The organism is Reyranella sp., from assembly GCF_044224635.1.
Classification (GTDB): Bacteria; Pseudomonadota; Alphaproteobacteria; order Reyranellales; family Reyranellaceae; genus Reyranella.
The window spans coordinates 1-85,264 of record NZ_JBGAKA010000034.1 but is presented as its reverse complement, the minus strand read 5'-3'; the positions used below and the strand labels follow the sequence as shown (position 1 = coordinate 85,264).

General features: G+C 66.2%; 84 protein-coding genes, 2 tRNA genes, 1 pseudogene and 1 riboswitch. Of the genes and pseudogenes, 38 read left to right on the top strand and 49 right to left on the bottom strand.

The window, feature by feature from the left end:
• From ACILR9_RS25655 to metC, 4 genes and pseudogenes are all read left to right on the top strand, one after another.
• Positions 1 to 471, top strand: a pseudogene (locus tag ACILR9_RS25655) (alanyl-tRNA editing protein); the annotation flags it as partial.
• Positions 472 to 661: 190 nt separating this feature from the next.
• A complete protein-coding gene (gene sseA / locus ACILR9_RS25650; RefSeq protein WP_395712812.1) occupies positions 662 to 1,519 on the top strand; it encodes a 3-mercaptopyruvate sulfurtransferase in 858 nt (285 codons plus the stop codon).
• Positions 1,503 to 2,087 (top strand): GNAT family N-acetyltransferase, encoded by a 585-nt coding sequence (locus ACILR9_RS25645; protein ID WP_395712811.1) that lies wholly within the window; start codon positions 1,503 to 1,505, stop codon positions 2,085 to 2,087. Before sseA ends, ACILR9_RS25645 begins: the two co-directional genes overlap by 17 nt.
• A gap of 21 nt (positions 2,088 to 2,108) precedes the next feature.
• Positions 2,109 to 3,302: a cystathionine beta-lyase gene (gene metC, locus ACILR9_RS25640; RefSeq protein ID WP_395712810.1), complete on the top strand. Its 1,194-nt coding sequence runs from the start codon at positions 2,109 to 2,111 to the stop codon at positions 3,300 to 3,302.
• 246 nt (positions 3,303 to 3,548) lie between these two features.
• Here metC and ACILR9_RS25635 read toward each other — a convergent pair whose 3' ends face one another.
• Both ACILR9_RS25635 and ACILR9_RS25630 read right to left on the bottom strand, forming a co-directional pair.
• Positions 3,549 to 3,890: a DUF952 domain-containing protein gene (locus tag ACILR9_RS25635; RefSeq protein ID WP_395712809.1), complete on the bottom strand. Its 342-nt coding sequence runs from the start codon at positions 3,888 to 3,890 to the stop codon at positions 3,549 to 3,551.
• Between the two features lie 29 nt (positions 3,891 to 3,919).
• Complete coding sequence (locus ACILR9_RS25630; RefSeq protein WP_395712808.1) at positions 3,920 to 4,402, bottom strand: Fur family transcriptional regulator; 483 nt, start codon at positions 4,400 to 4,402, stop codon at positions 3,920 to 3,922.
• A gap of 66 nt (positions 4,403 to 4,468) precedes the next feature.
• On the opposite strand from ACILR9_RS25630, the gene hisI reads away from it, so the two are divergent.
• Genes hisI through ACILR9_RS25615 form a run of 3 tightly spaced genes read left to right on the top strand, consistent with a single transcriptional unit; the run spans position 4,469 to position 6,585 of the window.
• On the top strand, positions 4,469 to 4,900 hold the full coding sequence (hisI, locus tag ACILR9_RS25625; RefSeq protein ID WP_395712807.1) for a phosphoribosyl-AMP cyclohydrolase: 432 nt from the start codon (positions 4,469 to 4,471) through the stop codon (positions 4,898 to 4,900).
• Positions 4,897 to 5,391: a hypothetical protein gene (locus tag ACILR9_RS25620; RefSeq protein WP_395712806.1), complete on the top strand. Its 495-nt coding sequence runs from the start codon at positions 4,897 to 4,899 to the stop codon at positions 5,389 to 5,391. Before hisI ends, ACILR9_RS25620 begins: the two co-directional genes overlap by 4 nt.
• A gap of 15 nt (positions 5,392 to 5,406) precedes the next feature.
• Positions 5,407 to 6,585: an MFS transporter gene (locus ACILR9_RS25615; RefSeq protein WP_395712805.1), complete on the top strand. Its 1,179-nt coding sequence runs from the start codon at positions 5,407 to 5,409 to the stop codon at positions 6,583 to 6,585.
• A gap of 144 nt (positions 6,586 to 6,729) precedes the next feature.
• On the opposite strand, the gene ACILR9_RS25610 is transcribed toward ACILR9_RS25615, so the two are convergent.
• From ACILR9_RS25610 to ACILR9_RS25595, 4 genes are all read right to left on the bottom strand, one after another.
• Positions 6,730 to 8,259 (bottom strand): M81 family metallopeptidase, encoded by a 1,530-nt coding sequence (locus ACILR9_RS25610; protein ID WP_395712804.1) that lies wholly within the window; start codon positions 8,257 to 8,259, stop codon positions 6,730 to 6,732.
• A gap of 186 nt (positions 8,260 to 8,445) precedes the next feature.
• Positions 8,446 to 9,333, bottom strand: a complete 888-nt coding sequence (locus ACILR9_RS25605; RefSeq protein WP_395712803.1) for an NAD(P)-dependent oxidoreductase — start codon at positions 9,331 to 9,333, stop codon at positions 8,446 to 8,448.
• 18 nt (positions 9,334 to 9,351) lie between these two features.
• Positions 9,352 to 9,681 (bottom strand): DHCW motif cupin fold protein, encoded by a 330-nt coding sequence (locus ACILR9_RS25600; RefSeq protein ID WP_395712802.1) that lies wholly within the window; start codon positions 9,679 to 9,681, stop codon positions 9,352 to 9,354.
• Positions 9,682 to 9,905: 224 nt separating this feature from the next.
• Positions 9,906 to 10,526: an HAD-IA family hydrolase gene (locus tag ACILR9_RS25595; protein ID WP_395712801.1), complete on the bottom strand. Its 621-nt coding sequence runs from the start codon at positions 10,524 to 10,526 to the stop codon at positions 9,906 to 9,908.
• A 44-nt stretch (positions 10,527 to 10,570) separates the two neighbouring features.
• Between ACILR9_RS25595 and ACILR9_RS25590 the strand changes: the two genes are divergently transcribed.
• Positions 10,571 to 11,125, top strand: a complete 555-nt coding sequence (locus ACILR9_RS25590) for a GNAT family N-acetyltransferase (protein ID WP_395712800.1) — start codon at positions 10,571 to 10,573, stop codon at positions 11,123 to 11,125.
• Here ACILR9_RS25590 and ACILR9_RS25585 read toward each other — a convergent pair.
• Positions 11,122 to 11,742 (bottom strand): TetR/AcrR family transcriptional regulator, encoded by a 621-nt coding sequence (locus ACILR9_RS25585; protein ID WP_395712799.1) that lies wholly within the window; start codon positions 11,740 to 11,742, stop codon positions 11,122 to 11,124. The genes ACILR9_RS25590 and ACILR9_RS25585 overlap by 4 nt on opposite strands.
• A 261-nt stretch (positions 11,743 to 12,003) precedes the next feature.
• Between ACILR9_RS25585 and ACILR9_RS25580 the strand changes: the two genes are divergently transcribed.
• On the top strand, positions 12,004 to 12,162 hold the full coding sequence (locus ACILR9_RS25580; RefSeq protein ID WP_395712798.1) for a hypothetical protein: 159 nt from the start codon (positions 12,004 to 12,006) through the stop codon (positions 12,160 to 12,162).
• 1 nt (position 12,163) lies between these two features.
• On the opposite strand, the gene ACILR9_RS25575 is transcribed toward ACILR9_RS25580, so the two are convergent.
• From ACILR9_RS25575 to ACILR9_RS25540, 8 genes are all read right to left on the bottom strand, one after another.
• The gene (locus tag ACILR9_RS25575) at positions 12,164 to 14,236 is read right to left on the bottom strand and encodes a prolyl oligopeptidase family protein (protein ID WP_395712797.1); all 2,073 of its coding nucleotides are present in this window, start codon (positions 14,234 to 14,236) and stop codon (positions 12,164 to 12,166) included.
• Between the two features lie 204 nt (positions 14,237 to 14,440).
• Positions 14,441 to 14,857: an ExbD/TolR family protein gene (locus ACILR9_RS25570; protein ID WP_395712796.1), complete on the bottom strand. Its 417-nt coding sequence runs from the start codon at positions 14,855 to 14,857 to the stop codon at positions 14,441 to 14,443.
• A 13-nt stretch (positions 14,858 to 14,870) separates the two neighbouring features.
• Entirely contained in the window at positions 14,871 to 15,611 is a 741-nt protein-coding gene (locus tag ACILR9_RS25565) for a MotA/TolQ/ExbB proton channel family protein (RefSeq protein ID WP_395712795.1), read from the bottom strand.
• Positions 15,612 to 15,622: 11 nt separating this feature from the next.
• Positions 15,623 to 16,375 (bottom strand): energy transducer TonB, encoded by a 753-nt coding sequence (locus ACILR9_RS25560; protein WP_395712794.1) that lies wholly within the window; start codon positions 16,373 to 16,375, stop codon positions 15,623 to 15,625.
• 64 nt (positions 16,376 to 16,439) lie between these two features.
• Positions 16,440 to 17,120, bottom strand: a complete 681-nt coding sequence (locus tag ACILR9_RS25555; RefSeq protein ID WP_395712793.1) for a PepSY-associated TM helix domain-containing protein — start codon at positions 17,118 to 17,120, stop codon at positions 16,440 to 16,442.
• The gene (locus tag ACILR9_RS25550; protein ID WP_395712792.1) at positions 17,117 to 17,800 is read right to left on the bottom strand and encodes a Fe2+-dependent dioxygenase; all 684 of its coding nucleotides are present in this window, start codon (positions 17,798 to 17,800) and stop codon (positions 17,117 to 17,119) included. The genes ACILR9_RS25555 and ACILR9_RS25550 overlap by 4 nt, the downstream gene beginning before the upstream one ends.
• A 16-nt stretch (positions 17,801 to 17,816) precedes the next feature.
• The gene (locus ACILR9_RS25545; RefSeq protein WP_395712791.1) at positions 17,817 to 20,108 is read right to left on the bottom strand and encodes a TonB-dependent receptor; all 2,292 of its coding nucleotides are present in this window, start codon (positions 20,106 to 20,108) and stop codon (positions 17,817 to 17,819) included.
• A gap of 468 nt (positions 20,109 to 20,576) precedes the next feature.
• Positions 20,577 to 20,653: transfer RNA gene (locus tag ACILR9_RS25540), tRNA-Arg, on the bottom strand.
• Between the two features lie 373 nt (positions 20,654 to 21,026).
• Here ACILR9_RS25540 and ACILR9_RS25535 point away from each other — a divergent pair.
• Positions 21,027 to 21,245 carry a hypothetical protein gene (locus ACILR9_RS25535; protein WP_395712790.1) on the top strand — a complete coding sequence of 73 codons (219 nt, stop codon included), beginning with the start codon at positions 21,027 to 21,029 and terminating at the stop codon, positions 21,243 to 21,245.
• A 94-nt stretch (positions 21,246 to 21,339) separates the two neighbouring features.
• Here the strand turns inward: ACILR9_RS25535 and ACILR9_RS25530 are convergent, their stop codons facing one another.
• Both ACILR9_RS25530 and ACILR9_RS25525 read right to left on the bottom strand, forming a co-directional pair.
• Positions 21,340 to 21,642 (bottom strand): ETC complex I subunit, encoded by a 303-nt coding sequence (locus ACILR9_RS25530; protein WP_395712789.1) that lies wholly within the window; start codon positions 21,640 to 21,642, stop codon positions 21,340 to 21,342.
• 28 nt (positions 21,643 to 21,670) lie between these two features.
• Positions 21,671 to 21,747: transfer RNA gene (locus ACILR9_RS25525), tRNA-Pro, on the bottom strand.
• A gap of 80 nt (positions 21,748 to 21,827) precedes the next feature.
• Between ACILR9_RS25525 and ACILR9_RS25520 the strand changes: the two genes are divergently transcribed.
• On the top strand, positions 21,828 to 22,235 hold the full coding sequence (locus ACILR9_RS25520; RefSeq protein WP_395712788.1) for a DUF2237 family protein: 408 nt from the start codon (positions 21,828 to 21,830) through the stop codon (positions 22,233 to 22,235).
• A gap of 188 nt (positions 22,236 to 22,423) precedes the next feature.
• Here ACILR9_RS25520 and ACILR9_RS25515 read toward each other — a convergent pair whose 3' ends face one another.
• Positions 22,424 to 22,912: a DUF192 domain-containing protein gene (locus ACILR9_RS25515; RefSeq protein ID WP_395712787.1), complete on the bottom strand. Its 489-nt coding sequence runs from the start codon at positions 22,910 to 22,912 to the stop codon at positions 22,424 to 22,426.
• Between the two features lie 99 nt (positions 22,913 to 23,011).
• Positions 23,012 to 23,117: riboswitch (TPP riboswitch) on the top strand.
• Here ACILR9_RS25515 and ACILR9_RS25510 point away from each other — a divergent pair.
• The 3 genes from ACILR9_RS25510 to ACILR9_RS25500 all read left to right on the top strand — a co-directional run bounded on the left by ACILR9_RS25510 (position 23,103) and on the right by ACILR9_RS25500 (position 25,503).
• A complete protein-coding gene (locus tag ACILR9_RS25510; RefSeq protein ID WP_395712786.1) occupies positions 23,103 to 23,825 on the top strand; it encodes an ABC transporter ATP-binding protein in 723 nt (240 codons plus the stop codon). Its footprint overlaps the riboswitch before it by 15 nt.
• Complete coding sequence (locus ACILR9_RS25505; protein WP_395712785.1) at positions 23,822 to 24,550, top strand: ABC transporter permease; 729 nt, start codon at positions 23,822 to 23,824, stop codon at positions 24,548 to 24,550. The genes ACILR9_RS25510 and ACILR9_RS25505 overlap by 4 nt, the downstream gene beginning before the upstream one ends.
• Before the next feature lie 11 nt (positions 24,551 to 24,561).
• The gene (locus ACILR9_RS25500) at positions 24,562 to 25,503 is read left to right on the top strand and encodes an ABC transporter substrate-binding protein (RefSeq protein WP_395712784.1); all 942 of its coding nucleotides are present in this window, start codon (positions 24,562 to 24,564) and stop codon (positions 25,501 to 25,503) included.
• A gap of 10 nt (positions 25,504 to 25,513) precedes the next feature.
• On the opposite strand, the gene ACILR9_RS25495 is transcribed toward ACILR9_RS25500, so the two are convergent.
• Positions 25,514 to 26,032: a cold-shock protein gene (locus ACILR9_RS25495; RefSeq protein ID WP_395712783.1), complete on the bottom strand. Its 519-nt coding sequence runs from the start codon at positions 26,030 to 26,032 to the stop codon at positions 25,514 to 25,516.
• A gap of 127 nt (positions 26,033 to 26,159) precedes the next feature.
• On the opposite strand from ACILR9_RS25495, the gene ACILR9_RS25490 reads away from it, so the two are divergent.
• Positions 26,160 to 27,038 carry an SDR family oxidoreductase gene (locus ACILR9_RS25490; RefSeq protein WP_395712782.1) on the top strand — a complete coding sequence of 293 codons (879 nt, stop codon included), beginning with the start codon at positions 26,160 to 26,162 and terminating at the stop codon, positions 27,036 to 27,038.
• Between the two features lie 162 nt (positions 27,039 to 27,200).
• On the opposite strand, the gene ACILR9_RS25485 is transcribed toward ACILR9_RS25490, so the two are convergent.
• A complete protein-coding gene (locus ACILR9_RS25485; RefSeq protein WP_395712781.1) occupies positions 27,201 to 28,319 on the bottom strand; it encodes an aromatic ring-hydroxylating dioxygenase subunit alpha in 1,119 nt (372 codons plus the stop codon).
• 114 nt (positions 28,320 to 28,433) lie between these two features.
• Here ACILR9_RS25485 and ACILR9_RS25480 point away from each other — a divergent pair, with 114 nt between their 5' ends.
• The gene (locus ACILR9_RS25480; protein WP_395712780.1) at positions 28,434 to 28,598 is read left to right on the top strand and encodes a hypothetical protein; all 165 of its coding nucleotides are present in this window, start codon (positions 28,434 to 28,436) and stop codon (positions 28,596 to 28,598) included.
• 181 nt (positions 28,599 to 28,779) lie between these two features.
• Positions 28,780 to 29,421, top strand: a complete 642-nt coding sequence (locus tag ACILR9_RS25475) for a protease complex subunit PrcB family protein (RefSeq protein ID WP_395712779.1) — start codon at positions 28,780 to 28,782, stop codon at positions 29,419 to 29,421.
• A gap of 116 nt (positions 29,422 to 29,537) precedes the next feature.
• Here the strand turns inward: ACILR9_RS25475 and ACILR9_RS25470 are convergent, their stop codons facing one another.
• Positions 29,538 to 31,352, bottom strand: a complete 1,815-nt coding sequence (locus ACILR9_RS25470; protein WP_395712778.1) for an IlvD/Edd family dehydratase — start codon at positions 31,350 to 31,352, stop codon at positions 29,538 to 29,540.
• A gap of 134 nt (positions 31,353 to 31,486) precedes the next feature.
• On the opposite strand from ACILR9_RS25470, the gene ACILR9_RS25465 reads away from it, so the two are divergent.
• Positions 31,487 to 32,377 carry a sugar kinase gene (locus ACILR9_RS25465; protein ID WP_395712777.1) on the top strand — a complete coding sequence of 297 codons (891 nt, stop codon included), beginning with the start codon at positions 31,487 to 31,489 and terminating at the stop codon, positions 32,375 to 32,377.
• On the opposite strand, the gene ACILR9_RS25460 is transcribed toward ACILR9_RS25465, so the two are convergent.
• From ACILR9_RS25460 to ACILR9_RS25405, 12 genes are all read right to left on the bottom strand, one after another.
• Positions 32,331 to 33,326, bottom strand: coding sequence for a sterol desaturase family protein (locus ACILR9_RS25460; RefSeq protein ID WP_395712776.1), 996 nt, complete (start codon positions 33,324 to 33,326; stop codon positions 32,331 to 32,333). The two genes, ACILR9_RS25465 and ACILR9_RS25460, sit on opposite strands and share 47 nt — an antisense overlap.
• A 9-nt stretch (positions 33,327 to 33,335) precedes the next feature.
• Complete coding sequence (locus ACILR9_RS25455; protein WP_395712775.1) at positions 33,336 to 34,334, bottom strand: YncE family protein; 999 nt, start codon at positions 34,332 to 34,334, stop codon at positions 33,336 to 33,338.
• A 350-nt stretch (positions 34,335 to 34,684) separates the two neighbouring features.
• Positions 34,685 to 35,425 carry an SDR family oxidoreductase gene (locus tag ACILR9_RS25450; protein ID WP_395712814.1) on the bottom strand — a complete coding sequence of 247 codons (741 nt, stop codon included), beginning with the start codon at positions 35,423 to 35,425 and terminating at the stop codon, positions 34,685 to 34,687.
• 315 nt (positions 35,426 to 35,740) lie between these two features.
• Positions 35,741 to 36,748 (bottom strand): TAXI family TRAP transporter solute-binding subunit, encoded by a 1,008-nt coding sequence (locus ACILR9_RS25445; RefSeq protein ID WP_395712774.1) that lies wholly within the window; start codon positions 36,746 to 36,748, stop codon positions 35,741 to 35,743.
• Positions 36,749 to 36,822: 74 nt separating this feature from the next.
• Positions 36,823 to 37,569, bottom strand: a complete 747-nt coding sequence (locus ACILR9_RS25440; RefSeq protein ID WP_395712773.1) for an SIR2 family NAD-dependent protein deacylase — start codon at positions 37,567 to 37,569, stop codon at positions 36,823 to 36,825.
• An 18-nt stretch (positions 37,570 to 37,587) separates the two neighbouring features.
• Positions 37,588 to 38,649 carry a hypothetical protein gene (locus tag ACILR9_RS25435; RefSeq protein WP_395712772.1) on the bottom strand — a complete coding sequence of 354 codons (1,062 nt, stop codon included), beginning with the start codon at positions 38,647 to 38,649 and terminating at the stop codon, positions 37,588 to 37,590.
• A 104-nt stretch (positions 38,650 to 38,753) separates the two neighbouring features.
• Positions 38,754 to 39,545: an ABC transporter ATP-binding protein gene (locus tag ACILR9_RS25430; protein WP_395712771.1), complete on the bottom strand. Its 792-nt coding sequence runs from the start codon at positions 39,543 to 39,545 to the stop codon at positions 38,754 to 38,756.
• A gap of 100 nt (positions 39,546 to 39,645) precedes the next feature.
• Positions 39,646 to 40,896 (bottom strand): ABC transporter substrate-binding protein, encoded by a 1,251-nt coding sequence (locus ACILR9_RS25425; protein WP_395712770.1) that lies wholly within the window; start codon positions 40,894 to 40,896, stop codon positions 39,646 to 39,648.
• A gap of 32 nt (positions 40,897 to 40,928) precedes the next feature.
• A complete protein-coding gene (locus tag ACILR9_RS25420; protein WP_395712769.1) occupies positions 40,929 to 41,996 on the bottom strand; it encodes a branched-chain amino acid ABC transporter permease in 1,068 nt (355 codons plus the stop codon).
• 3 nt (positions 41,997 to 41,999) lie between these two features.
• Positions 42,000 to 42,893 carry a branched-chain amino acid ABC transporter permease gene (locus ACILR9_RS25415; protein WP_395712768.1) on the bottom strand — a complete coding sequence of 298 codons (894 nt, stop codon included), beginning with the start codon at positions 42,891 to 42,893 and terminating at the stop codon, positions 42,000 to 42,002.
• A 63-nt stretch (positions 42,894 to 42,956) separates the two neighbouring features.
• On the bottom strand, positions 42,957 to 44,897 hold the full coding sequence (locus ACILR9_RS25410) for an AMP-binding protein (protein WP_395712767.1): 1,941 nt from the start codon (positions 44,895 to 44,897) through the stop codon (positions 42,957 to 42,959).
• Positions 44,894 to 45,715: an ABC transporter ATP-binding protein gene (locus ACILR9_RS25405; protein ID WP_395712766.1), complete on the bottom strand. Its 822-nt coding sequence runs from the start codon at positions 45,713 to 45,715 to the stop codon at positions 44,894 to 44,896. The genes ACILR9_RS25410 and ACILR9_RS25405 overlap by 4 nt, the downstream gene beginning before the upstream one ends.
• Before the next feature lie 116 nt (positions 45,716 to 45,831).
• Here ACILR9_RS25405 and ACILR9_RS25400 point away from each other — a divergent pair, with 116 nt between their 5' ends.
• Positions 45,832 to 46,692, top strand: coding sequence for a polysaccharide deacetylase (locus ACILR9_RS25400; protein ID WP_395712765.1), 861 nt, complete (start codon positions 45,832 to 45,834; stop codon positions 46,690 to 46,692).
• 424 nt (positions 46,693 to 47,116) lie between these two features.
• Positions 47,117 to 48,925 carry a metallophosphoesterase family protein gene (locus tag ACILR9_RS25395; protein WP_395712764.1) on the top strand — a complete coding sequence of 603 codons (1,809 nt, stop codon included), beginning with the start codon at positions 47,117 to 47,119 and terminating at the stop codon, positions 48,923 to 48,925.
• Here the strand turns inward: ACILR9_RS25395 and ACILR9_RS25390 are convergent.
• The 9 genes from ACILR9_RS25390 to ACILR9_RS25350 all read right to left on the bottom strand — a co-directional run bounded on the left by ACILR9_RS25390 (position 48,909) and on the right by ACILR9_RS25350 (position 59,170).
• Complete coding sequence (locus ACILR9_RS25390) at positions 48,909 to 49,355, bottom strand: AI-2E family transporter (RefSeq protein ID WP_395712763.1); 447 nt, start codon at positions 49,353 to 49,355, stop codon at positions 48,909 to 48,911. The two genes, ACILR9_RS25395 and ACILR9_RS25390, sit on opposite strands and share 17 nt — an antisense overlap.
• 468 nt (positions 49,356 to 49,823) lie before the next feature.
• Positions 49,824 to 50,570 carry a Bax inhibitor-1/YccA family protein gene (locus ACILR9_RS25385; RefSeq protein ID WP_395712762.1) on the bottom strand — a complete coding sequence of 249 codons (747 nt, stop codon included), beginning with the start codon at positions 50,568 to 50,570 and terminating at the stop codon, positions 49,824 to 49,826.
• Between the two features lie 404 nt (positions 50,571 to 50,974).
• Positions 50,975 to 51,769: a hypothetical protein gene (locus tag ACILR9_RS25380; RefSeq protein ID WP_395712761.1), complete on the bottom strand. Its 795-nt coding sequence runs from the start codon at positions 51,767 to 51,769 to the stop codon at positions 50,975 to 50,977.
• A complete protein-coding gene (locus ACILR9_RS25375; protein ID WP_395712760.1) occupies positions 51,766 to 52,647 on the bottom strand; it encodes a phytanoyl-CoA dioxygenase family protein in 882 nt (293 codons plus the stop codon). Before ACILR9_RS25375 ends, ACILR9_RS25380 begins: the two co-directional genes overlap by 4 nt.
• A 165-nt stretch (positions 52,648 to 52,812) precedes the next feature.
• Positions 52,813 to 53,607, bottom strand: coding sequence for an enoyl-CoA hydratase (locus ACILR9_RS25370; RefSeq protein ID WP_395712759.1), 795 nt, complete (start codon positions 53,605 to 53,607; stop codon positions 52,813 to 52,815).
• A 157-nt stretch (positions 53,608 to 53,764) separates the two neighbouring features.
• Complete coding sequence (locus ACILR9_RS25365) at positions 53,765 to 54,943, bottom strand: CaiB/BaiF CoA transferase family protein (protein ID WP_395712758.1); 1,179 nt, start codon at positions 54,941 to 54,943, stop codon at positions 53,765 to 53,767.
• A gap of 281 nt (positions 54,944 to 55,224) precedes the next feature.
• The gene (locus tag ACILR9_RS25360) at positions 55,225 to 56,286 is read right to left on the bottom strand and encodes an ABC transporter ATP-binding protein (protein ID WP_395712757.1); all 1,062 of its coding nucleotides are present in this window, start codon (positions 56,284 to 56,286) and stop codon (positions 55,225 to 55,227) included.
• Entirely contained in the window at positions 56,283 to 58,007 is a 1,725-nt protein-coding gene (locus tag ACILR9_RS25355; RefSeq protein ID WP_395712756.1) for an ABC transporter permease, read from the bottom strand. The genes ACILR9_RS25360 and ACILR9_RS25355 overlap by 4 nt, the downstream gene beginning before the upstream one ends.
• Positions 58,008 to 58,153: 146 nt before the next feature.
• Positions 58,154 to 59,170, bottom strand: coding sequence for an ABC transporter substrate-binding protein (locus tag ACILR9_RS25350; RefSeq protein WP_395712755.1), 1,017 nt, complete (start codon positions 59,168 to 59,170; stop codon positions 58,154 to 58,156).
• A 94-nt stretch (positions 59,171 to 59,264) separates the two neighbouring features.
• Here ACILR9_RS25350 and ACILR9_RS25345 point away from each other — a divergent pair, with 94 nt between their 5' ends.
• From ACILR9_RS25345 to ACILR9_RS25310, 8 genes are all read left to right on the top strand, one after another.
• Positions 59,265 to 59,885, top strand: coding sequence for a class I SAM-dependent methyltransferase (locus ACILR9_RS25345; RefSeq protein ID WP_395712754.1), 621 nt, complete (start codon positions 59,265 to 59,267; stop codon positions 59,883 to 59,885).
• Positions 59,886 to 59,955: 70 nt separating this feature from the next.
• The gene (locus tag ACILR9_RS25340; protein WP_395712753.1) at positions 59,956 to 61,305 is read left to right on the top strand and encodes an MmgE/PrpD family protein; all 1,350 of its coding nucleotides are present in this window, start codon (positions 59,956 to 59,958) and stop codon (positions 61,303 to 61,305) included.
• A 152-nt stretch (positions 61,306 to 61,457) separates the two neighbouring features.
• On the top strand, positions 61,458 to 61,943 hold the full coding sequence (locus ACILR9_RS25335; RefSeq protein ID WP_395712752.1) for a MaoC family dehydratase: 486 nt from the start codon (positions 61,458 to 61,460) through the stop codon (positions 61,941 to 61,943).
• 1 nt (position 61,944) lies between these two features.
• A complete protein-coding gene (locus tag ACILR9_RS25330; protein ID WP_395712751.1) occupies positions 61,945 to 63,105 on the top strand; it encodes an acyl-CoA dehydrogenase family protein in 1,161 nt (386 codons plus the stop codon).
• Positions 63,105 to 63,584 (top strand): MaoC family dehydratase, encoded by a 480-nt coding sequence (locus tag ACILR9_RS25325; RefSeq protein ID WP_395712750.1) that lies wholly within the window; start codon positions 63,105 to 63,107, stop codon positions 63,582 to 63,584. The genes ACILR9_RS25330 and ACILR9_RS25325 overlap by 1 nt, the downstream gene beginning before the upstream one ends.
• Positions 63,585 to 63,780: 196 nt before the next feature.
• Positions 63,781 to 65,001 carry a CaiB/BaiF CoA transferase family protein gene (locus ACILR9_RS25320; RefSeq protein ID WP_395712749.1) on the top strand — a complete coding sequence of 407 codons (1,221 nt, stop codon included), beginning with the start codon at positions 63,781 to 63,783 and terminating at the stop codon, positions 64,999 to 65,001.
• Between the two features lie 12 nt (positions 65,002 to 65,013).
• Positions 65,014 to 65,928 (top strand): HpcH/HpaI aldolase/citrate lyase family protein, encoded by a 915-nt coding sequence (locus tag ACILR9_RS25315; protein ID WP_395712748.1) that lies wholly within the window; start codon positions 65,014 to 65,016, stop codon positions 65,926 to 65,928.
• Between the two features lie 149 nt (positions 65,929 to 66,077).
• Complete coding sequence (locus ACILR9_RS25310) at positions 66,078 to 67,259, top strand: MFS transporter (RefSeq protein ID WP_395712747.1); 1,182 nt, start codon at positions 66,078 to 66,080, stop codon at positions 67,257 to 67,259.
• A gap of 106 nt (positions 67,260 to 67,365) precedes the next feature.
• Here the strand turns inward: ACILR9_RS25310 and ACILR9_RS25305 are convergent, their stop codons facing one another.
• Entirely contained in the window at positions 67,366 to 68,322 is a 957-nt protein-coding gene (locus ACILR9_RS25305) for a Bug family tripartite tricarboxylate transporter substrate binding protein (protein ID WP_395712746.1), read from the bottom strand.
• 244 nt (positions 68,323 to 68,566) lie between these two features.
• Here ACILR9_RS25305 and ACILR9_RS25300 point away from each other — a divergent pair, with 244 nt between their 5' ends.
• From ACILR9_RS25300 to ACILR9_RS25285, 4 genes are all read left to right on the top strand, one after another.
• Positions 68,567 to 70,150, top strand: a complete 1,584-nt coding sequence (locus ACILR9_RS25300) for an ABC transporter substrate-binding protein (RefSeq protein ID WP_395712745.1) — start codon at positions 68,567 to 68,569, stop codon at positions 70,148 to 70,150.
• A 12-nt stretch (positions 70,151 to 70,162) separates the two neighbouring features.
• Positions 70,163 to 70,837, top strand: a complete 675-nt coding sequence (locus tag ACILR9_RS25295; RefSeq protein WP_395712744.1) for a glutathione S-transferase family protein — start codon at positions 70,163 to 70,165, stop codon at positions 70,835 to 70,837.
• Positions 70,838 to 70,850: 13 nt separating this feature from the next.
• Positions 70,851 to 71,357, top strand: coding sequence for a VOC family protein (locus ACILR9_RS25290; protein WP_395712743.1), 507 nt, complete (start codon positions 70,851 to 70,853; stop codon positions 71,355 to 71,357).
• A gap of 209 nt (positions 71,358 to 71,566) precedes the next feature.
• Complete coding sequence (locus ACILR9_RS25285; RefSeq protein ID WP_395712742.1) at positions 71,567 to 72,667, top strand: hypothetical protein; 1,101 nt, start codon at positions 71,567 to 71,569, stop codon at positions 72,665 to 72,667.
• A gap of 142 nt (positions 72,668 to 72,809) precedes the next feature.
• Here the strand turns inward: ACILR9_RS25285 and ACILR9_RS25280 are convergent, their stop codons facing one another.
• Entirely contained in the window at positions 72,810 to 73,550 is a 741-nt protein-coding gene (locus ACILR9_RS25280) for a dienelactone hydrolase family protein (protein WP_395712741.1), read from the bottom strand.
• An 86-nt stretch (positions 73,551 to 73,636) separates the two neighbouring features.
• Between ACILR9_RS25280 and ACILR9_RS25275 the strand changes: the two genes are divergently transcribed.
• Entirely contained in the window at positions 73,637 to 74,857 is a 1,221-nt protein-coding gene (locus ACILR9_RS25275) for an ABC transporter substrate-binding protein (protein ID WP_395712740.1), read from the top strand.
• Positions 74,858 to 74,909: 52 nt separating this feature from the next.
• Positions 74,910 to 75,962, top strand: a complete 1,053-nt coding sequence (locus tag ACILR9_RS25270) for a WD40/YVTN/BNR-like repeat-containing protein (RefSeq protein WP_395712739.1) — start codon at positions 74,910 to 74,912, stop codon at positions 75,960 to 75,962.
• A gap of 96 nt (positions 75,963 to 76,058) precedes the next feature.
• On the opposite strand, the gene ACILR9_RS25265 is transcribed toward ACILR9_RS25270, so the two are convergent.
• Positions 76,059 to 77,753, bottom strand: a complete 1,695-nt coding sequence (locus tag ACILR9_RS25265; RefSeq protein WP_395712738.1) for a dihydroxyacetone kinase family protein — start codon at positions 77,751 to 77,753, stop codon at positions 76,059 to 76,061.
• Between the two features lie 230 nt (positions 77,754 to 77,983).
• Here ACILR9_RS25265 and ACILR9_RS25260 point away from each other — a divergent pair, with 230 nt between their 5' ends.
• On the top strand, positions 77,984 to 78,985 hold the full coding sequence (locus tag ACILR9_RS25260; RefSeq protein ID WP_395712737.1) for an SGNH/GDSL hydrolase family protein: 1,002 nt from the start codon (positions 77,984 to 77,986) through the stop codon (positions 78,983 to 78,985).
• Positions 78,986 to 79,081: 96 nt separating this feature from the next.
• On the top strand, positions 79,082 to 80,512 hold the full coding sequence (locus ACILR9_RS25255; protein ID WP_395712736.1) for a hypothetical protein: 1,431 nt from the start codon (positions 79,082 to 79,084) through the stop codon (positions 80,510 to 80,512).
• Positions 80,513 to 80,591: 79 nt separating this feature from the next.
• Here the strand turns inward: ACILR9_RS25255 and ACILR9_RS25250 are convergent, their stop codons facing one another.
• Positions 80,592 to 81,674 (bottom strand): HlyD family secretion protein, encoded by a 1,083-nt coding sequence (locus tag ACILR9_RS25250; protein WP_395712735.1) that lies wholly within the window; start codon positions 81,672 to 81,674, stop codon positions 80,592 to 80,594.
• Positions 81,671 to 82,135, bottom strand: a complete 465-nt coding sequence (locus ACILR9_RS25245; protein WP_395712734.1) for a MarR family winged helix-turn-helix transcriptional regulator — start codon at positions 82,133 to 82,135, stop codon at positions 81,671 to 81,673. The genes ACILR9_RS25250 and ACILR9_RS25245 overlap by 4 nt, the downstream gene beginning before the upstream one ends.
• 28 nt (positions 82,136 to 82,163) lie before the next feature.
• Here ACILR9_RS25245 and ACILR9_RS25240 point away from each other — a divergent pair, with 28 nt between their 5' ends.
• On the top strand, positions 82,164 to 83,705 hold the full coding sequence (locus ACILR9_RS25240) for a DHA2 family efflux MFS transporter permease subunit (protein WP_395712733.1): 1,542 nt from the start codon (positions 82,164 to 82,166) through the stop codon (positions 83,703 to 83,705).
• A gap of 94 nt (positions 83,706 to 83,799) precedes the next feature.
• Here ACILR9_RS25240 and ACILR9_RS25235 read toward each other — a convergent pair whose 3' ends face one another.
• Both ACILR9_RS25235 and ACILR9_RS25230 read right to left on the bottom strand, forming a co-directional pair.
• Complete coding sequence (locus ACILR9_RS25235; protein WP_395712732.1) at positions 83,800 to 84,144, bottom strand: hypothetical protein; 345 nt, start codon at positions 84,142 to 84,144, stop codon at positions 83,800 to 83,802.
• Between the two features lie 107 nt (positions 84,145 to 84,251).
• Entirely contained in the window at positions 84,252 to 84,440 is a 189-nt protein-coding gene (locus tag ACILR9_RS25230) for a hypothetical protein (RefSeq protein ID WP_395712731.1), read from the bottom strand.
• 268 nt (positions 84,441 to 84,708) lie between these two features.
• Here ACILR9_RS25230 and ACILR9_RS25225 point away from each other — a divergent pair.
• The coding region (locus tag ACILR9_RS25225; protein ID WP_395712730.1) for an SDR family NAD(P)-dependent oxidoreductase at positions 84,709 to 85,264 on the top strand (556 nt) is incomplete at its 3' end.

Sequence of the window (85,264 nt, the reverse complement as noted above, 5' to 3'; positions counted from 1 at the left end):
CGCCCGGCTGTCGGCGCCAAGGTCCATGCCGTGCTCGATTGGGAGCGGCGGATGCGCCACATGCGCATGCACACCGCGCTGCACGTCATGTCGGCGGTGATACGCGGCAACGTCACCGGCGGCCAGGTTGGCGCCGACAAGAGCCGCCTCGACTTCAATCTCGAGGGCGAGGTGCCGGCCAAGGAGTGGGTCACCGCGGAGGTCAACAGGCTGATTGCGCTCGACCGGCCGGTCACGCCGCAATGGATCACCGACGAGGAGCTCAACGCGCGCCCCGAGCTGGTGAAGACCATGAGCGTGCGCCCGCCGATGGGTGCCGGCCGCGTGCGCCTGCTCGCGATAGAGGGAATCGACCTGCAAGCCTGCGGCGGCACACACGTGGCGCACACCGGCGAGATCGGCCCCATCGAGTGCGTCAAGATCGAGAACAAGGGCAAGATGAACCGCCGCTTCATCATCGCCCTCACGTGACCCCTCCGTCATCCGCTCTTCAAATTTCCTCTCCAGCTTCGCTGGGGAGGTGTCGCGTCATACGCGACGGAGGGGTCATGAGCCTCAGTCGCGTTGCTCATGACCCCTCCGTCGGCGATTACGCCGACACCTCCCCACGCTGCGCGCAGGGAGGAGAATGATCGCCATGAAGCTCTGAGGAAAACCCGACATGGATTACGCAAGGCCCGACGCTCTCGTCAGCACATCCTGGCTCGCCAGCCGGCTCGATGCGCCCGACGTTCGGGTGGTCGACGGTTCGTTCTACCTGCCGGCACAGAAGCGCAATCCCAGGCAGGAGTACGTCAATCAGCACATTCCCGGCGCCGTCTTCTTCGACATCGACGAGATCGCCGACACGTCGAGCCCGCTGCCGCACATGCTGCCGTCGCCAGAGAAATTCTCGGCACGCGTCCGCAAGCTCGGCCTCGGCGACGGCAGCAAGATCGTGGTCTACGACACCACGCCGATGCTGGGCGCCACCCGCGTGTGGTGGATGTTCCGCGCCATGGGCCACAAGGACGTCTCGGTGCTCGACGGCGGCCTGACCAAGTGGATGGCCGAAGGCCATCCCGTCACCGACGATCCGACGCCGCCGCGTGATCGGCATTTCACCGCGCGCCTCGACAACACGCTGGTGCGCTCGCTCGACGACGTGCGCGGCCTGATCGACAGCCGACGCGAGCAGATCGTCGATGCGCGCGCCGCCAACCGCTTTCGCGGCGAGGTGCCCGAGCCGCGGCCGGGCCTGCGCTCCGGCCACATGCCGGGCGCGTTCAACCTGCCCTACAACGACCTGATCGACCCGGCGAGCGGCACCATGCTGGCTGCCGACAAGCTCGCCGCGCGCATCGCCGCCTCGGGCATCGACCCGGCGAAGAAGGTCACGGCGAGCTGCGGTTCGGGCGTCAGCGCCTGTGTCGTCGCGCTGGCGCTGTACCTCACCGGTGCGCCGGAGGCGGCGATCTATGACGGTTCGTGGACGGAATGGGGCGGCCACGCCGATACGCCAATTGTCACCGGACCCTGAGCTCTTCCGCCACCAGCCGCCGCCGCGCGCCGACGGCTGGTTGCCGGTCACCATCACGCATCTCGAGATCGAGCCCGCGGCCTGGACGCGCCGCGGCAGGCCACCCGGGCTCGCGATCCGGATCGAGCATGTCGGCGCGCCGACGGTCGCGGCCTATCGCGAGCTCTACGACAGGGTCGGCCGGCCGTGGCTGTGGTACGAGCGGCGGCTGTGGACCGACGCGGCGTTGCAGGGGCTGCTGGATCGGCCCGACCATGAGCTGCACGTGGCGCATGACGGATCTGCGCTCGTCGGCTTCTTCGAGCTCGCCGGCGACGAGATCGCCTTCTTCGGCCTGACCCTGGACTACATCGGCCGGGGCATCGGGCCCTGGCTGCTCGACCGCGCCATCGAGCGGGCTTTTGCATGCGGCGCGACGCAGGTCCGCCTCAACACCAACACGGTGGACCATCCCCGCGCATTGGACACCTATCGCAAGGCGGGCTTCCGTTCCACCGGCAGCGAGCGCGTCGAATTGCGCGATCCGCGCGTGATGTGGCCGGACGTCTACCGCTGGCCGCCGGTCTGAGCGCCGTGCCATAGTGGATTTATGACTTCCAAGAAGACCTACACCCGCGCCGACACCGTCCTTGCTGTCGCAGGCCGCGATCCCGCCAACAATTTCGGCATCGTCAACCCGCCCGTCTATCACGCCTCGACGATCCTCTCGCCGACCATGGAGAAGTTCGAGAACCGCGTGCCCTTCGAGGGTTTCGGCTATGGCCGCAACGGTACACCGACCCAGAAGGCGCTGGAGGATGCGGTTGCCGCGATCGAGGGCGCGCACCGTTCGATCGCCGTGCAGTCGGGTCTCGGCGCCGTGACCGGCGCCATCGTCGGCTTCCTCAAGGCCGGCGACCACATGCTGCTCACCGACAATGCCTACGGGCCGGCGCGCCGCTTCTCCAACACCACGCTCAAGAATTTCGGCGTCGACACGACCTTCTTCGATCCAATGATCGGCGCCGGCATCGAGCGCCTGATCCGCCCCAACACCAAGGTGGTCTATCTCGAGGCGCCGGGCTCGCAGACCTTCGAGGTGCAGGATGTCGACGCGATTGCGGCCGTCGCCAAGAAGCACGGCGCTGCGGTGCTGATCGACAACACCTGGGCGACGCCGCTCTACTTCAAGCCGTTCGACCACGGCTGCGATCTGTCGATCCACGCCGGCACCAAGTACATCGTCGGCCATTCCGACGCGATGATGGGCATCATCTCGTGCGCCACACGCCAGATGTTCGAGATCGCCAAGACGGCCTGTCAGAATTTCGGCTTCCACGCCGCACCGGACGATTGCTACCTGGCGCTGCGCGGCTTGCGCACCATGAGCGTGCGGCTGCGCCATCACGAGAAGAGCGGCATCGACATTGCCCATTGGCTGAAGGCGCGGCCCGAGGTCGACAAGGTGCTGCACCCCGCCCTGCCCGACTGCCCGGGCCACGACAACTGGAAGCGCATGTTCAAGGGCTCGTCGGGCCTGTTCTCCTTCACCCTGCGCGACGGCTACAGCCGCAACGCGCTGGCGGCGATGCTCGACGGCATGGACATCTTCGGCATGGGCGCGAGCTGGGGCGGCTACGAAAGCCTCATGATCCCCGCCCATCCCGACAATTACCGCAGCGCCGTGCCGTGGCCCAAGGACAAGCACCTGCTGCGTGTCCATATCGGACTCGAGGACGTCGAAGACCTGAAGACCGACCTCGCCGAAGGCTTCGACCGGCTGAACCGCGCGCACAACGCGTAACGAAGGTCACTCTTCTCATTCCCCTCCCCAGCTTCGCTGGGGAGTCCCTCCTAGTGCCTCCCTAGCGAAGCTGGGGAGGTGTCGCGTCATACGCGACGGAGGGGTCAAGGGCCATGAGTCAATGGATCGCGAAACCATTACTCATGGCTCATGACCCCTCCGTCCGCGAAGACGCGGACACCTCCCCAGCTTCGCTAGGGAGGCATCCTGAGAACCTCCCCGACTTCGTTGGGGAGGAACATGATCTCACTCCACATCCACCGGAAAGACGTGATCGCCATCTGCCCCGCGAGGCAGCGGCCGCACTGACAGCACCGCTGCCATCGGCAGCGCTCCGTAGAGATGCGGAAACAGGTCGCCGTCCCGCGACGGTTCGTACTTCAGCGCGTCGCCGAGCTTTGCCGTATCGACCGCCACGAGGACGAGGCCGTCCTGCCCCTTGAAATACAGTTGGGCCGTTCGTCTGGCCTGCTGCCCCGTGGAGAGATGGATGAAGCCGTCCTTCAGGTCTATTCCGGCGCCGGTAAAAACACCGTCGTCTTCTGCCGCTTTCCACAGATCGGCGGCAATGATCTTGTAGACTGACATCCTGAGGAGTCGGCGCTGGATGACGCCGGCTATGACTTGCGGCAACCGGCGCAGGTGCCGGTGACTTCCAGGGTCATGTCGCGAGCGGCAAAGCCGCGTCGGCTGGCGCTGGCGATGATCGTTTCGGCGAGGCCGTTGCCGTGCAACTCCTCGGCATCGCCGCATTCGCCGCAGATCAGGAAGAAGCCGCGATGCGCCTCGCCGGGATGGCTGCAGCCGATGAACGCGTTCATGCGTTCGATACGGTGGATCAGCCCGTGCTCGATCAGGAAATCGAGCGCCCGGTAGACGGTCGGCGGCGCCGAGCCCAGATCCTCGTCGTGCAGCTGGTTGAGGAGCGCATAGGCGCCGACCGGCTTGTGGCCCGACCACACCAGCTCGAGCACGCGCCGGCGCAGCGGCGTGAAGCGCAGGTTCCTGTCGGCGCACAGCTTCTCGGCTGCGGCGAGGGCATCCTCGATGCAATGGTCGTGATCGTGCGTGCGCTCGGCGCCCTTGGCCGTCTTCTTCACAGGCTTTCCGATTTGCCAAGCAGTATCGTGCCGACTATACGCCCCGTTCCCCAGCAAGGCCAAGCCATGCCCATTGCCGCCGCCGCCCGCTCATCCACAGCGCCCTCATCCACCGCGATCGACACCTTCCTGGCAGCCGTCAAGTTCGATGCCCAGGGGCTGGTGCCTGCGATCGCCCAGCAGCACGATTCAGGCGAAGTGCTGATGATGGCGTGGATGGATCGCGCCGCCGTGGTCGAGACACTCAGCACGGGACGGGTCTGCTATTGGTCGCGCTCGCGCAAGGCAGCCTGGCGCAAGGGCGACACCTCGGGTCACATCCAGACCCTGATCGACCTGCGCGTCGACTGCGACGGCGACACGCTGCTGGCGCTCGTCGACCAGAAAGGCGTCGCCTGCCACACCGGCCGCCACAACTGCTTCTTCCGGGCCTTGCGCGACGAGGTGCTCGAGGAAATTGCACCTGTCGTGATCGACATGGCGGAGGCCAGGGCTTGAGCGCATTCGTGTCGTCGCGGCGTACCCTCCTCTCGGCCGCTGCGATCCTGGCCGTTCCCCTCGCCACCGGCGCCTGCTCGGGTGACCTGTTCGGCCGGCAGCCGCGTCACACCCTGCCACCGCGCGGTGACCGGCTGGTCCGTTGGATCCAGGTCGATGGCAAGGACAACATGATGGCGCCCGAGGCGCTGGCCTTCATGGGCATCACCAACGAGGGTCGCGACATCCCGGTGCGCCAGCTCGCCGAGGACGGCAGCGACGGCCGCTACGTCGTCAGCCTGATCAACATCCGCAAGATCCACGAGTTCGTCTTCCATCGCCGCCAGCGCGACGTGCTGATCCTGCACCAGAGCGATACGAAGTTCGCGCGGCTTGCGAGCGTGCGCTATCCGCGCAACGGCAAGCCCACGCCGATCACCGACACCGCCTTCGCCGAAAGCGACTTCCAGCAACAGATTGGATTTTGGTTCAGCCGCATGCCGGGGCGGTAGTATTGTGACAGGGAGATGACAGTCAGCGTCTCCCCTGCCTGCTCGCCGCGGCGAACGCTCACCGTGTGCGGCGGCGCGCACGCCCTGCACGACGGTTTCACCGATCTTCTGAACGTCCTGTATCCGCTGCTGCAGGCACAGTTCGGCCTGAGCTACGCCGCCATCGGCGCGCTGAAGACGGTCTATTCGGGCGCCATGGCGAGCGGCCAGATCCCGTCCGGCCTGCTGGCGGTGCGGCTGGGCCCGGTGCGCGTGCTCGCCGCCGGGACGGCGCTGATCGCGGTCGGTTATGGCCTGGCGGGTCTTAGCGGCTCGCTCTATGGCGTGATTGCGGGCCTGCTGCTGGCGGGGTTGGGTGGCAGCACCCAGCATCCGATCGGCTCCAGCCTCGTTTCCGCCGCCTACGCTGGCCTGCGCTCGCGCACCGCGCTCGGCACATACAATTTCACCGGCGATGTCGGCAAGGTGCTGCTGCCGGCGCTGTTCGCCGTCGTCGCGGCGGCGCTGGGCTGGCAGCAGGCCCTGATCATCGTCGGCGCGCTGGCCGTGCTGGGAGCGGGCATCATCATGGGCTCGCTGCGGCCGATCCCCCTGCACGACAAGGCGGGCGAGACGAAGTCGAAGGCGATGGCGGGCCAGGACCGGCCATGGGCCTACTGGCTGCTGTTCAGCATCCACATCGCCGACGATCTGGTGCGTACCGGGTTCATGATCTTCCTGCCCTTCCTGCTGCGCGACAAAGGCGCCGACCTGCCGACGATCGGCCTCGGCCTGTCGCTGCTGTTCGCCGGCGGCGCGGCCGGCAAGCTGGTAATGGGCTGGGTCGGCGATCGACTCGGCGTCGTGACCTCGGTCATCCTGACCGAAGTTGCAACCACGGTGCTCATCCTGACGCTGCTGCCGATGTCGCTGTCAGGAGCGCTGGTCCTGCTGCCGGCCGTCGGCCTGATGCTGAACGGCACCTCTTCCGTGCTCTACGGCACGATTCCCGAGTTTGTCAGCCCCGAACGGCGGACCCACGCCTTCGCGATCTTCTACACCGGCGGCTCGGTGGCCGGCGCCACCGGCCCGCTGCTTTCTGGCCTCCTTGGCGATGCCGTCGGCCTGCCGATCGCGCTCGCCTCCGTGGCCTGCATCGCGCTCACCACGGTGCCAATGGTGTGGGCCTTGAGGCCGGCGTTCCGGGACGGATGATCATGCCCCTCCCCAAGCGAAGCTTGGGGAGGTGTCGCGGTAATCCGCGACGGAGGGGTCATGAGCAGCAGGACTGGGGCCTATGACCCCTCCGTCGCCGTAAGACGGCGACACACCTCCCCAGCGAAGCTGGAGAGGAGATGATTACGCCGCCCCGTTCCAAACCGGTCCCATCGGGCGCAGCCTGACGCCCTTGCGCAGGTGCTTGTAGGGCATGTCGACCGGATCGGTCATGTGCGCGCCGGGCGACTGCACCACGAGGATCGTCTCGGCGATCGGCTGGAAGTCGGCGCGGAAATGGACCGTCGATTTCAAGCCGAGGATCGGCACGTTGGACGGCTCGACGCCGACATGGCGGAACATCTCCTGGTCGGCGGCCTGGATGCGCTTGGAGGCGAGCACGGCCGAGACGCCGCTCGCCTCGTCGGTGACCAGGGCCATCGGGCCGATCTGGAAGCGGGCACCGCCGTAGAATGGTCCGGTGCCGGTGAACTTGCCGTCGCCGATCTTGACGACGCGCCAGTCGGCCTCGACCGGCTTCTCGCCGGCGTAGCCCACCACGGCGCCGACGCCGCGGCGCATGATGTTGCCCTCGCCAGTCGCCACGGCCTCGTGCGCCGCGCCCTCGTCGACGATCATGCCGATGACGGCGCCCTTGGCCTTGTTGCGCATCAGCGCCGCCAGCAGGCCCACCGTGTCGGAGGTGCCGCCGGCGCCCGGGTTGTCCTGCACATCGGCGAGGACGATCGGCTTCTTTGCCTTTCGTGAAAGCTCGATGGCGCGCAGCGCCGCGGCGTCGGGGTCGAGCAGCTCGCCGGCAAAGGCCTTCTCCTGAGCCTGCACGGTCTGGGCGAGCTTGTCGGCGGCTGCCTCGACCGCCTCCTTGTCGTGGCCGTAGACGACCAGCGCCGGACCGCACTGGGCGATGTCGGCCGGCGGAAATCCCGGCGTGTGGGTGACACTGACGATGCCCTGGTTGTGGCTCTTCTCGCCGGCCTCGAGCTCGCCGACCAGATCGAAGATGCTCTTGGCCGGCTCGATGAAGGTGCATTGCCAGACCAGCGGGATCAGGAAATCGAGCTGACGATAGGCGCGATAGACCGGACGTTTCTCCGCCAGCAGGCGATCGAGCAGCTCGACCGCGCGCTTGCCGGTCGCTGCCATGTCGACGTGCGGATACGTTCGGTAGCCGACCAGCGCGGTCGCAAGCTTCGCCATCTCCGGGGTGAGGTTGGCATGATAGTCGAGGCTCGCCACGATCGGCAGCGCGTCGCCCACGACCCCGCGCACACGGCGCAGCAGCTCGCCTTCGCCGTCCTCGGTGGTCTCCGCCACCATGGCGCCGTGCAGGTCGAGATAGACCGCGTCGAACGGCCCGAGCTTCTTCAGGTCCTCATCGAACAGTGCCCACATCCGCTCATAGGCGTCGGCCGTCACGTAGGAGGCCGGCGCCGCGGCGGCCCAGGCGAGCGGCACGATCTCGTGGCCGAGCTCGGCCAACCGCTTCACCGCGCCGGCGATCGGGATGTTGAAGCCTTCGACCGCCGGGATCATCTCCGGGCCGCGCAGCAGCGGCGGCCAGGCGTCGGCGCGCACGAATTCCTCCCACGTCGCCTGCTGCGGCGCGAAGGTGTTGGTCTCGTGCTGGAATCCCCCCACGGCAATGCGCGCCATCGATCGACCTCTCTATGCCTGTGATCTCATAATCATGGTCTTCCGGACCATGAGCGCTCTCGAATCAGCTGATCCGCAATCGATGTCATCCCGAGCGCAGCGAAAGCCTGAGCCCCAGCAAGGTCCTCGCTGCGCTCGGATCGTCAGGATATCGTCACAACTGGAGCACTTGTTCGTGGCAGCCCCTTACCCCTTGCTCGTGCCATCCTCGATGGCGCGCAGCAGGACCGGCCAGTATTCCTTGTCGTGGCCGAGCTCGACGGCGCGCTCCATCAGCTCGCGCGCGACGTCGGCGCCGAGCGCCGGAACGCCCTGCTCCTCGGCCATCTGGATGGCGTAGGACAGATCCTTCAGCGCGTACTCGGTCGAGAAGGCACGCTCCGGAAACACGCCCGGCAGCATTGCCTTCATGCCGTGATTGCGCAGCGCAAAGGAATCGGCCGACCCCTTGGTCAAGGTCTCGAACAGGACCTTGCCGTCGACGCCATGGGCGCGCGCGATCGACAGCGCCTCGGCAAGCGCCACGCCGGTCTGGAACAGGATCATGTTGTTCAGGATCTTGACCGCCTGGCCGCTGCCGGCCTCGCCGCAATAGGTCACCTCGCTCGCCATGTGGCGGAGCAGCGGCTCGATGCGCTCGAAGCACGCCGGCGTGCTGCCGACCATGATCGACAGCGTGCCGTCGATCGCGGCCTGACGCGTGCGCGCGACGGGCGCGTCGGCGAAGGCACTCGCCTTGCCTTCGAACTCGGCATAGAGGCGGCGCGCCAGGCTGACCGGCGCGGTGCTGAGGTCGATCACGGTCCAGCCGAGCTTCGCCTTGCTGACCAGCCCGCCCTCGCCCAGACAGACTTCCTCGACCTGCTTGCCGCCGGGCAGCGACAGCATGATGATCCGGCAGCTCTCGGCGATCTCGTCGATCGAGGCGGCCTTCACGCCGTCGGCGGCAAGCCGCTTCAGGGGCGCGTCGTCACGGTCGGCCGCCAGCACTTCCAGGCCGCTCTTGCGCGCGAGGTTGCGGCACATCGGCTCGCCCATGGTGCCGACGCCGATGAATCCAATCCTGTCTGCCATGTCATCTCACGCAAAAAGTCAGTCCACAATGAAGAGTTTGGCGCCGCCTTCGGTGCGCGATCGATGGGCCAGGGCGCCGTCGGCGACCTGGTAGCTCTGGCCGGGTTTCAGGACGACGGTGCGGCCGTCGGCCAGCTCGGTGTGCAGCTCGCCTTCCAGCACCAGCAGCACGTGGCCCTTCTGGCACCAATGGTCGGCGAGATAGCCCGGCGTGTACTCGACCATGCGCACGCGGATATTGTTGAAATTCCGGGTGCGCCAGAACGCTTTACCGGTCTCGCCGGGATGCTCCGTGCGTTCCACGTCGCTCCAGTCGGTCGTGCCGAACGGTATGTCGAACATCAGCATGGAGCGGCTTTTAGCATAGTTTGTACGGAATGAGGCGTCTCTCATCCTCCTCCCCAGCCTTGCTGGGGAGGTGTCCGCGTCCAAGGCTTTTGGCCGCTCTGCGGCCAAAAGCCGATGCGGACGGAGGGGTCATGAGCAGAGGGACTGGGGCTTCTGACCCCTCCGTCGCGTATGACGCGACACCTCCCCAGCGAAGCTGGGGAGGAGAATGAAGGAGGACGTCGCTAGCCCCATCTCTCCAGCGCCTGCGCCAGGCTCTCGGGGCCGCGATAGAGCATCGCCCGCCAACCGGCCATCCGTGCGCCATCGACGTTGGCCGCAGAATCGTCGACGAACAGGATCGACTGCGCCACCGTGATGCCCATGCGCGCCTGCGCATTGGTGAAGAACACCCGCTCGGGCTTGCACACGCCGAGCGACGCCGAATAGATGACGTCGTCGAAGTGCCCATCGAGCCCGGCGTGCTCCTTGAGCCAGGCGATCCGGTGGTGCTCCTGGTTGGTGCCGGCGAAGCAGTGGCCGCCAGTGCGCCGGCGCCAGGCGTCGGCCTGGTCGAGCACGGCACGATCCAGCACTGCGTCCTTGGCGAACCAGTAGCCGACGAACTCCTCCAGGCGCCCGGCGAGGCCGCGCGGCTCGAAATAGGCATGCAGCGCAACGTAAAGATCGAGCCGGCCGCGCAACACCTCCATGAACTCGGGTGTCCTGAAGAAATCGCGCTCGATCTCTTCATAGTCGAGGCCGAGGTCGGCCTTCAGCGTCGCATACCAGGGCGCAGCCGAGCCGGGATGCGCGATCGACACGACACCGTCCAGATCAAGAACGAGCACGGGGCTGGAAGTCATGACTCGCCATGCTATAGCAGCCGCCCGCCCGAGGGGACTGTCTCTTGCATCTGGTCGTACCAGCCCTGCCCTATCTCGACAGCTATGCCGACGCACTGCGGCGCGGCTGGTCGCCTGACAATGTCAGGACCGAGGAGGCACCGCGCGAGGAGCTGGCCGCAATCGACGACGATGCCGCGGCCTTCATCGCCTCGCTCGACGATCCTGAGGCCAAGGGCGCGCCGATCACCTTGCCCCATGGCACCACGGTGCCGCGCCTGCCGGGCTACCGGCGGTGGATGTGGGACGGCGAATTCTGCGGCTCGATCAACTTTCGCTGGCAACCCGGCACGGCGGCGCTTCCGGCCCACTGCCTCGGCCATATCGGCTACGCCGTCGTGCCGTGGAAGCGTGAACGAGGATACGCCAGCCGGGCGCTGGCGATGCTACTGCCCGAGGCCCGCCGCGAGGGGCTGCCTTATGTCGAGCTGACGGCAGATCTCGACAATCTGCCGTCGCAGAAGGTCATCACCAACAATGGCGGCGCCCTGGTGAAGCGCTTCCGCAAGGAGCCGGCATACGGCGACGCCGAAGCGTTGCTTTTCCGGATTGCGCTTTAGCCGCCGCCGGCGCGGACCACCGTTTCGACCATCGCAGACAGAACGGCGAGACCGCGGGCCTTCAGCGCCCGCGGCGAGTCCTTGTCGCCGATCTGGCCTTCCAGGACCAGGGTGATGAAGCCGTGCACCGACGCCCAGGCGAAGTCGACCATGCGCTCCTTCACCTCGGCCGGTGCATCGGGGATGACGGCCTCGATCGCCTCGCGATGAAGCGCGTGGACGGTCTTGGCTGCGGCCGCCAGCGCCGGCGTCTCGAACTGCTCGGCGTCGAGACTGAACATGAGCTGGAACAGCACCGAGTTGGCCGCGGCGAACGCCATGTAGCCCACGCCCTGGCCGACCAGCCGGCCGGCCGGCGTGCCGTGGGAACGGCGGGCCTCGGCCGTCATGGCCATGGCCAGTTCGTGGTAGCCGCGGGCGGCGATCTCCGCCATCAGCGCGTCGATCGAGGCGAAATGATGCGCCGGTGCTGCGTGCGACACCGACGCCCGGCGCGCGCATTCACGCAGGGTGAAACCGCGCAAGCCCCTTTCTTCCATCAACTTGCGACCGGCCACGATCAGCGCTTCGCGCAGTTCACCGTGGTGATAAGGCTTCTCCGCCTTTGCTTTCGCCATCGGCCATCCCGACCATGCGGTCGTGCCGCTGTCAAGATTTCGGACTCCTTCGCCAACAGCTAAATAGACGCAGACAAGATTTCGCGCCCGGAAGCCTCGCAAATGCCGGCTGACGCCCGCCGCCGCCTGTGTCTTTAGTCGGCGGTCCCAAGAGTGTTCGGAGGACGCCGTCATGATGTTCGAGAGCTGGCTTGCCGTCACCGCTGCGTCGGCAGTGTTGCTGATCATCCCGGGGCCGACCGTGTTACTGGTTTCCTGGCCATGGCCTTCGCCAATGCCTTCGGTTACACGGTGATCGCCTCGCGCGCACGTGGCTTCGCCTCCAACCCGCGCGCGATCAGCGTGGTCAACAAAGTGGGCGGCGGCCTGCTGATCGGCGCCGGCGCCGCCACGGTCACCCTGGCCGGCGCGCGGAACTGAGTTAGATCCAACCGATCTTCTCTCGGAGAAACGTGTAGCCCAGTGCACTGAAGGCAGCGCGTTCCCTGTTGTCCTTGCCGTAGCCGTGACCACCCGCCTCCGGCTCGTAAAAATAGACCTGCTCGTAGCCCATCGCCTCCAGCTTGGCCGCCATCTTGCGGGCGTGCCCCGGATGGACGCGATCGTCGCGCCGCGTGGTGGCGATCAGGATCGGTGGATAGGCTTGGCTTGGCACGGCCTGGTGATATGCCGAGTAGGCCCTGATCCACGCCCACGCCTCTGGCTTGTCGGGATCGCCGTACTCGGCGACCCAGCTCGCACCGGCGAGCAGCTTTGCATAGCGCCGCATGTCGATCAGCGGGATGGTGCAGAACAGGCCCCCGAAGCGCTCGGGGAAGCGCGTCAGCATGTTGGCGATCAGCAGGCCGCCGTTGGAGCCGCCTTCGGCGGCGATGCGGTCCGGTCGGGTCACGCCGCGGCGCACCAGATCGGCAGCGACTGCGGCGAAATCGTCGTGCGACAGGCGCTTGCCGGCGAAGCGGCCGGCATCGTGCCACGCTGTGCCGAACTCGCCGCCGCCGCGGATGTTGGCGACCACGCTGGTGCCGCCGCGCTCGAGCCAGATCTTGCCGATCATCGGGTTGTAGGCCGGCAGATTCGAGACCGCGAAGCCGCCATAGGCCGTGAGGTGAACCGGCGCATCGTCGGTCGCGCCCACCGGGCCCGTCTGCCAGTACGGAATCCGCTCGCCGTCGCTCGATACGGCTTCGTGACGCGTCACGACGAGGCCACCCGTAGAGAAGGCCAGCGGCGAACGCTTCAGCACCGTGGGCGCGCCGCCCGCCGGCAGCAGCAGCAAGGACGGGGACGTCAACGGCCCCTGCACTGTCGCCAGCATGTCGCCGTTGCTTTCCGACCGCTCGACATCGAGCGACCCGAGGCTGACCAGGCCGATGTCGGGGAGACCGCCGATCGGTGCCCGCGTCCAATCCTGGTCGGATGGCGTCAGGCACTCGAACACCGGCTGCAGGTTGTCGAGGATCGACAGGACAAGCCGGCCGGCGATCCAGTGGAAGCCCTGCAACGAGCGCCGCGACTCGGGCCGGAACAGGACGGCGAAGTCGCGACGGCCCTGCAGGAAGGCCGAGAGCCGCGTGCCCAGCAAGGTGTCGCCCGGTTGCAGGGCACCACCGACGCTCCATGCAGTGCGTCGCTTGACGGCGATCCAATCGTGCTCGAAATCGACCTCGACATCGGTCGGCAGGTCGAGTTGCACCGGTCCCTCGCCGTTGCCGTCGGCCCGCCACAGGCGGACATCGAAGAAGCCCACCGAGTCGTAGAACCACACCGTGCGGCCGGCTCCCATGGCGCTCGCTGAGCGTTCGACCGATCCACTGGCCGCCATGCTTTGCGGCGAGACCTCGAACAGAACGGACGCTTGCGCCGGGTCGACACCGCGTCGCCAGCGGCGGATTGTGCGTGCATAGCCGGATGCCGTGACGTTACCGCCCCAGGCGCTGCTGAGCAGCAGCGAGTCGGGATCGAGCCAGCTCGCCCCGCCCTTGGCCTCCGGCAGCTCGAAGCCGCCGGCGACGAAATCCCTGGTCCCGGTATCGAATTCGCGCAGCACGACGGCGTCGCTGCCGCCGCGCGCCAGGCGCAGGATGGCGCGATCGTGCGCGCCGGGCCGAGTCGTGGCGCCCGACCAGGTCCAGTCCTCGCCTTCACGCGTCGCCAGGGCGTCGACGTCGAGCACCACCTCCCACTGCGGCTGCTCGAGGCGATAGCTGTCGAGCGACGTGCGCCGCCACAGGCCACGCGGATGCTCGGCATCGGTCCAGAAATTGTAGAGGTGCGCTCCGCGCCGCGCGATCAGCGGCAGCTTGTCGGGCCGATCGAGGATCGCGGCGATGGCGTCGCGATCGGCGGCGAAACGATCGCCGCCGAAGCGGTCGAGCGTGCGGCGGTTCTGCCGCTCGACCCAGGCGAGCGCCGCCTGCCCGTTTATGTCCTCTAGCCAGAGGTACGGATCGTCATCCGGCGCCGACGCCGTCGGCCGCGCATCGAGTGCCACGGGTGCCCCTGCTAAAGCGAAACAATATAAGCTTGAAGTGCTACCCCTTAGGGCGGCGTCCAAATCTTTGTCGTCCTGAGCGCAGCGAAGGACCTCATCGCCGCCTGCACGGGAGAACTTTGAGACTCCTGGCGATGAGATCCTTCGCTACGTTCAGGATGACGGAATGGATACCGAGTTGGTTTCACGTGAACCAATCATGCCCTAGCGCTTGGGCTCGCTGACGAACGCCACCTTGCTCAGCCCCGCCTTGGAAGCATCGGCCAGCATCTCGGCGACGTGGCGATAGGGCACGTTCTGGTCGGCGCGCAGGTAGACTTCAGGCTGCGGCCGCTTGGCGCCGGCCTCGGTGAAGCGCTTGATCGCCTCCTCGCGCTCGATGCGCTCGCCGTTCCAGAACAGCGAGCCGGTCGGATCGATGGCGAACTCGATCTTGTCCGGCTTCTGCAGGTCGGCGCTCGAGGTCGCCTTCGGCAGGTCGAGCTTGACGGCGTTGGTGAGCAGCGGCGCCGTCACGATGAAGATGACCAGCAGCACCAGCACGACGTCGATCAACGGCACCATGTTGATCTCGGCCATCGGCTGAGACGAGGTCTTGCGATCGAAGCTTCCGAAAGCCATGGTCCTCTCCGGCTCAGTAGTTGACGGCGGCGAGCGGCACCGCCGGGCGACCACCGCGTCCGGTGACCTGCAGGGCGCGTCCCGTCGAAAGGAAGGTCAGGAGCTCGAAGGCGAAAGCATCCAGCTTCGCGGTCAGCACCCGATTGGACCGTGTCAGCCAATTATAGCCCATGACCGCCGGCAGGGCGACGGCAAGGCCGATGCCGGTCATGATCAGCGCCTCGCCGACTGGGCCCGCCACCTTGTCAAGCATGCCCGAGCCGCTCATGCCAATTGCGACAAGCGCGTGATAGACGCCCCACACCGTGCCGAACAGACCGACGAAGGGCGCGGTGGCGCCAATCGTCGCCAGCATGGTGAGGCCGTTCTCGAGCGACGTCATCTCCTCGTCGAGCACCTTCTTGATGGTGCGCGTCAGGAATTCCTGCTCGCTGCCCGCCTCCTCGAGCTTGGCCGCGCCGAACTTGGCGTGATGAGCCTGGGCATGCAGCGAATGGGCGGTGAGATGGCCGAACGGCTCAAGCACGCCGTGCACGCTGAGATCATTCTGGACCTCCTCGAGCGACGTCGCGGCCCAGAAGAAGGCGAGGAACTTCTGGCTGCGCTTCTGGCGCACGATCTGGCTGATGCCCTTGGACACGATCAGGTACCACGAGATCGCCGACATGGCGGCCAGCACGACCAGCAGCACCTTGGCAACGATGTCGGATTGCGCGATGAAATGGTCGAAGCCCAGGGACGATGCGTCTCCCATGACGTACTCTCCTACCGCAAAACAAAATCGATCGGAACGACGACCCAGACCGCCTGCGCCACGCCGCCCTCGCTGTAGGGGCGAAACAGCGCGCCGCGCACCGCGTTGACGGCGGCCTCGTCGAGCGCGGGGAAACCGGACGAGGCCTGCAGGTTGACCTGAGCCGGCCGGCCAGCAATGTCGACCAGCACCAGCAACCGCACGCGCCCCTGCTCGCCGGCCCGCCGCGAGCGGGCCGGATATTCAGTGGACGGTGCCTTGATGTAGGCAACTTGCGAGGCCGACACGGTCTTTGGCGCCGCTGACGGCGCCGGCCGCGCGGCCGTCTCTGCCGGGACGGCATTCGGCTGCGCCTGGGCCGGCCTGGTGGGCGCCGGCACCTTGGGCCGTTCCGGCGGCCGCGGTGGCGGCTTTGGCGTCACCTCCTTCTTTTCCTCCGGCGGCTGCGGCGGTGGCGCCTCGATTGGAAACTCCGGCGGTGGCAGATCGGGCGGCGGCGGCTCGACCACGGTTGCGAGCTCGGGCGGCGGCGGGAACACTGGCAGCTCCGGCTCCTTGGGCACCTCCAGCTCGGGTGGCCTGGGGAATTCCGGCGGCGGCGGCTCGGCCGCCGATTCGATGACCGGATCGGCCTGCGGCGAAGGATCCGCCTGTACCATGCGGACTTCCATCGCGGCCACGTCCCCCACGATCAGCTTGTACGGGCTGATCGCGACCAGCGCCCAGCCCACCCCGACATGGAACAGGATGACGAGCAGCGCCAACGCCCGCTTCGCGGTCGGCGTGAGGGGCTCCCGGTATGAAGGGAACACGTTCATGATGCTCGCTTTAGGACTGTAACGGCACCAATGCCAGTGCGGCGACGGTGACCACCGACACGCCGAATATGGCCAAACCGAGTCGGCGGCGCCGATTGGTTTCCCACCACAGGATGGCGCCGCTGATCGACAGGAAGATCAGGCTACCCGCCATCGTGTCGATCAGCAGGATCCACGGCACCGGCATTGTGGTGCCCTTGTGCAGGTTGGTCAGGGTCGCCACGAAGCCATTCTCGGTCGTGCGCACCGAGGCGGCGCGATTGCCCACCCAGTACTCGACCTGAATCACCTTGTTGGGCCCGCCGAAATTCAGCGTCCACCGCTCCGGCTGCATCGGCGGTCGACCCTCCCCGCCCCGCTCGGCCCATGCCACGGGGCGCGAGCGTTCGACGCGCATGTTGTTGGCTGGGCGGTCCGCCTTCAAGGCGCCCTGCAGCCACGCCGCCATGGCATCGATCGTCGCGGGACGCGGCTCCGGCAAGGCGAGTTGCGCGGTGCGCTGCTGCTGGTCGGGCAGCTCGAGCTTCAGGGTGGCGCGGTGATTGAGCCACACGCCGCTGAACCCCATCATCAGACCGAGCACCGCACCCCACAGGCCGAACCAGCCATGCGTCTTGCGGACCCAGCGCACGAAGGTGAGACGTCGATTGATGGCCGGCTGGCGGAAGGCTGCGGCCTCGCTTGTCGTCACGTATCGCTCCACTGCCGAACGAGGTTGTGGTAGCAGCCGATCAGTTGCCGCCGCGCGACCTCGTCGGCATTGGTCTGATTGAGTCGCTGGATGGCGCTGTCCATGTCGTACAGGATCAGCCGCTGCGAATCGTCGCGGATCAGGCTCTGCGCCCAGAAGAAGCACGCGGTCCTGACGCCGCGCGTGATCGGCATCACCTGGTGCAGGCTGGTCGCCGGATAGACGACCATGCTGCCGGCCGGCAGCTTGATCGTGTGCTCGCCGTAGCTGTCCTCGATGACCAGCTCGCCTCCGTCATACTCGTCGGGGTTGGTCAGGAACAGCGTGGCTGATACGTCGGTCCTGAGCTTGCGCCCGTCGCGCGGGCTGATGCGCACGCTGCCGTCGACATGCGGGCCGAACTTCATGCCCTCGCCGTAGCGGTTGAACATCGGCGGATAGAGAGCGTTCGGCAGCACGGCGCTGATGAACATCGGATTGGTTTCGAGCGCCGAAACGACGATGTGCTGGCAGGCGCGCGCCACGTCCGACTGCTCGTCGATCTGCTGGTTGAACTTCAGCGGCGCGCCCTGGTAGCCCGCGGTAACCCGGCCATCGACCCACGAATTGGCGCGATCCAGCCGCTCGCGCACGCTCACGAGCTGCGCCGGATCGAGCACGTTGGGAATGCAGACCAGCATTGTCCCGACACCAACCTCACATGCGGTAGGTCAGGGTGAGAATGCCGGTCGTGCCGTTGCCGGGAACGGCGCGGCCGCCGTCCGACGCCATCAGCGAATCGTAGTACATCGTGTTGAAGATGTTCTGCACGTTGAGCCGGATCTCGTAGTTCGGCTGCTTCCAGGCGGCCGTCGCGTCGAAGCGCGTGTAGGCCGGCACCTGCACCGTGTTCTGGTTGTTGGCGTAGCGCGCGCCGACATAGAACACGCCGCCGCCGATCTCCCAGGTGTCGTTCCAGGTGTAGGTGGTCCACAGGTTGGCCGAATCCTTGGGCACGTTCAGCGGGATGTTGCCTGTCGTGTTGCCGACGCCGTTGATGTTGGTGATGCCCTGGATGATGCGGGCGTTCAGGTAGGTATAGCCGCCGAACACCTGCCAGCCCGGCAGGATCTGTCCGGCGACGCCGACACGCGCCCCCTGCACCCGCACATTGCCGGTCGGCGTGAAGGTGCCGTCGGCGTTCTGCGTGCGAGCGTTGAACTTGTTGATCTGGAACAGGGCGCCGTTCAGCAGCAGGTTGCCGTTGAACATCTCGTACTTGGCGCCGAGCTCCATGCCCTCGTTCGATTCCGGCGGCAGTTGCTGCGCCCCGGTCGTCAGGGTGAGCTGCTCGAGCGACGGATTGAACGACGTGCTGTAGGCAAAATAGTACGACTGGTGCCGGTCCGGCTCGATGATCGGGCCGGCGCGCACGCTCGTGAAATAGTCGGTCTGCGTGTAGTACGGCACCGCCGTGTTGCCCGGCGTGTTGACCGAGTTGATCGAGTTGCCGACCTGGGCGCTGTAGACATCCCAGCGCAGGCCGCCGACCAGCTTGAGCCATGGCGTCGCCTGCATCGTGTCGTTGAAGTAGAAGCCCGCGCCCCAGGCCTGCGACGAGGCGTAGTTGCCCGGCACCTGCGCCACGTTGCCCGGGGTTCCGCCGCCGATCGTATAGGTGGCGGGAACGCAGCCGACCGAGCCGGCGACCATCGGAATGTTGTTGCACGATCCGCTGCGGGTGAAGACCTTGTTGGTGAAGGCCTCGTAGACGATATCGGCGCCCATCAGCAGCGTGTGCCCGACCGGACCGGTGTCGAACTTGGCCGTCAGCTCGGACTGGTTCTCGAGCGTGTAGTCGTTGATGTTGCGATCGCGACTGATCTGGCGGATGTAGAGGTTGCTGGTCGGCGCGGCGGTGGCGGGCGAGCCGGTCGGACCGTTGGTTGCCTGCACGAAGCCGAAATTGGGTCCGAGCGTGCCGACGAAGCCGCCCGACGTCTGCTGCACGTCGGTGTTCACCCAGATGAACGCGGTCTGGTTACGCAGCCTCAGGTTCGGCGCGAAGGTGTGCTCGATCGTGCCGTTGAGCTGGATGACGTCCTGCTCGGTGTAATCGGTGCTGAGTCCGTAGTTGACGTTGCGCGGCACGTTCACCGGATAGCCGTTGATCGGCGGCACGCCATAAGGGACCTGGTCCTTGCGGTGCTGCAGGACGGCCGACAGCGTGACCTCGGTCGGCTTGCCCATGCCGAACTTGACGGTCGGCGCCAGGCCGAAATCCAGCACGTTGGTGTTGTCGATCGTGAATGCTTTGCCGTACTGGAACATGGCGCTGACGCGCGCCGCATTGGTCTCCTGGAACGGCACGTTGACGTCGGCAGTGGTGCGCACGAGGCCGTTGGTCGTGACCTGGGCCTGCAACTCGGTCGCCTGCTTGCCAATCGGCTTCTTCAGCACCTGGTTGATCACGCCGCCGGTCGAGCCGCGACCGAACAGCATCGACGACGGTCCCATCAGCACCTCGATCTGCTCGAGGGCGAAGACGTCGCGATAGTACTGGCCGCGATCGCGCATGCCGTCGAGGTAGATGTCGGTGCGTGCCGAGAAGCCGTTGAGGTTGATGTTGGTGCCGATCGTGCCGCCTTCGGCCGAGCCGACGGTGACGCCCGGCACGTTGCGCAGCGCATCGGTCAACGTGGTCGCGCTCTGCGACTGCATCAGGGCGCGGTTGATGATCACCACGGTCTGCGGGATGTCCATCACGTTGTCGGCGCCGAGCCGGTTGATCGAGGTCCGCGTATTCAGGAAGTCCTCGCTCGGGCGGGTGCCCGTCACGGTGACGGGCTGCATGGTCGCCGGCGCCCCACTCGGATCGGCCGGGTTCGCAGGGGGCGTCGGAGTTGGATCGAGCGGCGGCGCGTTCTGGACCGGCGGCTGCTGCGCCATGGCCGACGGTGCGACGAGAAAGCCTATCAAAGCAGTCGTGACTGGCAGACGACTCGACATTTTCACTCTCCAACGCGGTTCGCTGACAGCGATTCTCATCAGCGAATGCGAGTGATTATCATGTCTTGTCCGGAAGTGCGACTGATTTGCAGCTGAATTTGAACACAATACTGCAATGCAGAATCACCTCAGCCTCCCCAGCAAGGCTGGGGAGGTGTCGCTTGACAACCAGTTTGCATTCAGCTGATCCATTCACCCTCGATCTCCGCAAGCACGAGAACATCGGAGCTCACTATCGCGTCACGGGCGCGCTCCACTTCGAGCCCTGACTCGAGCTGCGCGATCAGGCAGGAAGTTGTCGACCTGGTCACGATCCTCGCCGATCGAATCGTTGGCCACACCGTGGTGTCGGCGACCGGCGTTGGAGCCGAAAGGCCCCGCCGACTGATCCACGGCGCCGCGACCGTCGACCACACCAGTAAACTCGGCCGGGCCGGCTGCGGAAATCCACGCAGCAACTGAGTTGATTGGCGCGCCCGGTTGGATTCGAACCAACGACCTACCGCTTAGAAGGCGGTTGCTCTGATCCCCTGAGCTACGGGCGCATCCTCCTTATCCTACCACGTCATTGTGACGATCGGAGCGTGCGAATCGCAGCACTCGGCAACAGCTGGCGCTCGGCCACCCATCAAAGCCCGAAGTGCCAGACGATGCTTTGCGCGGTGTGCTCGGCCTCTGCCTGGCCGCGTCCGGGGCGGGACAATCGGGGCGCGGCACAGCGCTGATGCCAAGCTCAGCGAGGAAGACGTCGAACGCGGCCGGCGTCGCGAGCTTGCCCCGTTCGATGCAGTCGGCTTGCCAAGGCGGCGCAGGATCTCCTCGCGCCGGCAAGACAGGAAGACGGGCATCACCCGGCCACCACCTTCCTCGACGCAGGTCTCGAAGTCGCGGAACGCCGGGCCGTCATCGGGAATGGGCATGGCAGCAGGTCATGATCAGAAGCCACACGCGGTGCTGCACGGTGGCGCGCAAGGCCTGCTGCCGGGCTGTGTGCACCAGCTCCCGAAACTCGGGCGCACCGAAATCGAAGATCGTCCTCGCGCGGTCGATCGCAACGTGATTGTCGTCACTCGCGCCGGGACGAGGCGGCTCAAGGCACGGGCAACCGTCAGCTCGCCGACGCCCGGTGCGCCATGAAGGAAAAGAAGCTGCATTCCGTTTGCCTGATGCCTCCCAACTGCCAGGGCGGCAGCGGCACCCGGCGGCTAGGCCCTGCTTCGCCAGCGTACCCTCAGTGGGTCCAGCGACCGATCCGGTTGTAGGCGAAATTATCGGCGTACGCCTTGGGCCTGACGTGGCGCGCGTGCGGCAACTCGACGGCATAGGTCCAGCCGTTCTTGTCGGCGTACGCCGTGGCTTCCTCCAGGGTGGCGAAGCGCAGCCTGACCTGCTGCATGGTGTCCCGTGAGCTGGTCCAGCCCATCAGCGGGTCGACTTCCTTGGGTTTCGGCTCGCTCTCGAGCAGCCACTCCTTGGTGTTGCCCTGGCCGGATTGCATCGCCGTCTTGGCTGGCTTGTAGATACGAACCTGCATCAGCTTCCACACTCCGCGGGCGAGGTCCTGGTCGGGGCGGCCGGATTTGAACCGACGACCTTCTGCGCCCAAGGCAGACGCGCTACCAGACTGCGCTACGCCCCGCCGCAAGACTTTTGAGCGCAGGACTTCTACCAGCGACCCGGCCACCTCGAAAGGGCAATTTGCCGGTGCTAGAGTGGCGTATGTTCGATCAAACGCCCGACCAGGGCCGCCCCGGACGCGCGCCTTCGATCAACGTGCTGGGCGGGCCCTTGCAACCTTGCTCGCATGAGCCCATGACCGGCTTCTACCGCGACGGTTGCTGCAACACCGGCCGCGAGGATGTCGGCCTCCACACGGTCTGCGTCGTGATGACGGCCGAGTTCCTCGCCTTCTCGAAGGCCGCCGGCAACGATCTCAGTACGCCAATGCCGCAATATGGCTTCGCCGGCCTGAAGCCGGGCGACCGCTGGTGCCTGTGCGCCAGCCGCTGGAAGGAGGCGCTCGACGCCGGCGCCCCACCGCAGGTCGTGCTCGAGGCCACGCATGCGGTGACGCTGCATATCGTGCCGCTGGAGGAGCTGAAGAAGTACGCCGTCAGGCTTCAATGAGTCAGACTAAGGAGTGGCCGACGATCGACGGGCCCTCGCCGCTCGGAAACCTAACTTATCCACAGGAACCTTCTGGGCGGACGGTGCGTTCTTTTCGAGACTTCGCCTCCACCCCGCAGCATTCTCCCGGCGGAGTCTATCCAAGCCCAGGCCCGTGGTCCCCCAACCACGGGCCATTTTGGTGGGCGCTAGGCGTTGCTGAAGATCGGGTGCTTGACCTTGTCGCCGGGCTTGATACCGAGCAGGCGGGCGCTGCCCCCGTTGATCTCGAGCACGCCCCGCACGGGGAACTCACTCGGGATGGTGTCGGTCGACAGCGGTACGGCGTTGGCGTGCACATGGCGGATCGTACCGTCGGCGCCGATGAACACCATGTCGAGCGGGATCAAGGTGTTCTTCATCCAGAAGCTCACCGGCGCTTCCTGATGGAAGTCGAACAGCATGCCATCGTAGGGGCCGAGCTTCTCGCGGAACATCAGGCCGCGCGCCCGCTCCGTCTCGGTGAGCGCCAGCTCGACGTCGAACTTGATCTCGCGGCCGGCGGTGACGATGACCAGGGAGGATTTCTGGAACCTGATGTCGCCCTGGGCACGCGCGGTCCCGGCGGCGGCGACCAGGAGCGGCACGGCGAGAACGAGACGGCGTCTGAGCCGCGGGCTGGTACGAACGAATGCCATGGCCATTCCGTAAAGCGTGGCGGGCGAATTCGTCAATCTCAAGACACCTGCGCGCCCTCAATGCGCTTGCGTGAGGGGCAATCCCTTTTCATAGTGCCAGCAATCATCGGGGGGAGCCGTTTCCGACGGCTGAGAGGTCCATGAGGACGACCCCGGCAACCTGATCCGGCTAGTACCGGCGTAGGGACTGGTGAGCTTGGACACGGCTGCTCTTCCCCTTCTGGTCCGCGGTGCGCGCATCGCCTTCGGCGAACGCGTCGTCGCCAACGATCTGACGCTCGACTTTGCCGCCGCCCGGACCACCTGCCTGCTGGGCCGCAGCGGCGTCGGCAAGACCTCCGTGCTGCGCTGGCTCGCCGGGCTTCTGCCGGGGACGCAGCCGTCGCGCGACATCGCCTACATGGCTCAGACCGACCTGCTGCTGCCATGGCTTTCGGTCATCGACAATGTCCTGCTGGGCTATCGCCTGCGCGGTGATGCGGCGGCGCTGCGGGCCGCCCGCCCACGGGCGCTCGACTTGCTTGAGCAGGTCGGGTTGGGTGCCCGGCTGGCCGATCTGCCGCAGACCCTGTCCGGCGGCATGCGCCAGCGCGCCGCCCTCGCCCGCACACTGTGCGAGGACCGGGCGATCGTGCTGATGGACGAGCCGTTCGCCCATCTCGACGCAGTGACCCGGCTCGAGCTGCAGGATCTTGCCGCGCGCCTGCTTGCCGGCCGGACCGTCGTGCTGGTCACCCACGATCCCCTCGAGGCGCTGCGCCTTGGCCACCAGGTGCGGGTGCTGTCCGGGCAGCCGATGAGCGCGGGCCCGCCGGTCGAGCCGGTCGGCCAGGTTCCGCGCGATCCGGCCGCACCCGACCTGCTCGCGCTCCAGGCCGATCTCCTGGCCAAGCTGCGCGAGCACGCCCGATGAGACCGCTGATCACGACGGCGGGCCTGCTGCTCGGCTGGGAGCTGCTCGTCCGGCTGACTGGCCTTCCCGTCTACATCCTGCCGCCGCCGTCGAGCGTTGCCGTCGTCATGGCCGATCGATTCGAGCTGCTGCTGGGCGAGGCCGCCTGGACGGCAGCGGAGATGGTGCTGGGTCTCCTGCTCGGCCTGCTGCTGGGCGGGTCGCTCGCCATCGCTCTGGCCGCGTCGACTGCTTGGCGACGCTGGGCCCTGCCGGTGGTGATCGTCTCGCAAGCCATCCCGGTGATCGCCATCGCGCCGTTGCTGGTCGTCTGGCTGGGCTACGGCATGGCCTCCAAGGTGGCGATGGCGGCCCTCGTGATCTTCTTCCCCGTTGCCAGCGCGCTCTACGACGGGCTGCGCCGCACCGATCCGGGCTGGGTCGATCTCGCCCGCACCATGGAGGCGAACCAGCGTGCTATCCTGCTGCAGATCCGCCTGCCCGCGGCCCTGCCCGCCTTCGCCTCCGGCGCGCGCATCGCCGCCGCTGTGGCGCCGATCGGCGCGGTGATCGGGGAATGGGTCGGCGCCAGTGCCGGCCTCGGCTTCCTGATGACCCAATCGCTGGCGCGCGGCCAGACGCCGCTCGCCTTCGCCGCCCTCGTGCTGCTCTGCCTGCTCGGCCTCGCCCTGTACTACGCGACCGACTGGGTGGGCCGCCGCCTCGTGCCCTGGCAACCGTCCTGAGGAGACTGACGATGAAGACTTTGATCCGGCTGGTCGCCGCACTCGTGCTGGCGACCATCGCCGTGCCTGCGGCGGCCCAGGAGAAGGTGCGGCTGCTGCTCGACTGGTTCGTCAATCCCGACCACGCCGCCCTGGTGATCGCCAAGCAGCGCGGGCTATTCACCAAGCACGGGCTCGACGTCGAGCTGATCGCACCGGCCGATCCCAACGCGCCGCCCAAGCTCGTCGCCGCCGGCCAAGCCGAGTACGCCGTGTCGTACCAGCCGACCTTGCAGATGCTGGTCGACGAAGGCTTGCCGCTGGTGCGCGTCGGCGTGCTGGTCGCCCAGCCGCTCAATTCGCTGGTGGCGCTCGAGGACGGACCGGTGAAGACCATCGCCGACTTCAAGGGCCGCAAGATCGGCTACTCGATCTCGGGCTTCGAGGAGGCCTTGCTGGGCGCGATCCTGGAGAAGGCCGGCCTGGCCTTGAAGGACGTGACGCTCGTCAACGTCAACTTCGCGCTGACCACGGCGCTGATGAGCAAGCAGGTCGACGGCGTGATCGGCGCGTTCCGCAATTTCGAGCTGAACGACCTCGAGCTGCACAAGGCCAAGGGCCGGCTGTGGCCGGTCGAGACGAGCGGCGTGCCGACCTACGACGAGCTCATCCTGGTTGCCAAGCGCGAGACGCTAGATGCGGCGCGCACCGCCAAGCTGCTCGCCGCCATTGCCGAGGCAACGACCTGGCTGCGCGCCAATCCGGCCGAGGCATGGGAAATCTTCGCGAAGTCGGGCAAGGATCTCGACAATGCCCTCAACAAGCTCGCCTGGAAGGATACGCTGCCGCTGCTCGCCGGCGACCCGACCGCACTCGATCGCGCGCGCTACCAGACGTTCGCGGACTTCCTGGTGAAGCGCGGCCTCATCAAGCAGGCGCCACCAATCGACAGCTACCTGCGCGACATCAAGTGAGCCGGCAGCCTCACACCGGACGAATCTCGACGACCTGGAGGCCTTTCTGGCCTTCGGCGATGCGAATCATTACCTTCTGGCCTGGTGCCAGCGATTCCATGCCATGACGACGCAGCACCGCGGCGTGGACAAAGATGTCACCCTCGACCGCCTCGCGCGTAACGAAGCCGTAGCCGCGTTCGTTATTGTACCACTTCACCATCCCTGCAACGTGCTCGCCGACCGCGACGCCTTCGGGCACGGGCGGTGGCCGTGGTGCCATGACGATCGCCGTCGAAGAATCGACCTCGAGCACCTTCATCACCTGCCAGCCTTTGGGGCCGCGCACGCCCGAACACACCACCGTCGCGCCGGGCTTGAGATCCTCATGCCCGGATTGGCGCAGTGTCGTTACATGCAGGAATGCGTCGCTGTTGTCGCTCTCGAGGGCCAGGAAACCGTAACCCTTGACAGCATTGAACCACTTGACCTTACCACGCAGCTCAATCGTACCGACGTCCCCGCTTGGCTCTCCCTGTAGGGTCGTCATTTCAACGATCCCGTGTTGTTATGTCGAAATCCTAGCACCCCGGCGAAGCTATGCAACACCTTGTGACGAGGAATGCGATAACGTCAGGCGACATAGGCAATGCAATTAGAATTAGAGGATCGACTCGATGTTCCGCAACGACCTGTTCAAGGGGAAGCGCTTTCTGGTTACGGGCGGGGGCACCGGTCTCGGCCGCATCATGGTCGAGAAGTTCGTCGAGCTGGGCGCCGACTGCGTGATCTGCGGCCGCCGCGGCGGCGTGCTCGAGGAGACCGCGCGGCAGATCATGGCAAGGCATCCTGAGCGTCGGGTCGACACCCACACCGTGGATATCCGGGTCGCCACGGCGGTCGAGGAGATGATCGAGCGCATCTGGGCTGCAGGGCCCCTGGACGGGCTGGTGAACAATGCCGCAGGCAACTTCATTTCCCAAACCAAGGATCTCAGCGCACGCGCCTTCGACGCGATTGCCAACATCGTGCTGCACGGCACGTTCTATACGACCAACGCCTGCGGCAAGCGCTGGATCGCCGACAAGCGCAAGGCGAGCGTGCTCAGCATCCTGACGACCTGGGTATGGACCGGCAGCCCGTTCGTCGTACCGTCGGCGATGTCCAAGGCGGGCGTCGCCGTCATGACCCAGAGCCTCGCCGTCGAATGGGCTCGCCACGGCATCCGCCTCAATGCCATCGCGCCCGGCCCCTTTCCGACCGAAGGCGCATGGGCGCGCCTCAACCCGATGCAGGAAGGCGACGACAATCGCTACAACACGCGCAACCCGATGGGCCGCGTCGGCCGGCCGAGCGAGCTCGCCAACATGGCAGCCTTCCTGATGAGTGATGAGGTCGAGTACATCAACGGCGAGGTGATCGCCATCGACGGTGCGATGGGCATCATGGGCAACGGCACGTTCTCCAACATGATGGCCTACACCGAAGACGACTGGCGCCGCATCCGCGAGCAGATCCAGACGACGAATGCCGCCGACCGGGCGAAGCGGGGCTGATCTCCTATCGATTGGAGTGCGTCATTCGCTAGGGGCGCGACGCGCCAACCACCTCATCCTGAGACGCGCCCTTCGGGCGCTTCTCTGGATGAGGTGGTTGGTGTTGCGCTCAGTTCGGGATGAGGTCGTTGCTCCGCTTGGCGCGCTCCCAGCGAAGAGGCTCTAAGCAAGCGCCCCCGTAAGCGTGCGGTGGAAGTGGACGATTGCGCTTTCGAACTTGCCGAAGGTGAAGACCTCGTTGGCGCCGCTGCCGAGGCCATGCTGGATGGCCTGGACCACGGCGCGATCCTCGGCGGCACCGGTGTTGCCGACGAACTCGGCGTCACGCCTGGCTTCGGCGAGCGCTGCCGGATCGTCACCGCCGCCGTTGGTCAGCGTGTAGGTGCTCTGACGCGTGCGATCGACCGCGAGCGGCTCCAGGATCACCACGTTGGTGTGACGCGACAGCACCGTGATCAGGACGTTGGGGAACAGGTGATAGACGTAGGTCAGTAGCCCGTCGACGCGACGTTCTGCCGGCAGCACCTTGGCCAGATTCCTGATCCGCTGGAAAGGATAGGTCACGCGGCTGTTTCGGCCGAACAGATCGATGACATTCAAATTGTCGAAGCCGTACGGCAGGAAGCTTTCAGGGTGAGTCGACTTGATGTGATAGCCCTCGATGAAGCTTTCGAGCAGGATCTTCCAGTTGACCTCGAACTCGCGCTCAGCCGAGGCGAACAGGCGCTGGTCTGGCGAGATCAGCCTGGCGAGGCCGCCCAGCGAATCGTCATCCAGCGTCGGCTCGTCCTGGGTGACGAACACCAGGCCGAACCGTTCGCTCGCGGTCACCGGCACCAGTGGATGAGCCTCCTTGTCGAAGCCGGGAAATCCGTCCTCGTGGGGGATATGCCGCAGGCGGCCTTCCAGATTGTAGGTCCAGCCGTGATAGCGGCAGACAAAGGCGCGGGTGCAGCCGCTGCCCGCCGCGACCTGCATGCCGCGATGACGGCAGGCATTGCGGAATGCGCGCACCATGCCGTCGACGCCGCGCACCGCGACGATCGGCGTGCCGGCAGCATCGCGGGCGACGTACGAGCCAATCTCCGGCAATGCCGCCGATGGGCAGAACGGCGTCGGCGAGCGGCGCAGCACGCTCTCGATCTCTGCGGCCAGGCGCTGCGGCGAGCGATAATTGGCGACCGGCTCACGCCACACCTCGTCGCCAAGATCGGTGGTGCCGTTGGCAATGTGGTCGAGCACGCGCTGCGCGACCGACTGGTCATCCATGGCAGGCTTCATGTCCGTCGTGTCCTCTTGGCCTGGCCAACGATACGCCAAGCCCTGCCGGCGACAAATGAAAGCAGGTGATGCTCGAATGAACGCCGTTCACGTCTTGCGGCGGCCGGCGCTCGAATGAGCGCCGTTCATGTCCCGCCACCGGCCTCGCCCGGCAGCCAGCGGCTGAACACGCGCCGGGCGGGATTGCCGGCGCTCCTGGAAGCGATGGACCGGCCAGTACCCACCCGGCGCGCAGCGCATTGCGGGGCCGGCCAGGCAGGGCACGGCAAGGGGGTCTGATCGTCCTTTGTGTTGCACGGATGCAACATGAAGGGATGATTGATGCCGGGGCCACACCTGCCGTACCTGTCCCGGCCTCAATTGAGCCAAAGTGTGATGGTCACTTCAGGGCCACAACATTTTGAGTCCAGGTTCCAGAGAAAAGGTCGTGTGGTCAGGCACTGAGGCAGTATCCCGGACAATGCGGAACTTGCCGCGGCGGCACTTCCTGTCGCTTTGCCTGATCGCGCCAAGTGCCCTGGCGGGCACCGTAGACGACGCCGTCGCGCAGACCGTCGAATCGCGCCACTGGCAGGGTGCCACGGCAGCGACGCGCCAGCCGGAGCAAGTCGTTGCGGGCACCTTGTCGGAATGGCGCAGCCTGTGGAATCGCGTCGGTATCACGCCACCCGAAAAATTCGAGCCGGGTCGCCAGAACGCCGTCGGCATCTTTCTCGGCCGCCGCGCAAGCGAGGGCTACTCGATCAACATCATCTCGGCGAGCCGCCGGCGTGATCGCATCGTCGTCGTGTTCGAGGAGCGCATGCCGGCCGACATCATGACGGCTCAGCGCACCAATCCGACGACGCGTCCGGCCTCCAACGTGCCCGGTCTTTCCGGCCCCGGCTTCGGCGGACCAAGCCCAGGCTTCGGCGCACCGAGCCCGGGCTTCGGCGGCGGTCCCGCCGCGGGCTTCGCTGCTCCAGGCGGCGCCGCCACCGCGCCGGCGCCACCTCCAGGCTCCAGCGTCCGTCCACCCACCCAGCCGACATCGCCGTGGGCGATCGTGCTGATCAACCGCGTCGATCTGCCGGTCTCCGTCGAGCAGCGGCTGTTTCGTTAAGTGTACGCTGGGGGTGCGCCAGTCCAGTGGCGCGTCGTGGGGTCCTTGCCATCGAGGAGGATCGCGCCACTGGAGTGGCGCGCCTCCGGCGAATGATCGCTGTCTCTTCATTCGCCTCAATGCGAATGCCGCGGTACCCCCTTGGTCTGGACGATGCGCTGGTAGTTCACCGCGAAGTCGAGGCAGGCGCCGCTGGCGAGTTGGCCGACGAACTTGCGCTGCAGCTCCTGCCACGGCGTCTGGCTCTCCTTGATGTGCGGCTTCCACGCCACCTTGCGGCGCGCCAGCTCGTCGTCGCCGATGAGGATGTCGGCGCGGCGCTTGCCGATATCCACCCTGACCTTGTCGCCGGTCTGAAGCAGCGCCAGGCCGCCGCCGACGGCCGCTTCCGGTGAGGCGTTGAGGATCGACGGGCTGGCCGAGGTGCCGCTCTGCCGGCCGTCGCCGACACACGGCAGCAGCAGCACGCCGCCCTTCACCAGGCGATCGGGCGGCAGCATGTTCACTACTTCGGCAGCGCCGGGATAGCCGACCGGCCCGACATTGCGGATGAACAGGATGCTGTTCTCGTCGATCGGCAGGCTCGGGTCGTTGATGCGATGGTGATAGTCCTCGGGCCCTTCGAACACGATGGCCGTGCCTTCGAAGGCGTCCTCATCGCCCGCCCGCTCGAGGTACTTCTTGCGGAACTCCTCGGAGATCACCGAGGTCTTCATGATCGCCGATTCGAACAGGTTGCCCGACAGCACCGCGAAGCCGGCCTGGCCAAGCATCGGCTTGTCGTAAGGCTTGATCACGTCGCCGTCGACCGGCTTTGCCGTGGCGAGATTCTCTGCCATGGTCTTGCCGGTGACGGTGAGCGCATCGCCGTGGATCTTTTTCTTGGCGAGCAGCTCGCGCATCACGGTCGGCACGCCGCCGGCGCGATGGAACGCCTCGCCGAGATACTTGCCTGCCGGCATGCAGTTCACCAGCAGCGGGATGTCGTATCCGATCTTGTCCCAGTCGGCGTTGTGCAGGTCGACGCCGATATGCCTCGCGATCGCGTTCACGTGCGGCGGACAGTTGGTCGAGGCGCCGAGCGCGCTCGCCGCCACGATGGCATTCTCGAACGCCTCGCGCGTCAGGATGTCGGACGGCTTCAGGTCTTCCCACACCATGTCGACGATGCGCTTGCCGGTCTCGTAGGCGATCTGGCCGCGTTCGCGGTACGGGCCGGGAATGGCGGCACAACCGGTCAGCGATAGGCCAAGCGCCTCGGCCATGCTGTTCATCGACAGCGCTGTGCCCATGGTGTTGCAGTGGCCGACGCTCGGTGCGCTCGACGCCACCATCTCGAGGAACTGCTTGAGGTCGATGCGACCGGCCGCCAATTCCTGGCGCGCATACCACACGACGGTGCCGGACCCGGCCAAGCCGCCGGCATAGTGACCGTCGAGCATCGGACCACCGGACAGCACGATCGCCGGGATGTTCACCGTGGCCGCACCCATGATCATGGCCGGCGTGGTCTTGTCGCAACCCGTCGTCAGCACGACGCCGTCGAAGAAGTAGCCGTACAGGCTCTCGACCAGGCTGAGATAGGCGAGGTTGCGATCGAGCGCCGCGGTCGGGCGCTTGCCGGTCTCCTGGATGGGATGGACGGGAAACTCGATCGGAATGCCGCCGGCGTCGCGGATGCCGTCGCGCACGCGCTTGGCCAGGTCGAGATGATGGCGGTTGCACGGCGACAGATCGCTGCCGGTCTGGGCGATGCCGATGATCGGCCGATTGCTATGCAGCTCGGCCAGGGTCAGCCCGAAGTTCATGTAGCGCTCGAGATAGAGCGCCGCCATCGTCGGATCGCCGGGTGCGTCGAACCAATCGCGGCTGCGCAGCCGGCGCTTGCCATCATCTTTGCCGCTGGCGCCCTTCTTGGTGGCCATCGTCATCCCTCCTCGCTTGTTGGGGGCACCGTGGGAGAAGGCGTTCCGGAAGTCCAGCGCCGAGCTTGAGCAGCCGCGTGCGCCGTGGGAAACCGCCCGTCATGACCTCCTCTCCTGCTCTCGTAAGCCTCGGCGAACCGATGATCGAGTTCAATCGTCCGCGCAGCGGCGACGGACGGACCTGGCTGCAAGGCTTCGGCGGCGACACGTCCAATGCAGCGATCGCGGCGGCGCGCCAGGGTGCATCGGTCGGCTACCTCACCAGCCTCGGCGAGGACTGGATGGGCGAGGCCTTCCTGGCGCTGTGGCGGGCCGAAAGCGTCGACGCCACGTGCGTGTGCCGTCATCCCACGGCGCCGACCGGCGTCTACTTCGTCACCCATGGCGAGAGCGGTCATCGCTTCGACTTCCTGCGCAAGGGATCGGCTGCCTCGCTGCTCGACCGCCGCGACCTTGCCGTGGACTACATCGCCGGCGCGCGCATCCTGCATCTTTCGGCGATCAGCCAGGCAATCAGCCCTCTGGCTCTGCAAACCTGCGAAGCCGCCATCGACGCAGCGCGCCGGGCCGGCGTTCGCGTGTCGTACGATACCAACCTGCGCCTGCGTCTGTGGGACCTCGACGAGGCGCAACGAACCATCGACGCCACGGCGGGGCGCTGCGACATCCTGCTGCCGAGCCTCGACGAGTCCCGCCAGCTCACGCGGCTGGAACAGCCCGACGCCATCGTCGATCATTATCTAGGCCGCGGGCCGTCGCTGGTTGCCTTGAAGATGGGCGGCGACGGCGCATTGATTGCGACGCGCGACCGGCGCATGAAGATTGCGCCTCATCGCGTCGAGGCGGTCGATGCGACCGGCGCCGGCGACGCCTTCGACGGCGCTTTCCTGGCCCGCCTCCTGGCCGGGGACGATCCATTCGTCGCCGGTCGCTATGCCAATGTGACTGCCGCGTTGAAGACCCGCGACTACGGCGCCGTGGCACCTATTCCGCGGGCGGCCGAAGTCTTGGCTGAATTGGCGCGCGCATAGGACTCGGCAAGAGCGCCCGCAGGAAGCGGCCGAACACCGTGACCTGCTGGGCGATCCAGCCGCGCCCGTTGTCGGCGTCGATCACAGGATCATCGACGCCGGTGGGCCGGCGCTTGCCGTCGTAGATCGCCGTGCCGAACAGGATGTCCCAGATCGGAAAGACCGGGGCAAAATTGTGATCGTGAATGTGACGTTCAGCCGGGTTCGCCAGTGCATGATGCAGCCGGTGGAAACGCGGTCCGACGAGCAACTTCTCCCCGATGCGCCCGAAGCTTACGTCGATATTGGCGTGCGACCAGCTTTCGACCAGGCGGCCGACCATCAGGATCAGGATGTAGTCGTCCGGCTGGACGCCGACCAGCTGGGCAAACACGGCCAGCGCCAACGTCATCAGCAGGTCATCGACGATGTGATTGCGATCGTCGGACCACACCGTCATCTGGCGCTGACTGTGGTGCAGGCTGTGCAGTGCCCACCACCAGGAAAACCGGTGCTGGGCGCGGTGCAGCCAGTAGGCGACGAAGTCATAGAGCACGAAGTACACGAGGAACGAGGCGAGAGCGTAGTCGTGCAGCCACGGCAGTGCCTGCTCGACCCGGAACGGCGCAAAGCCCAAGCTGCGCGAGAGGTACTCGATCTGATTGGTGATCGGGTAGCTAACCGAGAACACGGCCAGGGGAACAATGCCGAGCTTGTTGAGCACGGTGTAAACGCGGTCGACTCCGACAAGGGTGTCGTCGGCGGTCCGCTCGAGCGGCCAGCGTTTCTCGAAGAAGCGCATGGCTAGCGCAATAACCAGGATCTGGACGACGCCCAGCATGAAGAACTCGACGGCGTTGAAGGCCGGCTCGTACCATTGCATCAGCTCGAGCCGGAACAGGACGGGCGAGACCACGGTCTCGAAGATCCAGGTCTGGCAGCCCACCCAAAGGTCGATGAGGTCGCGCATCGCGCGCGCCTACTTCTTCTTGGGCGCTGCCGAAACGGTGCGAACCGGCGTGCCGCTGGGGGGAGCCACGGCATCGAGCATCACCAGGCCGTGGGGCGACTTGCCGACCGGGATCGATGCGACGACCTTCATTTGCTCAAGGTCGACGACGGCGATGCGCCGCAGGAAGCGCTGCGTCACCCAGAGTTCCTTGCCGTCGGGCGTGATATCCATGCAGTCGGGACCGCCCGGCACCTTGATGGTGCCGACAACCCTCATCTCCTGCGTGTCGATCAGCGACACCGTATTCTCGACCCGGTTGCTCAGGAACCAGTGGCGACCATCGCCCTTGGGCCAGAAGTTATGCGCCGCCCGCCCGGTCTTCAGGCCGCCGGTAATGGTGCCGTCCTTCGGATTGACGACCACGAGCCCGTCCTGTCCGGTAAGGGCCACGAGCACCCGATTGTTGTCGGGCAGCACGAGGACGCCGGCGGGCGCCGTGCCGACCTTCACGTTCCACTTGATCGTCTGCGTCTCGAGATCGAACGCCGCCAGCCGTCCGCTCTCCTGCAAAGTGACGAACACCGTCTTGGACTCGGCGTCGAACGCAAGATGGCTCGGCATGCTGTCGATGAAAATGCGGTTGGCGAGCTTGAACCCGTCGGCGTGATAGAAATCGACATGGTCGAGACGAAGGGCGACGGTGACGAACCACTTGCCGTCGGGGCTGAAGCCCAACTGGTAGGGATCGACGATATCGCGCACGAGCCCCTTCTTCTCGCCGGTCTTGTTATCGAGCACCAGCAGCTCGTTGGTCACCGTGGAGCCGATCAGCACGTCCTTGCCGTCGGGGCTGCGGAACAGATGATGGGGCTCGCGACCGACCGGCAGCCGAACGAGCTCGGTGCGCGAGCTGCGGCTGATGATGCTGTAGGAGGCTTCTTCCGAATTCAGCACCAGGACCGTATCGGCCCGGGCGCCGGCGGCAGCCAGCACGAACAGCGACGCGACAATTGCCAGTCTATTCATCGTGGCTTCTCATTCTCTTACGCCATCATCTTGAAGCATCTTCTAGATCAAGACCAGAACCGTTTGACGTGAGATGCCTGCGGCCGCGAGCCGCTGCACCTCGTCCCCACGCGCGGCCCGCGGCGACGTTCCCGGCGCCACCCGCGAGCCGCCGACGCAGGCGACATTGGGCAGGGCAAGGGACGCCGGCGCGCTGTCGGCATCGATGCCACCGCTTGGACAAAGCGCATGTCGGCCAGCAGCGCAGCAACCGCCTTGAGCCAGATCAAGCCGCCCGCGCTGTGTTCGGCGAAGGCCATCGCCTTGCGACACAACGATCTGCATGGCAGGCAAGAATGGCAATCGTAAGGTCACACGCTCCACCCACCGTCGATCACATTCACCGTGCCGGTCGTGAACGCCGATTCGTCACTCGCCAGGTAGACGGCCAAGGCGGCGATCTCGTCAGCCGAGCCGAAGCGGCCGGTCGGCTGGCGCTGCAGGAAGAACTGGCGGGCGTCCGAGCCGCCTCCCAGGGCCGAAATGCGGTCGTCGAGCGACGGAGTTTGAACAGTGCCGGGGCAGATGGCGTTGCACCGCACGCCCTTGCTCACGTAATCGACGGCAATCGACTTGGTGAGGCCGATCACGGCGGCCTTGGTGGTACCGTAGATGCAGCGCAGCGCCGCGCCCTTCACCGAGGAGGCCGCCGACGACATGTTGACGATCGAGCCGCCGTCCTTGGCCAGCATGCCGGGCAGGAACGCCTGGGCCGTCCAGAACATGCTGCGCACGTTGAGATCGAAGGCGAGCTGCCACTCATCGTCGGTGGCATCGAGCACGCTGCCATGATGGACGAAGCCGGCGCAGTTGAACAGAACGTCGATCGCGCCGATCTGCTCCGCCAGCACCCTGATCGCCACCTTGTCGAGGACGTCGAGGCGATACGGGCGCACGCCCTTCGTTTCGGCAAGACCCTCGAGCTTGCCGGCATCGACGTCGGTCGCCCACACGGTGGCGCCCTCGCGGGCAAAGGCACGGGCCGTTGCCTGCCCGATCCCCTGCCCCGCCGCCGTCACGACGCACAGCTTGCCTTCAAGTCTCATGAGAATACCTCCGATAGTGGATGAGCTGACGGCCCAGGACGGGCAGGCTGATCAGCACGCTGGCGATCAGCGCCGTTGCGCCCGGCGCCATCGCCGGTAGGCGGCGACGCTGAGCCAGATCCTCTCCCGGAGCGACAGCCGCACCAGAAGGAAGGCCGACAGCGCCGCCCCCAAGAAGGTGATGCTGACGATGCGGCCAGCAAACGTCAGCGCGAAATCGTGCCAGGTGATTCATCATCGGGATGGTGAGCTACTGCTCCCGGGCCCTGGCTCCTCCCGAGCTTCGCTGTCAGCCCAGCCGGGGAGGAGAATGACGCGGGCCTACTTTAGCAGCCCCTTCTCCTGATAGAACTTTTCCGCGCCGGGATGCAGTGGAATGCCAAGGCCCTGGACGGCCGTCTCGAAGCGGATGGCGCGGCCCTTGGCATGGCCCGAATCGAGCAGCTTGCGGGTGTTCGGGTTCCACAGAGCGGCGGTGACGTTGTAGATCAGCTGGTCCGGCTGCTTGCTCGAGGTGGCCCAGATGGCGTTGACGCTGACTGTCTTCACGCCCGGCACGTTCTTGTAGGCGCCGTCGGGAATCTCGTCGAGCGCGAAGAAGCTGTACTGCTTCACCAGGGCTTCGGCCTCCGGGCCATCGATCGGCACCAGCTCGATGCCGGTGGTCGCGGCGAGCTCGGCAATGGCGCCTTGTGGCCAGCCGGCGACGCTGAAGAAGGCGTCGAGCGCGCCGTCCTTGAGCTTGTCCGCCGCCTGCTGCGGCTTGAGATACTCCGCCTTGATCTCCTTCTCGGTGAGGCCGTAAGCTGCGAGAATCAGCCGCGCGTCGACCAGCGTTCCCGAGCCCGGCTCGTCCAGCGACATGCGCTTGCCCTTGAGATCCTTGATCGACTTGATACCGGCTCCCTTGCGTGCCACCAGGTGGAAGCTCTCGGGATAGAGGTTGGCGATGGCGCGCAGCACCTCGACCTTGGGCCGCCCTTCGTAAATGCCGTTGCCGTTGAAGGCCCAGTAGGCGACGTCGGACTGCGTGAAGCCCGACTGCATGCTGCCGCTCGAGATGGCATTGACGTTGGCGACCGAGCCGTTCGAGGCCACCGCCGTCGCGACCAGACCAGGCACGCCGCACGAGCCACCATCGGCGCACGACCGCGAGCCCGGCGGGTTCGAAATCGCGTTGGCGATCAGGCCGCCGATCGGGAAGTAGGTGCCCGCCGTTCCACCGGTGCCGATGCGGAAGAACGTGATGTCCTGGGCCGCTGCCGGCAGTCCGGCCACGGCCGCCGCTCCCAATCCGCCCAGCAGGGTGCTTCTTCGCCTTATCCTCACTAGCGCCTCCCTGACCGGTATCGATTTAACCGTGTCCGGTCGGCAGCCGCAACGATGGCCATCAATGATGGCATTCAATTGACGCCGATGGCACGGCTCATGGTCGACCCGATCTCGGCATGGATCACCATGTCGGCATCGTCGTCCTGATCGGTCGCCTCACGGTTGACGATCACCAGCCTGGCGCCGCGGCGCTTGGCGATGCGCGGGAAGCTCGCCGCCGGGTAGACCACCAGCGAGCTGCCCAGCACGATGAAGAGGTCGCACGCCATGGTCTCGTCCTGGGCGCGCGCCATCTGGATCTCCGGCATCGCCTGGCCGAACGAGATGGTGGCGGTCTTCACGATGCCGTCGCACTTGACGCACAGCGGCAGCTTGCCCGATCCGAGAAATGCCTTCCGGATCGGATCGAGCTCATGGCGGTGGCCGCAATCGAGGCAGCTCGCGTAGGTCGAGTTGCCGTGCAGCTCGACGATCTTCGACTCGGGCACGCCCGAGCGCTGGTGCAGGCCGTCGACATTCTGCGTGATGATGGCGCTCATGCGGCCCCGCTCGACCAGCCTGGCCAGCGCGCGATGGCCGGCATTGGGCTCCGCCGTCAGCATGGTCTCGTCGGTCGCGAACTTGCGGCGCCATGATTCGCGGCGCATCTCGTCCGACGACATGAAGTCGTCGAAGTAGATCGGCTTGTAGCGCGTCCAGATGCCGCCGGGAGAGCGGAAGTCGGGAATGCCCGACTCTGTGGAGATGCCGGCGCCGGTGAAGGCGACGATGCGCTTGGCCGATCCGATCATCTCGCGCAGCTGCTCGACCTGGTCCATCGCTCCTCCTCCCCTGTCCTACGGTGCCGGCATCGCCGGATTATGCGCCGCGCAGCCCGGGTATGTCCTGCCTTCGCTTCGAACCTCGACGACGTAGGCGAACAACGAGCCCGACTGGTTATCGATGCAGCGCCGCTCGTCGATCGTCACCAGCAGGTCGGTGCCGTCGCTGCTCGCGTACTCAAGGCCGTTCCCCGACTTCTGCGGGCCGCCATGCGGCACGCGCTGCGTCGACAGGCCGCCCAGCACGCTCATCACCATGTCGCGCGAGGTCACCTCGAGGCGCCACGACGGCTCGTTGCCGGTCGCGATCCATTCCCGCTGGTCGAAGCGCTCGCGGCATCCCGCCGTCTCCACCGCCGCGCGGCGCAGGTCGACGACTCCGATGCCGGCATTGGTGCCGGTCTCGCGCACGCCGTAGATCTCGACGAACATCGGGCGGCCCTCCTGGGCGGCCGTCAGCTCGCGCAGCGACTTCAGCAGCTCCTGACCCTGGGTGCGATCCTCCAGCGCGAGCGGTGCACCGTCGCAGGGCGTGAAGAGCAGTCGCCCGCCCACATCGCGCACCAGTCCGCGCAGCCGGGTGGCGTTGGCCGGGCGCGCCGGTGCATCGGCGCGGGGCGTCGCCTGCGGGGTGAGCGCCATGGTGAGCTGCGAGGGTTGCTGCGTCGTCGGATGCTGGAGCTGCGGCACCGGCGCACCGCGCCCGACCGGGGGCGTCGGCGCCGCGCGCGTCACCAGCGCCGGCAGGGCATAGAAGAACAAGGGGCGCTCGCTGCGATCGAGCAGGCAGACGAACTGGGTCTCGAGCGGCGACCGGTTGCGATAGGTCAGCCGGCCGCGCAGGGTCAGCGCGGCGGCAACCGGCTGCGATCCAGCCTGACCGTTGAAGCGCTCCAATGCCGGCGGCGGAAAGTCCATCGCCGTGACGCGGTCGACCGATGGATCGAGCTGGCGGTACTGGCCCTGCCCGAAGGCGGCGCATTGCTGCGCGAGGTCGCTCTGAGCGAGCGCCGACATGGCGAGAGAGCACAGGAGCGCGAGGATGGACGGCGGAACGATCGGCGAGACGCAACGCATGACGCCCCCAGGATAGCAGGGCATTCGAGTATGGGCGCCCTCTCCTTCTCATCCCCAGCTTCGCTGAGGGAGGAGAAGGAAATGTGCGCCAATATGCGGACGCCCTAGGATAGCCAGCGCTTGCGCCTCTTGTAATGCTTGGTGTCGCGATAGGATTTGCGCGCCCCGCCTTCGTTCAGGCCGAGGTAGAATTCCTTGATGTCGGAATTGTCGCGCAGTTTGCCGGCCGGCCCCTCGAGCACGATGCGGCCGTTCTCCATGACATACCCGTGATCGGCGACGCCGAGCGCCATGGTGGCGTTCTGCTCGACCAGCAGGACCGACAGCTTCTCCTGCCTCACCAGCCGGTCGACGATGCCGAAGATCTCCTCGACCAGCATCGGCGCCAGGCCGAGCGACGGCTCGTCGAGCAGCACCACCTTGGGCTGGCTCATCAGCGCCCGCCCTATCGCCAGCATCTGCTGCTCGCCGCCTGACAGGTAGCCCGAGACCTGGGTCCGCCGCTCGCGCAGGCGCGGGAAGTAGGAATAGACGAGGTCGATCCCCTGCTTCACCGCATGATTGTTCTGGACGTGGCCGCCGGCGACCAGGTTCTCCTCGGTGGTCAGATTCTCGAACACGCGCCGGCCTTCGAACACCTGGACCAAGCCGAGCCGGGTGACGTCGTGGGCGCGCATGCCGTCAATCCGGCGATCTCCCAGCTGCACGGCGCCCTTGGTGACCTCGCCGCGCTCGCTGCGCAGCACGCCGGAGATCGCCTTGAGCGTCGTCGTCTTGCCGGCGCCGTTGGCGCCCAGCAGGGTCGTGATCGCACCCTCGCCGACCGTGATCGACACGCCCTTGAGGACAAGGATGACCCGGTCGTAGACGACCTCGATGTTGTTGATCGACAGCATCAGACCTCGGTGTGCTGGGGGCGCGCCGTTCCCGTGGCGCGATCTTTGCCGGTCGCGCTGAAGACGCGCCACGGAAGTGGCGCGCCCCCAGCGATGAGCATCACGACTTCGAGGCCTCCGCCGCGAGGTGCTTCAGGATCAGCGGCCGGTAGCCCTGGAACCATTCCTTGGTCTTGACGAGCTTGCCGCCCTTGACCGTCCAGATCTCGACCCAGCCGCCACCTTCGTGGTCGGCCGGCGTGAGCTCCATCGGGGGAACCAGGCCGCCCAGGGTGAACCCCTTGATCGACTCCATGCCCTTCTTGACCTCTTCCGAGGTCGGCGTCGCACCGCCCTTGGCCTTGATGGCGTTGCGCAGGGCCTCGACATGCAGCGCCGCGGTCAGCACGCCGCGATTGTAGAGCACCGTCGAGTCCATCTCCTTGGGCGGCTGCTTGCCCTGGGCCTTGTACATCGCCTCGATGTCCTTGATCACCGGGAAATCCTTGCCGACGCCGGCGAACTGGATGGTGTTGTAGCCTTCGGCCACGCCCATGCCGCCGGCGGCGATGATGTCGGCCTCGGAGCTGGCCCACACCAGGCCGACCACCTTGCTGAGTGGATAGCCTTTGCCCTTCAGATCCTTGATCAGGACCGACGGCGCGCGCCCGAACAGGTGGGCAATGACGAAGTCCGGCTTGAAACGGCCGGTGATGTCGAGAACCTGGGCGCCCATCTCGAGACCGGGCGCCGGCACGGCGAAGGTACGCATCTCGAAGCCTTCGTCCTTGGCGAGATCCTCGAGCACGGCCAGCGGCTCCTTGCCCGCCGGGTTGTCGTAGAAGACATAGGCGATCTTCTTGCCTTTGAGGCTGCCGCCCAGCCGCTCCTTGGCGAAGGCCACCGCGGCGGCCGCCTGCGACCAGTAGCTGGCCGCGATCGGGAAGGTGTAGGGATAGCGCTTGCCGTCGGCCGCGGCGGCGGTGCCGAAGCCGGGCGACGTGCCGAGGATCTTGTCCTCCTCGAGCTTCTTGTTGAGCGCTGCCGTCTGCGGCGTGCCGTAGATGCCTTCGAGAACCGCGCCTTCCTTCTTGAAGCGCTCGTGCGCCTCGATGGCCGGCGGCACCTTGTACTCGTTGTCGATCTCGAGGACCTTGATCTTGTGGCCCTCGACACCGCCCTTGCTGTTGATCAGGGCGATGTAGTCCTGGTAGCCGGGGCATAGTACCGTGCCCACGTTCGCCGTCGGCCCGGTGCGATCGCATTGCAGGCCGAAGATGACTTCCTTCTGGGCGAAGGCTTGGCCCGTGCCCAGCGCCAGGGTGGCGGTCGTTGCCGCCAAGCCCAGCCAACTCCTAACGAACCTCGTCATGGGTTCCTCCCTTTCTGTAGCAACGCCCCGCCCTAGTACGAGAAGGGCCAGACCCGGAAGTAGCTCCGGATATTCCTCCATAGCCGATTGAGCCCTTCGGGCTCGACGATCAGAAAGAAGATGATCAACGCGCCGAACACCCCCAGACGCAGGCCCGAGATGACGTTGGCCATCTCGGCCGCGGTGAAGAACAGCGATCCGACGTTTTCCATGAGAATGCGGATCACGATGGGCAGCAGTGTGACGAAAACCGCCCCGAGGATCGAGCCCAGGACCGAGCCCAGCCCGCCGATGATGATCATGGCGAGATAGTCGATCGACACGATGAGCTGGAACTGCTCGTAGTTGGCGATGCCGAAATAGTAGGTGTAGAGCACGCCGCAGACGCCGGCGTAGAACGACGAGATGGCGAAGGCCAGCAGCTTGTAGCGGTAGATGTTGATGCCGATGATCTCGGCCGCGATGTCCTGGTCGCGCACCGCCACGAAAGCCCGCCCGATGCGGCTGCGCACCAGGTTCAGCGTCGCCACGATGGCGATCACGGCGAAGAACAGCAGGAAGAAATAGAGCGTGCCCTGGGTGTTGAAGGCGAAGCCGAAGAGGGTCGGCCGGCCGACCTCGATCGAGGCTTGCGCGCCGCCCGAGATCGCCGGCACACGGTTGATGGTCCATTCTATGATCAGCTGGCCGGCCAGCGTGGCGATCGCGAGATACAGCCCCTTGATGCGCAGGCTCGGCATGCCGACCACGACGCCGATCAGCGCCGCCATCAGCCCGCCGGCCGGCAGGGTCAGCCAGAACGGCAGGTCGAGCTTCACCGCGAGATTGGCCGCCGTGTAGGCGCCGACCGACATGAAGGCGCCGTGGCCGATCGAGATCTGGCCGGTGTAGCCGACGAGGATGTTGAGCCCGAGCGCGCCCACGATGGCGATGAAGATCAGGTTCAGGATCGACAAATAGTATTCATGGACGAGCAGCGGAACGATCAGCACGAAGATTCCCGCGAGCGCGATCATCGTCCACTTGGCGATCGGCAACGGATACAGCGCCATGTCGGCGCTGTAGGTCGTCTTGAAGACTCCGGACTCGCGATGGAACATGGATTACACGCGCTCGATCTGGCGCCGACCGAAGATGCCGTACGGCCTGACCATGAGAACCAGGATCATCAGGACATAGGGCGCGAAATCCTTGGTGCCGCCGCCGACGAACGGGTCTAGGTAGCCCGCCGCCAGGCTCTCGACGATGCCGATGATCAGCCCGCCGATCAGCGCGCCGCCGATCGAGTCGAGGCCGCCCAGGATCACCACGGGAAAGACCTTCAGCCCGACCAGCGCCAGCTGCACGTCGACGCCCAGCATGCTGCCCCACACGATGCCGCCCAGCGCCGAGACGATGCCGGCCATTGCCCAGGCCAGCGCGAAGTAGCGCTCGACATTGATGCCCATCGCCTGGGCGACCTGCTGATTGTCGGCGACCGCGCGCATGGCCACGCCCATGCGGCTCTTCTTGAAGAACCAGTTGAAGGCGAGGAAGAAGAGCACCGCCACCACGGCACCCAGCACCTGGATCGGCGGCAGCGTCGCCGGTCCGATCGAGATGGGGTCGTCGCCGATCGGCAGTGGCAAGGCGCGGGTCTCGATGCCGAGCACCAGCGGGCCCCAGCCGCGCAACACGGCGGCGACCCCGATGGTCGCCATGATGACGGCCACTACCGGCCGGCCGAGCAGCGGCCTCAGCACGACCCGCTCCAGGCCGAAGCCGAAGCCGATCATGACCAGCAGGACCGCGACGATCGCCGCGATCAGTGGCGCCTCGGCGCCGAGCACGACCACCACGACCATGCCGGCCAGCATGACGAACTCACCCTGGGCGAAGTTGATGGCGTCGGTCGCCTTGTAGACCAGCACGAATCCCAAGGCGATCAGGGAGTACATCAATCCGATAGACGCCCCGCTCAGCAGGAGGGCAAAGGCAAACTCGAGCTCGTCAGACATTGGCCCTCCAGATCTTTCCCTCCTCCCCAGCTCCGCTGGGGAGGAGAAGCTGCATGGCGCCCCTCACGCCGCCCTCCGGGCCGGCTCGGCCTTGTCTTCGCCGTGGATGGCGATGGTCGAGTTCAGGGTCGACTTGCGGCCGTCCTCGAAGGTGATCTCCATGGTGACGTCGACCGACGAGGCGCCGCCGTAGAACGCCTCGATCACGTTGGCGTACTTCTCGGCGACGAAGCGGCGGCGAACCTTGCGGGTGCGCGTCATCTCGGCGTCGTCGGCATCGAGCTCCTTGTTGAGCAGCAGGTAGCGCCGCACCTGCTGCACATCAGGCAGGGTGGCGTTCGCCTTGGCGATCTCCTGGCCGATCATCGTCGCGACCTCAGGCTTGCGGCTGAGGTCCATGAAGCTCGTGTAGGTGAGCCCCTGCTTCTCGGCCCACGTGCCCACGGTCTGCATGTCGATGGCAATCATGGTGACGACGAACGGCCTCTGGTCGCCGAACGCCACCGCCTCGCGGATGAACGGGCTGAACTTCAGCTTGTTCTCGATGAATTGCGGCGCGAAGGCCGAGCCGTCGGCGAGCTTCCCGACATCCTTGGCACGGTCGATGATCACCAGGTGGCCCTGCTTGTCGAAGAAGCCGGCATCGCCGGTCTTGAGCCAACCCTCGCCCGTCAGCGTGTCGCGCGTCACGTCATCCTGCTTGAAATAGCCCCTAAAGACGTTGGGCCCCTTCAGCAGGACCTCGCCGCGGTCGTCGATCTTGATGTCGACCTTGGGGATCGGCCGGCCCACGGTGTTGGGATTGGCCTCGGCATCGGCCTGGCAGGCGATCAGCGCCGAGGCCTCGGTGGCGCCATAGACCTGCTTGAGGTTGATGCCGAACGAGCGGAAGAAGCGATAGGTGTCGGGCCCCAGCGGCGCGCCGCCGGTGTAGCACCAGCGCGCCCTCCCCAGCCCGAGCTGGTCGCGCACCGGGCCGTAGACCAGGACCTCGCCGAGGGCGAGACCGAGCCGCTCGCCGAGCGACAGGCTCTTGCCGTCGGCCTGCTTCAGCTCGCAGCGCTCGGCAAGGCTGCGGAAGTGCGCGTAGATGCGGCGCTTGGCCGGCGAGGCGTCGTTGCCCTTGATCTGCATCAGCGTCAGCATGTTCTCCCAGATGCGGGGGGGCGCCAGCATGGCGTCGGGTCCGAGCTCGCGCAGGTCGCGCTGCACCGTCTCGGGACTCTCCGGGCAATTGGCCGTCAGGCGCGCCACCAGCGCCATGCCGAGCGAGAAAGCGGCGTCGCCGACCCAGGCCATCGGCAGGTAGGACAGCCAGTTGTCGCCCGCCTTCACGTCGTTCACCTGGAGGAACGCCTCGGAGGTGGCGATCAGGTTGCGATGGCTGAGCATCGCGCCTTTCGGGTTGCCGGTGGTGCCCGACGTGTAGGCGATCATCGCGATGTCGTCCGGCCCGCCCTTGGCCACCTCGGCGTCGTAGAAGCCGGGATTGGCTTGGCCGAACTTGCGCCCCTCCTCGAGCACGCTCGTAAAGGAGCGCAGTATCGGATCGTCGTAGAATGACAGGCCGCGCGGGTCGTCGTAGATGATCCAGCGCAGGCACAGCAGCCGCTCCTTGAGCGACAACGCCTTGTCGACCTGCTCCTGGTCCTCGGCGACGATGATCGAGGTCTCGGCATGATTGAGGACGTAGACCAGCTCCGAGGCGATCGAGTCCTGGTAGACCGGCACCGAGATGCCGCCCAGCGCCTGGGCCGAGAGCTGGGCGAAATAGAGCTGGGGACGGTTGTCGCCGACGACGGAAAGCTTGTCGCCGCGTTGGAAGCCGAGCGACGCCAGCCCCAGTGCGAAGTCGCGCACGTTGTCGCGGTATGCTTGCCAGCTGTAGGTCTGCCACACGCCGCGCGTCTTCTCGCGAATGCCGGCGCCAGCGGGGTCCTGCTCGGCGTTGCGCTGTAGGAGCTTGGGGAGCGTCGATGTCGCTGTGTCGTCGACCAGGCTCATGCGCGGCCTCCTCCCTTGCTGGTGCCGAGATAGGCCTGGATGACCGCCGGGTCGCGCTGCACCTCTTCGGGCGTGCCGGCGGCGATGCGCCGACCGCGGTCGAGCACGACCACCCGGTCAGAGATGTCCATGACCACGCCCATGTCGTGCTCGATCAGCACGACCGTGACGCCGCGCTCCTGGTTCACGTCGAGGATGTAGCGCGCCATGTCCTCTTTCTCGTCCTGGTTCATGCCGCCCATCGGCTCGTCAAGCAGCAGCACCTTGGGCTCCAGCGCAAGCGCGCGGCCAAGCTCGACGCGCTTGCGCAGACCATAGGCGAGCGCCGCGGTCTGCTGCTTGCGCAGATCCTGCAACTTCAGGAAGTCGATGATCTCCTCGACCGCCTCGCGATGGGCGATGTCCTCTTTCTGGGCCATGCCCCAATAGATCACGCTCGCCAGGACTCCGGACTTCATGCGCACGTGGCGGCCGAGCATGAGATTGTCGAGCACCGTGAGCCCGCTGAACAGCGCGATGTTCTGGAACGTCCGGGCGATGCCGAGGGCGGCGATGTCGCTCGGCTTCTTCTGGGTGATGTCGAGGCCTTCCAGGACGACGCGGCCGGTGTCGGGCTTGTAGAAGCCCGAGATCATGTTCAGGAGGGAGGTCTTGCCGGCGCCATTCGGGCCAATGATGGAAACGATGCCGCCCTTGGGCACTTCGAGGGCGACATCCTGCACGGCCACGACGCCACCGAAACGCTTGGATACGCCTTCCACCACGAGCTGATTGTCGCCTCTTTGCGCAGGCGCGCGCTGGGCGGACGACCCCACCATGAACCCTCCCTGAAACAGCCCTGCTTTTCTTTTGCTTGCGAACATCATGCAGGCTCCGGTGGGCGAACGCAACAAATCTGGCCTACACTCGGGCTGCCGTCGCCGGGAGCTTTCACATGCCACGTCATATCGTTTGCCTGACTTTCGACCACGATCATCTGTCCGGCCTGATTGCACGCGGACTGACGACGCCGACCGCCATATCGCGTGGCGAATACGACGTCGTGGTCATCCCGCGGCTGATGGCGCTGCTCGAGCGCTACCGCATCAAGGCCACTTTCTTCACGCCCGGTCATACGATCGACAGCACGCCCGAGGCGGTGATGCCCTACGTCGAGGGCGGCCACGAGCTCGCCCACCATGGCTGGACCCACCGGCTGCCGGTGACCATGTCGCGCGAGGAGGAGGAAGAGGAGATCGTGCGCGGCAACGAGTCGATCAAACGCATCAGCGGGCGGACCGCGCGCGGCTACCGCTCGCCGGCCTGGGACCTGTCGCCCAACTCGATCGAGCTCCTGCTGAAGCACGGCATCCAGTACGACAGCTCGATGATGGGCCACGACTACGATTGCTACTTCGCCCGCCAGGGCGACGTGGCCGAGCTGATGAAGCCTTTCGTGCGCGGCCGCGAGACACGCCTGGTCGAGATGCCGATCAGCTGGTCGCTCGACGACTACCCGCACTTCGAGTACATGCGCAACCCGAACGGCTCGATCCAGGCCGGGCTGATGAACGCCACCAACGTGCTCGAGAACTTCGTCGACGATTTCATTTACATGACCCGGGTGGCGCCCGACTTCGGCATCCTCACCTACACCTTCCATCCCCACGTGGTCGGCCGCGGCCATCGCATGATGATGCTCGAGCGCCTGATCCAGAAGCTGATGGAAGGTGGCGCCGTCTTCATGCCGATGGAAGACGCCCTGCACGAGTGGCTGACCCGCCGCGAGGCCGGACACAAGCGCGCCGCCGAGTAGCGGCGTTCGGCGGTCGGGCATCCCGACGGACGGCGAGACTCGACGCACCAAAAAGAATGAGGCCGCATTCTTGCGTCCGGTGCGTTCGGCGTGATCGTAAATTGCAAAAGATCATTATGATTCAATGGGTTAAACCCCGAACGCAAAATGATCCTCTTGCGGTCCGACCGACCGGTTTTGCGGTCGGTTGGCGAGGTTGCGGTCGGGACTGGCTCGGCATCATCCCCGGGACAGGTGCGGAACATCGCCATGACGGACGCGGTTGGTGAAGCCGAACTGCTCGTAGGCAAACACACCTGGAACCGGGACGACGATCGGAGTCATGGGGAAACCTTGCCTTGCGCCGCACCCTTTGGGTGGGACAAGAAGCGTTGACCTGGCTGCGCATGCCAGCCTCCAAGGCCATTCAACCGCGGTGCCATAGATGATGGTCGGACCAGAATTCGATCGAGCGCCTGCGCGCAAGGCGTCTGCCGGTGCGGCGCCTCTCGTCGATCCGCGCGACGGGGATGTCGAGGATGACAGCTCGGCCACCCTTCAGCGGTCGCTGCTGTCGATCGCCGGAAGCCTGATCGCCGAGATCAGCCTGCCCAAGCTCGTGGTCGCGTGGACGTTGCTGATCCTGCTGCCGGCCATCCTGCTCGGAGCGGCCCCTCTCCTGGCGACGGCGTGGTTCAAGAAGGCTTCCGGAAGCCTCGTCGAGCTGTCTGCCCCTGGTGCGCTGATCATCCTGCTGGCTGGCGTCGTGATCGCCTGGGCCGGCTGGCGCCCTCTCCTGCGGATCGTCGAGGAAAGCTTCTGGTCGCTCAACGCGCTGGCCGTCCAGCCAGGGTATGCGCTGTGCCGAGAAGCATTGCGCCATCTGGCCGAGCGCGCCCTCGGGCGCCGAACCGACTTCGCGCGATTGCGCGCCGCGAGCTCGGCAGGAGCCGGCATCCTGATGTGCCTGCTTGGGGTCCTGGTCGCGCTCCTCGCCTGGCCGCTCGCCAAGTGGATGGGGACGCTGGCGGACATCCTGGCGCCGCAAGCGCTGATCGTGCCGACGCTCGCCAATGCCGTCGTGATCGTCTCTGCCTACATGGCGATCGCTTCCCTCGTCTGGGGTTTCGCCGATGCGAGCATGGATCAGCCGCAAGACCTCCGCACCTTCGACACGCCTGCCCCGGGGAGCCGAACCTGGCGGATCGCGCATCTCTCCGATGTTCACGTGGTCGGCGAGCGCTTCGGCTTCCGGATCGAGAGCGGTCGCAGCGGGCCGCGCGGCAACGATCGCCTGGAACGCGTTCTGGCCCGCCTCGACGCCATGCACCTTGCCCAGCCGTTGGATCTCGTCCTCGTCAGCGGCGATGTGACCGACGCCGGTCGCTCGACGGAGTGGGCCGAGCTGCTCGACATCGCCGCGCGCCACCCCCGTCTTGCCGAACGAATGGCCATCCTTCCTGGCAATCACGATATCAACATCGTCGATCGTGCGAATCCGGCGAAGCTCTGCCTGCCGTTCAGCCCGGGAAAGCGGCTTCGGCAGATCCGTACCCTTTCCGTGATCGCGGCGGTGCAGGGCGAGCGCACGCGCATCGTCGACCCGCAGACTGGCGCAACCGAGCGCACGCTCGGCGACGCCCTGGAAGCGCATCGCCGGGAGATCGCGGAGTTTGCCCACTCCGGTTCATTGAGGATATCGGCACGATTGCGACGCGTCTGGGGCGAGCAGTTTCCGATGATCCTGCCCCCGGACTCGGGGGATGGACTCGGTGTTGCGCTTCTCAACTCGAGTGCCGAGACGCACTTCTCCTTCACCAACGCCCTCGGCCTCATACCTGCCGACCAAGTCCGGCGCCTGACCTCGGCGATGGCGCAGTTTCCCAAAGCCGTGTGGGTCATTGCCCTGCACCATCACCTGATGGAATACCCCATGCCGGTCTCGGCCTTCTCGGAACGAGTGGGAACCGCCGTCATCAACGCGAGCTGGTTCGTGCGCAAGCTGATGCCATTCGCAGGCCGCGCCGTCGTCATGCATGGCCATCGCCATCTCGACTGGATCGGTGCCTGCGGCGACCTGCGGATCATCTCGGCGCCGTCGCCCATCATGGGCGTCAGGGACGACGAGCCGTCGCACTTCTACATCCACACGCTGGCAGCCGATCCGACCGGACGGATCCGGCTGCTGGCGCCCCAACGCGTGGACATCACCGGTGCCGGGAACGAGGCCGAGACCGTCAAGCCTCTTGCTTGATGGCCTCCTCGGGCGGACGGCCGAGCAGATCGGCGACCCAACGGGCGGAGGGATGCGCGCCGCAGATGGTCAGGATGGCGATGGTCATCGGCACGCCGATGAAGGTGCCGAAGAGACCCCACAGGAATGTCCAGAAGAAGATCGCGAACTGCACGACCGTGGGTGAGATCGACAGCAGATTGCCGGCAACCCGTGGCTCGACGTAGCTGCCGATCACGAACTGGATGACATTCAGGCAGACGAAGACGCCCAACGCCGACTGCCAGGTATCGAAGTGGACGATCGCAAGCAGGGTCGGAAAAAGCGTTGCGATGAACGGCCCCAGGAACGGGATGTAGTTCAGCACAAAAGCAATGATCCCCCATTCGGCCGCGAACGACAGGCCGGTGGCCCATCGCGATGATGAAGAGCGCGAGAGCCAGCGGCGCAAGCACGCTGCTCGCCTGCTGGCCGGCAACCGACAGCAGGATGACCAGTATCAAGCCGACCATCGTCTTCAGGATTCGGTCCGCCGCCATCCCGGATCCTCCACTCCCAGCGCCGGCCCTGCTCGCGAGGCGTCTCGGCGGCGTGTGCGACAGCCTACCACCGGCAGGGCATGCGCATATGATTTCCTACTCTTCTCCTCAGCTTCGCCTCTGTGGAACGACACCTCTCCAATCCTTCCCCGCAATCGCGGGAGGTGCCCGTCGTACGGGCCTTCGCCGCGCCGTAGCGGCTTCGGCCGCGCAGGCGGGCCGAAGGGGAAAGGCTGCAGTCAAGTTGCTTCCGATTCCAACGTCGGAATCAGAAGCATCTCGCGAATGCTCCAATGTGAGAAAGCGGCAACCTGCAGCGCTCTTTCGGCCCGACACCGTCACCGGACACGGCGCAAGCCAGCGTTGCCGCGACCTCCGCCCTATCGACGCTGCCCCAGGAACATCATCAGGAACTGGAACAGGTTGACGAAGTCGAGGTAGAGGCTGAGCGCGCCGAAGATCGCCACCTTCTCCGCGACCTCGCTGCCCCAAGCCTCGGCGTACTGCTGCTTGATCTTCTGGGTGTCGTAGGCGATCAGGCCCGAGAAGATCAGCACGCCCGCAACCGAGATGATGAAGCTCATCGGGCCCGACGGCCAGAACATGTTGAGCAGGCTGGCGAGGATGAGGCCGATCAAGCCCATGAACAGGAACTTGCCGAACGCCGACAGGTCGCGCTTGGTGGTGTAGCCATAAAGGCTGAGCCCCCCGAAGGCGGCGGCGGTGACGAAGAACGTCCGCGCGACCGACGCACCGGTGTAGCGGAAGAGCAGCAGCGACAGGCTGACGCCCATCAGGGCGGTGACCGCCCAGTAGACCGCCTGCACCGCACCGACGCTCATCGTGGCGGCCCGGACGGAGGTCAGGAGCAGCAAGCCAAGCGGCGCGAAGATCGCGACCCAGCCCAGCAGGTTCAGCCCGACGACGGTGCCCGCCTGAATCTCGAAGAACAGGCTCGCGAGCTCGACCGAGCTGAACAGGCCAAAGGCCACGATGCCCGACAGCGCCAGGCCCGACGCCATGTAGTTGTAGACCCGCACCATGTGGGCGCGCAGGCCTGCATCGAACGACGCCTGGTCGGCAACGGTGCCGGCCCGCTTGAAGGTATCGAAATTGGGATTCGCCATCTGGATTCCAGCCTCCAAAAATGCGGCGCGAGCCGCACAGGCAGTTACCGAAGCCAGGTTTGCCCGGCGAAGCCGCCTTGGTCTGCGGGCGCAAGACCTCCGAGCGCCGCTGCACACACATTGATCGCGCTCATCACGCACTGCAAGCGGTCAGATTGAGACCGTCGGCGCGTCGAGGCTGAGGGAGCCCCGGAATGGGGCCTCAGGAGATGTTACAGCGCCATTGGCGGCGCAGTCGAGGGACCTTGTCTTGCTGAAGCAGCAGCAAGATAAGGTCCTTCCACTCCGCCTTCTGTCGTCCTGAACGAAGTGAAGGACCTCATCGCCGCGAGGGGCGGTGTACTCTGAAACTTCCGGCGATGAGATCCTTCGCTGCGCTCAGGATGACGAGAAGGGTGGGAACGTCAGGCCGCAGCGCTTCCCCTCGCGACCCGGATGGCGCGACAGATCGTGACCATCTTGCCAATGGCGTGGGTGACGAAAGCGGAAACCGAACCCTCGATGTCAGCGGCGAGAGGCGGCTGTTCGGCAACGATGGCACGCGCCAGGATGCGCGAGGATCGATGGGCGGCGTCGCGATTCGTCGAGATGGCGCGATCGAGAGAGCCGTCAGCCTGCACGGCCGCCAGCACGGGCTCGAGGCGGGCGAGAAAGGCAGGCGCGTGGGCCAGGTGGCGATACATGCTCGCGAGGATCAGCGGGCGCTCGGCGTCCCCGAAGCGATTGAGGCGCAGCACCCGTTGCCAGGTTTCGGGCGCGACGTCGCTTTCCGAGGCGAGCGGCGGTAGGGAGAAGTTGGGCACCGAAAGACGCGGGCCCGACTGCGGCGAAGCTTGCGTCGCTCCCTCGCCGCGCAGCCATGCAGCCAGCGCGCCCAGCGAGAACAGGTTCACCGTGTTCGAATGGTCGTAGCTTGCCAGCACGGCGTCGACGCTGGCCGGCTCGTCGCCGGCCAGCGTCACCAGGACAGGCACGATCATGGTCTGCCGGAACCCGACCACCGCCTGGTCGACCATGCCCTGCTGGTAGAGCGGCTTCACGGCAGCCCACGCCCACGGCAAGGCGCCGTCCATCGTCGCCAGATGGCGCCACACCAGGTTGACCACCCGCACGCCCACCGTCGCCCGGATGTCGGCAAACAGCGCGGCCGTCTCGCCGCATGCCTCCGCCTCGGCGATCGCCGGGAATGGGTGGCTCACTCGGCCGCCTGCTTGGACTCCTGCCCCAGCACGGTGAAGAACGAAGCCGATTTCGGCTGCCTGGGAAGCTCGACCATCCCTTCGGTCAGGCGGGCGAACCGGGCCTCCTTGCCGCGCACGATGCGCCCCTCGTTCGGGCTCGGCATCGGGTTGCGTGCGATCGGCACGGCGTCGGCGGCGGTGTAGACGCAAATATAGAGGCCGCGCGCCTTGTCCGCGCCGTTGGCCGCCGAGCCGTGCAGGAGCTTGGTGTGCATCAGGCAGACGCTGCCCGCCTTGCCCACGCACGGCACCGACTGGGCCAGCGCCTGCTTCTCGGCATCAGCTGCCACCCCGCCGGTGAAGCGCTCGCCATCGAACAGCGACAGCATCGGCCCCTTGTGCGAGCCCGGCACCACGGTGAGGCAGCCGTTGCTCTCGTCGATGTCGTCGAGGAACAGGAGCGCCGTCACGATGTCGGAATTGGTGTGCGGCGTATAAGCGAAGTCCTGATGATAGGCGACCTCGGTCCGGGCTCCCGACAGTTTCAGGTTGATCTTGCAATGGTGGAACTTGACGTCCGGCCCGATCAGGTCGGCCACCATGTCGACCGTCCGCGCATCGAGCATGACCTCGCGATAGGCGTCGGAAATGTCCGACGGGTTGTTGATGCGCCGCAACGCCGGCTTCTCGGCGCTGTGCTCGGACCCCATGTCGAAGCGCGGGCGACCATCGATGGTCGGCGGACCGAACGGCTGGGAATGCGTCCGGCTCTGCTCGACCCAGGACTCGATCTCGGCCCGCAGCGCCACGAGCTGGGCGGGAGTCACGGCGTCCTCGACCATGAGGTAGCCGTCGCGCCAGAAGGCGTCGATCTGTTCGCGGTTGAGCACAGGCATGGCGGCCTCCCTTTGGTCGCGATGCACCTTAACAGATTGAAGCGTCAGTCGCAGGACTAACCCTTCTGGACGCATCAATTCTGGATCAAGCGCCGAGTAAAGGTCCCTCGCTTACGGCGCTTGCTTCGCAAGCGCCGTAAGCGAGGGACCTTTACTCGCGTCGAATCACCGTCCCTTGAACTGCGGCCGGCGCTTTTCCATGAAGGCGCGCCGGCCCTCGATGTAGTCCTCGGAGGCGAAGCATTCCTGGACCAAGGCGCTCGTGCGACTGAAATCGGGTTTGCCGTCGAGTCGAGTCAGCTCCTCCAGGGTGCGCTTGGCCGCGTGCATGGTGAGCGGCGCGTTCTCGCCGATCAGCTTGCAGTAATTGTCGACATAGGCGTCGAGCTCGGCGTCGGGCACCACGCGATTGAGCAGCCCCATGCCGTGCGCCTCCTCGGCGCTGAAATGGCGGGCCGTGAAGAAGATCTCCTTGGCATAGGCCGGGCCGATCAGGTCCATCAGGTTCTTGAGGCCGGCGGCGCGATAGCCGAGCCCGAGCCGGGCGGCCGGCACGCCGAACCTAGACTTGTCCGAGGCGATGCGGAGGTCGCAGGTCAGCGACACCGCCAGGCCGCCGCCGATGCAGTAGCCGCGGATGCGGGCGATGGTGGGCTTCGAGCACTTGGTGAGGCGCGCGTTGGCGACCTCGCCGATCTTGTCGTAGTAGGCGACCTGCTCGGGAGTCGAGCGCGCCTTCTCGAACTCGGAGATGTCGGCGCCCGAGACGAAGGCCTTGTCGCCCGCCCCGGTGACGACGACGACGCGGATCGCCGGGTCCTTCTCGAAATCATCGAGGATAACCGGGATCGCCTCCCACATGTCGGTCGAGGTGGCGTTGTGCTTGGCCGGCTTGTTGAAGATGAGCTTGCCGACCGGCCCATGCTTCTCGGCAATCATGCTGGGGGTTGGACTGATCATGACGGGTTCCTCCATTTTCCTCCCCTCCCCAGCTTCGCTGGGGAGGTGTCCGCGTCTGCGCGGACGGAGGGGTCATGAGCATCGCGACTGTCACTCATGACCCCTCCGCCGCCGTAAGACGGCGACACCTCCCCAGCTTCGCTGGGGAGCAATCTGATCAAATCACGCCGCGTTGCTTGAAGCTCGCGATGGCGGCGGCGTCGTAGCCGGCCTCCTTCAGCACGGCTTCGGTGTGCTCGCCCTGCTCCGGCGTCGCCCAGCGCATCTCGAACGGCGTGCGGCTCATGTTGATCGCCTGGCCGATCAGCTCGATGGCGCCGAGCTTGGGCGAGTTCACGGGATGGGCCATCTGCAGGTGCTTGACCTGCGGGTCGGCGAACATCTCATCCATCCTGTAGATCGGGCCGGCCGGCACGCCGGCCTTGTTGAGCTTCTCGACCAGCTCGGCGCTGCCGTAGGCGCCGACCCGCTTGTCGATCTCGGCGTTGAGCAGGTCGCGATTGGTGCGGCGCGCCTTGTCGGTCGAGAACCTGGCGTCGGTCAGCAGCTCGGGCGCCTCGATGCATTCGCAGAAGCGCTTGTAGATGTGGCCGCCGGACGCCGCGATGTTGATATAGCCGTCCCGGGTCTTGAAGACGCCGGTCGGGATCGACGTCGGATGGTTGTTGCCGGCCTGGCCGGGCACGTCCTTGGCGATGGTCCAGCGCGCCGCCTGGAAGTCGCACATCGAGATCATGGCCTGCAGCAGCGAGCTCGACACCCACTGGCCCTGGCCCGAGGTCTCGCGCTCCAGCAGCGCGATCAGGATGCCGATGGCGCAGTGCAGCCCCGCGCCGACGTCGGCGACGGCGATGCCGGCGCGCACCGGTCCCTGCCCCTCCATGCCGGTGACCCACATCAGGCCGCCCATGCCCTGGGCGATCTGGTCGAAGCCGGCTCGCTCGGCATAGGGCCCGTCCTGGCCGAAGCCCGAGATCGAGCCCAGGACGATGCGCGGGTTCACCTTCTTCAGGCTCTCGTAGTCGATGCCGAGCCGGAACTTCACGTCGGCGCGATAGTTCTCGACCACCACGTCGGCCTTCTCGACCAGCTTCATGAAGACGGCCTTGCCGTCCGGCTCCTTGAGGTTGAGCGTGATCGACTTCTTGTTGCGATGCAGGTTCTGGAAGTCCGGCCCGTGGCGCGGCCCGCCCATGTCCATGTCGCCGGCGCCGGGCGGCATCTCGACCTTGATGCAGTTGGCGCCCCAGTCGGCGAGGTAGCGCACCGCGGTCGGACCGGCACGCACCCGCGTCAGATCGAGGACGGTGAAGCGGGAAAGCGGTCCGGCGGTCATGGCTGCTCTCTGATGTTGGGCGACAGGACCTATCCGTACCATGACCGCGGGACGTCCAGCCAGACGCCGGGCACAAGGCCGCTCTGCGATTTGGACTTCGGCGCCTGTACGCCGTCGAAAGTCACCAGCCGGAAGCTCACCGTGGCGCGCCACGCGCGCGCAAAGGTCCTGTCATCCTGAGCGCAGCGAAGGATTTCATCGCCGTTTGCCACAGGTGTACTTTGGACTTCTGGCGATGAGATCCTTCGCTGCGCTCAGGATGACAAGAAATGGGCGCAGTCCTATTCCACCCTCACCATGGCCGCGGGATCGATCTCCAGCCAGACGCGGCTGCCGATCTCGAAGACGACGTTCGGGCCGGTCGAGACCCTCACCGGCCTGGCGCCGGCAAGCGGCCGCACCTGGTAGTCCCAATATTCGCCGAGATAGGACCGGCCGGCGATTTCCGATTCCACCGCGACGCTGCTGGCGTTGGGCTTCTGGCTCGACAGGCCGATCGCCTGCGGACGCAGCGAATAGAGCAGGCCGCCCGCGGCGTCGGCGCCTTCCAGGCGGCTCGCCGCGGCGGAGAAACCGTCGAAGCGCACGTCGCTGCCCTGCTTCGTCCCCTCGAGGAAATTGGTGCGGCCGATGAAGCCCGCCACGAAGCGGCTCTTCGGCCTTGCATAGAGCTTGTGCGGCGCGTCGATCTGCTCGATCCGCCCCTTGTTCATGACCACGATGCGGTCCGACGTCACCATGGCCTCCGACTGGTCGTGCGTCACGTACACCGTGGTGATCTTGAAGGCATCGTGCAGGCGGCGGATCTCGAAACGCATCTCCTCGCGCAAATTGGCGTCGAGGTTGCTGAGCGGCTCGTCGAGCAGCAGCACCTCGGGCTCGACGACGATGGCGCGCGCCAGCGCCACACGCTGCTGCTGGCCGCCCGACAGCTCGGCCGGGTAGCGCCCCTTGAGGTTGCGCATCTGGACCACGTCGAGGATGGCGTCGACCCTACGGTCGATCTCGGCGCGCGACAGCTTGCGCACCTGCAGGCCGAAGCCGACATTCTCGCCCACCGTCATGTTCGGCCAGATGGCATAGCTCTGGAAGATCATCGACATGCGCCGCTTCTCCGGCGGCACGACGCTCGACGGCGAGGAGATCTGCTGGCCCTCCATCTCGATCGTGCCGGCCGACGGCGGCACGAAACCGGCGATCATGCGCAGCGTGGTGGTCTTGCCGCAGCCCGACGGGCCGAGCAGCGAGACGAACTCTCCCGGGGCGAGCTCGAGCGAGAAATCGGCCACGGCCTCGACCGTGCCGTAGAGCCGAGCGACGTTGCGCAGCGCCAGCTTGCTCATGTCGCGTTTCGCCTCAGCATGAAATCGCGGCCCAGCGCCTTCTGGCCGATCCACAGCAGCGGCAGGGTCAGCACCTGCAGGATCAGGGCGAGCGCGGCGAGGTATTCAAGATTGCCCTCCTCGCTCATGTCGAAAATCATGACGGACGCCACCTTGGTGTTCGGGCCGTAGAGAAAGATCGCGGCCGACAGTTCACGCGTCGCCGGGATGAAGATCAACAGCCAGGCGCCGAGCAGGCTGCGCTTGAGCAGCGGCGCGACGACGCGGCGCAGCGCCGTCAGGCGGCTGCCGCCCAGGACCCGCACCGCCTCCTCCATCTCGGGGTTGAGGCTGCGCAGGGCGGCGCTGGCATTGACGTAGCCGATCGGCAGGAAGCGGGTGGTGAAGGCCAGGATCAGGATCAGCGCCGTGCCGTAGAGCGCGAGCGGCGGCGGCGCGTAGGCGGCATAGAAGCCGATCGCCAGCACGACGCCGGGGATGACGAACGGCGCCACGCAGAGAAAACCCAGCAGCCCGCCGAACGGCACAAGGCGGCGGACGACGATGTAGGCCACGCAGAGCGTCAAGATCACCGCGGCCGTGGCGCTGGCGCCGGCATAGAGGAAGCTGTTGATCACCGACTTGGCGGCGGTCGCATGCTCGAACAGCACGAAGTGGAAGTTGCGCAGGGACAGGTTGTCGAGGCCGAAGCCGCGGCCCCACGCCTTGGCGAAGGCCGCCTGGAGGAGGAACAGATAGGGCAGGAACACCGCCAGGCTGGCCACGAACATGGCATAGCCGAACATCGCCCAGCGTCCCTTGCCGAGCAGGATCGGGCGGCGCTCGCCGCCCTTGCCGGTCAGGGCCACGAACCCTTTCCGCCGCGTCATCAGCTGCTGGATCAGGATCAGCAGGATGGTGACGCCGAGCAGCGGCATGGCGTAGGCCGCCGCGACCTCGACCCGCACCGGATTGCCGAAGAACTGGAAAAGCTGCGTCGTGACGACATTGAAGCGCGCCGGTATGGCGATCATCGCCGGCGAGCCGAACAGCGCGATGGCCTCGAGGAAGCAGATGATCAGCCCGCCCAGGATCGCCGGCAGGGCGAGCGGCAGGGTGACCCGCCACATGGTGCGCCACGGTCCCGCCCCCAGGATGTTGGCGGCATCCTCCATCTCCGACGACACCAGCTCGAGGGCTGCGGTGGTGAAGATGAAGACGTAGGGAAACGAATAGAGCGCGATGACGATCGCCAGGCCGGGGAAGCTGTAGATGTTGAAGGGACCGGCCTCGGCGCCGGTCACCAGCGTGAAGAACCGGTTGAGCCAGCCGGCATTGGGACCGGCCAGCAGGATCCACGCCACCGCCCCGGTGTAAGGCGGCGTGATGAATGTCGCCAGCACCAGCAGGCGGGTGAGCCCGCGGCACGGCATGTCGGTGCGCGCCACCGCCCAGGCCAACGGCACCGCGAAAACGCCCGCCAGCAGGGCCGCCGTGCCGCCGAGCTTCAGCGAGTTCAGCAGCGCATCGATATAGCGGGCCCGGCCATAGGCTGCGGCGTAGTTGGCCAAGGTGAAGCCGCCGGTGCGCTCGGCAGTGAAGCTGGTGATCACCAAATAGATGAACGGGCTCACCACCAGGAACAGCAGCACGGCGATGATCGCGGCCCACAGCAGCCACGTCGCGTCGAACGAGACGCGCGGCGGGCGGGCCGCTGCGGCTGGCAGGGCGGCGACGGTCATGTCTTTCCCTCCTCCCCAGCTCTGCTGGGGAGGTGTCGCCGCCCTGCGGCGACGGAGGGGTCATGAGCCTCATCGATCATGGCTCATGACCCCTCCGCCCCGGGTTACCGGGGCACCTCCCCAGCGAAGCTGGGGAGGGTGATGACTCAATTCCCGAACGTGTCGCGCCATTGCTCGATCACTTCAGGGATACCCTTGTCGATCTCGGCGACGCTGGGCCGGATCGTCTTGACCTCGCTGATCGGCTTGGCGCCGGGCGGCGGCGCGACCTCCGGACGCAAGGGGATGGCGAAATGCTTGGCGTTGATCTTCGCCGCCTCGACCGAGCCCAGGTACTCCATGAAAAGCCGGGCCGCGTTGGGATGCTTGGTGCCCTTCATGATGGCCGACGGCGCGATGATCAGGACAGCGCCGTCGCTCGGATAGGAGACCGCCAGCGGATTGCCGCGCGCGGCGCTGAACAGGGTCGACCCGTCGGCGCCAGCGGCGACCTGCCGCTCGCCAGCGTTCAGCGCCGTCACCGTGTCGTTGATCGAGCGGCCGATCTGCGGCCGGTTCTTCTCCAGCTTGTCGAAATAGTCCCAGCCATAAAGCTTCTTCATCATCAGGACCCACGTGCCGACATAGCCCGAGAAGCCCGGATGGCCGGTCGACACCTTGCCCTTCCACTTGATGTCGAGCAGGTCCTCCCACTTCTTGGGTGCGTCTTCGGCCTTCACCTTCGCCGTGTTGTAGGTGAGCGTGACCAGGCCTGCCGAGGTCGTGTGGTAGTAGCCGTCCGGATCGAAATTCTGGAACGCCGGCAGGATCTTGGCGGCCGATTCCGGTGTGTACCTGTCGAACTTGCCCTCGGCCTTGAGCCGGACATAGTGCCCCACGTCGGTCGACGAGAAGACGTCACAAACCGTCTGGTTGTTCTTGAGGTCCTGCAGCAGACGCTGATAGGCAACCTGTGCTGTCGTCCGGACCACGTTGACCTTCACCCCGTAAAGCTTGGTGAACTCCGCTCCGAGCTCCTCGGCGCCCTCGGATGTGTAGTGGGCGACGTACCAGGTCAGCTCCCCTTCCTTCTTGGCGGCCGCCTCGATGGCCTTGATGTCGGCCCGCGCCGCCGGCGCGAAGGCAAGCAGAAAGACGACGCAAAAGCGTGCCAGCATCTTCATCGGTTCCTCCCTGAGCACGATCTTATTATTGTTGGCGAGGATACGACCATACGACTTGGCGCGCGACAAGCTTGCGCGCCGTGCAAGGGAGCGCATGACGGAAGATCGATCGGCCGGATGGGCGGCGTATTACGACAAGCTGCGCGACCGTCCGCCGCGCCGCACCCTGCTCACCGCCCTCGACCGTCTCGGGCCGGCGTCTGGCGACTCCGTCGTCATCGACCTTGGATGCGGCGATGGACGCGACGTGGTCGAGATGCTGCGTCGAGGCTGGCGAGTCATCGCCGTCGATGCCGAGCCCGAGGCGTTGAAGCGCCTTCAGACGCGTACCTTCCCGGCCGGCTGCGACCTCACCCCGATCGTGGCCCGCTTCGAGGACGTGCCGCTGCCGCTCGGCGTCAAGCTGGTCAACTCAAGCTTCGCCATGCCGCTTTGCGAGCCCGATGCCTTTCGCCGGCTCTGGCAGCGCATCCGCGAGGCCCTGCCGGTCGACGGCCGGTTCAGCGGCCAATGGTACGGGCCGCGCGACAGCTGGTCGGGCCGCCCGGGCATGACGTTCGTGAGCCGCGACGAGGCGCTCGCCCTGCTCGACGGCTTCGACCTCGAGATGTTCGAGGAAGAGGAAGCCGATGGCGTCACGCCGCGTGGCAACGCCAAGCACTGGCACATCTTCCATATCGTAGCGCGAAAGCGCGAGGACACGCCGCGGCAGTAGACAATACGCGGGCTCTCGTCGGAAACTTCCCTGACCACCCGGGACAAGATCCCCTGCCAAGGAGTCGCCCATGGCCAACGTTGCCGTCACGTCCGAAATCGCCCGACGCGCCGCGATTCTCGCCTGGAACGACCTGCCCGACGATCTGGTCGAGCGCACCAAGCAGTGCCTGCTCGACTGGTTCGCCGTCACGGTCGCCGGCGCGCAGGAAGAGCTCACCGACATCCTGGTGCGCGAGGCGCTCGAGGACGGTGCCAAGGGGCCGGCGACACTGGTCGGGCGCAGCGAGAGAGTGCTGCCGTCGGCCGCCACGCTGATCAACGGCGCGGCCAGCCATGCGCTCGACTACGACGACGTCAACTTCTCGATGGGCGGGCATCCGACAGTGACGGTGGTTCCCGCCTTGCTGGCGTTGGGCGAGCAGACAGGCGCCTCGGGCCGCCTGTTCATCGAGAGCTTCGTGGCAGGCTACGAGACCTCAGGCCGGGTCGGCCGGCTGGTCTCGCCGAGCCACTACCAGAAAGGCTTTCACGTCACCGGCACGGTCGGCTCGTTTGCCGCCGCGGCCGCCGCCGGTCGCATGCTCGGCCTCAGCGACCGGCAGCTTGCCGTGGCCTTCGGGATCGCCGCCACGCAGGCGGCCGGCCTGAAGTCGAATTTCGGCACGATGTGCAAGCCTTTGCATGCCGGCACCGCCTCCGAGCACGGCCTGCGCGCCGCCCGCCTCGCCGCCAAGGGTTTCACCGCGCGCAGCGACGTGCTCGAATGCGACCAGGGGTTCGCCTCCTCGCAGAGCGACCATCTGAACACCGACCAGGCGCTGGGCGAAGCACCGCAGGGCTGGCACCTGCGCAACAACCTCTTCAAGTATCACGCCGCCTGCTACTTGACGCATGCGCCGATCGAGTGCGCCAAGGAGATCCGGCTCAAGAGCAACTTCCCGCCGGAGCGCGTGAAGAAGATCCTGCTGCGCATCGATGCCGGCGCCGACCGGGTGTGCAACATTCCCCATCCGACCAGTGGGCTGGAGGCCAAGTTCTCGCTGCGCCAGACCGTGGCAATGGCGCTGACCGGCGTCGATACGGCCAATCTCGACTCGTACAACGAGGCGGTCACGCAGGAGCCGCGCATCCAGGCGCTGCGCGAGAAGATGGCAATCGAGTTCAAGCCCAACTGGGAGCACTCGCTGGCCGAGATGGCGATCCAGCTCGACGACGGCACGACGCTCGAGGCGTCGCACGATTCCGGCATCCCGTGGGCGGACCTCGCCAAGCAGCGCAAGGCGATCGAGACCAAGTACGACAGCCTGGTCGTGCCGGTGCTGGGCGCGGGGGGCTCAAGGCGCCTGTACGACGCCATCGAGCGCATCGACACGCTGGCCGACGTCGGCGACCTCGCGCGCGCTTCGGCGAAGGGTTAGCGGCTTTCCTCCCCAGCTTCGCTGGGGAGGTGTCTCGGTAATCCGAGACGGAGGGGTCATGAGCAGCGCGACTGAGGCTCATGACCCCTCCGTCGCCGTGAGACGGCGACACCTCCCCAGCGAAGCTGGGGAGGCAGACTTTAGGAGACAGAATGACGGAAGATTTCAGAACGCGGGCACGGCTGGTGCCGAAGGGCAACCGGTACGAGGATTTCGAGGTCGGGCGGGTGTTCCGCCACCATTGGGGGCGCACCATCACCGAGTCGGAGAGCACTCTCTTCTCCACCCTCACCCTGCATTTCAACCCGCACTACTACAACGCCGCCTATGCCCGCGCGCACGGCCATCCCGGCATCGTCGTCAATCCCATGCTGGTCTTCACCACGGTGTTCGGGCTCACGGTCGAGGATCTGAGCGAAGGCGGCGGGCCGTTCCTCGGCGTCAACGAGCTCAGCTTTCACCAGCCCGTCTATCCCGGCGATTCGCTCAGCGCCGAGTCCGAGGTGCTCGACCGCCGCGTCTCCGATTCCCACAAGGGGTTCGGCATCGTCACCTGGCACAGCAAGGGTCTCAACCAGCGCGACGAGCTCGTCATCGACTTCAAGCGCACCAACCTCGTGCGTCTCAGGAATCAATAAAATGCCGTACATCACCGAAGAGCGCCGCATGATCCAGGAGCAGGCGCGCGAATTCACCCTCAACGAAGTGCTGCCGGTCGCCAACAAGCTCGACCCCGAGAAGGGCGACATCCCGATGTCGCTGCGCGACAAGATGGCCGAGCTGGGCTATTTCGGCATCCTCATCCCGGAGAAGTACGGTGGCCTCGGCCTCGGCTGCTTCGAGTACTGCCTGGTCACCGAGGAGCTGTCGCGCGGCTGGATGAGCGTCGCCTCGCTGATCGCGCGCGGCAACCTGCTGATCGGCGCGCAGATGATGAGCGAGGAACAGCGGGCGCGCTATCTGCCGCGCATGGCCAAGGGCGAGTTCCTGGGCGCCTTCTCGATGTCGGAGCCCAATGCCGGCTCCGACATCGCCAATATCTCCTGCCGCGCCCGCAAGGACGGCACAGGCTACCTGATCAGCGGCAACAAGTACTGGTGCACCTTCGCCGACGGCGCCGACTTCCTGATCATCATCGCTCGGACCTCGGATGCGCCGGCCGGCAAACGTCATATGGGCCTGTCGATGTTCTTCGTCGAGAAGAAGCGCGGCGAGCTGCCCAAGGGCTGCAGCGGCGCACCGATTCCCAAGATCGGCTATTTCGGCTGGAAGACCTACGAGCTGGCATTCGACAATTTCCGCGTCGAAGCCTCCGACATGATCGGCGAGGAAGGCCACGCCTTCTACTACGCCACCTCCGGCCTCGAGACGGCGCGCGCCCATACGGCCGCGCGCGCCATCGGCCTCGCGCAGGGTGCCTTGGACGATTCGATCGCCTACGCCAACGACCGCCGCCAGTTCGGCCACGCGATCTCGGACTTCCAGGCCATCCGCTTCAAGATCGCCGAGATGGCGACCCAGATCGAGGCGGCGCGCCAGCTCAACTACTTCGTCTGCGAGCAGATCGACACCGGCCAGCGCTGCGACAAGGAAGCGTCGATGGTGAAGCTGTTCGCCTCGGAGATGGCCGAGCGGGTGTGCAGCGAGGGCATCCAGATCCACGGCGGCGCCGGCTACACCACCCTTCATGCCGTCGAGCGCCATTGGCGCGATGCCCGCCTGACCAAGATCTTCGAGGGCACCTCGGAGATCCAGAAGCGCATCATCTCCGATCGGCTGCTGGGCCGCGGGAGGAACTGATGAAGGTCTCCGCCCTGACCGGCAGCCACAACTACTTCGAGGACTTCACCGTCGGCGACGTCCTGAAGCATGCCCGCGGCAAGACGGTCGAGCCGCTCGAGCAGGTGTGGATCACCAACGTGACCATGAACACCGCCGAGGGCCACTTCAACGAGCACCTGATGTCATCGAGCCCGTGGGGCAAGCGGCTGGGATTCGGCGGCGTCACCATCTCGATGTGCATCGGGCTTGCCGCCGAGGACACCGCCGAGAACGCCCTGATGGAGCTCGGGCTCGACAAGATCCGCCTGAAGGCCCCGGTGTTCCACGGCGACACGCTCTATTGCTACAGCGAGGTGCTGGAGACCCGGGATGCCAAGCAGCCCGACGCCGGCATCGTGCGCTTTCGGCACTACGGCGTGAACCAGGACGACAAGCATGTCTTCGAAGGCGAACGCACGGTGCTGATCAAGCGCCGCAGCCATTGGGGGGAAAAGTGAGCTCAGGATCTCCTCCCCAGCGAAGCTGGGGAGGTGTCGACGTATTCGCCTCTCATTCTCCTCCCCAGCGAAGCTGGGGAGGTGTCTCGGTAATCCGAGACGGAGGGGTCAAAGGCCCCAGTCCCGCTGCTCATGACCCCTCCGTCGGCGAAGACGCCGACACCTCCCCAGCGAAGCTGGGGAGGTGGGCGAATCCATGACCGCCATCCTCGGCGCGCTCGACGGGGTGCGCATCGTCGACCTGACGCAGATGCTGGCGGGGCCGTTCTGCACCATGCTGCTGGCCGACCAGGGGGCGGAGGTGATCAAGGTCGAGCCGCTCGACGGCGACCACACACGCATCGTCGGCCCCTACCACGCCGACGATTCGCTGAAGGCGTTCGGCGGCTATTTCGCCTCGGTCAACCGCAACAAGAAGTCGGTCGCCGTCGACCTCAAGCGGCCCGAAGGACGCGAGCTGGTGCTGCGGCTGTGCGAAGGCGCCGACGCCATCGTCGAGAACTACCGCGGCGGCGTCATGGATCGGCTGGGGCTGGGCTACGAGGCCCTGCACGAGCGCTTCCCCAGGCTCGTGTACGCCACCATCCGCGGCTTCGGCGACTGGCGCACCGGCCGCAGCCCTTACACCGACTGGCCGGCCTACGACGTGGTGGCGCAGGCCTTCGGCGGCGTCATGGCAATCACCGGTCCCGACAAGGACACGCCGATGAAGGTCGGCCCCGGCATCGGCGACCTGATGCCGGCCACCATGTGCGCCGTCGGCATCGTCAGTGCCATCCTGCGCGCCCATAAGACCGGCAAGGGCCAGCTGGTCGATGTCGGCATGGTCGATGCGATCCTCTCGCTGTGCGAGCGCATCGTGCACCAGCACTCCTACACTGGCGGCGTGCCGGTGCCGGAGGGCAATCATCATCCCCTGCTCTGTCCGTTCGGCATGTTCCCGGCCAAGGACGGTCACGTCACCATCGCCGCCCATGCCGACACGCATTTCCCGATCCTGTGCCGCCTGATCGGCCGCCCCGAGCTTGGGACGGATCCGCGCCTGGCGACGGTCCAGGACCGCCGCGCCAACCAGGAAGAGATCATCGACGCGGTGTCCGCCTTCACCCGCGCCCGCACCAAGCAGCAGCTGCTGGACCATCTTGGCGGGCAGGTGCCGTTCGCCCCGGTCAACGACGTGCGCGACGTCTTCGCCAACCCGCATTTCGCTGCCCGCGACATGGTCGTGTCGGTGCCCCATCCCGGCCTCGACCACGAGACCAAGGTGGCCGGCGTGGCGATCAAGATGAGCGAGACGCCCGGCCGCGTGCGCCATCGCGCCCCGTTGCTGGGGGAGCATACGGACGAGTATCTCACCGGCCTCGGTCTCGGTGGCGCGGAAATTGCGCGGCTGCGGGCCGGGAAAATCATTGCCTGAGGGAGATCCGAGATGACCGACCGTCCGCGCCGCGCGCGCCGCGTCCAGCTTTCCACGCCGGGATCGAGCGAGAAGATGATCCAGAAGGCGGCCGAGTCGAAGGCTGACCACGTCTTCCTCGACCTCGAGGACGCCGTCGCGCCGAGCCAGAAGCGCGAGGCGCGCAAGAAGATCGTCGAGGGCCTGAAGTCGCTCGACTGGGGCAGGAAGACCCGCTGCGTGCGCATCAACGATCTCACCACCGAGTACGCCTTCGAGGACATCATCGAGGTGGTCGAGGGCGCCGGCGAGCATCTCGACACCATCATGATGACCAAGGTGCTGACGCCGGCCGACGTGCTGTTCGCCGACAAGCTGCTGCACCAGCTCGAGAGGAAGCTGAAGCTCAAGCGCCGCATCGGACTCGAGGCCCTGATCGAGGAGGTCGAGGGCATGCAGAACGTCGACGCCATCGCCGCCTGCACGCCGCGCCTCGAATGCCTGGTGTTCGGCATGGGCGACTTCTCCGCCTCGATGGGCGTCACCAACAAGAACGTCGGCGACAGCGACGGCTACCCCGGCGACATCTGGCACTATGCCCGCTTCCGCCTGGTCATGGCCTGCCGCGCCGCCGGCATCGATCCGGTCGACGGGCCGTTCGCCGACTTTCGCAGCCCCGACGCCTATCGCGAGGAATGCCGCCGCTCGATGATCCTGGGCTGCGTCGGCAAGTGGGCGATCCATCCCGCGCAGATCGACATCGCGCTCGACGTGTATTCGCCCAAGAAGGAAGATGTCGAGCGGGCGCGCAGGCTCGAGAAGGCCTACGCCGAGGCCGAGGCAAAGGGCCTGGGCGCCATCAACGTCGACGGCATCATGGTCGACGTCGCCTCGATCCGCATCCTGCGCAACACGGTGCTGAACAAGGCCGATTTGTTCGGGATGTAGCGCATCCATCTCGTGACGCCTTCATGTCATCCTGAGCGCAGCGAAGGATCTCATCGACGATTGCCACCAGTGTACTCTGTGGCTCATGGCGATGAGATCCTTCGCTGCGCTCAGGATGACAGGGGTGGGCGCGGTTGGCGGTAGTGGGCATGCAGCGCGCGATCGTGCCGGTGGCCACCATGCTGGCCATCCAGGTGATGATCTCGATCAGTGTCCTGGCGCTCGGGGTCATGATGCCGGCAGTGGCGCAGGACCTCGCCATCGATCCCAAGCTGGTCGGGCTGTTCACCGCGATCATCTACGGCGTTGCCTGCGTGACCGCCCTCGCCACCGCCGAGCCGATCGTTCGGCTGGGCGCTGTCCGCATCTGCCAGCTCGCGCTGCTGATGGCGGCGATCGGCCTCGCCTGCAACGCCCTCTCCGCGGTCGCCGCGACCGTGGTCGCCGTCCTCTTCATTGGTGCCGCCCAGGGTCCGATCAACCCGGCCTCAGCCCACGTCCTGGCGCAGCGCGTGCCGCGCGAATGGTTCGGCATCGTGTTCTCGATCAAGCAGACCGGCACACCGCTGGGCTTCGCCCTCGCCGGCTTGATCTTTCCGCTGCTCCTGGGCCTCGTGGGATGGCAAGGCGCCAGCCTGATCGCCGCTGCGGCGGCAGTGACGGCAGCCGTGGTTGTCGAGCTGCTGCGGTCTCAGCTCGACACCCATGTCGCCGCCGGCAAACCTTCGGGCGGGATATGGCCGTCCATCCGCTTCGTGTTCATCCATCGCGAGCTGCGCGTGCTGGGCGTGGCGGCCTTCGTCTACGTCGTCGCCCAGCACACCTTCACGTTCTATCTCGTCACCTATCTCTACGAGCATTGCGGTCTCAGCATCGCGCGCGCCGGCTTTCTGTTGTCCATCTCGCAATTCGCCGGCACGGCAGTCAGGCTGGTGAGCGGAGGGCTGGGCGATCGGTTCCCCCGCATGAAGCTTCTCGGCTGGACCGGCGTCGGCATGACGGCGGGCTGCGTGGCGATCGGCCTGCTGGCGGCGGACACGCCTTTCTGGCTCATGACGTTGGTGGTCGTCGGTTACGGTTCCGTCGTCAGCAGCTGGAACGGCACCTCGCAGGCCGAATTCGCCCATCTCTCTCCGCCGGGCGCAACCGCGGCGGTGGCCTCGGTCCAGACGGCACTGGCCTTCTCGGGCGCCGTCGTCGGTCCGCCCATCTTCGCCGCCATCGCCGCGCTGGCGAGCTATCGCGCTGCCTTCTTCACGGTGGCGGCAGTGGTCCTGATCACCGCAATCTGGCAGATCGTGGCGGCGCGGGCGGTGCCTCGGGCTCAATGATCACGCTGGAAGCGCGCGACCCATGACCCCTCCGTCCGCGATGACCCTTCGGCTTCGCTCAGGGCAGGCGCGGACACCTCCCCAGCGAAGCTGGGGAGGAGGGATTTCACGGCTCCTTCATGCCGGCGATGGCGACGATCTCGCCCCACTTCTTGCTCTCGCTCGCCTGGAAGGCGGCGAGCTCCTCAGGCGTGCCGGGGAACGGCACGGCGAAGGTCGTCTTGGTGAGGGTCTTGTAAGCCTCCGTGGTCACCGCCTCGCGCACCAGGGCGTTCAGCTTGTCGATCATCGGCCGGGGCGTGCCGGCCGGTGCGTAGGCGGCGGTCCAGGCCCACATCTCGAAGTTCGGTACGCCGCTCTCGTTGACCGTGGGGAACTGGTCGAGGCCCGGGATGCGCTCCTTGCTGGTGACGGCGATCCCCCGCGCCCGGCCATCGAGCACTGGCGGCAGGCCAGTGGTGAAGTCGGAGAAGATGATGTCGAGGCGGCCGCCCATCAGGTCGGTGATGGCCTGCGGCTGGGTCTTGTAGGGCACGCCCAGCAGATCGATCTTGGCCATGATGCGGAACAGCTCGGCGCCGCCGCGGCTCGAGCCGTTGCCGCTGCCGAAGCTCAGCTTGCCGGGCTGCGCGCGGGCGAGCGCGATGAACTCGCCGATCGTCTTCACCGGCAGCTCGTTCTTCACCATCACGATCTGCGCGCCGAGGGAGAGGCCGGAGATCGGTGCGAAGCTCTTGACCGGATCGTAGGTCAGGCTCTTGTAGACGAAGGGATTGATCGCCTGCGTCGTCTGTGTGGTGATGAAGATCGTGTAGCCGTCGGGCGGCGCGGTCGCGGCGGCCTGGGCGCCGATCTGCCCCTCGGCGCCGGGCTTGTTCTCGATCACCACGGCCTGGCCGGTGCGGTTGCCGATGGCGGCGCCGACCACGCGGGCAACAGTGTCCGTCGCCGTCCCCGGCCCGAACGGGACGATGATCTTGATCGGCTTGCTGGGATAGTCCTGGGCGGCCGCCGGCAGGACCCAGGTCAGGGCCATCGCGGCCAGGAGAATGCGCTTTTTCATCTTGGCAACCTAGCGGCGGTCCGAGTCGGGGGAAACATACTGCCGCTCGCCCGATGTCGCATTGTAGAACGCCTCGACCGTCCTGCCGGTCTCGGGATCGATGAAGCGTTCCTTGGTCGTGGTCCAGCCTGGACCTGGCGGCGACTTGATCGGCCTTTTCGCCAGTTGATGTTTCAGGCGTCGACAGCCTACGCCGGCCGCCGGCCCGATGATAGCGTGTGCCGGGGAGCATGGAGGAAACAGGATGCGATACGGCATTGCCGCCCTGGCGGCGCTTTTCATCGCCGCGGGCAGCGCGCCCGCCCTGGCCCAGAAGGCCGGCGGCACGCTCAAGATCACCCATCGCGACAACCCGCCCAGCGCCTCGATCCACGAGGAGGCGACGATCTCGACCGTCATGCCGTTCATGTCGGTCTACAACAACCTCGTCGTCTTCGATCCCAAGTCGAAGCAGAACGCGCCGGACAAGATCGTTCCCGACCTGGCGACCGAATGGGCGTGGAGCGACGACGGCACGAAGCTCACCTTCAAGCTGCGCGACGGCGTGAAGTGGCACGACGGCAAGCCATTCACCAGCGCCGACGTCAAGTGCACCTGGGACATGCTGATCTCGCCCGAGTCCAAGCTGCGCAAGAACCCGCGCAAATCGTGGTGGACCAACCTCAAGGAGGTGACGGTGAACGGCGAGCGCGAGGTCACCTTCCATCTCGGCCGGCCGCAGCCGTCGGTCCTGACCATGCTGGCCGGCGCCTTCTCGCCCGTCTATCCCTGCCATGTCGCGCCGGCCCAGATGCGCACCAAGCCGATCGGCACCGGGCCTTTCAAGTTCGCCGAACTGAAGCAGAACGAGTCGATGAAGGTCGTGCGTAATCCGGACTACTGGAAACCGGGCCGGCCCTATCTCGATGCCATCGAGTTCTCGATCATCTCCAACCGGGCGACCTCGCTGCTCGCCTTTTCGGCCGGCAAGTTCGACATGACGTTCACGGCCGAGATCGCCGCCCCGCAGCTCAAGGACCTCAAGGGCCAGGCGCCCTGGGCGGTGTGCGAGCTGCTGCCGACCAACACCCAGGCCAACCTTCTGGTCAATCGCGACAGGCCGCCGTTCGACGACGCCCGCATCCGCAAGGCCATGGTGCTGGCGATCGACCGCGATTCGTTCACCCATATCATCGGCCAGGGCAACAACCGCATCGGCGGCACCATGCTGCCGCCGCCCGAAGGCCGCTGGGGCATGCCGCCGGAGTTCCTCGCCACGGTCGCGGGCTATGGCGCCGACCACGAGAAGGCGCGCGCCGAGGGTCGCAAGATCATGGCCGAGCTGGGGTACACCGCCGACAAGCCGCTCAAGATCAAGGTGTCGACCCGCAACATCGCCACCTACCGCGACCAGGCGGTAATCCTGATCGACCATCTGAAGCACGTGAACATCCAGGGCGAGCTCGAGCCCCTCGACACGGCGGTCTGGTACAATCGCATGGGCCGCAAGGACTTCACCGTCGGGCTGAACGTCCAGGGCGTCGGCATCGACGACCCCGACGTGGTGTTCTACGAGACCTTCAGCTGCGGCTCGGAGCGCAACTACACCAACTATTGCAGCCCCGAGGTCGAGAAGCTGTTCGAGCAGCAGTCGCGCATGCCGGACGGCGAGGCGCGCCGCAAGCTGGTCTGGGAGATCGACAAAAAGTTACAGGAAGACGGGGCCCGTCCCGTGATACAGCACGACTGGGGCGCCACCTGCTGGCGGCCCGAGGTCAAAGGCGTGAACCTGGCCATCAACACCATCTACAATCACTGGCGGTTCGAGGACGTCTGGCTCGACCGCTGACTGGAGGGGATCATGAAGCTCCATATGCATCCGGTATCGACCGTCAGCCGTCCGGTGATGCATTTCATTGCCGATGAAAAGATCCCGGTCGACATGGAGGTCGTCGACATCCTGAAGGGTCAGCATTACGAACCAGCCTACAGCAGGCTCAATCCGAACCACCTGGTGCCAATGCTCGAGGACGGCGACTTCCGCCTGACCGAAAGTGCCGCCATCCTGCGCTACCTGGCGGAGAAGACGGGATCGGACGCCTACCCGAAAGATCTCAAGCAACGGGCGCGGGTGAACGAGCTCCTGGACTGGTTCAATTCCAACTTCTATCGCGACTGGGGGTATGGGCTGATCTACCCGCAGCTCTTCCCGCATCTGAAGCGCGAGGATGCGAAGGTGCAGGAGGCGGTCGTTGCCTGGGGCAAGGAGAAGTCCAAGGGCTGGCTGCAAATCCTGAACGACCACTACCTCGGACCGAACCGCCAGTATCTGTGCGGTGATCAGATTACCATCGCCGACTATTTCGGCGCCGCACTCGTCACGGCGGGCGAGCTGGTTCATTGCAATCTGTCGGCCTATCCCAATATCGAGCGCTGGCTCGGCAACATGAAGAAGCGCCCGAGCTACGATAAGGTCTACGAGACCTTCAACGGCTTCTGCGCCTCGACCAAGGGACAGCCCTGGCAGGCGATCTGACCAGGAGAACCCCATGATCAAGGGTCTGCATCACAACGCCTATCGCTGCCGTGATTCAGAGGAGACGCGGCGCTTCTACGAGGATTTCCTCGGCTTGCCGCTGGTCCACACGCTCAAGATCGAGCAGACGATCACCGGCCGCAAGACCGGCACCGGCGTGCTGCACACTTTCTTCCAGCTCGACGACGGATCGTGCCTCGCCTTCTTCGAGGCGCCCGACATGCCGTTCGAGTTCAAGGAGCAGCACGATTTCGACCTGCACATCGCGCTCGAGGTCGAGCCCGATGCGCTGGAGCGGATGTTCGCCAAGGGCAAGGCCGAAGGTCGCGAGGTGCGCGGCATCTCCGATCACCGGTTCATCCGCTCGATCTACTTCCGCGATCCTAACGGCTACGTCATCGAGCTGGCCGCCAAGGTCCCGGGCCGCGAGAGCGCCATGGACCCGAAGGCCAATCACGCGCGCGACATGCTGGACACCTGGCAGGTCGACAAGCGGCGCCAGCCGGCCAGGGTGGCGTGACGAGACACCGCTAAAGGTCCCCCTGGTTGCGCTCGGGATGACAGTATTGTTGTCTCGGGCGAAAACATTGTTGTAGCGGGTGACAGATTGCCGTCGCGGGGGACAGTATTGCTGTCATCCCGAAGCGCAGCGAGGGATCTTTCCTCATGCCTACTTCGGTAGAGCGAGCAGTCACGAGGACCTGACAAGAACAAACGACGGAGGAGACGATGAAGCGTGGTGCGTGGGCGGCGCTGGCCGCCCTGATGAGTGTCGTCGCGTTGTCATCGCCTGCCGTCGCCGCCGACCCGCCGCAGTTCCAGGTCGATCCGTTCTGGCCCAAGCCACTGCCAAAAAACTGGCTGCTCGGACAAGTGGCGAGCGTCGCTGTCGGTCCCGACGATCACGTCTGGCTCCTGCAACGACCACGCTCGCTCAGCGATGATGAAAAGGGCGCCACGTTGAAGCCGCCGCGCAACAAATGCTGCGCCCCGGCCCCATCGGTCATGGAGTTCGATGCCGACGGGAACTTCATCCAGGGATGGGGCCATCCCGATACGACGCCGTGGGTCAGCAACGAGCACGGCATCCATGTCGATCGGTCGGGCTTCGTGTGGATTGCCGGCAATGCGCCGAACGACAGCGCCATCTTCAAGTACACCAAGGATGGCAGGCCGGTGCTGACCATCGGCAGGCTAGGGCCGACCGGCGGCAGCAACGACACGACCCTGGTCGGCCGGCCGGCCGACATCCAGGTCGATAACGACGCCAGGGAGGTCTTCGTCGCCGACGGCTACGGCAATCGCCGGGTCATCGTGTTCGATTCGGAAACCGGCGCCTACAAGCGGCACTGGGGCGCCTACGGCAACAAGCCCAACGACGACAAGCAGGCGCCCTACGATCCCTCGGCGGCGCCGTCGCAGCAATTCGCCAACCCGGTGCATTGCGCCAAGGTCTCGCGCGACGGCCTCGTCTATGTCTGCGACCGCGTGAACAACCGCATCCAGGTGTTCAGGAAGGACGGCAGCTTCGTCACCGAATGGTTCTACGACAAGTCGACCTTGGGCGCCGGCGCGGTGTGGGACCTGAACTTCTGGCCCGACGCCACCCAGACCTGGCTGTTCAACATCGATGGCGAGAACAACCTCCTGCGCATCCTGCGGCGCAGCGACGGCGCCGTGGTCGGCGGCTTCGGCCGATCCGGCCGCTACGCCGGCCAGTTCCACTGGGTGCACAGCATCGCCGTCGATTCGAAGGGCAACATCTACACGGGCGAAGTCGACAATGGAAAGCGCGTGCAGAAGTTCAAGCCGGCGACGGCGCCGCAGTGATCTTTCTTTTCCCCAGCGAAGCTGGGGAGGTGTCGCGTCATACGCGACGGAAAGGTCATGAGCACCACCACTGACGCTCATGACCCCTCCGTCGGCGAAGACGCCGACACCTCCCCAGCGCTGACTCTGGGGAGGACAATGATCAGCCCAACCGCCGCCGATACAGCGCAATCAGGCGCTCCCAGTGGCGCTCGGCGGCGCGCTTGTCGTAGCACCAGCGTTGCGGAAAGGCGAAGCCGTGATGCACGCCGGGCTGGATTTCGAGCTCGCCGCCATTGCCCGACTTGTCGAACAGCGCTTTCAGCTCCTTGACCATGTCGGGCGGCGCGAGCTCGTCGTGCTCGGCGCAGGAGATGTAGAGCTCGCCCTTGGCCTTGGCGAGGGTGAGGTGCGGGCTCTCGACCGCGTCGCTCACCAGCCAGGTGCCGTAGAACGATGCCGCAGCCGCGATGCGGTCCGGGTAGCGTGCCGCTGCCGCCAGTGAATAGGGCCCGCTCATGCAATAGCCATGGGTGCCGACAGGGCCCTTCTTCGACGCCTTCTGCTGATCGGCATAGGCGATCAGGGCGGCGATATCGTCTATCACCGGCGGTATGGTCATCTTGGTGCGGACCGCCCGCATGCGCGCCTGCTCGGCGCTGCCCTTGTCGAGGACGTCGGGCCCGTACCTGGTGTCCCGCCCGGCGCGGTAATAGAGATTGGGCAGCAGCACGTAATAGCCGACCGTCGCGAGGCGCCGCGCCATGTCGTAGAGCTCCTCGCGGATCCCGGGCGCATCCATCAGGAACAGGATGGGCGGATAGGGCCCGCCGCGCTCGGGATGGCAGACGAAGCTCTCCATCGCCCCGTCCTTGGTGGGCACGTCAACGATCTGCTCGAACATGTCTGGCTGCTTCCTCTTCGCTTTGCGCCCATGCCACCACCTTGCTAGGGTCCGCTCAACCAAAAACTCTTGGGAGCGAAACTGTGATGAAGCGTTTGATGTCGGGCGTATCCGCCCTGGCCATGGTCGTCTGGGCGACGGTGGCGCCGGCCCAGCAACTCACCGACAATGTCGTGAAGCTGGGTGTGCTCACAGACATGTCGAGCCTTTACGCCGATATCAACGGCCCCGGCGCCGTCATCGCGGTGCAGATGGCGATCGAGGATTTCGGCGGTGCGATCGACGGCAAGAAGATCGAGATCGTCCAGGCCGACGTGCAGAACAAGGCCGATGTGGCCGCGACCATCGCCGGCCGCTGGTACGACACCGAGAAGGTCGACGCCATCCTCGGCTCCGGCGCCTCGTCCTCGTCGATCGCCACCGCGCGCGTCGCCAACGACAAGAAGAAGATCTATCTCGCCACCGATCCGGCGTCGTCCGACATCACCGGCAAGCTCTGCAACCCCTACACCGTGCACTGGGTCTACGACACGTTCGCGCTGGCCAACGGAACCGGCTCGGCGGTCGTCAAGGCGGGCGGCAAGAGCTGGTTCTTCCTGACCGTCGACTATGCCTTCGGCTACGCTCTGCAGCGCGACGTCGCCGCCGTGGTCGCCAAGGCCGGCGGCAAGGTGATCGGCGAGGTGCGCCATCCCCTCAACACCAACGACTTCTCCTCCTTCCTGCTGCAGGCGCAATCATCCAAGGCGCAGATCATCGGCCTTGCCAATGCCGGCGGCGACACCATCAACTCGATCAAGCAGGCTGCTGAATTCGGTATCGTCAAGGGCGGCCAGAAGCTCGCGGGCCTCCTGGTGTTCATCAGCGACATCCATTCGCTCGGCCTCGAGCGCGCCCAGGGCCTCAACCTCACCGAGGCGTTCTACTGGGATCTCAACGACAAGACTCGCGCCTTCGCCAAGCGCTTCGCCGCCAAGCACAACGGCAAGATGCCGACAAGCATCCAGGCCGGCTTCTATTCGGCGGCGCTGCAGTACCTCAACGCCGTCAAGGCGGCCGGCACCGACAACAGCGATGCGGTCATGGCCAAGCTCAAGGAGATCAAGTGGGACGACCCGGTGTTCGGCCTGAGCTACATCCGCGCCGACGGCCGCAAGATGCACAACATGTATCTGTTCGAGGTCAAGAAGCCCTCGGAGTCGAAGGGTCCCTGGGACTACTACAATCTCATCTCGACGATGTCGGCCGAGGAAGCGTTCCGTCCGATGGACCAGGGTGAGTGCCCACTCGTCGCGAAGAAGCAGTAGCTGGTCGCGAAGAGCAGCAGGTGATGGCCAAGAACTGAACCCGGAGGTGACAATGGCCAAGCAATCGAACGTCTATGTCGGCGTCGCCGGATATTTCGGCAAGCCGGATCACAAGGGCAAGGTCGGCGTGTTCCGGCGCGCCGCCGACGGCGGCGACTGGCAGCATGTGCTGGGCACGGTCGAGGCCTTCACTGTCTTCGTCCATCCTGAGGATCCCGAGACGGTGTTCGCCGGCACCAGCGACGGCGTGTGGCGCAGCACCGATCGCGGCGCCACGTTCCGGCGCACCGGCTTTCCTGACGCCAACAAGCAGGTCTGGTGCTTTCTGGTCGACTCGCGCGATCCGAAGCGGATCTTCGCCGGCGCCTCGCCGATCGACGTCTACCGCAGCGACGACGGCGGCGCGAACTGGCGCAAGCTCGCCACGCCGGTCATCGGCACGCATTGCAAGGGGCCATTCGCCTCGCGCGTCATGCGCTTTGCCCAGCATCCGACGCGGCCGAACGAAATCTACGCCGCGCTCGAGATCAACGGCGTGATGCGCAGCACCGACGGCGGCGAGACCTGGGAGGATTGCAGCGCCGGCCTGATCAAGCTCTCCGACCTGCCTCATCTCAAGAGCAAGATCGTGAGCGACACCACGGCCGAGGGCATGCTGGACGGCCACGCCATCACCATCGACCCGGCCAATCCCGACTCGGCGATCGTCGCGCTGCGCATGGGCCTGTTCCGCACCACCGACGGCGGCAAGAACTGGAGCGACATGGAGGTCGGCAAGTTCTCGCCCACGACCTACGGACGCGACGTCAAGACCTCGGCTGCCGAACCGAACACGCTCTATGCCGCGCTCTCGGTCGCCGCGGCCAGCCACGACGGCGGGCTCTATCGCAGCCAGGACGGCGGCCAGAGCTGGAAGCGCTTCGACAAGGTCCAGGTGCACGGCACCATCATGTCGATCGGCCTGCACCAGACCGACCCCCGCCAAGTCTATATCGGCGCGCGCTACGACGGCGAGGTGTTCGGCACCCGCGACGCCGGCCAGACCTGGGAGGCGATGCCGCTGCCCGGGGAAGTCCAGCACATCTATGCGGTGGCCTGCGGATAGCAGATCATCCTCGCCTCCTGTGGCGCTCTTCTTGTCGATCGGACCTCGCATGAGCGCCATCGGAGGGGGCGCTCCCAGCGATGATGTCAGCGCCGTCTACTCCCTGACCTCAGCAAACGCCGTAGCAAGCGCGCGCAGCCAGATCGCGACGGCCGTGGCGCCGCCATCGGCGACGCCGATGGCGCGATCGCCGAGATAGCTCGAGCGCCCGAGCCGCGGGCGCAGCGCGGCGGTCGCCACGGCGCCGGCTTCGGCTGCCGAGGCCGCGGCGGCGAGCGCACTGGCCGCGTTTTCCGCTCGCATGTCGAAGGCGTCGACGGCCGGCAGCAGCCCGTCGAGCATGGTGCAGTCGCCGGCCTTCGCGCCACCCAGCTCGGCAACCGCCTCGATGCCCGCCCTGAAGGCTCTGGCCCAGTCGCTCATCCCGGGTTCGGCCGGAAGCTCGCGCGCGGCGCGCATCAAGCCGACGGCATAGAACGGTCCCGAGCTGCCGCCGATGGCGCGCCGCAGCGCCTCGCCGATGCTGCGCAGCGCCGTCGGAGCGTCGGCGAAGGCTGCGAGGTCGAGGGCGTAAATGGCTTCAGCGCCGCGCGTCATGCCGAGCCCCAGGTCACCGTCGCCCGCCCTGGTATCGAGATCGGTCAGGAGCGGCTCGGCGCGTTCCAGGGCCGCGGCGACGGTCCGCGCCATCGCCTGCAGCCGTTGGCTTTGCGGCCCCGCCGGCTTGGCCGTCGCCGGCGCGGCCTCGGCGCCCGCCACCACGCGCCGCGCCGCCGCGATCCGGCCCGCGCCGGGCCAGGCTGGCGACGCTGCCGGCGCATCGAGCAGGGCGAGCCGCTCCGGATCGAGCTTCAGGACCGACAGCGAACAGCCGGGCATCTCGAGCGCTGTCAAAAGCGAGCCCTGCCAGGCACGCGCCACCCAGAGGCCATGGCCGCGCAGCGACGCCAACGCCCGACGCGCCACGATCGCCAGTTCCACCGCCGGCGTACCGCCCAGCCCGTTCACCAGCAGCGCCACGGTGCCGCCGGCGCCGGCCGACAGGCCAAGATCCGCCAGGATCGCCGCGAGGAGCCGATCGACGAGGATATCGGCCGGCGCCATGTCAGAGCGCGCGATACCCTGCTCACCATGGATTCCGAGCCCGAGCTCGATTTCGTCCTCGCCGAGCGCGAAACCGGGACGGCCGACCGCCGGCACGGTGCAGGCTCCCAGGGCGACGCCCATGCTGCCGAGGTCGGCCGCCGCCGCGCGGGCCAACCCGGCAACCTCGGCAACGCTGCAGCCGGCCGCGGCTGCCGCGCCGGCGATCTTGTGGACCAGCACCGTCCCCGCGATGCCGCGGCGGCGCTCGCGCGGCACGGTATCGCTGAGGGCCACGTCGTCGGCGACGACCACGACCTCCACCGGAATCCCCTCGCCCCGCGCCAGCTCGGCGGCAAGGCCGAAATTCAACCTGTCTCCGGTGTAGTTCTTGACGATCAGGACGGCGCCCGCCGGCCCCGACGCGGCGCGGATGCCAGCCAGGACCGCATCGACGCTGGGCGAGGTGAAGACGTCGCCGGCGATCGCGGCCGTCAGCAATCCCGGGCCGACATAGCCGGCATGCGCCGGCTCGTGCCCCGAGCCGCCGCCCGAGATCACGGCCGCGGCTCGCCCTTCGGGCGGCGGCAAATCCGCGCGCACGACCACGTCGTGGTCGGCCAGCAGGGCCAATCCGGGAGCGAGGTCGCATACGCCCTCGAGCATCTCGCGCACCACGCGCCGCGGGTCGTTCACCAGCTTCTTCACGTCCCCTCCCCGATCGGCCCTGATGAGCCATCACATGAGACTTAGCGCGCAAACCTGTCCTCTGGACAAAGAAAAGGGCGCGCGGTAACCGCACCGGCTGATCCGACGAGCGGTGGAGGTCTCCAAGTTGACTGGCCGCAACCGGCCTGTCGTGTCCAACGCTGCCGCGGCGGTGCCGTGGAGGAGATGTCGATTTGCGAGTTCGAGCGCAGTAACCGCCGAGTGAATCAATGAAAGTGATCAGAAACGGACTGCTGCTCGTCGCGGTCCTGGCTTTGTGCCTGCTGAGCTTCGAGGCCCTCACGCGCGTCTTCCTCGACGACGGCATGCTTTACGAGCTCGAGATGTGGAAGTACGCCACCGACGTCAAGGTACGCGACGCCCAGCCCGATATCGGCCATCGACACCGTCCCGGGGCCGACGAAAAGCTGATGGGCGTGTCGGTCCGCACCAATTCGCTCGGGCTTCGGTCGCCCGAGATCGACCAGCCCGCCAAGCCGGGGGTGGCGCGCATCGCCTTCGTCGGCGATTCGATCACCCTGGGCTGGGGCGTGGCAGAGCAGGAAACCTTCGCCAACCGCATCCTCGAGGCGCTGACCAAGGCCGGCCGCAAGGTCGATGGCTTCAACCTCGGCGTCGGCAACTACAACCCCACCCAGGAGCTCGCGCTCTATCGCAAGGTCGGCGCCCTGCTCAAGCCCGACATCATCGTGCTGGCCTATTTCATCAACGATGCCGAGCCGATGCCGCAGTATCTCGACACCACCTGGCTGGACCGGAACTCCGCTGCCTGGACGGTCCTGCGCTACCGCCTCGACACGGTTTCCCGTACCTTCGGCGAAACGCCGGATTGGAAGAAATACTATCGAGACCTCTATGAGCCGAACGCCGCCGGATGGCAGCAAACCCAAAAGGCTCTGAGCGGCTTCGCCACCGAGGCGCGGCAAACGGGGGCAAAGCTAGTCGTGTTCAACATTCCCGAGCTGCGCGAGTTCAAGCCCTATCCATTCGGCGACATCACCGACAAGGTCCGTGCCGTGGTCGAGCGCGACAAGGTGCCGTTCATCGATCTTCTGCCCACCGTCGAATCGGTCGATCCGCGCACCCTCTGGGTGACTGTCCCGGATCCGCATCCCAACGGGAAGGCGGATGAGTATTTCGCCAAAGGCATGCTGCCGGAAATCACCTCTTTGCTGGACGGCCTCTGCCGCGATCAGGGCAAAGGCTGCTGATCGCCCGAGCGACACGAGGCCGCCCTGCAAACCCTGAAGAACCTGCTGCTGATCCTGCTGTCGACCGTCGTCAGCTTCGTCTTCGCCGAGGGCGTCGTGCGTTGGCTCGACGGCTACGAGATGCTGTCGATGCCGCTCAGCATGCCGACCGGAACGACGTCGGTCAGCGCGGCGCTGATCGACAACATCCCGGCGGCGCCGGGCGTCGACAAGGCGTGGTTCAACAGCGATCCGCCGCCACTGCCGAACCGCGGCCAGGCGCCCGAGGACTGGCGTAAACTCTATCGCCAGATCGAGGACAACCCGGTGGGCGGCATGGATTTCCGAGCCCCCGACGCCTTCCGGGCTTGGAATGCCAATTTCGCCGGCGATCCCTGCAAGCACCGCCATCTCCACCACGCGCCCGGCCAGCTTTACCTTTACGACCCGCCCGACGGCTCGGCCCGGCCGCCCTATCGTTTCCTGCCCAACGTCACGATGCCGCACGGCCTGGTGACCAACCAGATCGGCTGGCGCGGCGCGCCGATCGAGGAGCCGCGCGGTGACAAGACGATTCGCATCGTCTTCGTCGGCGCCTCGACTACCCTCGACATGCCCCACCTGCCCTTCTCGTGGCCGGAATATGCCGGCTACTGGCTGAATGTCTGGGCCAAGGCCAAGGGACTGCCGGTCCATTTCGAGGTCCTCAATGCCGGCCGCGAGAGTATCGCGTCAACCGACATCGCCGAGATCGTCCGGACCGAGGTCATTCCGCTGCGACCCGACCTCATCGTCTACTTCGAAGGCGGCAACCAGTTTCGCCTCGATTCGGTCACGGCCGATCGGCCGCCGGCGTCGGCGCCGCGCCCGATGGAGTCGGAAGCGCCCAAGACGTGGCTGCAGGTGGCCGCGCGCTACTCGGCGCTGCTCGGCCGCGTCCAGGCGGCGATCGGGGCCGCCCAGGCGAGCGGCGAGGGCAAGGAGTGGCCCAAGCCGGACTACAAGGTCGTCTGGCCGTACGGCCTCGACGAGCATAATCCCGATCCCAACTATCCGGCGCTGCCGGTCAGCCTGAACGTCATCCTGAACGACCTCGACGACATTCGACTCTCCGCCGCCCTGGTCAACAGTGAGTTCGCCATCGCCTCGTTCCCCTGGATGGTCAAGGACGGGCTGGTGCTCGACCCGGTGCGGCACAAGTACATCATCCAGCAGCTCAACGTCGGCAACTACCCGTACCGCTATCGCGACCTCGAGCGGCTGGCCAACTTCCAGAACCGCGTGCTGGCGAACTACGCCGAGGCCCACGGTACGGACTTCATCGACCTCGCGGGCCAGACCCCGCTCAATCCCGACCTGTTCGTCGACGCCGTGCACACCAACTATGCCGGCGGCAAGCTGCGCGGCTGGATCACCTTCAACCTGCTGCTGCCGATCGTCGAGAGGCACCTCGCCGACGGCTCGTGGCCCCGCCCCTGGCCGAAGAACGCACCGCAAAAGCTGCCGACCTTCACGACCCGCAAGATCACCTTCAACTGCGGGCAGTAGTCTTCTTCGCCTCCCACACCTCCGCTGGGCAGGAAAACTTGAGAGGCTCATAGCTGGGCGCGCGCCCAGCTATGACGCCCTACTCCGTCTGCTGCGCCATCGCCTCGCTGCCGCGGCCGAACAGGATCTGGGCGACGTCGGTGATGCGGCGCTGGCGTTCGGTGTCGATCTTGACCGTGGCGGTCATGCCGGCGCGCAGCGGCGGCTCGCCGACATGGGGCAGCAGGCGCAGCTTGACCGGCAGGCGCTGCACCACCTTGACCCAGTTGCCGCTGGCGTTCTGCGGCGGCAGCAGCGCGAACTCCGCGCCGGTCGCCGGGCTCAGGCTCTCGACGATCGCTTCCCAGGTCGCATCGGGATAGGTGTCGAGCACCACCGTCGCCTTCTGGCCGACCCGCACGTGGGTGAGCTCGGTCTCCTTGAAGTTTGCCTCGATCCACGGGCGGCTGGTCACCACCAGGGCGAACAGCGGCGTCGCCGCCTTGACCTGCTCGCCCTGCTGCACGCGAAGGTTCACCACCACGCCGTCAACCGGCGCGCGCACGGTGGTGCGGGCGAGGTCGAGCGCAGCGCGCTCGCGCGCCGCCATCTTGTCGCGCACCATGGCGTGCTGGTCGGCCGGCAGGTTGGGATCGCCGTTGAGCGCCGTCAGCACGCGCTGCAGCTTTTCACGCAGCGTCGTCACCCGGTCGGCCGCGCCGCGTGCCTCGTTCAGCGCCTCGTCGCGCTTGCTCGCCGACGCCACACCCTTGACCGCCAATTCCTCCTGGCGTTGCCACTGCCGCTGGAAATAGGCGGCGCGGGCCTCCGCCTCGGCCAGCTCGCTCACCGCCTCGCGCCAGACGCCGCGCAGGCTTTCGACGTGCGTACGCGCCGCGTCGAGCTCAGCCTCGGCGCTGTCGAGCGCAAGTCGGAAGGGCCTCGATTCGATCGTCATCAGGGTCTCGCCGGCGGCGACCGTCTTGTGGTCCTGCACCGGTACCCGTCTCACCTGCCCGGACACCTCCGGAGCGATCTGCACGATGTGCGCCTTCACGTAGGCATTGTCGGTGCCGACATAGCGTCCGCCCGACAACCACCAGAAACCGCCGCCCACGATGGCGGCGACGGGAACCACCACCAGCAGCGCCAGCCGTGTGAGCTTGACCGGCCGGCGGCTCATGCCGCCGCTCCGGCCAGCGCCTGCAATCGGCTTTTGACCCTGCCCGTCAGGTCGGTGAACTGCGATCGCTCCTCGGGCGACAGCGCCGCCAGGGCATCGTCGACCGTCGCCACGGCGACTTGCCACATGTCGGCATGGGCGCGGCGCGCCTCCGATGTCAGGAACAGGCGATTGATCCGGCGATCGACCTGATCGGCGCGCCGCTCGACCCACCCGGCCCGCTCCATGCGGTCGATCAGGCGGCCAGCGCTGGCGCGATCGATCTCCAGCATGCTGGCGAGCTCGGTCTGGCTGGCGCCGGGACGCCGGTAGAGGCGAGTCAGGACGAGCCACTGGGCGCGTGTCAGGCCGATGTCGCGAACCCGGCGATCGAAGACAGTGCGCATCAGCCTGGCCACATCGGACACCATGTAGCCGATATAGCCGTCGTTCTCTGGCCCAACCGGGCTCTGGTCCAACATTGTTGCATAGGCTACAATAGCCTTGGCTATGAATTCAAGTGCCGCCGCCGAGATTTCGGCCCCCGTCGACCCGGCCGAAGCGTTCTCGCTCGGGCGGCGGGTGCTCATCCTGGTCATGGTGGTGATGGGCTCGACCCTCTACTCCACCACCCTGCTGATCGCCTCGACCCTGCTGCCGCAGATGCAGGGCACGATGTCGGCGACCCAGGACGAGATCGCCTGGGCGATGACCTTCAACATCCTGGCCACGGCGGTGATGACGCCGATGACGGGCTGGCTGGCGGCGCGCTTCGGCCGGCGCGAGACCATGATCTGGGCGGTGTTCGCCTTCACCTCCACGACCCTGATGTGCGGCCTGGCCGATTCCCTCGAAGCGTTGATCCTGTGGCGGGTGCTGCAGGGGGCGCTGGGCGCACCGGTCATTCCGCTGTCGCAGACCATCCTGCTCGACACGTTCCCCAAGCGCCTGCAGGGCCTGGTGACCTCGATCTTCGGCATGGCCGTGGTGATCGGCCCGGTGGTCGGCCCGACCGTGGGCGGCATGCTGTCGGAGCTCTACAGCTGGCGCTGGGCGTTCTACATGGTCGTGCCGGTCGGCTTCCTGTCGTTCATCGGCCTGCGCCTCACCTTGCCGCGTGATCGACCGACCGCCCGGGTGTCGCTCGACTGGACGGGGTTCCTGTCGCTGTCGGTTGCCATCTCCGGCGTCCAGCTGGTGCTGTCGCGCGGCCAGCGTCTCGACTGGTTCGACTCGGGCGAGATCATCGTCGAGACCTTCGTCGCGGCCATCGCCTTCTGGATCTTCGTGACGCACAGCCTCACCGTGGAGCGGCCGTTCCTCAACCTGCGCCTGCTGCTCGATCGCAACTATGCGCTGGGCCTCGTGCTGGTGCTGATCTACGGCATGCTGAACTTCACGCCGATGGTGCTGCTGCCGCCCCTGCTGCAGCAGCATGCCGGCTATCCCGATTCGCTGATCGGCGAGATCATCGCCGCGCGCGGCGTCGGCGCCACCATCGGCTTCTTCCTGGCCATCTTCGTCGGCCGCATGGACCCGCGCATCGGCCTGATCGGCGGCTTCGCCCTGCAGATCGTCTCCGGCCTGTGGCTGATGGCGATCGACCTCAATGTCGATGCCGCCACCCTGATGGCCAACAGCCTGGTCCAGGGCATCGCGATCGGCGTGATCTGGGTGCCGCTGACCCTGGTCACCTTCTCCACTATCAGCTCGGCCAACCTGGCCGAAGGCACGGCGGTCTACCACCTGCTGCGCAACATCGGCTCGAGCTTCTTCATTTCGATCTGCGTCGCCGAGATCGTGCGCGCCACCAGCGCCAACTACAGTCGCCTGATCGAGATGATGAATCCGTTCAACCGCAGCCTGGCCCTGCCCTGGGTCACCGGCGCCTGGGACCCCGAGAGCCTGACCGGCCTCGCCAAGCTCTCGAAGGAGATCGGCCGGCAGGCCTCGATGCTGGGCTACATCAACGCCTTCGGGTTCTACACGCTGGCCTCGGCGCTCGCGATTCCGCTGATCCTGTTCGTCGGACGGCGCGCGCGGATGCGGTGACGCGCCTCAGGCGACCACGCACGTGAGCCGGTGTCGTCATGGATGAAGCGCGATTATCCGCAAAATCATTAGATTGGGTCACGCGTGGAAGTGGCTACTTCATCGCCCGGGCGATCGTGAAGACAAGCCCCGTGAGAGCAATTGAGACGGTGACGAACCATCCTGCCATTGTCCACGTGCTGGGCAGTTGCGAAACCCTGCCGGTCAGGTCGCCAAGCGCCTTTCCCAGGCTCTTGATGTCCACGCCCATCTCGCGGCCATTCGCGATCAAGGTATCCGCTTTGGTCTCGACTACCGTCACTTGCTTCTCAAGAGCGCCGACACGCCGTTCGAGCTCGGACATGCCGCCATCATGCCCGCCGCCAGTCGGGCCGGCAATATCGGCCAGGGCGGCGGCACGACGCTGCCGCGCCTCCTCGAGAGACACAGGGTCAGACATTGTGCCCCTTCCGACGTGCAATGTTTAGAACACCATCGCCACTCTGTGAGGCAAGGCTAAAGGCCTCATCAACCTTGTCGCTGACCGCGCGGAAGCTCTTTAGCCAGTCAGGTGGTGGGGGCCCAGTTTGTGCTCTTCTGGGTTTCGACAATCAGTGTCTGAAGCTCGATCATCGCGGCGGCGACGTGCCGCAACGACGCGGAGAGTTGAAGGACACGAAGCCCAAGCTCGTCGACTTCGTCGACAAACCCTTCACCCGCGAGCCTCTCCTCCGGTGCCAGGACCTGATCGGACATCCACTCCCCTCCGACGTCCGGGATAGTAGCGTCCGGCCAATTTGATAGCAATATGTATATGTTATTCTACTATGTCGTGCAATCGCTTTGCGAGGTTTAGGTGGCGCTCTTGTTGTTGCTTGGCAAGCAACGCTGGGAGGCGAAGTCGCCAGCACTCACGGCGTCGGGCGGCAGGGCGAACCGGCCGGCGCCCTATTGAATGGCCAACCGGGTACTTTAGCATGCGTGCCGCACCGACCACGCTGCGGCTGCTCTGGGGGTATTGATCATGGAGTTTTCCGGCAAGACCGCCATTGTCACCGGCGCCGCCTCCGGCATCGGCCTCGCCATCGCCACGGCACTGGCCGAAGCTGGCGCCAACGTGGTGCTCGCCGACATCGAGAAGGACGCGGTGGAACAGGCGGCGCATCACCTGTCGGGGACCAACAAACAGGTGCTGCCGGTCAGGATCGACGTCACCCAAGAGCAGTCAGTGATCAACGCGCTGGCCGAGGCGGAACGCTGCTTCGGCAAGCTCCACATCGCCTGCAACAATGCCGGCATCCCGATGCACGGCACCCGGCTGGTCGACGTGCCGGTGGCCGACTGGGTCTTCATCATCGGCGTCAACGTCTGGGGCGTCATACACGGCATCCGCCACTTCGTGCCGGCGATCCTGAGCGGCGGGCCGAACATCATCAACACCGCCTCCGTGCCCTTTACCCAGAACCGCCGCGGCACCAACCAGGGTCCGTACTCGATGAGCAGAACCTACGCCGTGCTGGCCGTGGCCGACGGAAGCGCTGGAGCACGAGCTCGAGGGCACCAATGTCGGCGTGACCGCG

What these genes read in the sequence shown, in the direction of transcription:
- sseA (WP_395712812.1), top strand. Translation starts at nt 662, where the DNA reads ATGGATTACGCAAGGCCCGACGCTCTCGTCAGCACATCCTGGCTCGCC.
- metC (WP_395712810.1), top strand. Translation starts at nt 2,109, where the DNA reads ATGACTTCCAAGAAGACCTACACCCGCGCCGACACCGTCCTTGCTGTC.
- ACILR9_RS25635 (WP_395712809.1), bottom strand. Translation starts at nt 3,890, where the DNA reads ATGTCAGTCTACAAGATCATTGCCGCCGATCTGTGGAAAGCGGCAGAA.
- hisI (WP_395712807.1), top strand. Translation starts at nt 4,469, where the DNA reads ATGCCCATTGCCGCCGCCGCCCGCTCATCCACAGCGCCCTCATCCACC.
- ACILR9_RS25615 (WP_395712805.1), top strand. Translation starts at nt 5,407, where the DNA reads ATGACAGTCAGCGTCTCCCCTGCCTGCTCGCCGCGGCGAACGCTCACC.
- ACILR9_RS25610 (WP_395712804.1), bottom strand. Translation starts at nt 8,259, where the DNA reads ATGGCGCGCATTGCCGTGGGGGGATTCCAGCACGAGACCAACACCTTC.
- ACILR9_RS25605 (WP_395712803.1), bottom strand. Translation starts at nt 9,333, where the DNA reads ATGGCAGACAGGATTGGATTCATCGGCGTCGGCACCATGGGCGAGCCG.
- ACILR9_RS25600 (WP_395712802.1), bottom strand. Translation starts at nt 9,681, where the DNA reads ATGCTGATGTTCGACATACCGTTCGGCACGACCGACTGGAGCGACGTG.
- ACILR9_RS25595 (WP_395712801.1), bottom strand. Translation starts at nt 10,526, where the DNA reads ATGACTTCCAGCCCCGTGCTCGTTCTTGATCTGGACGGTGTCGTGTCG.
- ACILR9_RS25585 (WP_395712799.1), bottom strand. Translation starts at nt 11,742, where the DNA reads ATGGCGAAAGCAAAGGCGGAGAAGCCTTATCACCACGGTGAACTGCGC.
- ACILR9_RS25580 (WP_395712798.1), top strand. Translation starts at nt 12,004, where the DNA reads ATGGCCTTCGCCAATGCCTTCGGTTACACGGTGATCGCCTCGCGCGCA.
- ACILR9_RS25570 (WP_395712796.1), bottom strand. Translation starts at nt 14,857, where the DNA reads ATGGCTTTCGGAAGCTTCGATCGCAAGACCTCGTCTCAGCCGATGGCC.
- ACILR9_RS25565 (WP_395712795.1), bottom strand. Translation starts at nt 15,611, where the DNA reads ATGGGAGACGCATCGTCCCTGGGCTTCGACCATTTCATCGCGCAATCC.
- ACILR9_RS25550 (WP_395712792.1), bottom strand. Translation starts at nt 17,800, where the DNA reads ATGCTGGTCTGCATTCCCAACGTGCTCGATCCGGCGCAGCTCGTGAGC.
- ACILR9_RS25545 (WP_395712791.1), bottom strand. Translation starts at nt 20,108, where the DNA reads ATGTCGAGTCGTCTGCCAGTCACGACTGCTTTGATAGGCTTTCTCGTC.
- ACILR9_RS25535 (WP_395712790.1), top strand. Translation starts at nt 21,027, where the DNA reads ATGGCAGCAGGTCATGATCAGAAGCCACACGCGGTGCTGCACGGTGGC.
- ACILR9_RS25530 (WP_395712789.1), bottom strand. Translation starts at nt 21,642, where the DNA reads ATGCAGGTTCGTATCTACAAGCCAGCCAAGACGGCGATGCAATCCGGC.
- ACILR9_RS25520 (WP_395712788.1), top strand. Translation starts at nt 21,828, where the DNA reads ATGTTCGATCAAACGCCCGACCAGGGCCGCCCCGGACGCGCGCCTTCG.
- ACILR9_RS25515 (WP_395712787.1), bottom strand. Translation starts at nt 22,912, where the DNA reads ATGGCATTCGTTCGTACCAGCCCGCGGCTCAGACGCCGTCTCGTTCTC.
- ACILR9_RS25505 (WP_395712785.1), top strand. Translation starts at nt 23,822, where the DNA reads ATGAGACCGCTGATCACGACGGCGGGCCTGCTGCTCGGCTGGGAGCTG.
- ACILR9_RS25500 (WP_395712784.1), top strand. Translation starts at nt 24,562, where the DNA reads ATGAAGACTTTGATCCGGCTGGTCGCCGCACTCGTGCTGGCGACCATC.
- ACILR9_RS25495 (WP_395712783.1), bottom strand. Translation starts at nt 26,032, where the DNA reads ATGACGACCCTACAGGGAGAGCCAAGCGGGGACGTCGGTACGATTGAG.
- ACILR9_RS25490 (WP_395712782.1), top strand. Translation starts at nt 26,160, where the DNA reads ATGTTCCGCAACGACCTGTTCAAGGGGAAGCGCTTTCTGGTTACGGGC.
- ACILR9_RS25485 (WP_395712781.1), bottom strand. Translation starts at nt 28,319, where the DNA reads ATGAAGCCTGCCATGGATGACCAGTCGGTCGCGCAGCGCGTGCTCGAC.
- ACILR9_RS25480 (WP_395712780.1), top strand. Translation starts at nt 28,434, where the DNA reads ATGAGCGCCGTTCATGTCCCGCCACCGGCCTCGCCCGGCAGCCAGCGG.
- ACILR9_RS25475 (WP_395712779.1), top strand. Translation starts at nt 28,780, where the DNA reads ATGCGGAACTTGCCGCGGCGGCACTTCCTGTCGCTTTGCCTGATCGCG.
- ACILR9_RS25470 (WP_395712778.1), bottom strand. Translation starts at nt 31,352, where the DNA reads ATGACGATGGCCACCAAGAAGGGCGCCAGCGGCAAAGATGATGGCAAG.
- ACILR9_RS25465 (WP_395712777.1), top strand. Translation starts at nt 31,487, where the DNA reads ATGATCGAGTTCAATCGTCCGCGCAGCGGCGACGGACGGACCTGGCTG.
- ACILR9_RS25460 (WP_395712776.1), bottom strand. Translation starts at nt 33,326, where the DNA reads ATGCGCGACCTCATCGACCTTTGGGTGGGCTGCCAGACCTGGATCTTC.
- ACILR9_RS25455 (WP_395712775.1), bottom strand. Translation starts at nt 34,334, where the DNA reads ATGAATAGACTGGCAATTGTCGCGTCGCTGTTCGTGCTGGCTGCCGCC.
- ACILR9_RS25440 (WP_395712773.1), bottom strand. Translation starts at nt 37,569, where the DNA reads ATGGACCAGGTCGAGCAGCTGCGCGAGATGATCGGATCGGCCAAGCGC.
- ACILR9_RS25435 (WP_395712772.1), bottom strand. Translation starts at nt 38,649, where the DNA reads ATGCGTTGCGTCTCGCCGATCGTTCCGCCGTCCATCCTCGCGCTCCTG.
- ACILR9_RS25430 (WP_395712771.1), bottom strand. Translation starts at nt 39,545, where the DNA reads ATGCTGTCGATCAACAACATCGAGGTCGTCTACGACCGGGTCATCCTT.
- ACILR9_RS25425 (WP_395712770.1), bottom strand. Translation starts at nt 40,896, where the DNA reads ATGACGAGGTTCGTTAGGAGTTGGCTGGGCTTGGCGGCAACGACCGCC.
- ACILR9_RS25420 (WP_395712769.1), bottom strand. Translation starts at nt 41,996, where the DNA reads ATGTTCCATCGCGAGTCCGGAGTCTTCAAGACGACCTACAGCGCCGAC.
- ACILR9_RS25415 (WP_395712768.1), bottom strand. Translation starts at nt 42,893, where the DNA reads ATGTCTGACGAGCTCGAGTTTGCCTTTGCCCTCCTGCTGAGCGGGGCG.
- ACILR9_RS25410 (WP_395712767.1), bottom strand. Translation starts at nt 44,897, where the DNA reads ATGAGCCTGGTCGACGACACAGCGACATCGACGCTCCCCAAGCTCCTA.
- ACILR9_RS25405 (WP_395712766.1), bottom strand. Translation starts at nt 45,715, where the DNA reads ATGGTGGGGTCGTCCGCCCAGCGCGCGCCTGCGCAAAGAGGCGACAAT.
- ACILR9_RS25400 (WP_395712765.1), top strand. Translation starts at nt 45,832, where the DNA reads ATGCCACGTCATATCGTTTGCCTGACTTTCGACCACGATCATCTGTCC.
- ACILR9_RS25395 (WP_395712764.1), top strand. Translation starts at nt 47,117, where the DNA reads ATGATGGTCGGACCAGAATTCGATCGAGCGCCTGCGCGCAAGGCGTCT.
- ACILR9_RS25385 (WP_395712762.1), bottom strand. Translation starts at nt 50,570, where the DNA reads ATGGCGAATCCCAATTTCGATACCTTCAAGCGGGCCGGCACCGTTGCC.
- ACILR9_RS25375 (WP_395712760.1), bottom strand. Translation starts at nt 52,647, where the DNA reads ATGCCTGTGCTCAACCGCGAACAGATCGACGCCTTCTGGCGCGACGGC.
- ACILR9_RS25370 (WP_395712759.1), bottom strand. Translation starts at nt 53,607, where the DNA reads ATGATCAGTCCAACCCCCAGCATGATTGCCGAGAAGCATGGGCCGGTC.
- ACILR9_RS25365 (WP_395712758.1), bottom strand. Translation starts at nt 54,943, where the DNA reads ATGACCGCCGGACCGCTTTCCCGCTTCACCGTCCTCGATCTGACGCGG.
- ACILR9_RS25360 (WP_395712757.1), bottom strand. Translation starts at nt 56,286, where the DNA reads ATGAGCAAGCTGGCGCTGCGCAACGTCGCTCGGCTCTACGGCACGGTC.
- ACILR9_RS25355 (WP_395712756.1), bottom strand. Translation starts at nt 58,007, where the DNA reads ATGACCGTCGCCGCCCTGCCAGCCGCAGCGGCCCGCCCGCCGCGCGTC.
- ACILR9_RS25350 (WP_395712755.1), bottom strand. Translation starts at nt 59,170, where the DNA reads ATGAAGATGCTGGCACGCTTTTGCGTCGTCTTTCTGCTTGCCTTCGCG.
- ACILR9_RS25345 (WP_395712754.1), top strand. Translation starts at nt 59,265, where the DNA reads ATGACGGAAGATCGATCGGCCGGATGGGCGGCGTATTACGACAAGCTG.
- ACILR9_RS25340 (WP_395712753.1), top strand. Translation starts at nt 59,956, where the DNA reads ATGGCCAACGTTGCCGTCACGTCCGAAATCGCCCGACGCGCCGCGATT.
- ACILR9_RS25335 (WP_395712752.1), top strand. Translation starts at nt 61,458, where the DNA reads ATGACGGAAGATTTCAGAACGCGGGCACGGCTGGTGCCGAAGGGCAAC.
- ACILR9_RS25330 (WP_395712751.1), top strand. Translation starts at nt 61,945, where the DNA reads ATGCCGTACATCACCGAAGAGCGCCGCATGATCCAGGAGCAGGCGCGC.
- ACILR9_RS25325 (WP_395712750.1), top strand. Translation starts at nt 63,105, where the DNA reads ATGAAGGTCTCCGCCCTGACCGGCAGCCACAACTACTTCGAGGACTTC.
- ACILR9_RS25320 (WP_395712749.1), top strand. Translation starts at nt 63,781, where the DNA reads ATGACCGCCATCCTCGGCGCGCTCGACGGGGTGCGCATCGTCGACCTG.
- ACILR9_RS25315 (WP_395712748.1), top strand. Translation starts at nt 65,014, where the DNA reads ATGACCGACCGTCCGCGCCGCGCGCGCCGCGTCCAGCTTTCCACGCCG.
- ACILR9_RS25310 (WP_395712747.1), top strand. Translation starts at nt 66,078, where the DNA reads ATGCAGCGCGCGATCGTGCCGGTGGCCACCATGCTGGCCATCCAGGTG.
- ACILR9_RS25305 (WP_395712746.1), bottom strand. Translation starts at nt 68,322, where the DNA reads ATGAAAAAGCGCATTCTCCTGGCCGCGATGGCCCTGACCTGGGTCCTG.
- ACILR9_RS25300 (WP_395712745.1), top strand. Translation starts at nt 68,567, where the DNA reads ATGCGATACGGCATTGCCGCCCTGGCGGCGCTTTTCATCGCCGCGGGC.
- ACILR9_RS25295 (WP_395712744.1), top strand. Translation starts at nt 70,163, where the DNA reads ATGAAGCTCCATATGCATCCGGTATCGACCGTCAGCCGTCCGGTGATG.
- ACILR9_RS25290 (WP_395712743.1), top strand. Translation starts at nt 70,851, where the DNA reads ATGATCAAGGGTCTGCATCACAACGCCTATCGCTGCCGTGATTCAGAG.
- ACILR9_RS25285 (WP_395712742.1), top strand. Translation starts at nt 71,567, where the DNA reads ATGAAGCGTGGTGCGTGGGCGGCGCTGGCCGCCCTGATGAGTGTCGTC.
- ACILR9_RS25280 (WP_395712741.1), bottom strand. Translation starts at nt 73,550, where the DNA reads ATGTTCGAGCAGATCGTTGACGTGCCCACCAAGGACGGGGCGATGGAG.
- ACILR9_RS25275 (WP_395712740.1), top strand. Translation starts at nt 73,637, where the DNA reads ATGAAGCGTTTGATGTCGGGCGTATCCGCCCTGGCCATGGTCGTCTGG.
- ACILR9_RS25270 (WP_395712739.1), top strand. Translation starts at nt 74,910, where the DNA reads ATGGCCAAGCAATCGAACGTCTATGTCGGCGTCGCCGGATATTTCGGC.
- ACILR9_RS25260 (WP_395712737.1), top strand. Translation starts at nt 77,984, where the DNA reads ATGAAAGTGATCAGAAACGGACTGCTGCTCGTCGCGGTCCTGGCTTTG.
- ACILR9_RS25250 (WP_395712735.1), bottom strand. Translation starts at nt 81,674, where the DNA reads ATGAGCCGCCGGCCGGTCAAGCTCACACGGCTGGCGCTGCTGGTGGTG.
- ACILR9_RS25245 (WP_395712734.1), bottom strand. Translation starts at nt 82,135, where the DNA reads ATGTTGGACCAGAGCCCGGTTGGGCCAGAGAACGACGGCTATATCGGC.
- ACILR9_RS25240 (WP_395712733.1), top strand. Translation starts at nt 82,164, where the DNA reads ATGAATTCAAGTGCCGCCGCCGAGATTTCGGCCCCCGTCGACCCGGCC.
- ACILR9_RS25235 (WP_395712732.1), bottom strand. Translation starts at nt 84,144, where the DNA reads ATGTCTGACCCTGTGTCTCTCGAGGAGGCGCGGCAGCGTCGTGCCGCC.
- ACILR9_RS25230 (WP_395712731.1), bottom strand. Translation starts at nt 84,440, where the DNA reads ATGTCCGATCAGGTCCTGGCACCGGAGGAGAGGCTCGCGGGTGAAGGG.